At 41.5% G+C, this 115343-nt stretch carries 111 protein-coding genes and 8 pseudogenes (1 of these 119 only partly in view); 98 read left to right on the top strand and 21 right to left on the bottom strand.

All coding sequences use genetic code 11. The annotated features are described in order from the left end of the window. The 7 genes from ACE1TI_RS05790 to ACE1TI_RS05760 form a co-directional block, all read left to right on the top strand. Positions 1-812 carry the 3' portion of an acyl-CoA dehydrogenase gene (locus ACE1TI_RS05790; protein ID WP_375006628.1) on the top strand. It extends 328 nt beyond the left edge of the window, so 812 of the gene's 1140 nt are visible here — the last part of the coding sequence; its start codon lies beyond the left edge, outside the window; the stop codon is at positions 810-812. Positions 813-863: 51 nt separating this feature from the next. Beyond that, positions 864-2006 carry an acyl-CoA dehydrogenase gene (locus ACE1TI_RS05785; RefSeq protein WP_375006627.1) on the top strand — a complete coding sequence of 381 codons (1143 nt, stop codon included), beginning with the start codon at positions 864-866 and terminating at the stop codon, positions 2004-2006. A 36-nt stretch (positions 2007-2042) separates the two neighbouring features. Beyond that, positions 2043-2705: a TetR/AcrR family transcriptional regulator gene (locus tag ACE1TI_RS05780; RefSeq protein WP_375006626.1), complete on the top strand. Its 663-nt coding sequence runs from the start codon at positions 2043-2045 to the stop codon at positions 2703-2705. Beyond that, positions 2706-5945 (top strand): fused isobutyryl-CoA mutase/GTPase IcmF, encoded by a 3240-nt coding sequence (gene icmF, locus ACE1TI_RS05775; protein WP_375006625.1) that lies wholly within the window; start codon positions 2706-2708, stop codon positions 5943-5945. It abuts the gene before it with no gap. Between the two features lie 264 nt (positions 5946-6209). Further along, positions 6210-6689 (top strand): DNA-directed RNA polymerase subunit delta, encoded by a 480-nt coding sequence (gene rpoE, locus ACE1TI_RS05770; protein WP_375006624.1) that lies wholly within the window; start codon positions 6210-6212, stop codon positions 6687-6689. 601 nt (positions 6690-7290) lie between these two features. Continuing rightward, the gene (locus ACE1TI_RS05765) at positions 7291-8895 is read left to right on the top strand and encodes a CTP synthase (RefSeq protein ID WP_375006623.1); all 1605 of its coding nucleotides are present in this window, start codon (positions 7291-7293) and stop codon (positions 8893-8895) included. Positions 8896-9161: 266 nt separating this feature from the next. Further along, complete coding sequence (locus tag ACE1TI_RS05760; RefSeq protein WP_375006622.1) at positions 9162-9455, top strand: hypothetical protein; 294 nt, start codon at positions 9162-9164, stop codon at positions 9453-9455. On the opposite strand, the gene ACE1TI_RS05755 is transcribed toward ACE1TI_RS05760, so the two are convergent. Then, on the bottom strand, positions 9452-9976 hold the full coding sequence (locus tag ACE1TI_RS05755) for a DUF2529 family protein (protein WP_375006621.1): 525 nt from the start codon (positions 9974-9976) through the stop codon (positions 9452-9454). The genes ACE1TI_RS05760 and ACE1TI_RS05755 overlap by 4 nt on opposite strands. A 220-nt stretch (positions 9977-10196) precedes the next feature. Between ACE1TI_RS05755 and ACE1TI_RS05750 the strand changes: the two genes are divergently transcribed. The 12 genes from ACE1TI_RS05750 (at position 10197) to ACE1TI_RS05695 (ending at position 20245) form a co-directional block, all read left to right on the top strand. After that, a complete protein-coding gene (locus ACE1TI_RS05750) occupies positions 10197-10601 on the top strand; it encodes a response regulator (protein ID WP_375006620.1) in 405 nt (134 codons plus the stop codon). A 45-nt stretch (positions 10602-10646) separates the two neighbouring features. Then, positions 10647-10928, top strand: a complete 282-nt coding sequence (locus ACE1TI_RS05745) for a hypothetical protein (RefSeq protein WP_375006619.1) — start codon at positions 10647-10649, stop codon at positions 10926-10928. Between the two features lie 88 nt (positions 10929-11016). Beyond that, complete coding sequence (gene fba / locus ACE1TI_RS05740; RefSeq protein ID WP_375006618.1) at positions 11017-11880, top strand: class II fructose-1,6-bisphosphate aldolase; 864 nt, start codon at positions 11017-11019, stop codon at positions 11878-11880. Between the two features lie 130 nt (positions 11881-12010). Then, positions 12011-12655, top strand: a complete 645-nt coding sequence (fsa, locus tag ACE1TI_RS05735) for a fructose-6-phosphate aldolase (protein ID WP_375006617.1) — start codon at positions 12011-12013, stop codon at positions 12653-12655. Positions 12656-12891: 236 nt separating this feature from the next. Beyond that, positions 12892-14178, top strand: coding sequence for a UDP-N-acetylglucosamine 1-carboxyvinyltransferase (locus tag ACE1TI_RS05730; protein WP_375006616.1), 1287 nt, complete (start codon positions 12892-12894; stop codon positions 14176-14178). A 29-nt stretch (positions 14179-14207) separates the two neighbouring features. Beyond that, a complete protein-coding gene (glpX, locus tag ACE1TI_RS05725) occupies positions 14208-15176 on the top strand; it encodes a class II fructose-bisphosphatase (RefSeq protein WP_375006615.1) in 969 nt (322 codons plus the stop codon). Positions 15177-15535: 359 nt separating this feature from the next. Beyond that, on the top strand, positions 15536-16813 hold the full coding sequence (gene rho / locus ACE1TI_RS05720) for a transcription termination factor Rho (protein ID WP_375006614.1): 1278 nt from the start codon (positions 15536-15538) through the stop codon (positions 16811-16813). Between the two features lie 164 nt (positions 16814-16977). Further along, on the top strand, positions 16978-17223 hold the full coding sequence (locus ACE1TI_RS05715) for a type B 50S ribosomal protein L31 (protein WP_375006613.1): 246 nt from the start codon (positions 16978-16980) through the stop codon (positions 17221-17223). Between the two features lie 403 nt (positions 17224-17626). Beyond that, the gene (locus ACE1TI_RS05710) at positions 17627-18247 is read left to right on the top strand and encodes a thymidine kinase (RefSeq protein WP_375006612.1); all 621 of its coding nucleotides are present in this window, start codon (positions 17627-17629) and stop codon (positions 18245-18247) included. Between the two features lie 158 nt (positions 18248-18405). Further along, the gene (locus tag ACE1TI_RS05705) at positions 18406-18942 is read left to right on the top strand and encodes an RNA polymerase sigma factor (protein WP_375006611.1); all 537 of its coding nucleotides are present in this window, start codon (positions 18406-18408) and stop codon (positions 18940-18942) included. Continuing rightward, complete coding sequence (locus ACE1TI_RS05700) at positions 18935-19777, top strand: hypothetical protein (RefSeq protein WP_375006610.1); 843 nt, start codon at positions 18935-18937, stop codon at positions 19775-19777. Before ACE1TI_RS05705 ends, ACE1TI_RS05700 begins: the two co-directional genes overlap by 8 nt. Positions 19778-19864: 87 nt before the next feature. Next, positions 19865-20245, top strand: a complete 381-nt coding sequence (locus ACE1TI_RS05695; protein ID WP_375006609.1) for a hypothetical protein — start codon at positions 19865-19867, stop codon at positions 20243-20245. 94 nt (positions 20246-20339) lie between these two features. Here the strand turns inward: ACE1TI_RS05695 and ACE1TI_RS05690 are convergent, their stop codons facing one another. After that, positions 20340-21668: an FAD-dependent oxidoreductase gene (locus ACE1TI_RS05690; protein WP_375006608.1), complete on the bottom strand. Its 1329-nt coding sequence runs from the start codon at positions 21666-21668 to the stop codon at positions 20340-20342. A gap of 148 nt (positions 21669-21816) precedes the next feature. Here ACE1TI_RS05690 and prfA point away from each other — a divergent pair, with 148 nt between their 5' ends. The 40 genes and pseudogenes from prfA (at position 21817) to ACE1TI_RS05490 (ending at position 58965) form a co-directional block, all read left to right on the top strand. Further along, on the top strand, positions 21817-22890 hold the full coding sequence (prfA, locus tag ACE1TI_RS05685) for a peptide chain release factor 1 (protein ID WP_375006607.1): 1074 nt from the start codon (positions 21817-21819) through the stop codon (positions 22888-22890). Beyond that, positions 22887-23774 (top strand): peptide chain release factor N(5)-glutamine methyltransferase, encoded by an 888-nt coding sequence (prmC, locus tag ACE1TI_RS05680; RefSeq protein WP_375006606.1) that lies wholly within the window; start codon positions 22887-22889, stop codon positions 23772-23774. Before prfA ends, prmC begins: the two co-directional genes overlap by 4 nt. A gap of 77 nt (positions 23775-23851) precedes the next feature. After that, a complete protein-coding gene (gene spoIIR, locus ACE1TI_RS05675) occupies positions 23852-24499 on the top strand; it encodes a stage II sporulation protein R (protein WP_375006605.1) in 648 nt (215 codons plus the stop codon). A 150-nt stretch (positions 24500-24649) separates the two neighbouring features. Beyond that, complete coding sequence (locus ACE1TI_RS05670; protein WP_375006604.1) at positions 24650-25720, top strand: L-threonylcarbamoyladenylate synthase; 1071 nt, start codon at positions 24650-24652, stop codon at positions 25718-25720. Between the two features lie 138 nt (positions 25721-25858). Then, a complete protein-coding gene (locus ACE1TI_RS05665; protein ID WP_375006603.1) occupies positions 25859-26401 on the top strand; it encodes a manganese efflux pump MntP in 543 nt (180 codons plus the stop codon). 60 nt (positions 26402-26461) lie between these two features. Further along, positions 26462-26923 carry a low molecular weight protein arginine phosphatase gene (locus ACE1TI_RS05660; RefSeq protein WP_375006602.1) on the top strand — a complete coding sequence of 154 codons (462 nt, stop codon included), beginning with the start codon at positions 26462-26464 and terminating at the stop codon, positions 26921-26923. A gap of 18 nt (positions 26924-26941) precedes the next feature. Then, positions 26942-28245 (top strand): annotated as a pseudogene (locus tag ACE1TI_RS05655) (methyl-accepting chemotaxis protein). Between the two features lie 48 nt (positions 28246-28293). Then, complete coding sequence (gene rpiB / locus ACE1TI_RS05650; protein WP_375006601.1) at positions 28294-28734, top strand: ribose 5-phosphate isomerase B; 441 nt, start codon at positions 28294-28296, stop codon at positions 28732-28734. A gap of 109 nt (positions 28735-28843) precedes the next feature. Then, on the top strand, positions 28844-29395 hold the full coding sequence (locus tag ACE1TI_RS05645; protein ID WP_375006600.1) for a TIGR01440 family protein: 552 nt from the start codon (positions 28844-28846) through the stop codon (positions 29393-29395). A gap of 186 nt (positions 29396-29581) precedes the next feature. Next, positions 29582-30832, top strand: coding sequence for a serine hydroxymethyltransferase (glyA, locus tag ACE1TI_RS05640; protein ID WP_375006599.1), 1251 nt, complete (start codon positions 29582-29584; stop codon positions 30830-30832). Positions 30833-31202: 370 nt separating this feature from the next. Beyond that, on the top strand, positions 31203-31832 hold the full coding sequence (upp, locus tag ACE1TI_RS05635; RefSeq protein ID WP_375006598.1) for a uracil phosphoribosyltransferase: 630 nt from the start codon (positions 31203-31205) through the stop codon (positions 31830-31832). Positions 31833-32002: 170 nt separating this feature from the next. Beyond that, on the top strand, positions 32003-34300 hold the full coding sequence (locus ACE1TI_RS05630) for a S8 family serine peptidase (protein ID WP_375006597.1): 2298 nt from the start codon (positions 32003-32005) through the stop codon (positions 34298-34300). A gap of 552 nt (positions 34301-34852) precedes the next feature. Further along, positions 34853-34954: pseudogene (locus ACE1TI_RS05625) on the top strand (helix-turn-helix domain-containing protein); the annotation flags it as partial. 340 nt (positions 34955-35294) lie between these two features. Continuing rightward, on the top strand, positions 35295-35528 hold the full coding sequence (locus tag ACE1TI_RS05620) for an AtpZ/AtpI family protein (RefSeq protein ID WP_375006596.1): 234 nt from the start codon (positions 35295-35297) through the stop codon (positions 35526-35528). Beyond that, positions 35525-35896, top strand: a complete 372-nt coding sequence (locus tag ACE1TI_RS05615; protein WP_375006595.1) for an ATP synthase subunit I — start codon at positions 35525-35527, stop codon at positions 35894-35896. The genes ACE1TI_RS05620 and ACE1TI_RS05615 overlap by 4 nt, the downstream gene beginning before the upstream one ends. 64 nt (positions 35897-35960) lie before the next feature. Continuing rightward, entirely contained in the window at positions 35961-36689 is a 729-nt protein-coding gene (gene atpB, locus ACE1TI_RS05610; RefSeq protein ID WP_375006594.1) for a F0F1 ATP synthase subunit A, read from the top strand. A 61-nt stretch (positions 36690-36750) separates the two neighbouring features. Continuing rightward, entirely contained in the window at positions 36751-36963 is a 213-nt protein-coding gene (atpE, locus tag ACE1TI_RS05605; protein ID WP_139184741.1) for a F0F1 ATP synthase subunit C, read from the top strand. Between the two features lie 138 nt (positions 36964-37101). Continuing rightward, positions 37102-37548: a F0F1 ATP synthase subunit B gene (gene atpF, locus ACE1TI_RS05600; protein WP_375006640.1), complete on the top strand. Its 447-nt coding sequence runs from the start codon at positions 37102-37104 to the stop codon at positions 37546-37548. Beyond that, complete coding sequence (locus ACE1TI_RS05595) at positions 37545-38090, top strand: F0F1 ATP synthase subunit delta (protein ID WP_375006593.1); 546 nt, start codon at positions 37545-37547, stop codon at positions 38088-38090. The genes atpF and ACE1TI_RS05595 overlap by 4 nt, the downstream gene beginning before the upstream one ends. Before the next feature lie 19 nt (positions 38091-38109). Continuing rightward, a complete protein-coding gene (gene atpA / locus ACE1TI_RS05590) occupies positions 38110-39618 on the top strand; it encodes a F0F1 ATP synthase subunit alpha (RefSeq protein WP_375006592.1) in 1509 nt (502 codons plus the stop codon). Between the two features lie 116 nt (positions 39619-39734). Further along, complete coding sequence (gene atpG, locus ACE1TI_RS05585) at positions 39735-40595, top strand: ATP synthase F1 subunit gamma (RefSeq protein WP_375006591.1); 861 nt, start codon at positions 39735-39737, stop codon at positions 40593-40595. A gap of 37 nt (positions 40596-40632) precedes the next feature. Beyond that, positions 40633-42045, top strand: a complete 1413-nt coding sequence (gene atpD, locus ACE1TI_RS05580; RefSeq protein ID WP_375006590.1) for a F0F1 ATP synthase subunit beta — start codon at positions 40633-40635, stop codon at positions 42043-42045. Between the two features lie 28 nt (positions 42046-42073). Further along, positions 42074-42475: a F0F1 ATP synthase subunit epsilon gene (locus ACE1TI_RS05575; RefSeq protein ID WP_375006589.1), complete on the top strand. Its 402-nt coding sequence runs from the start codon at positions 42074-42076 to the stop codon at positions 42473-42475. 1192 nt (positions 42476-43667) lie between these two features. Next, the gene (locus ACE1TI_RS05570; protein ID WP_375006588.1) at positions 43668-43898 is read left to right on the top strand and encodes a DUF1146 family protein; all 231 of its coding nucleotides are present in this window, start codon (positions 43668-43670) and stop codon (positions 43896-43898) included. Positions 43899-44494: 596 nt separating this feature from the next. Continuing rightward, entirely contained in the window at positions 44495-45817 is a 1323-nt protein-coding gene (gene murA / locus ACE1TI_RS05565; protein ID WP_375006587.1) for a UDP-N-acetylglucosamine 1-carboxyvinyltransferase, read from the top strand. Between the two features lie 466 nt (positions 45818-46283). Further along, the gene (gene spoIID, locus ACE1TI_RS05560; RefSeq protein ID WP_375006586.1) at positions 46284-47291 is read left to right on the top strand and encodes a stage II sporulation protein D; all 1008 of its coding nucleotides are present in this window, start codon (positions 46284-46286) and stop codon (positions 47289-47291) included. Between the two features lie 126 nt (positions 47292-47417). Then, positions 47418-48344, top strand: coding sequence for a stage II sporulation protein SpoIIQ (spoIIQ, locus tag ACE1TI_RS05555; RefSeq protein WP_375006585.1), 927 nt, complete (start codon positions 47418-47420; stop codon positions 48342-48344). A 353-nt stretch (positions 48345-48697) separates the two neighbouring features. Beyond that, positions 48698-48880, top strand: coding sequence for a hypothetical protein (locus ACE1TI_RS05550; protein WP_375006584.1), 183 nt, complete (start codon positions 48698-48700; stop codon positions 48878-48880). A 36-nt stretch (positions 48881-48916) separates the two neighbouring features. Continuing rightward, a complete protein-coding gene (locus ACE1TI_RS05545) occupies positions 48917-49198 on the top strand; it encodes a hypothetical protein (RefSeq protein WP_375006583.1) in 282 nt (93 codons plus the stop codon). 118 nt (positions 49199-49316) lie between these two features. Next, positions 49317-49619 carry a DUF4212 domain-containing protein gene (locus ACE1TI_RS05540; RefSeq protein WP_375006582.1) on the top strand — a complete coding sequence of 101 codons (303 nt, stop codon included), beginning with the start codon at positions 49317-49319 and terminating at the stop codon, positions 49617-49619. Between the two features lie 70 nt (positions 49620-49689). Beyond that, positions 49690-51351 carry a sodium:solute symporter family protein gene (locus ACE1TI_RS05535; RefSeq protein WP_375006581.1) on the top strand — a complete coding sequence of 554 codons (1662 nt, stop codon included), beginning with the start codon at positions 49690-49692 and terminating at the stop codon, positions 51349-51351. Beyond that, positions 51332-53272: a DUF294 nucleotidyltransferase-like domain-containing protein gene (locus ACE1TI_RS05530; RefSeq protein WP_375006580.1), complete on the top strand. Its 1941-nt coding sequence runs from the start codon at positions 51332-51334 to the stop codon at positions 53270-53272. Before ACE1TI_RS05535 ends, ACE1TI_RS05530 begins: the two co-directional genes overlap by 20 nt. A gap of 31 nt (positions 53273-53303) precedes the next feature. Further along, on the top strand, positions 53304-53966 hold the full coding sequence (locus ACE1TI_RS05525) for a 3'-5' exonuclease (protein WP_375006579.1): 663 nt from the start codon (positions 53304-53306) through the stop codon (positions 53964-53966). A 243-nt stretch (positions 53967-54209) separates the two neighbouring features. Then, positions 54210-54488, top strand: coding sequence for a sporulation transcriptional regulator SpoIIID (spoIIID, locus tag ACE1TI_RS05520; protein WP_375006578.1), 279 nt, complete (start codon positions 54210-54212; stop codon positions 54486-54488). 407 nt (positions 54489-54895) lie between these two features. Then, the gene (gene mreB / locus ACE1TI_RS05515) at positions 54896-55900 is read left to right on the top strand and encodes a rod shape-determining protein MreB (RefSeq protein WP_375006577.1); all 1005 of its coding nucleotides are present in this window, start codon (positions 54896-54898) and stop codon (positions 55898-55900) included. 170 nt (positions 55901-56070) lie between these two features. Next, positions 56071-56904, top strand: coding sequence for a flagellar hook-basal body protein (locus tag ACE1TI_RS05510; protein ID WP_375006576.1), 834 nt, complete (start codon positions 56071-56073; stop codon positions 56902-56904). Positions 56905-57020: 116 nt separating this feature from the next. Beyond that, complete coding sequence (locus ACE1TI_RS05505; protein WP_375006575.1) at positions 57021-57863, top strand: flagellar hook-basal body protein; 843 nt, start codon at positions 57021-57023, stop codon at positions 57861-57863. A 43-nt stretch (positions 57864-57906) separates the two neighbouring features. Then, positions 57907-58218, top strand: coding sequence for a DNA-directed RNA polymerase subunit beta (locus tag ACE1TI_RS05500; protein ID WP_375006574.1), 312 nt, complete (start codon positions 57907-57909; stop codon positions 58216-58218). A gap of 121 nt (positions 58219-58339) precedes the next feature. Beyond that, the gene (fabZ, locus tag ACE1TI_RS05495) at positions 58340-58774 is read left to right on the top strand and encodes a 3-hydroxyacyl-ACP dehydratase FabZ (protein ID WP_375006573.1); all 435 of its coding nucleotides are present in this window, start codon (positions 58340-58342) and stop codon (positions 58772-58774) included. Between the two features lie 17 nt (positions 58775-58791). After that, entirely contained in the window at positions 58792-58965 is a 174-nt protein-coding gene (locus ACE1TI_RS05490) for a hypothetical protein (protein ID WP_375006572.1), read from the top strand. A gap of 55 nt (positions 58966-59020) precedes the next feature. Here the strand turns inward: ACE1TI_RS05490 and ACE1TI_RS05485 are convergent, their stop codons facing one another. Beyond that, positions 59021-60655 carry an S-layer homology domain-containing protein gene (locus ACE1TI_RS05485; RefSeq protein ID WP_375006571.1) on the bottom strand — a complete coding sequence of 545 codons (1635 nt, stop codon included), beginning with the start codon at positions 60653-60655 and terminating at the stop codon, positions 59021-59023. Positions 60656-60925: 270 nt separating this feature from the next. Here ACE1TI_RS05485 and ACE1TI_RS05480 point away from each other — a divergent pair, with 270 nt between their 5' ends. From ACE1TI_RS05480 to ACE1TI_RS05405, 16 genes and pseudogenes are all read left to right on the top strand, one after another. Then, positions 60926-61948 carry a C40 family peptidase gene (locus ACE1TI_RS05480; RefSeq protein ID WP_375006570.1) on the top strand — a complete coding sequence of 341 codons (1023 nt, stop codon included), beginning with the start codon at positions 60926-60928 and terminating at the stop codon, positions 61946-61948. 1025 nt (positions 61949-62973) lie between these two features. Beyond that, a complete protein-coding gene (locus tag ACE1TI_RS05475; protein ID WP_375006569.1) occupies positions 62974-63189 on the top strand; it encodes a hypothetical protein in 216 nt (71 codons plus the stop codon). A gap of 536 nt (positions 63190-63725) precedes the next feature. Beyond that, the gene (locus ACE1TI_RS05470; RefSeq protein ID WP_375006568.1) at positions 63726-65576 is read left to right on the top strand and encodes a sigma-54-dependent Fis family transcriptional regulator; all 1851 of its coding nucleotides are present in this window, start codon (positions 63726-63728) and stop codon (positions 65574-65576) included. 185 nt (positions 65577-65761) lie between these two features. Beyond that, on the top strand, positions 65762-66442 hold the full coding sequence (nthB, locus tag ACE1TI_RS05465) for a nitrile hydratase subunit beta (RefSeq protein WP_375006567.1): 681 nt from the start codon (positions 65762-65764) through the stop codon (positions 66440-66442). 24 nt (positions 66443-66466) lie between these two features. Next, a complete protein-coding gene (gene nthA / locus ACE1TI_RS05460) occupies positions 66467-67102 on the top strand; it encodes a nitrile hydratase subunit alpha (RefSeq protein ID WP_375006566.1) in 636 nt (211 codons plus the stop codon). A gap of 17 nt (positions 67103-67119) precedes the next feature. Next, positions 67120-67482 (top strand): nitrile hydratase accessory protein, encoded by a 363-nt coding sequence (locus tag ACE1TI_RS05455; RefSeq protein ID WP_375006565.1) that lies wholly within the window; start codon positions 67120-67122, stop codon positions 67480-67482. A gap of 124 nt (positions 67483-67606) precedes the next feature. Next, a complete protein-coding gene (locus tag ACE1TI_RS05450) occupies positions 67607-67786 on the top strand; it encodes a hypothetical protein (protein ID WP_375006564.1) in 180 nt (59 codons plus the stop codon). Beyond that, positions 67783-69206: pseudogene (locus tag ACE1TI_RS05445) on the top strand (amidase). Before ACE1TI_RS05450 ends, ACE1TI_RS05445 begins: the two are co-directional and overlap by 4 nt. A 126-nt stretch (positions 69207-69332) precedes the next feature. Continuing rightward, on the top strand, positions 69333-69794 hold the full coding sequence (locus tag ACE1TI_RS05440) for a nuclease-related domain-containing protein (RefSeq protein ID WP_375006563.1): 462 nt from the start codon (positions 69333-69335) through the stop codon (positions 69792-69794). Further along, complete coding sequence (locus ACE1TI_RS05435) at positions 69778-69981, top strand: hypothetical protein (RefSeq protein WP_375006562.1); 204 nt, start codon at positions 69778-69780, stop codon at positions 69979-69981. The genes ACE1TI_RS05440 and ACE1TI_RS05435 overlap by 17 nt, the downstream gene beginning before the upstream one ends. 305 nt (positions 69982-70286) lie before the next feature. Continuing rightward, positions 70287-71858: a peptidoglycan-binding protein gene (locus tag ACE1TI_RS05430; protein ID WP_375006561.1), complete on the top strand. Its 1572-nt coding sequence runs from the start codon at positions 70287-70289 to the stop codon at positions 71856-71858. A gap of 134 nt (positions 71859-71992) precedes the next feature. Then, positions 71993-72436, top strand: coding sequence for a hypothetical protein (locus tag ACE1TI_RS05425; RefSeq protein ID WP_375006560.1), 444 nt, complete (start codon positions 71993-71995; stop codon positions 72434-72436). 209 nt (positions 72437-72645) lie between these two features. Then, a complete protein-coding gene (locus tag ACE1TI_RS05420) occupies positions 72646-72807 on the top strand; it encodes a hypothetical protein (protein WP_375006559.1) in 162 nt (53 codons plus the stop codon). Between the two features lie 159 nt (positions 72808-72966). Further along, a complete protein-coding gene (locus ACE1TI_RS05415; RefSeq protein ID WP_375006558.1) occupies positions 72967-73287 on the top strand; it encodes a four-helix bundle copper-binding protein in 321 nt (106 codons plus the stop codon). A 595-nt stretch (positions 73288-73882) separates the two neighbouring features. Then, a complete protein-coding gene (locus tag ACE1TI_RS05410) occupies positions 73883-74182 on the top strand; it encodes a hypothetical protein (RefSeq protein WP_375006557.1) in 300 nt (99 codons plus the stop codon). Further along, positions 74145-74747, top strand: a complete 603-nt coding sequence (locus ACE1TI_RS05405) for a class I SAM-dependent methyltransferase (protein ID WP_375006556.1) — start codon at positions 74145-74147, stop codon at positions 74745-74747. Before ACE1TI_RS05410 ends, ACE1TI_RS05405 begins: the two co-directional genes overlap by 38 nt. Before the next feature lie 246 nt (positions 74748-74993). On the opposite strand, the gene ACE1TI_RS05400 is transcribed toward ACE1TI_RS05405, so the two are convergent. Together ACE1TI_RS05400 and ACE1TI_RS05395 are read right to left on the bottom strand one after the other, a co-directional pair. Then, positions 74994-77138, bottom strand: coding sequence for a S8 family peptidase (locus ACE1TI_RS05400; protein ID WP_375006555.1), 2145 nt, complete (start codon positions 77136-77138; stop codon positions 74994-74996). A 409-nt stretch (positions 77139-77547) separates the two neighbouring features. Next, positions 77548-78582 (bottom strand): C40 family peptidase, encoded by a 1035-nt coding sequence (locus ACE1TI_RS05395; RefSeq protein WP_375006554.1) that lies wholly within the window; start codon positions 78580-78582, stop codon positions 77548-77550. A gap of 495 nt (positions 78583-79077) precedes the next feature. Between ACE1TI_RS05395 and ACE1TI_RS05390 the strand changes: the two genes are divergently transcribed. Both ACE1TI_RS05390 and ACE1TI_RS05385 read left to right on the top strand, forming a co-directional pair. Next, on the top strand, positions 79078-79908 hold the full coding sequence (locus ACE1TI_RS05390; protein ID WP_375006553.1) for a DUF6612 family protein: 831 nt from the start codon (positions 79078-79080) through the stop codon (positions 79906-79908). A 659-nt stretch (positions 79909-80567) separates the two neighbouring features. Next, positions 80568-83318, top strand: a complete 2751-nt coding sequence (locus ACE1TI_RS05385; RefSeq protein WP_375006552.1) for an S-layer homology domain-containing protein — start codon at positions 80568-80570, stop codon at positions 83316-83318. Positions 83319-83398: 80 nt separating this feature from the next. Here the strand turns inward: ACE1TI_RS05385 and ACE1TI_RS05380 are convergent, their stop codons facing one another. The 5 genes and pseudogenes from ACE1TI_RS05380 to ACE1TI_RS05360 form a co-directional block, all read right to left on the bottom strand. After that, positions 83399-83581 carry a flagellin gene (locus tag ACE1TI_RS05380; protein ID WP_375006639.1) on the bottom strand — a complete coding sequence of 61 codons (183 nt, stop codon included), beginning with the start codon at positions 83579-83581 and terminating at the stop codon, positions 83399-83401. 778 nt (positions 83582-84359) lie between these two features. Further along, positions 84360-84751: pseudogene (locus ACE1TI_RS05375) on the bottom strand (flagellin N-terminal helical domain-containing protein); the annotation flags it as partial. A 4-nt stretch (positions 84752-84755) separates the two neighbouring features. Beyond that, the gene (locus ACE1TI_RS05370; RefSeq protein WP_375006638.1) at positions 84756-84944 is read right to left on the bottom strand and encodes an S-layer homology domain-containing protein; all 189 of its coding nucleotides are present in this window, start codon (positions 84942-84944) and stop codon (positions 84756-84758) included. A 90-nt stretch (positions 84945-85034) separates the two neighbouring features. Continuing rightward, positions 85035-85097 (bottom strand): S-layer homology domain-containing protein, encoded by a 63-nt coding sequence (locus tag ACE1TI_RS05365; RefSeq protein WP_375006637.1) that lies wholly within the window; start codon positions 85095-85097, stop codon positions 85035-85037. Between the two features lie 11 nt (positions 85098-85108). Continuing rightward, on the bottom strand, positions 85109-85426 hold the full coding sequence (locus ACE1TI_RS05360; protein WP_375006551.1) for an S-layer homology domain-containing protein: 318 nt from the start codon (positions 85424-85426) through the stop codon (positions 85109-85111). 170 nt (positions 85427-85596) lie between these two features. Between ACE1TI_RS05360 and ACE1TI_RS05355 the strand changes: the two genes are divergently transcribed. Beyond that, a complete protein-coding gene (locus ACE1TI_RS05355) occupies positions 85597-86622 on the top strand; it encodes a potassium channel family protein (RefSeq protein WP_375006550.1) in 1026 nt (341 codons plus the stop codon). Positions 86623-86735: 113 nt separating this feature from the next. Further along, on the top strand, positions 86736-87785 hold the full coding sequence (locus ACE1TI_RS05350) for a 2,3-butanediol dehydrogenase (RefSeq protein ID WP_375006549.1): 1050 nt from the start codon (positions 86736-86738) through the stop codon (positions 87783-87785). Between the two features lie 24 nt (positions 87786-87809). Here ACE1TI_RS05350 and ACE1TI_RS05345 read toward each other — a convergent pair whose 3' ends face one another. The 7 genes from ACE1TI_RS05345 to ACE1TI_RS05315 form a co-directional block, all read right to left on the bottom strand. Then, entirely contained in the window at positions 87810-88583 is a 774-nt protein-coding gene (locus ACE1TI_RS05345) for a putative hydro-lyase (protein WP_375006548.1), read from the bottom strand. 198 nt (positions 88584-88781) lie between these two features. Next, on the bottom strand, positions 88782-90071 hold the full coding sequence (locus ACE1TI_RS05340) for a TRAP transporter large permease (protein WP_375006547.1): 1290 nt from the start codon (positions 90069-90071) through the stop codon (positions 88782-88784). Beyond that, positions 90068-90520: a TRAP transporter small permease gene (locus tag ACE1TI_RS05335; protein ID WP_375006546.1), complete on the bottom strand. Its 453-nt coding sequence runs from the start codon at positions 90518-90520 to the stop codon at positions 90068-90070. The genes ACE1TI_RS05340 and ACE1TI_RS05335 overlap by 4 nt, the downstream gene beginning before the upstream one ends. Positions 90521-90636: 116 nt before the next feature. Continuing rightward, positions 90637-91656, bottom strand: coding sequence for a DctP family TRAP transporter solute-binding subunit (locus ACE1TI_RS05330; RefSeq protein ID WP_375006545.1), 1020 nt, complete (start codon positions 91654-91656; stop codon positions 90637-90639). Positions 91657-91675: 19 nt separating this feature from the next. Next, positions 91676-92470: a carbon-nitrogen family hydrolase gene (locus ACE1TI_RS05325; protein ID WP_375006544.1), complete on the bottom strand. Its 795-nt coding sequence runs from the start codon at positions 92468-92470 to the stop codon at positions 91676-91678. Beyond that, entirely contained in the window at positions 92467-93171 is a 705-nt protein-coding gene (locus ACE1TI_RS05320) for a DUF2848 family protein (protein WP_375006543.1), read from the bottom strand. The genes ACE1TI_RS05325 and ACE1TI_RS05320 overlap by 4 nt, the downstream gene beginning before the upstream one ends. Before the next feature lie 11 nt (positions 93172-93182). Next, positions 93183-93836, bottom strand: a complete 654-nt coding sequence (locus ACE1TI_RS05315; protein ID WP_375006542.1) for a GntR family transcriptional regulator — start codon at positions 93834-93836, stop codon at positions 93183-93185. 299 nt (positions 93837-94135) lie between these two features. On the opposite strand from ACE1TI_RS05315, the gene ACE1TI_RS05310 reads away from it, so the two are divergent. The 9 genes and pseudogenes from ACE1TI_RS05310 to ACE1TI_RS05270 all read left to right on the top strand — a co-directional run bounded on the left by ACE1TI_RS05310 (position 94136) and on the right by ACE1TI_RS05270 (position 102278). Further along, positions 94136-94909, top strand: a complete 774-nt coding sequence (locus ACE1TI_RS05310) for a helix-turn-helix domain-containing protein (RefSeq protein WP_375006541.1) — start codon at positions 94136-94138, stop codon at positions 94907-94909. Between the two features lie 57 nt (positions 94910-94966). After that, a complete protein-coding gene (locus ACE1TI_RS05305; RefSeq protein WP_375006540.1) occupies positions 94967-96196 on the top strand; it encodes a PRD domain-containing protein in 1230 nt (409 codons plus the stop codon). Then, on the top strand, positions 96186-96662 hold the full coding sequence (locus ACE1TI_RS05300; RefSeq protein ID WP_375006539.1) for a PTS sugar transporter subunit IIA: 477 nt from the start codon (positions 96186-96188) through the stop codon (positions 96660-96662). Before ACE1TI_RS05305 ends, ACE1TI_RS05300 begins: the two co-directional genes overlap by 11 nt. Next, a pseudogene (locus ACE1TI_RS05295) lies at positions 96659-96935 on the top strand (PTS sugar transporter subunit IIB). Before ACE1TI_RS05300 ends, ACE1TI_RS05295 begins: the two are co-directional and overlap by 4 nt. A 9-nt stretch (positions 96936-96944) precedes the next feature. Then, positions 96945-98286, top strand: a pseudogene (locus tag ACE1TI_RS05290) (PTS galactitol transporter subunit IIC). Then, on the top strand, positions 98283-99215 hold the full coding sequence (locus ACE1TI_RS05285; protein WP_375006538.1) for a 1-phosphofructokinase family hexose kinase: 933 nt from the start codon (positions 98283-98285) through the stop codon (positions 99213-99215). The pseudogene ACE1TI_RS05290 and the gene ACE1TI_RS05285 overlap by 4 nt, the downstream one beginning before the upstream one ends. Position 99216: 1 nt before the next feature. Then, entirely contained in the window at positions 99217-99870 is a 654-nt protein-coding gene (locus ACE1TI_RS05280; protein ID WP_375006537.1) for a class II aldolase/adducin family protein, read from the top strand. Between the two features lie 816 nt (positions 99871-100686). Further along, complete coding sequence (locus ACE1TI_RS05275) at positions 100687-101481, top strand: hypothetical protein (protein WP_375006536.1); 795 nt, start codon at positions 100687-100689, stop codon at positions 101479-101481. A 233-nt stretch (positions 101482-101714) separates the two neighbouring features. Then, positions 101715-102278, top strand: a complete 564-nt coding sequence (locus ACE1TI_RS05270; protein WP_375006535.1) for a DJ-1/PfpI family protein — start codon at positions 101715-101717, stop codon at positions 102276-102278. A 97-nt stretch (positions 102279-102375) separates the two neighbouring features. Here the strand turns inward: ACE1TI_RS05270 and glaH are convergent. Beyond that, positions 102376-103309, bottom strand: a pseudogene (gene glaH, locus ACE1TI_RS05265) (glutarate dioxygenase GlaH). A 260-nt stretch (positions 103310-103569) separates the two neighbouring features. Then, positions 103570-104725 (bottom strand): annotated as a pseudogene (gene lhgO, locus ACE1TI_RS05260) (L-2-hydroxyglutarate oxidase). A gap of 180 nt (positions 104726-104905) precedes the next feature. Between lhgO and ACE1TI_RS05255 the strand changes: the two are divergent. The 3 genes from ACE1TI_RS05255 to ACE1TI_RS05245 all read left to right on the top strand — a co-directional run bounded on the left by ACE1TI_RS05255 (position 104906) and on the right by ACE1TI_RS05245 (position 105812). Then, the gene (locus ACE1TI_RS05255) at positions 104906-105238 is read left to right on the top strand and encodes a hypothetical protein (protein WP_375006534.1); all 333 of its coding nucleotides are present in this window, start codon (positions 104906-104908) and stop codon (positions 105236-105238) included. 19 nt (positions 105239-105257) lie between these two features. Further along, on the top strand, positions 105258-105578 hold the full coding sequence (locus tag ACE1TI_RS05250) for a DUF4387 domain-containing protein (RefSeq protein WP_375006533.1): 321 nt from the start codon (positions 105258-105260) through the stop codon (positions 105576-105578). Between the two features lie 132 nt (positions 105579-105710). Continuing rightward, positions 105711-105812, top strand: a complete 102-nt coding sequence (locus tag ACE1TI_RS05245) for a putative holin-like toxin (protein ID WP_375006532.1) — start codon at positions 105711-105713, stop codon at positions 105810-105812. A gap of 172 nt (positions 105813-105984) precedes the next feature. Here the strand turns inward: ACE1TI_RS05245 and ACE1TI_RS05240 are convergent, their stop codons facing one another. Then, positions 105985-106467 (bottom strand): hypothetical protein, encoded by a 483-nt coding sequence (locus ACE1TI_RS05240; protein ID WP_375006530.1) that lies wholly within the window; start codon positions 106465-106467, stop codon positions 105985-105987. A gap of 310 nt (positions 106468-106777) precedes the next feature. On the opposite strand from ACE1TI_RS05240, the gene ACE1TI_RS05235 reads away from it, so the two are divergent. Then, positions 106778-107026, top strand: a complete 249-nt coding sequence (locus ACE1TI_RS05235) for a GlsB/YeaQ/YmgE family stress response membrane protein (RefSeq protein WP_375006529.1) — start codon at positions 106778-106780, stop codon at positions 107024-107026. A 531-nt stretch (positions 107027-107557) separates the two neighbouring features. Here the strand turns inward: ACE1TI_RS05235 and ACE1TI_RS05230 are convergent. Next, positions 107558-108250 carry a YetF domain-containing protein gene (locus ACE1TI_RS05230; protein ID WP_375006527.1) on the bottom strand — a complete coding sequence of 231 codons (693 nt, stop codon included), beginning with the start codon at positions 108248-108250 and terminating at the stop codon, positions 107558-107560. Positions 108251-109071: 821 nt separating this feature from the next. Between ACE1TI_RS05230 and ACE1TI_RS05225 the strand changes: the two genes are divergently transcribed. The 6 genes from ACE1TI_RS05225 (at position 109072) to ACE1TI_RS05200 (ending at position 114950) form a co-directional block, all read left to right on the top strand. After that, positions 109072-110028 carry a GAF domain-containing protein gene (locus ACE1TI_RS05225; protein WP_375006526.1) on the top strand — a complete coding sequence of 319 codons (957 nt, stop codon included), beginning with the start codon at positions 109072-109074 and terminating at the stop codon, positions 110026-110028. Between the two features lie 124 nt (positions 110029-110152). Beyond that, positions 110153-111493 (top strand): aspartate aminotransferase family protein, encoded by a 1341-nt coding sequence (locus ACE1TI_RS05220; RefSeq protein ID WP_375006525.1) that lies wholly within the window; start codon positions 110153-110155, stop codon positions 111491-111493. 292 nt (positions 111494-111785) lie between these two features. Next, positions 111786-112073: a YhdT family protein gene (locus ACE1TI_RS05215; RefSeq protein ID WP_375006524.1), complete on the top strand. Its 288-nt coding sequence runs from the start codon at positions 111786-111788 to the stop codon at positions 112071-112073. Further along, complete coding sequence (gene panF / locus ACE1TI_RS05210) at positions 112070-113539, top strand: sodium/pantothenate symporter (protein WP_375006523.1); 1470 nt, start codon at positions 112070-112072, stop codon at positions 113537-113539. Before ACE1TI_RS05215 ends, panF begins: the two co-directional genes overlap by 4 nt. Before the next feature lie 666 nt (positions 113540-114205). Next, on the top strand, positions 114206-114505 hold the full coding sequence (locus ACE1TI_RS05205) for an AbrB/MazE/SpoVT family DNA-binding domain-containing protein (protein ID WP_375006522.1): 300 nt from the start codon (positions 114206-114208) through the stop codon (positions 114503-114505). A 31-nt stretch (positions 114506-114536) separates the two neighbouring features. Then, the gene (locus ACE1TI_RS05200) at positions 114537-114950 is read left to right on the top strand and encodes a type II toxin-antitoxin system death-on-curing family toxin (RefSeq protein WP_375006636.1); all 414 of its coding nucleotides are present in this window, start codon (positions 114537-114539) and stop codon (positions 114948-114950) included. The last annotated feature ends 393 nt before the right edge of the window (positions 114951-115343 follow it).

Below are 115343 nucleotides of genomic sequence, written 5' to 3'. Positions count from 1 at the left end.
ATGTACGAAAGCTGGCTTCTGGAGAATACCTGGGTGCTTTTGCGCTGACAGAGCCTGGTGCAGGAAGTGATGCAGGATCCCTTAAAACCACGGCTGTAAAAAAAGAAGACCGCTATATATTAAACGGTTCAAAAATGTTTATTACAAACGGTGGAGCAGCGGACACTTATATTCTTTTTGCAAACACTGATCCAAAACAAGGAGCAAAAGGGATAAGTGCCTTTATTGTAGAAAAAACATTTCCTGGTTTCCAAATAGGAAAAAAGGAAAAAAAGATGGGGCTTCATGGATCTAATACCACAGAAATTATTTTAGAAAATTGTGAAGTGCCTGCAGAAAACCTTCTTGGAAAAGAAGGAGATGGCTTTAAAATAGCTATGGCTAACCTTTCGGCTGGTCGTATCGGCATTGCAGCACAGTCCCTTGGGATTGCCGAGGGTTCCCTTCAATCTGCAGCAGAATATGCGAAAGAGAGGAAGCAATTTGGAAAACCGATTGGTGCCCATCAAGGGATCTCTTTTAAACTTGCAGATATGGTAACAAAAGTAGAAGCTGCTAAACTATTAACCTATCAGGCAGCTAGTCTTCATTCCAATGACCTTCCTTGTGCTAAGCAGGCATCAATGGCAAAGCTCTTTGCTTCCCGCACTGCCATGGAAACAGCAACGGAGGCTGTTCAGGTTTTTGGAGGTTACGGGTATACCAAGGAGTACCCAGCCGAGCGTTTTTTCCGAGATGCGAAGGTGTGCGAAATTTACGAAGGCACAAGTGAGATTCAACGTGTAGTGATTGGAAAACACTTGACTTGTTGAGTGATTAAAACCCATGAGTGATTACTTTTTAGAAAGGAAGGGGCAGAATCAATGAATTTTCTGTTAACAGATGAACAAGAAATGATACGAAAAATGGTTCGCGATTTTGCAAATAATGAAGTCGCTCCCACTGCTGGAGAGCGGGATGAAGAAGAACGGTTTGACAGGAAGTTGTTTGATCAAATGGCTGAGCTTGGCTTAACTGGAATTCCGTGGCCGGAAGAGTATGGTGGTATTGGGGCTGATTATCTAAGCTATGTCATCGCTGTAGAAGAGTTGTCGAGAGTCTGCGCTTCTACCGGGGTGACCTTATCTGCACATCTTTCCCTGGCCAGCTGGCCGATTTATACCTTTGGGACAGAAGCCCAAAAGCTGAAATATTTAAAAGCTCTTGCACAGGGGGAAATGATGGGAGCATATGGGCTGACGGAACCAGGTTCAGGGTCCGATGCTGCGGCCATGAAAACGACGGCTGAAAAAGACGGAGACTCTTATGTCATAAATGGTTCAAAAATATTCATTACGAACGGAGGTATGGCAGACGTTTACGTTGTATTTGCCGTAACTTCTCCTGAAAAGAAACATAAAGGCGTCAGTGCATTTATTATAGAAAAAGATTTCCCGGGGTTTTCAGTTGGGAAAAAGGAAAAGAAACTAGGGATTCGCTCTTCTCCTACCACTGAAATCATTATGGAAAATTGTAGAGTGCCCGCAGAAAACATGCTCGGAAAAGAAGGAGAAGGGTTTAAAATTGCGATGATGACATTGGATGGCGGCAGAAACGGAATTGCTGCCCAGGCCGTTGGGATTGCCCAGGGTGCCTTGGACGCCGCAGCAGATTATGCGAAAGAGCGAAAACAGTTTGGCAAGCCAATCGGAAGCATGCAGGGTATTTCTTTTAAATTAGCAGATATGGCTACTAAAATTGAAGCTTCACGTTTGTTAACATATCAGGCGGCCTGGAGAGAAAGCGAAGGAGTTTCTTATGGTAAAGAGTCGGCTATGTCTAAGTTATTTGCTGGAGATACAGCGATGGAAGTAACGACGGAAGCGGTACAGGTTTTTGGAGGGTATGGCTATACGAAAGAGTACCCAGTGGAGCGTTTTATGCGTGACGCAAAGATTACACAAATTTATGAGGGGACAAACGAAATTCAACGCCTTATTATTGGAAAAATGATATTAGCAGATTAATAAAAAGAAAATGTCAGGTTAAAGGAGGCGGGGCCGTTGCCAAAAAAGAAGGTACCGTCCATGGTAAAAGATCAACAGCTCATAAAGCGCCGAAGAGAACAAATGGTCAAAGGTGCGGTAGCTCTTTTTAAACAAAAAGGGTTTCACCGTACGACAACAAGAGAAATAGCAAAGGAATCCGGGTTTAGTATCGGCACACTATATGAATATATCGGCTCAAAAGAAGATGTACTTTATTTAGTTTGTGATTCTGTTTATGAAGAAGTAAGGTCACGGCTTGAATCTCTTTTGACCACCGACTCGGTCGGAATAGACAGGTTAAAGCAAGTGATACACTCTTTATTTAAAGTAATAGATGATATGCAGGATGAAGTCCTTGTTATGTACCAGGAGGCCAAATCTCTTCCAAAAGAAGCTCTGCCATATGTTTTAGAAAAAGAAAATGCAATGACTTCTATTATAGAGGGTGCGGTTCAGACGTGTTATGAAGAAGGATATATAGAGTTAACAGATCAAGAGTGCAGGATGCTCGCTCACAACATTATGGTGGGAGGTCATATGTGGACCTTTCGCCGCTGGGCGCTTCAAAAAGAGTTTACATTAGAAGAGTACACTTCTATACAAACACGCCAGCTGTTATATGGAGTCGTACCGGAAAAAGTTGAAGTCCGACTAAAAGACAAAAAGGAGGTTTTTTGAATGGCTGCGGAAGACTTATATAAACCGGTGAACCCCGTTCGTTTTGTCACTGCTTCTAGTTTATTCGACGGACATGATGCTTCGATAAATATTATGCGCCGCCTCCTCCAGGCAGGAGGGGCTGAAGTCATCCATTTAGGCCACAACCGTTCTGTAGAAGAAATCGTCAATGCCGCCATACAAGAGGATGTGCAAGGGATAGCTATTTCTTCTTATCAAGGGGGACATATAGAATATTTTAAATATTGTTACGATTTGCTTCGCGAAAAAAATGCAGGGCACATAAGAATTTACGGAGGCGGAGGCGGAGTTATTACTCCTCCGGAAATAGAAGAACTCCATAATTATGGTATTGCTCATATATTTTCACCAGAAGACGGCAGAACGTACGGGCTTCGCGGAATGATCAGCCAGATGCTGAAAGAATGTGATTACCCTACTTTTAAAAGCGGTAAGGCGTCGATAGAAGAAGTGAAAGAAAAGACCAGCAGAGCGGTCGCCCGTTTTATTTCAGCGGTGGAACAGGAAAAGGGTAACTTAGATGAAGAATGGCAAAACACTTTAAAAGAAATACAATCTATCGGTAACACGCCGCCTATTTTAGGCATTACCGGAACAGGCGGAGCAGGAAAAAGTTCTCTTACCGATGAGCTTGTTAGACGATTTTTGCACGAATTTACAGATAAAACCATTGCCATATTATCCATCGATCCGACAAAACAAAAAACAGGCGGTGCCTTGCTTGGTGACAGGATTCGCATGAATGCTATTCACCATCCTCGTGTTTTCATGAGAAGCCTTGCAACAAGAGGTTCTAAAACCGAAACAACAAAGAGCTTACAAGAAGCGATTGAAGTAACAAAAGCAGCTGGATTTGATTTTATTATCATTGAAACAAGCGGTATCGGCCAAGGGGATGCTGAGATTACTGAATTTGCTGATGTGTCTATGTATGTCATGACAAGCGAGTTTGGTGCTCCTTCTCAATTAGAAAAGATAGATATGATCGATTTTGCGGATTTAATCTCTATCAATAAGTTTGACCGTAAAGGTTCAGAGGATGCTTTGCGTGATGTTCGCAAGCAATATCAGCGCAGTCATATGTTATTTGATGAAGATCTTAGTAAAATGCCTGTTTATGGAACCATCGCAAGCCAGTTTAATGATCCGGGAACCAATATTTTATTTGCGGCTTTAATAAATACCATCAATAAGAAAACGGGAACAAATTGGGAAACTGCCATAGATACAACAAAAGAAACGGGCAAAAAAGATTTAATTATTCCGCCAGAACGATCTCCGTATTTGCGAGAGATTGTTCAGACGGTACGGCAGTATAAAGACCATGCTTTACAGCAGGAAAACACAGCGCGTAAGTTATTTCAGCTAAATGGAACAATTGAACTGCTAAAAGAAAAAGGTACGGATATCGGGGAACTTCAAGAATTATATGATAGTCTCGAGGGCAGTCTTGACGCTGACGTGAAAAAGCTGTTACATGAATGGGAAGACCTAAAAGAATCTTATAAGAAAGATACGTTTACTACGGTCGTTCGAGATAAAGAGATTGTGACAGAACTGCAGACCGAAACGCTTTCTGGATTGAAAATCCCTAAAGTCATTTTACCTTCCTTTCAAGATTGGGGAGAAATTGTACGCTGGTCTTTAAAAGAAAATGTTCCCGGTCAATTTCCATTTACAGCGGGAGTTTTTCCTTTCAAGCGAAAAGGAGAAGATCCTAAACGTCAATTTGCTGGGGAAGGGACCCCTGAAAGAACGAATCGCCGCTTTCACTACCTTTCAAAGGATGATGAAGCAAAACGCTTAAGTACTGCATTTGATTCGGTGACTTTGTATGGAGAAGATCCAGATTACCGCCCTGATATCTACGGAAAAGTAGGGGAAAGCGGCGTCAGTATTTGTACACTGGAGGATATGAAGAAACTGTATGACGGCTTTGATTTAATCTCTCCGACCACCTCTGTCTCCATGACTATTAATGGGCCTGCTCCAATTATTTTAGCCATGTTTATGAATACAGCTATTGATCAGCAAGTCGAGCGTTTTGAGATAAAAAATGAAAGAAAACCATCGAATGAAGAGTATGAAAAAATTAAAACAGAAACATTATCGACCGTTCGCGGAACCGTGCAGGCTGATATTTTAAAAGAAGACCAGGGTCAGAATACGTGCATTTTTTCTACAGAATTTGCTCTGCGTATGATGGGTGATATTCAGCAGTATTTTATCGATCACAATGTTCGGAATTATTATTCAGTTTCTATTTCCGGATATCATATTGCAGAAGCGGGAGCAAATCCAATCAGTCAGTTAGCATTCACTCTTGCAAACGCTTTTACGTATGTTGAATATTATATAAGCCGAGGTATGAATATTGATGATTTTGCTCCTAATCTATCCTTTTTCTTCAGCAACGGTCTAGACCCGGAGTATGCCGTAATTGGCCGCGTCGCCAGAAGAATTTGGTCTACTGTTATGAAAAATAAGTACGGCGGAAATGAACGAAGTCAGAAATTGAAGTATCATATTCAAACATCCGGACGTTCCCTGCACGCTCAGGAAGTAGATTTTAACGATATACGCACAACGCTTCAGGCGCTGCTTGCCATATATGATAACTGTAATTCGCTTCATACCAATGCATATGATGAAGCTGTCACTACACCAACGGAGCATTCCGTACGGCGGGCTATGGCGATTCAAATGATTATTACAAAAGAACTTGGTTTAGCCAAAAATGAAAACTCCATGCAAGGTTCATTCATTGTTGAAGAGCTGACAGATCTTGTCGAAGAAGCTGTGTTACAGGAGTTGGAACGTCTTAATGATCGCGGGGGCGTTCTTGGTTCAATGGAAACTCAGTATCAGCGCGGTAAAATTCAAGAGGAATCGATGTACTATGAAATGAAAAAGCATACTGGAGAACTGCCGATCATCGGAGTGAACACTTATTTAAATCCGGAAGAAGAAGAGGAAGAATTTGATATGGAGCTGGCCCGTGCAGGTAAAGAAGAGAAAGAGAGTCAGATTAAAAACCTTCATCGTTTTCAAGAAAGAAACAAGGAAGAAGCCAAGACGGCTTTAGCTAACCTTCAACAAACAGCTGTCAGCGGCGGAAATATTTTTGAAGAACTAATGAATGCTGTACGCGTAGCAAGCCTCGGTCAAATCACTCATGCGCTGTATGAAGTGGGAGGCCAATACCGAAGAAATATGTAATAAGCAGAACTCTATGAGCACAGAACGTTTGTAAAATAGAGTGGAACATTCTTCCGCTTGAAGCCCGGTATTGTGCAAAATATAGACTGGCCAAAGCCTTGCTGCTCTGGCCTTTCTTTTTTTGATTTAAAAACTCTGGCATAAATACCCTAAATATGTTTATAATGAAAAGTATGATTTTGACGGTTTAGCTCTTAACTTAAGGGCTTAATGATAACCTTGAAGCCATGATTGCAATACTTTTGCGGAAAGGAAGTGGAATCCGTGAGCATCTCCGATTACAATGAAGAACAAATCGAAGAAATGTCCGCGGTGGAACTGGCTCATATTTTATTAGGGGACGAAAAAAATCCTTATGATTATCAAAAGCTGATCAATAGGATTGCAGACTTAAAAAATCTTTCGCCTGAGGAGAAAAAAAACCGCCGTATTAAACTTTTTACAGCCATGAACCTAGATGGACGCTTTGTTCACTTAGGCGAGAACCATTGGGGGTTAAGAGAATGGTACACTCTTGATCAATCTGATGAAGATTTAAGCAGCACGGTAAAAGCGCCTAAGAAATCAAAAGCAGATGATTTTGATGAATTTGAAGATGATTTCGAAGATGAAGATTTAGAAGACATTGAAGATGAGTTAGATGAACTGTCTCAAGAAGAAGACGCCGATGATTATGAAAGAGACGATGAATTTGAAGGGTTCGGCTCAGACGAAGAAACGACGGAAGAAGACGACAAATATTAAAATGTTTTCGTGCTTGACTTTTATTTAGGGTCTCGGTAAAATCATTTTTGGGCTTTAACAATTACCAAATATAAATTTTTCATATAATATATTCAGACAAGCAAAAGTGCGCCCCCTCCAAAGGGTGAGGTGTCACTTTTGTTTTTTTTGTGAAGTATAAGGCTAGGGCCCAAAGAGCAAGGATCTTTTGCTAAGTTAGCTAATTAGCACTGCGTCCGTCGCCAAAAACGCCACGTCCTGTGGCATTGATGACATTAGCGCATCCTATGTGTCGATGTGTGCGTTCTTAGTAGAAGTGTTCTTGTGATCCGAACGTCATTTAATCAGGGCGCTTGCGTTTTTCTTATTATTTTAGGAAGTATAAAGTTTTGGCGTTTTCGTTGTCTAGCTTCAGCACCCAGCCTTTCGAAGTTAAATAACCCCCAGACATAAGACGGAGCCTTCTGCTAAATGCGCGAACCTCGTGTTCGCAACGCAGAAGCCACCACATCCTGTGGGAGTAAATGCGCCTTTATTGTCTGGAGAACATTTACCTGTCAAGGCTGTTCAGGGTGCTTCCGCTTTTCTTATTCACCACAGAACTAAAGGAGTAGATGAATACATGGCTAGTAAGTATATTTTTGTAACTGGAGGCGTTGTTTCTTCGTTGGGTAAAGGGATCACTGCTGCGTCTCTTGGCCGCCTGTTGAAAAACCGTGGATTAAGTGTCACGATTCAAAAATTTGATCCTTATATTAACGTAGACCCTGGAACAATGAGTCCATATCAGCATGGTGAAGTTTTTGTTACCGATGATGGTGCAGAAACAGATCTTGATCTTGGCCATTATGAACGCTTTATTGATATTAATCTCAGCAAAAACAGTAATGTGACGACTGGTAAAGTTTATTCTTCTGTTATTCGAAAAGAACGCCGCGGCGATTATTTAGGCGGAACAGTTCAAGTAATTCCCCACGTTACAAATGAAATTAAAGAGCGGGTGTATCGTGCTGGAAGTGAAACTGGGGCAGACGTAGTTATAACAGAAATCGGCGGTACAGTCGGGGACATTGAAAGTCTTCCTTTTCTTGAAGCGATCCGGCAAATTAAAAGCGACGTTGGTGTAGAAAATGTCATGTATTTGCATTGTACACTCATTCCTTATCTTTCTGCTGCAGGCGAAATGAAATCTAAGCCAACTCAGCATAGTGTCAAAGAACTCCGCAGCCTTGGTATTCAGCCAAACGCAATTATTGTGCGTACAGAAAGTCCTGTGCCTCAAGAGATGAAAGATAAAATCGCTCTGTTCTGTGATATTAATAAAGAAGCTGTGATTGAAGCGCGGGATGCGGATACCCTCTATCAGGTTCCGCTGGATTTGCAAGCTCAAAAGCTCGACCAGTATGTGTGCAATTATTTAAATTTAAATGGAAAAGAAGCAGACATGGAAGAGTGGAAAATGCTTGTTGAAAAAGTACAAAATTTATCAAGCAAAACAACGATTGCTCTTGTAGGTAAATATGTCTCCCTTCCAGATGCTTATCTTTCTGTAGCTGAATCCTTAAAACATGCGGGTTACGCCTTTGATTCTGATGTAGAGATTCAATGGATTAATTCAGAACAGGTTACAGAGGAAAATGTTGCAGAAAAATTAAAAGATGCAGACGGCATTCTCGTACCGGGAGGTTTTGGTGACCGGGGTATTGATGGAAAAATTTCAGCCATTAAGTATGCTCGTGAAAACAAAGTGCCGTTTCTTGGCATTTGTTTGGGGATGCAGCTGGCTTCGGTGGAATACGCACGTAACGTTGTTGGTTTAAACGGTGCAGATTCTGCAGAGCTGAAACCAGAAACAGAGCACCCTGTTATTGACCTTCTTCCAGAACAAAAAGATGTAGAGGATTTAGGCGGAACGCTCCGTTTAGGATTATATCCGTGTAAATTACAAGAAGGCACTATAGCAAGAGCTGCGTATGATGAAGAAGTAGTTTATGAACGGCACCGCCACCGCTATGAATTTAACAATTCATACCGGGAGGCAATGGAGAAAGCTGGATTTATTTTTAGCGGGACTAGTCCCGATGGACGTCTGGTGGAAATTATTGAGCTTGAGGATCATCCATACTTTGTAGCTTCTCAGTTTCATCCTGAATTTGTGTCTCGTCCAACAAGACCACAGCCATTGTTCCGTGAATTTATCCAAGCATCTACAACAGCGAATAGATAAATGTCTAAGAGCGAGCTGTCCAAAAAAACTTGCATGGTAAACAGCCGGTCGTGATTTATTTTCACGACCGGCTGTTTTGCTTGTTGTTTAGGAAATTATGTTTTTACAAGTTGTGGATAACTATCTCCATATTGTTTGATCCGCGTCTAGCTTCAGCGCCTAGCCTCTCGGAGGCCCAAGACGTTTAAGGAACTTTTGCTAGAATCGCGAACATCGTGTTCGCAACACAAAAGTCAGCACATCCTGTGGAAGTAAGAGCGCCTTTAATGATTGGAGAACATTTACCTGTCGAGGCTGATCAGGGCGCTTGTGCTTTTGCTTGCGCTTTTGTTCGTGTTCTCTTTTCTGCAGGCGGTGCCATTTGTGCTTATACAGAAAGTTGGCTGAATACTCAGGCTATATACGGAAATGAAGGTGATAGGGACTTCATCATTCTTTCTTGTTTACCGTTTCGCTTTTCTGTCTCTTGTCTGGGGCTTCAAGCACCTTGCTTGGCGAGGGCTGTTTATTACTTCGAGACAACTCCCTCTTTCAGTGAAAAGATGTCGACATATTTTTAATCTAATTCATCTAGTAGTTCTTTTATGTGTAAAAAAAGAAGCTGGCCGGTAAAAAGAGTGGATAGTGATGATGGGGAACCTATGCGCTTCCCTTTTTCGTCAGGTACAAGCCCTCCTTTCACATGGGTTTGAACCCATACATCTGTTGGATCAAGGGTTATTCCGCCATCTTCTTCTGAAAACGGAGCGATAACCACCATCGGAACCTCAGCTGACTGCAAATGCCTGGTGATTATTTGTAAATCTTCTGCTTCCTTTTTCTCTGCTAAAATAATTGCTCTATCTGTTGGTTCGGGTGTAATATCTTTTAATTCCTGAACTTGTAGAGTTTTCGCCGGAGCATCTGGATGATTAGATAAATTAAAAGCGTTCCCCTTCATAGAACTGGTAGCATAGAGCAACAGTCTTCCTGTTCCTGCTGGCCCCTGGGCAGCTAACCTGGATCCGTCTTCTAAGGCCTCTTCTTCTCGTTCTATTATTTTTTGAAATACTCCGTATAGCTGGGTAGCAAAGATTTTCATTTTTCTATCCCATGCCTTTCTTTTCCTGCAGTTTTTTCCCTATTATACGACAAATAAAACCGAAGGAAAAATTGATATAGCTATAGCTTTTCAAATATTTACAACAGGAAAGTGTTTCTAATAGCAGGAAATGACATGTAATATATGGAATATATGCAAGGTGAAAGATTGTGCGGATTGTCCGACAACGGGTGGAAAGAGAAAATGAGGGGGGACAACCATGCATAAGATTCTCATTGTAGATGATCAGTATGGAATAAGGGTGTTATTAAGGGAGGTACTAGTGAAAGATGGATATGAGGTGTATCAAGCATCTAATGGAGTCCAGGCTTTAGAATTCATGGAAAAAGAAAATCCGGACCTGCTGCTATTAGATATGAAAATACCGGGGATGGATGGAATTGAGATATTAAAAGAAAGAAAAAAAAGGCAGCTCGCACCGGACGCGGAGATTATTTTAATGACAGCTTATGGGGAGTTAAATTTAATTAATGATGCCAAAGAACTTGGTGCTTCCTCTTACTTATCTAAGCCCTTTGATATTGATCAAGTAAGGCAAGAAATAAAATCTCATTTATCAGTTTCATCAACAAAAGAAAATAATAAAAGGACACGATGGAAATGAACTTTTAAAACAGGGGAGGATGAAATTCCATTATGATGTGCTATAATGAGTGCAGAAACTAATGGAGAACTCATTCTTGAGCCCTGTTACATAGTAGCGCTTTCCTCACCGCTGCGAATGGTTAAAAGTTGTAAAGAAAAAGCTGCAAAAGCTGAAAAACATGCTGCCTATAAACCCTTAGCTGGCGGCTTAACAAATATGCGTACAAAAGAGTATGTGAAGCAAATCGACCAGAAGATTGGAAAGAAGAAGCAAGAAGGTCGAGGAAGTAAGGGAGAGAAGGAGGGAGCGTACACTAGTCGTGCCCGCCTGCCCGAGCGCAGCTGACGAAGAGATTCGCAGCTTATTCTTTACAAACCGGGCAAAACTTGACATGCTGGCTCCATTAGCACCAAAAATTAAGGAGGACTTTCTTATGCCTTTAGTATCCATGAAAGAAATGCTTGATAAAGCAAAGGCGGAACATTATGCAGTCGGCCAGTATAACTTGAACAACTTGGAATTCACCCAAGCTATCCTGCAAGCAGCGGAAGAAGAAAAATCACCGCTTATTTGCGGTGTGTCTGAAGGTGCAGCTCGCTACATGGGCGGTTTTAAACCAGTAGTAGCCATGGTAGAATCCTTAATGGAAGCTTATAACGTAACAGTTCCAGTAGCAATCCACCTGGACCACGGTTCCAGTTTTGAAAAGTGTGTAGAAGCTATTCATGCTGGATTTACTTCCGTTATGATCGATGGTTCACATTATCCGCTCGAAGAAAATATTGCACTCACTAAACGTGTTGTAGATGTTGCCCATGCTGTCGGAGTATCCGTAGAAGCTGAACTTGGCCGAATCGGCGGGCAAGAAGATGATGTCATTGTAGAAGATGCAGAAGCAGCTTACGCCATTCCTTCTGAGTGTAAAGAATTAGTTTCCAAAACTGGAGTAGATTGCTTTGCGCCTGCTCTAGGTTCCGTACACGGACCTTACAAAGGTGAACCGAACCTTGGGTTTGACCGCATGAAAGAAATTGACGGCCTCGTTGGTATTCCTCTTGTGCTCCACGGAGGTACCGGTATACCGGCTGAAGACGTACAAAAAGCGATCAGTTTCGGCCATGCAAAAATTAATGTAAATACCGAAAGTCAAATCTCTTCAGCAGCTGCTGTACGCAAAACGTTAGAAGAAAAACCAGAGCTGTATGATCCAAGAAAATATATGGGTCCTGCTCGCGATGCTGTAAAAGAAACAGTGAAAAGCAAAATGCGCGAATTTGGTTCCTCTAATCGTGCATAAGTCATTTTCTAAATAAGGAAATGTGAAGTAGAGAAGAGTTAATATGCATGCAAACAGCTTCTTCCTGTTTCATGCCTGTTAACTCTTCCCTTTTAACCATGGAAGATTTTGAAAGAATGGGAGGGATATCATGAAATTTTTCATTGATACGGCAAGCTTAGACCAAATAAAAGAAGCTCACGAACTCGGCATATTATCTGGGGTTACGACAAACCCAAGCTTAGTTGCTAAAGAAGGGGTCGATTTTAAGGAACGCCTTCGTGAAATTACAAATCTGGTGAAAGGTTCCGTGAGCGCTGAAGTTATTTCTACAGAAGCGGAAGGTATGGTTACGGAAGGGCGGGATTTAGCAGCTGTTGCCCCTAATATCACCGTGAAAGTCCCTATGACTACAGAAGGTTTGAAAGCGGTTAAGGTTTTTTCGGAGGAAAATATCCAAACCAATGTTACCCTTGTATTTTCTTCTGTTCAAGCCCTCTTAGCCGCAAGAGCAGGAGCAACATACGTATCTCCGTTTTTAGGCCGGTTAGATGATATTGGTCACAATGGTCTCGACTTGATCAGCGAGATTTCAGAAATTTTTAACGAGCACGGCATTGATACAGAAATCATTGCAGCTTCTGTACGCCACCCTCTTCATGTCTCAGAAGCAGCAGCTCGAGGTGCGCATATTGCTACTCTTCCAATGAAAATTATCTCCCAGCTGGTACAGCATCCTTTAACAGACCAAGGAATCGAAAAGTTTCTCAGTGATTGGGAAAACCGTTCCCGCTAATGAAGGAAAAAGAGTCCGGCAGAGCAGGATGTCGGGCTTTCACCCTTTTTGTCAGAAATGAAAATTTTTTCAATATGGATGTCTTCTTGTGCGTCTAACCGTCCAAGAGGTTGTCCATAATGAAAAAAAGATAAGAAAAAAATAAAAAGAAAGACGTTAAAATATTTTCTTATCTTCCGACAAAATAAAGATGAGCATCATCACAACGAGACTATGAATGAGGAAGTGAAACGCTCATGGAAAAGTTGATGGTTGAAGGAGGACATCCTTTAAACGGAAAGATACATATCAGCGGAGCCAAAAACAGTGCAGTAGCACTAATTCCTGCAGCAATACTGGCTGATTCCGTTGTTTCCATTGATAACCTGCCAAAGATTTCTGATGTGGAAACATTAGCATCCCTGCTGGAGGATATAGGAGCATCTGTATCCTATGAAGGCAGCAGTATGACGATTAATCCTAAAAAAGTCATTCCTATGCCTTTGCCAAACGGGAGGGTGAAAAAATTAAGAGCGTCATACTATATGATGGGGGCGATGCTTGGTAAATTTAAACGGGCAGCTATCGGCCTTCCAGGAGGCTGCAACCTTGGGCCTCGGCCTATTGATCAGCACATCAAAGGTTTTGAAGCGCTCGGAGCCAAAGTAACCAATGAGCATGGAGCCATTTATTTGCGTGCAGACAAACTGCAGGGAGCCCGCATATATTTAGACGTAGTAAGTGTAGGGGCAACGATTAATATTATGCTTGCTGCAGTGAAAGCCGAAGGTCGTACCATTATAGAAAACGCGGCAAAAGAACCCGAAATCATTGATGTAGCTACTCTGTTAACGAGCATGGGAGCAAAAATTAAAGGAGTAGGCACAAACGTGATTCGGATTGACGGAGTTGATGAATTAAACGGATGTGCTCATTCTATTATCCCCGACCGGATTGAAGCAGGAACATATATCATAGCCGCTGCAGCTATGGGAGAAGAAGTTCTTATAGACAACGTTATTCCGGACCACCTTGAGTCCCTTATAGCCAAGCTTAGGGAAATGGGCGTCCGCATCGAGACAGGGGATGATCAGATCTTGATACAATCCTCTCCGGATTTAAAGAGTATTGATATTAAAACACTAGTATATCCAGGATTTGCGACTGATTTGCAGCAGCCTGTAACCGTGCTTTTAACAAAAGCTCAAGGGACGAGCATAGTGACAGATACTATTTATAACGCTCGTTTTAAGCATGTGGATGAACTGCGCCGGATGGGAGCAGATATCAAAGTAGAAGGTCGTTCTGCCTTAATAAACGGAAAAAAACGCTTGCAAGGTGCAAGAGTAAAAGCAAGTGATTTGAGGGCAGGGGCAGCATTGGTTATTGCCGGTTTATTGGCAGAGGGTGTAACAGAAATCACTGGAATGGAACACGTGGACCGGGGATATGAAGACTTAGAAGAAAAATTATTAACTTTAGGAGCAAATGTGTGGAGAGAAAGGCTCAGCACAGAAGAAGCAGAACAAGTAAAAAGCTCTTAAGGTAAAGATAAAGCAGGAGGGGAACAGGTATGGAAAGAAGTTTATCGATGGAACTTGTTCGTGTTACGGAAGCAGCTGCATTATCATCAGCACGCTGGATGGGAAGAGGAAAAAAAGAAGAAGCAGACGATGCGGCTACCAGTGCAATGAGGGATGTATTTGATACGATCCCGATGAAAGGTACGGTGGTCATCGGCGAAGGGGAAAAAGATGAAGCCCCGATGCTCTACATAGATGAAAAACTCGGCAATGGATACGGTCCCAGGGTCGATGTGGCAGTAGACCCTCTTGAAGGGACAAATATCGTGGCAAATGGGATGTGGAATGCTCTTGCAGTAATTGCAGTTGCTGACCACGGCAACTTGCTGCATGCTCCTGATATGTACATGGAAAAAATTGCAGTCGGACGACAGGCAGTTGGAAAAGTAGATATTAATGCTCCGATTGAAGATAACCTTAAAGCTGTGGCGGAGGCAAAAGGCAAAGATGTAGAAGATGTCGTTGTTACTATATTAAACAGAGACCGCCATAGCAAATTGATTCAAGATATACGTGATGCAGGAGCAAGAATAAAACTTATTCAAGATGGTGATGTCGCAGCAGCCATGAATACAGCGTTTGAAGAAACCGGGATTGATATTTTAGTCGGTTCCGGTGGAGCCCCAGAAGGTGTTTTATCCGCCGTTGCTTTGAAATGCCTTGGCGGGGAACAGCAAGCGAAGCTGCTTCCAAGAGACGATGCTGAACTTGCTCGCTGTAAGAAAATGGGTATTGAAGATATAAACCGTGTTTTGCACATGGAAGATCTCGTCGGAGGCGACGATGCAATATTTGCGGCAACAGGCGTAACCGATGGTGAATTGCTGAAAGGTGTCCACTATAAAGGAGCCCATGCCACTACACAATCCCTGGTCATGCGTGCTAAATCCGGAACCGTCCGCTTTGTCGATGGTAAACATAACGTGAAAAAGAAACCAGATTTTGTTATAAAACCATAAAAAACATAGAAAAAGCTGCTATCGATTTATTAAAGCAGCTTTTTTCTGTTTTTATTCAGCTTTTAGCCATCTTTTCTATTGCCAGAAGAAAAAAACGTGTTTAAAATGATTAAGAAGCGGGAATAAAGGAAAGATGAATAGCTCATACGTTTTTCCCCCTATGAAAAACTTAATGGATGAATGAGCTGACTAATGTTCAGCGGACATTCGACCTGCACCAATTCCACTCCTTTGAACGGAACGTTTCCCTAAAAAGGGTTTGACCCATCCCATCCATAATACGAACTCTCATGATGAAATAATATGGTGTATTGATAGATAAATAAAAGAATGAATAAGAAGAAAAGTGGTGACGATTTTTGAGTGTAAACATAGCAGAATTAGAAAATAAAACGCTGAAGGAGCTGTACAGTTTAGCAAAAGAATATAAAGTCTCCTACTACAGCAAGCTGACGAAGCGAGAATTAATATTTGCTATTTTAAAAGGACAAGCAGAAAAAGACGGATTAATGTTTATGGAGGGCGTTCTTGAAATTATTCAGACCGAAGGCTACGGATTTTTACGCCCTATCAATTATTTGCCAAGTTCAGAGGATATTTATATTTCAGCTTCCCAAATCCGCCGGTTCAGTTTAAGAAATGGCGACAAAATTTCAGGAAAAGTTCGGCCTCCAAAAGATACAGAACGATATCACGGTTTATTGATGGTAGAAGCGGTGAATGGAGAAGACCCGGATACGTCAAAGGAAAGGCCTCATTTTCCGGCGCTGACCCCTCTCTATCCAGAAAGACGCATGACTTTAGAAAATAAGCCGGGACGAATCAGCTCCCGCTTGATTGATTTGATCACACCGGTAGGTTTTGGACAGCGCGGTCTTATTGTAGCTCCGCCAAAAGCAGGGAAAACTTCGCTTTTAAAAGAAGTAGCAAACAGCATCACAGAAAATCACCCGGAAACCGAGTTGATTGTACTTTTAGTAGATGAACGTCCAGAAGAAGTAACGGATATTGAGCGCTCTGTAGACGGAGATATTGTAAGTTCTACCTTTGACGAGTTGCCTGAAAACCATATTAAGGTAGCAGAACTTGTCCTCGAACGAGCGATGAGGCTTGTAGAACATAAAAAAGATGTAGTTATACTGATGGACAGCATCACTCGTTTAGCCAGAGCGTACAACCTCGTCATCCCTCCGAGCGGCCGGACCTTATCGGGTGGTATTGACCCTGCAGCATTCCACCGGCCAAAACGTTTTTTCGGTGCGGCGCGTAATATTGAAGAAGGCGGAAGCTTAACGATTTTGGCAACAGCTCTCGTTGATACGGGTTCTCGAATGGATGACGTGATTTATGAAGAATTTAAAGGCACGGGGAATATGGAACTGCATCTGGACCGCCGCTTAGCAGAGCGCAGAATCTTCCCATCCATCGATATTCGCCGTTCTAGTACCAGAAAAGAAGAATTGCTTGTTTCTAAAGACCATTTAGAAAACCTATGGGCTATTCGTAAAACGATGAACGACTCCCCTGAATTTGTGGACCACTTTATTCGCCGATTGAAACAGACAAAAACAAATGATGAATTTTTTGAGGAAATGGAAAAAGATAAATCAAAAGGAACAGCGGCAGGCCGAAGGTAAAAGTTTTCAGGGGAGATGAGGATTTTGTATGAAGTGTGTTGAAAAAATGTCTGCCCCTTGATATAATCTCGTTATGTGTGAAATAGACTCTGACATATTGTGATGATGTAAAGTTCACAGGTATGTCATCATCATAAGACATCAGGTCGGAAGGAGTGAAAACGATGAAACAAGAAATCCATCCAGATTACAAAAAAGTAGTGTTTATGGATACAAGCACAGGTTTTAAATTTTTGAGCGGTTCTACAAAAGGTTCAGAAGAAACGATTGAATGGGAAGACGGAAACACATATCCTCTTATTAAAGTAGAAATCAGCTCCGATTCTCATCCGTTTTACACTGGGAAGCAAAAGCTTGCCGATGCAGGCGGACGTATCGACCGTTTCAAAAAGAAATACAATCTCAAGTAAAGTCTTGCAGGTTGAAACAGGCAAGGGAACGCCACTTGCCTGTTTTTTTTATTGTTTAGGAAATTATGTTTTTATAAGTTGTGGATAACTATCTCCATATTGTTTGATCCGCGTCTAGCTTCAGCGCCCAGCCTCTCGGAGGCCCAAGACGGTTTGGAACTTTTGCTAGAATCGCGAACATCGTGTTCGCAACGCAAAAGTCACCACATCCTGTGGAAGTAAGAGCGCCTTTTAGTGACTGGAGAACATTTACCTGTCGAGGCTGATCAGGGCGCTTGCGCTTTTGTTCATGAATAAAAAAGTACATACTTTTTCTTATTGCTTAAGACGACCAATTCGGGGAAAATAAAGACAGAAAAACGGAAGATCTCTCTTAATGAATGTTTGATAAGGTGTGAGTTTCATGTATGTGATCAGAAAAGAAGGTTGGATGGAGGTCATATGCGGCAGCATGTTCTCCGGTAAATCTGAAGAATTGATCAGGCGTGTCCGCCGCGCTGCTTATGGCCAATTAAATGTGGTTGTATTTAAACCAGTATTAGATAATCGTTTCAGCGATGAAGAAGTGGTATCTCACAATGGCACGAAAGTGTGGGCTAAAGCAGTAACAGGCTCTGCAGAAATCCTCGAAGAATTAGAAGAAGACGTGCAAATGGTAGCAGTGGATGAAACTCAGTTTTTTGATGAAGATATTGTACCTGTCGCTCAGCAGCTAGCGAATAATGGCATCCGTGTTGTCCTGGCAGGGCTGGATCAGGATTTTCGTGGAGAACCGTTTAAGCAGGTAAGAGAACTGATGGCCGTGGCTGAAGATGTAACAAAATTTCAAGCCGTCTGTCCTTGCTGCGGATCGCCTGCTTCTAGAACACAGCGGCTTATTGATGGTAAGCCTGCTCATTATAATGATGAAATAATATTAGTCGGTGCAGACGAATCCTATGAGCCGCGCTGCCGTCACTGCCATGAAGTGCCGGGTAAGCCGGAAAAATCCGTTAATCTTGCAATTAAAAACAAAATAACATAAGTTCTTATACATTTTGACGCTTCTGCTGTATAAATCAGTTAGAAGCGTTTTTTTTACCACGTGACGCATCACAAAAAATCAGCACATCTTATGTACGTTTTTGTAACTTTCTTGATTAATCGAACGTTACACCATTAAAAATAAACGGAGGGACCGTGATGAGCGATCATGAATTGATAGAGCGGGCCCGATCTGGAGAGGATGCAGCCTTTCAAGTGTTAATTGAAAGGTATTATCGAACGGTTCAAAAGTTCGCTTTCCAAATCGGAGTCCATCCCTCGAGTGTAGAAGATGTGACACAAGAAGTATTTTTAAAAGTTTATCGATCCATTTCTTCTTTTTCAGGGGGAACATTTACGACTTGGCTCTATTCCATTACCTTAAATACGGCAAGAGACTTAATACGAAAAGAGAAAAGGCAAAAACGAAATATCCAGGCTGTGAAAGAAAAAAGTAAGCGGAAAATATATGGAGAAACAGACAGCAGTGAAGACAACTCGAAATTACACGAAGCCATTAAATCGTTACCTGAAAAGTATCGTATTCCTTTGATTTTGCATTATTTCCATGATAAAACGTATCGGGAGGTCAGTCAAGTTACCGGTGATTCGGAAACTGCGATCAAAACAAGGGTGATGAGGGCTAGAAAACAGCTGAAAGAATGGTATGAGAAAGCAGGTGTGATTCATGAATAATTCTTTTGATGAGCAAATGAGGCAATTAAAAGAAGAGTATGACCGCATGCCGGACCAAACAACACCAGATCGCATTTGGGCGCATGTGAAATATTCTAAGCCAAAGCGTAGAATCCGATTCTCTTGGTTAGGCACTACCGTTGGAGCTATAGCAGCTGCTTCCCTTGCAGGGTTATTAGTCGTCAGCCAGTCGGATGTTTCTCCTGATGGTGAAGATAAAGGTGCGCATCTGGCGCCTTATGATAACCGGGAATATGAAGAGCGTCATAATATTGATGACGAGGAAAACAATAATAATGTGTTCGAAGAACCGAATACGGAACCTTCCGAAAAAAGGGATTCTGAAAAAGAAATTTCTTACTTGATTGAAGGAATGGAGGAAACAGACACATTCAAACTTCTAGAGGAGACAGGTTTTTCGTTTTCCACTTATATTCCTGAGCATTTTCAGGCAGAAGTTACAGAGGAAAATGAAATAGCAATATATGCTGCGTTTACGCCAGAGCAGGAGCAGACTGATACTCCTGTTTGGACGATTCAAGAATCCTCGGCCCGAGCAAATGAGACCATGGAAGAAAAAGCAGCTGAATGGGAAGAAGAATATGAAGCGCAAGGTTACGAGCTCGTTCAAAAAGAAGAGGGAAAAAATCTGACCTTTGGAGATTATGCCGCTACCTTTGAAGGGGCCGAGTACTCGTATCTAACTGTCATTGGAATAGAAAATAACGGAACAACTGTAAAATGGGAGCAGACTTATCCGCCAGAAATGGGAGACGGTTTAGCTGCCAGAGAAGCAGTCGTCATGGAAGAATGGGAATGGAAAGAAGCGGAGTAAATATAGGTTGAAGAATGAGACCTTCAAATCTGGAAACCCTAAAGATGCAGGAACTGTAAAAATGGTTTCTGTAAAGGGGTTGTTAGAATGAAAAGGTCGGCAATCATTGCTGTAGTTGGCACACTTTTATGCACATCTGCTTGTCAAAACGATCTTTCCCCAGACGCTGATGATCAAGCCATTAATCAAAGCAGTCCCTCTGATTACAACCAGGGGCCGGGTAATATTTCCATGACAACAAATAAACAAACGCAGGGCAGTGACAAAGATATGGTAGAACGCATTGCAAAGCGGCACGGATTTTCCCCAATGTATGTCACTTTTGGCGGCAGGCATGCTTATTTATATGTAAATGCTGATAATTCATGGGGGAAAAAAGAGAAAGAGCAAAAGCTTACAGAACTTCGGAAGGAATATAAACAAGAGATTCCACGGTATGAAGTAAATGTGCAAGTAATGAATGAGTGAATGGTATTATGCCGAGATAAAAGCTGCCATGATGTGGATCAAAAGAGAGAAAAGCGCAGGGACTTACCTGCCCTTTCTGCTTTTGATCCGTTTTTTATTTAGCTCGTCGTATCGTTTGCTGAATCGGATCCCAGACTCCATTAAATGGCGGAGCGTAAGATAAATCGAGGTCTTCAAATTCTCCCAGCGACATCCGGTGAAATAGTGCCGTTGCTAATACGTCAATCCGTTTATCAGCTCCGGATTCCCCAATAACCTGACCGCCGAGCACCAGGTCATTATCGGTTCGGTAAATGATTTTTATATGAAGCTTTTTCTTGTTTTCAAAATATCCGGCAATGTTTGTGCCGGTATGAAGAATGGTGTCATAAGGAAACTTCATCTGCTTTGCTTCTGTCTCAGACAAACCGGTTTTTGCCAGCGTTAAGTCGAAAAAACGCAGAATGGCAGTTCCCACAATTCCTTGAAACGCCTTTGGTTTTCCAGCCATATTCAGTCCGGCCGCACGGCCTTGTTTATTTGCATGAGTGCCAAGTGGAATATAATCATCTTTTTCTTTCAAACGGTGAAATTGAGTTGCACAATCTCCTGCTGCATAAATGTCTTCTATATTTGTTTCCATATAGCGGTTTACCTGTATAGCTCCATTATTTTTTAAAATAATACCGGTATCTTTCACGAAATCAGTGTTCGGTTTAATACCTGTAGACACAATGACCAGATCCGTTTCATATTCGTTTTGATCGGTAACAACTTTTTGAACAGCCTCTGTCCCTTCAAAAGCTTCCACAGATTCTTCTAACGCCAGTTCTACGCCATGTTTTTTTGCCTCATCCATGACAATATCTCCCATATCTTCATCAAACATTTTGGCAATACGATGATTTCTTTCGATGATTCTCACATGACGTCCTGTTTCCACTAAGTTCTCGGCAAGTTCAAGTCCGATGTATCCGCCGCCGATAATGGTTACGTCTTTTACTCCTTTAAGGTCATCGATAATATTTTCCAAATCCGGAATGGTTTTAAGCGCATGAATTCCTCTTAAATCTCGACCTTTCCAGTCTGGTATGATAGGAGATCCGCCTGTGGCAATAAGAAGTTTATCATAAGGCAGTTCAAAAGGCTGGTTTATTTCAAGGTTTTTTCCTTTTACTATCTTCTTCTCTGTATCTACAGCTGTGACCTGGTGAAACACTCGAGCATCAATGCCGTATTTTTCACGGAAAGTCTTAATATCTCTTGCTATTAAGTTTTCTGTGCTCTCCACAGCCCCGCTGATAACATAAGGCAGGCCGCATTGAGCATAAGAATAAATTTTACCCATTTCAAGCGTTGTTATATTAGCATTTTCTGTGTTTCGGACTATTTGCATAGCAGCACTCATGCCGGCTGCATCTCCTCCTACAATAACATAATCCATGAAAAATCCCCCTTATGTAAATGTCCTAAACCCTAGCAGGTATTATTCCCTATTATGAAAAATAAAAACCTTTTTCTTCAGCTTTGACGGAAGAATGGTATTGTATTATAATTGTACTGTTATGCAACGGATAAAGAGGTGAACGCTTGTGTTAGATCGATTACAAGCCGTAGAGAATCGTTATGAAGAATTAAATGAATTACTAAGTGATCCGGAAGTAATTAATGATTCAAAAAAATTAAGAGAACATTCAAAAGAACAATCCGATATCGCAGAAACCGTTCAGACCTATCGAAAGTACAAGGAAGTAACATCTCAGCTTGATGATGCAAAATCTATGCTTGAAGAGAGCATGGATGACGAGATGGAAGATATGGTTAAAATGGAAATTGAAGAGCTTTCGGAAAAGAAGGAAGAACTGGAAGAAAAGCTTAAAGTTCTGCTTTTGCCGAAGGATCCAAACGATGATAAAAATGTTATTGTAGAAGTGCGCGGCGCAGCCGGAGGCGATGAAGCTGCACTGTTTGCCGGTGATCTTTATAAAATGTATTCCCGGTTTGCAGAGAAAAACGGCTGGAAGGCTGAAGTGATTGAGGCAAGTCCTACAGAGCTGGGCGGATATAAAGAGATTATTTTCATGATTAATGGAGAAGGCGCTTATTCTAAAATGAAATATGAAAACGGTGCTCATCGTGTACAGCGGGTGCCAAGCACCGAATCAGGCGGCCGTATTCATACGTCTACCGCTACGGTAGCAGTGCTGCCGGAAGCAGAAGAAGTCGAAGTAGAGGTCCATGAAAAGGATATCCGTGTGGATACCTTTGCTTCAAGCGGGCCGGGCGGACAGAGTGTTAACACAACCATGTCTGCGGTAAGATTAACGCATGAACCAACGGGTATCGTGGTGTCTTGTCAGGATGAAAAATCCCAGATAAAAAATAAAGACAAAGCGATGAAAGTACTTCGCGCCCGAATTTATGATATGTACCAAAGAGAAGCAGAAGCCGAATATGCAGAAAATCGTAAGTCTGCTGTCGGAACTGGCGACCGTTCTGAACGGATTCGCACGTATAATTTTCCGCAAAGCCGTGTGACAGACCATCGAATTAATTTAACGGTTCAAAAGCTGGATCAGATTTTACAAGGTGAACTCGATGAAATCATCGATTCTCTTATTGTAGAAGAACAAGCAGAAATGATGGAAAAGGCGGGCGAATCATGATAAAGCCAGCCTTCGTATTTGAAGCCCTGCAGTGGGCTTCTTCTTTTTTAGCAGAAAACAACAGAGAACAAAGAGCCGCTGATTTATTAATGAGGCATCATTTAGATGTGAGCTGGACCGAATTTCATCTTTCTAGAAGAGAGAATCTGCAAGAAGATGTTTGGCAGGCTTTTCAGAGGGATGTCATACTTCACAGCAAAGGCATACCAGTCCAGCATTTAATGGGGTATGAAGAGTTTTACGGCAGACGTTTTAACGTTAGTGAAGATGTGCTGATTCCAAGACCTGAAACAGAAGAGTTGGTTGATGGAGTAATCTCGTGGCTTAAACAGCAGAACAAACAAAATGCAGCAGCTGCGGATATTGGTACAGGCAGTGGAGCGATCGCGATTACCCTTGCTCTTGAACTTAAACAAATTAAGGTTACAGCCGTTGATATAAACGAAATGGCATTGAACATGGCTGCCAAAAATGCAAAAGCATTAGGAGCCCATATCGATTTTCTGCAAGGAGATTTATTATTACCTTTAATAAAAACAGGGCGGATGTTTGATGTAATCGTATCAAATCCTCCTTATATACCGAAAAAGGAATGGGAGGAGCTTGATCCCCTCGTAAAAGAATATGAACCGCAATTGGCGCTTATCGGTGAAGGAGACGATGGTTTGCACTGTTACCGAAAGATGGCTGCTTCTCTGCCTGCGATTTTAAAGGAGGACGGTCTGGCTGCCTTTGAAATAGGAGTTAATCAAGGAGATACGGCCGCAGCGATTTTTAAAAAAGCTCTTCCTGATGCAAAGGTAAGCGTCCGTTTAGATATAAATGGAAAAGATCGCATGATATTTTGTGAAAGAGGCAAGGCTTCTGAACGTACAAGTTCTTAAAAATATTGTCGAGCGATTATCTGTTTAAGGAATGGCGGCACTGTCCACACTGATGCTGAAAGGACGGTGCCAGGCCGATGAGAAATAAAGCACTTATATATGTTATTTTTCTTGTACTTATCGCATGGCTGCAAATGGAACAGCAGCAAAATGCTTCAGCTTCCAATCCTGGAGTAAATGCTATCCCTGAAGAAGCAATTCGTCTCCGGATTCTTGCCCATGACGATTCGCCAGAAGAACAGATTCTTAAAAGAAAAGTACGTGATGCAGTAAATCAAGAAATACGTACACTGGTTGAAGGGTTGTCAGAAAAGGAAGAAGCAAGGAAAACAATTGATGACAATCTTTCTAACCTAGAGAACATTGTTCAAGAAGTGATAAATAACAGTGGTTCCTCTCACAGCTTTTCCATAGCTTTAAAAGATCAAGTGGAGTTTCCGACAAGAATTTATGGACCGCTGGTATATCCTGCAGGGAATTATGAAGCGTTGGTTGTTTCTATTGGAGAAGGCGAAGGAGAAAATTGGTGGTGCGTCTTATTCCCGCCATTATGTTTTATTTCAACAGATGATGAAGAAGACCCTGCTCAAAACGAAAAAGGATATGTGGATAACAATAGTAAAACTGTGGATTCTGTGGAAAAAAACCAGGATAAGGTAGATGAAGAAAAAGAATACTCCTTTTTCGTTGTGGAAAAGTGGAATGAATGGTTTGGGAAAAGCTGAAAAAATGTCATGAAATCCCTAATATAAAGGGGGTATATAAGTTATCTACAGGTTGGGTTTCTCTTGTGGGTAACTTTTTTTAATTGCCATAATGCCTTATACATTCTTATAATAATAGGGGTTGAGGGATCAAAATAAAGGGTGAAAAACATGAGTTATAAACAAACAACAGTCTGGGATGTGGATAACTTTGAAGGCAAAAGCTTTTCAGAACCCGGTATAAAAGAAGCGGGTTTGTGGATAAAGAGAGGCGAAGTTATTGCATTCCCGACAGAAACAGTTTATGGACTGGGAGCCGATGCAACTAATGACGCAGCGGTGGAAAAGATTTTTGAAGCAAAAGGAAGGCCGGGAGATAACCCCCTTATTGTTCACATCGACGATCAAAAGCAATTAACTGAATTGGCTTCATCGGTACCTCATTTGGCGAGACAATTAGCGGACTGCTTTTGGCCGGGACCACTGACGCTTATTGTGCCAAAAAAAGAAGCAGTCTCCGAAAAAGTGACAGCCGGGTTATCTACAGTAGCTGTACGTATGCCTGATCATCCAATTGCGCGTGCATTAATCAAAGAAGCAGAAGTGCCGGTAGCTGCTCCAAGTGCAAATCGATCTGGAAGACCTAGTCCGACGAAAGCTGAGCATGTGAAACATGATTTGAATGGCCGGATAGCTGGAATTGTGGATGGAGGTCCCTCTGGTTATGGATTGGAGTCCACCGTGGTTGATTGCACAGGAGAAAAGGCGTGGATTCTTCGCCCCGGCGGAATTACAAAAGAACAACTAGAAGATGTATTAGGAAAAAATCAAGTAGGCATCAGTGGCTGGGAAGAGGAAAATCAAGCAAATATAACGACTGAGTCTCCGAAAGCTCCAGGCATGAAGTACCGTCATTACGCTCCAGAAGCACCTTTAATATTGTTAAACGGAAATAAAAAAGTAATCTTAAACCGCATCAAACAAGAACAAAATAAAGGAAACAAAGTAGCAGTATTAGCCGTAGAAGAACACAAGAGAGACTTAGAACATGCAGCCGATACCTTTGTTTCCCTGGGATCTATAAACAACCTAGAATATATTGCAGCCCAATTATATGATAATCTCCGCCAGGCAGATCGCACAGAAGCGGATATTATTTTGTGTGAAACATTTAGCACAAAAGGCGTGGGGCTGGCAATCATGAACCGACTTGAAAAAGCGGCCGATGCGTATGAAAAATAATATACTTTCTTGGATTGTCTCAAGACCACGTCTCTGTTCTGATTAGGCATCACATAGAATGCTTGTACGCTTTCTTTTTGAATGTTCCTTTCTGGACTTGCATAGAGTGTATAAGCATGTCCGGAAAGGAGACGGGGTATGGGCGGATGGATTATACTAGCTACTATGGCTTCTGCTTTGAGCATGGATGCCTTTTCGATGTCACTGGCAATAGCTATGAAAGGTGCAGAAAAGATAAACAAGCTGTTAACAGCCTTTATTGTAGGGTTTTTTCACATGCTAATGCCTTTTATCGGTCTATACGGAGGACGTTTGATCGCTTCATCTTTTGAAAAAATGGCGATTATCACCGGTGGTATTCTCCTGTTTATAATTGGTGTTCAAATGATGTGGGCAGGATGGAAAAGCACCGACCGATCGGGAGGAGTCATTTTCCCCCGTGGAGCCGGAATGTTGTTTTTTGCTGTGCTGGTGAGTTTGGATAGCTTTTCAATTGGAATTACATTAGGCATTTTAAATGCTGCTCTAGTACCAGTGCTTTTAATGTTCGGATTGTTCAGTGCTTTCTTTACTTGGGTCGGACTAGCATTAGGAAAGCATCTTCAGCATACTTTTGGGCGTTATGGCGAAATCTTCGGAGGAATTATTTTGTTAAGCTTCGGCTTAAAATTATTGTTATAATCTAAATTGTAATATGTGGTAAAATAGAATAGGATCAAGCTAAAATAACAAAGGAAGGATGTGGAAGCCATCATAAAACATGTGCTGTTTGTATGTACTGGAAATACGTGCCGGAGTCCGATGGCAGAAGCATTGTTCCGTGCAAAAATTGATAATAATATAGAAGTACAATCAGCCGGAATCCATGCAATCGCAGGAATGCCGGCGTCCGACGGAACAATGGAGGTATTAAACGAAAAGAATATCACTTTAGAGCACGAATCCAAACCTTTGACCGAGGACTTAGTTAATTGGGCTGATATTATTTTGACGATGACAAAAAGTCATCACGAAATGGTTGTTCATACTTATCCTCAAGCTGCCGATAAAATATTTACATTAAAAGAATTTGCCGTGGAAGCAGAGAAGGATATGGGGGATATCCTTGATCCAATTGGGGGGACAACTGAGACATACCGGGCAACTGCAGAAGAAATGGATCAGCTGCTCGAAGCGGTTTTAAAGAAAATAAAAAATATGTAATAAGAAAGGTGTCCAACAATGAGGGGAAGTAAGGAAAACTCGTATCGATTCAGTATTCGCAAAAAGCTGGTAATGGGGATCAGCGCCCTGTCTGTCGTAACATACGGAGTCAGTGCGTTTTTTATTTTTGTACTGGCTGATATGATTCCTGAATTATGGGGGATTTCAAAGATGTATTTATTGTTTTAACTTTAGTACTGGGCTGGCTGTGGAGCGGCATTTTAGCTTATTTTTATCAGCTCCACTTCTTACAAAGCCGCTAAAACGCCTTGAATTTTCAGCTCGGAAGGCAGCATTCGGTGACCTACAAGATGATGTAGAAGTCGCAAATTCAGACGATGAATTACGAGGGCTTGGTTCGGCTTTTAATGATATGCTTAAAAGTCTGCGTATAATGGTCACAGATATTGAAAACAATTTTAAACAGACTAGCAGTAAAGTATCAGAAATTACACAGGCATCAGATGAAGCTTCCAAAAAAGCAGTCAACATATCAAGCACGGTAGAGGAAATCGCTGCCGGCGCAGAGCATTCGGCACAAGCTATTCAAAATACAGCAGAGTCGATGGAGGATGTCACTCGTATTGCGGCACAAGTGCAAACAAAAGCGAATGAATCTGATGTGTCTGCTAAGGAAATGGTAAATACATTAAATACCAGTAAAACAGTAATTCATTCTCTTGTAGATGGAATCAAACAATTAGAAGCTGATAATCAAGCATCATTACATGCAGTAGAAGCACTCAATCAACAGGCTGAAAAAGTAGAAGAAATTATTGGATTGGTTGGAGATATTTCGGAACAAACCAATCTTCTGGCCTTGAACGCCTCCATAGAAGCTGCGCCGGGCTGGTGAGCATGGAAAAGGATTTGCCGTTGTCGCTGATGAAGTGAGAAAGCTGGCAGATGAAAGCTCAAAAGCTGTTCAAGGTGTTCGGGAGCTTATCCAAAATATTCAATCTGAAGTTCAGAATGTCGTTTCGAAAATAGAAAAACAAGTTAAAGTGGCTAATAGTGAATCAGAAAAAGGAACAGAGACAAGCAGCGCTTTTACTGAAATGGAAACCACTGTTCAAGGGGTAGCTGCAGCAGTGCAGGACATCACTTCGCTGATTGATCAGCAAATGCAAGCGATCGAAAATACTTCAAGGGAATCACAAGAAGTAGCAGCGATTGCAGAAGAAACTTCGGCCGGGGCAGCTGAAGTTTCTTCTGCTGCGGAAATCCAATCAGATGTTATCCGCGCTTGTCCAGACAAAGGACATGATCTGTCCAAACAAGCAGAGCAGCTTAAAAATACGATAGAAAAATTTACAACGTGACGGGAACGTGAGAACATAAAAGAAAAGATAAAAGAAAGGATGACTGTCGTGAAACTTGCTATAGGCTCTGATCACGCAGGGTACAAGCTTAAAGTAGAAGTTATAAAAGTATTAGAAGATATGAATATCGATTTTGAAGACGTTGGTTGTGACTGTACAGATTCTGTAGATTATCCAGATTTTGCGCTGCCGGTGGCAGAAAAAGTAGCCGCTGGGGAAGTGGACAAAGGTATATTAATTTGCGGTACCGGTATTGGGATGTCTATTTCAGCTAACAAAATAGATGGAATCCGCTGTGCTCTTGTTCACGATGTATTCAGTGCAAAAGCAACTAGAGCTCATAATGACTCTAACATTCTTGCAATGGGAGAGCGGATTGTTGGCCCCGGGCTTGCTGGTGAAATTGTGAAAGCGTGGCTGGAAACAGACTTTGAAGGCGGCCGCCATGCTAAGCGTGTAGATAAAATGATGGCTATCGAAGAAAAGTAAATGCCTGGCAGGACGGACCTTTTAAGGGTCCGTTTCTTCTTTTTCGCCTTAAATCATTATTTTTCCGAAATTCTCATTTTTATGATACCTTAAATAAGAGGTGATCATCATGAATGATGCAGCAAAACAATGGCAATCATCCTTAAGAATCTGTCTGAACACTATTTCATCACACATCAGGCTGGATCAAAATCATATATTTGTTATCGGATGCAGTTCAAGTGAAGTCATAGGAGAGAAAATTGGCACGGCTGGATCAGAGGATGCAGCAAAAGCTTTATATGAAGTGTTTACGGAATTTAAAAAAGATACAGGAGTTCATCTTGCATTTCAGAGCTGTGAACATATAAACCGTGCACTTGTAATAGAACGAGAAACAGCCAGAGCTTTTCGGCTTGAAGAAGTAACTGCAATTCCCCACCGTAAAGCAGGCGGGGCGATGAGTACGCATGCATATGAACAATTTTCAGATCCTGTCGTAGTTGAGCATATAAAAGCGGACGCTGGTATCGATATCGGAGACACATTTATTGGAATGCACTTAAAACATGTCGCTGTTCCTATTCGCAGTGAAGTTAAATCCATAGGAAATGCACATGTTACGATGGCTAAAACAAGACCTAAACTTATAGGCGGAACCAGAGCAAAATATCCTGAGTAATAATGCTTTATTCAACACGCTTCTGAAGGTGTTCGTTCTAAAAACTTAATATTTTTATCTTTTTTTAAATTAAAATACGGATTTTAACCATTTATTCATGTTACAATATGCGTTGAATGAAAAAATAAGTGAGAAACACGAATGAACGAGAGAGATGCATAGGAAAGAAAGGGGTAAACATTTTTTATGGAAACCATCAAAAATCAAGATCCAAATGTTTTTGCAGCGATTAAGGACGAACTCTGCCGGCAGCGCGAAAAAATTGAGTTAATTGCATCTGAAAACTTTGTAAGCCGTGCTGTCATGGAAGCACAAGGCTCGGTTTTAACAAATAAATATGCAGAAGGTTATCCAGGACGTCGTTATTATGGCGGCTGTGAACATGTAGATACTGTAGAAGATTTGGCTCGTGACCGCGCAAAAGAGATTTTTGGAGCAGAACACGCAAACGTGCAGCCTCATTCCGGTGCGCAGGCAAACATGGCTGTATATTTTACAGCACTTGAACACGGAGATACTGTACTAGGCATGAACCTTTCCCATGGCGGCCATTTAACTCACGGAAGTCACGTTAACTTCAGTGGTATCCAGTATAACTTTGTAGAATACGGTGTGACAAAAGAAGATCAGACAATTGATTATGATGCCGTGATAGAAGCTGCAAAAGAGCATAAGCCTAAAATGATCGTCGCTGGTGCCAGTGCTTATCCACGCGAAATAGATTTTAAAAAGTTCCGTGAGATTGCTGATGAAGTTGGCGCCTATCTAATGGTGGACATGGCTCATATCGCAGGACTTGTCGCAGCAGGCGTACATCCTAATCCAGTTCCGCATTCTCATTTTGTAACGACAACCACGCATAAGACATTGCGCGGACCTCGCGGAGGCTTAATTTTGTGCGAAGAAGAATTTGCTAAGAAAATAGATAAAGCTGTTTTCCCTGGATTGCAAGGCGGACCATTAATGCATGTTATTGCAGCAAAAGCAGTATCGTTTGGAGAAGTGCTGCAAGACGATTTTAAAACCTATGCAGAAAACATCGTGAAAAATGCGAAGCGTTTAGCAGAAGCCTTGAAAAGTGAGGGCATCGACCTTGTATCTGGCGGGACAGACAATCACTTATTGCTTTTGGACTTGCAAAGCCTTGGTATTACAGGAAAAGTTGCTGAAAAAGCATTGGATGAAGTTGGTTTGACTACCAATAAAAATGCTATTCCGTTTGATCCGGAAAGCCCCTTTGTAACAAGCGGTATCCGTATTGGTACGGCAGCTGTAACTTCTAGAGGTTTCGGAGAAAAAGAAATGGACGAAATTGGTTCCATCATGGCTCTTACTTTGAAAAATCATGACCATGAAGAATCCTTAAAAGCGGCTGCTGAGAGAGTAGACGCCTTAACAGAACAATTCCCTATGTATGAATTTCTGTCTGTAAAATAAAGCGAAACTGGAACTGGGTCCACAGCACATCGGGCTCAGTTTTTTTTATAACTAAAGTGTATGGGTTAGGTCGAAGAGGAGTGGGATCCTGAAAAAGAGACTGGAGTTACAGGTCGGTTACCAAGACCGGTGTGAAATTTCGTTACGCCCTTCACAGCCACCAGTTTAAAATAAGCTCCACCAGCAGCCTAGTCATTCACTTAAGTTTTTTCCAAATATAAATAATCTGAATCATTGGCCTTTTTGTCAGACCTTGAAGGTGTTTATGTTTTTCTGTAGAATTTCAAAAGAATGAACCTGTCCGTTGAACAGTTAATTAGATAATATTTCCCCGGCTGTAGCCGGGGTTGCAAAGGAGCCGATTTCTTATATGGGGAAGGTACATGTATTAGATCATCCATTAATCCAGCATAAGCTGACGTTTATCCGAGACGTTTCCACCGGAACAAAAGAGTTTCGAGAGCTGGTAGATGAAGTAGCAACATTGATGGCTTTTGAAATTACCAGACATCTTCAATTGCAGGAAGTAACTGTGGAAACACCTGTAGGGCCAGCGAAATCCCATACGCTGGCAGGTAAGAAATTGGGCATCGTCCCAATATTAAGAGCAGGTCTTGGCATGTCTGATGGTATCTTAAAGCTCATACCGGCAGCTAAAGTGGGCCATGTTGGGTTGTACCGCGATCCGGAAACATTAAAACCAGTGGAATATTATGTGAAGCTCCCGAGTGACGTAGCAGAACGGGAATTCATTGTTGTCGATCCAATGCTGGCTACTGGCGGTTCTGCTGTAGAAGCTATTACAAGTTTGAAAAAGCGCGGGGCAAGCAATATTAAGCTGATGTGTTTGATTGCTGCTCCGGAAGGCGTAGAAATTGTGCAAGAAGCACACCCTGATGTAGATATTTATCTAGCATCACTTGATGAAAAACTAAACGAAAAAGGATATATCGTGCCAGGTCTAGGCGATGCCGGAGACCGTTTATTTGGCACAAAATAATATAAAATAGCTTCAGCAGTAAGATTCCTGTTGGAGCTTTTTTTTATTCCCTCGAGTTATCGGTTCTCTCACCCTCCTGTCCTTCTTCCAATAATTATTTCGAATAATTTTTATTGCTTGCTGCAACATAAATAGAAGCAAGATTTTTTAGGGACAGGAGGAGCAAAAAAATGAAAAAAAACAACAAAAAGGAGGCTTTAACGAAGCAAAAAAAAGTAATAATGATCCTCCTTGCCGTCATTATATGTGTGACAGCCTCTTTTACGGATAAAGGCTTCATGAAAACTTCGCATGCGCAGGAAAAGCCAGAGACAGCTATCGTTGCTGTTGAAGATAATACAACCTTAAAGGAAGTTCGGGAAAAACTTGAAAACGGCATTCCAAATATAGAAATTCTCCGCTCCTATAAAAAAGGGTTTAAGGGGCTTGCCGTTAAATTATATCCCTCTCAATTAGATCTCCTTTCGACTGTTGAAGGAGTGAAGCGGGCAGATGAATCCGCAGCTTATAACACATCCCTGAAAGATAGTGTACCCTTTATTGGAGCAGAAGCAATCCGTGGACTGCTTGACCAGCGCGGCGTACACCTAACAGGGAAAGGAATTAAAGTGGGAATCATAGACACAGGTATAGATTATAATCATCCTGATTTGCATCGTAATTATAAAGGCGGATATGATTTTGTAGATAAGGATGATAATCCTCTAGAAGGAAAAGACAAAGAAGGAAAAGAAACGATGCATGGTACCCATGTTGCAGGAATAATTGGTGCAAATGGAACCGTCAGAGGAGTAGCACCAGAAGCTGATCTATATATGTACCGCGCCCTTGGACCAGGAGGCCAGGGATCTACTGAGCAAATATTGGCAGCTATTGATAAAGCAATTGAGGATGAGGTGGATATTTTAAACCTTTCCCTCGGAAGCCCTATTAACGGGCCGGACTGGCCGACAAGTGAAGCTCTTGATAAAGCAGCTGAAGCTGGAATCGTTGCAGTTACTTCAAGCGGGAACAGCGGCCCTGCCATGTGGAGTGTAGGGTCGCCGGGCACAGCAGATAAAGCTATATCAGTGGGAGCTTCCATTCCACCATTGCGCATGCCAAAAATAACCTTATTTAACCAGCCGGAACTATCTATATCTATTCAGCCTATTCAAGGAACTGCTCCATGGCAGTTCCGTCGCGATCTGCCGTTGGTTGATGGCGGCCTTGGGATGAAGGAAGATTTAAAATCAATAAAAGGAAAAGCAGTATTAATTGAACGCGGCGGCATTCCTTTAATCCGAAAAATTGTAAACGCACGCAAGGCCGGAGCAGATGCAGTACTGATATACAATAATGTAGCTGGATCGTTTGCTGCCGGCACGGAAGAAATTCAGCCTGTTCCTGCAGTAACGATTACACGCGAACATGGAGAACAACTGCGAAATGCAATTGAAGAAAAAGATAAAAAATCTTCTTCTGCAGTTTTGCGGACGGTTTTAGAGGAAGAAACGGATCACATGGCATTTTTCAGTTCAAGAGGTCCAGTCACTAGGTCGTGGAAAATTAAACCGGATGTCGTTGCTCCCGGAGTGGATATTGACAGCACCGTTCCTCACGGTTATCTTGCTTTAAACGGCACAAGTATGGCTGCGCCTCACATAGCAGGTGCCGCTGCTTTATTAAAACAAGCAAGACCGGAGTGGAGCCCTGAACAAATTAAAGCAGCTTTGATGAACACAGCTGTGGCTTTAAAGGATGACAGTGATAATGATTACCCACCGTTTGTTCAAGGAGCAGGGAGGGTTGATATGACAAAAGCGATACGCACAGACACGCTTGTCTATCCGGGAACATTATCATTTGGGGTCTGGACGTTAGGAGATGAAAAAAGAATTCATGAAGAAACTGTGGTTGTCGAAAATCACTCTAAACAGACAAAGACATATTCATTTCGTACAGAGACTGATTCGTTTCTAGGTTTAAGATGGGAACTTCCAAAACGAATGACTTTAAAGCCCGGAAAGAAAAAAGAAGCTAAGATTCGCCTGGAAATAGAAGCCGGAGCGGTTGATTATGATCAGCTTGACGGTGTATTGACGGTAGAAGGCGGTAACGAAGATATTCGTCTTCCCTATTTATTATTTATTAATGAACCCGATTACCCACGTATAGGTGCCTTTGATTTGCAGCCATTTGGGAGAAACAGAGGGTACCAATATGAAGTTTATATGCCGGGTGGGGCCGAAGAGCTTCAAATTGCATTATATGACCCGGACACCTATGCATTTGCCGGTATTCTAGATAAAGAAAAAGATATCAAACCGGGCTTGTATGAACAAAAGCTCTCCGTGAAAGACCTCCCGGTACCAGAGGGGAAATACAGAGCGGTAGTTTATGCTAGAGCTGGCGACAAGGAAGAAGTTATCGAAACGATCATTCATTTAGAACAGACGAGAATAGATGAAAAACGATCGAAACGATAACAATAAGGAGTTTGCCGGTGGAGGGCGACTCCTTTTTAGATGGAATAACAATGAATGAAGTTGTTGCAAAATAAAACGTTTTCATCATGCAAAAAGAGCTGTCTGTTTATCTGTTACGTGCAGACACAGCTTTCTTTCAGAAAATATCAACAGATGATGGGCACGTCCTCGTTCCGTAGTGCTGGAAAAAGAACAGGTATTATCGTCGTCTGCATTTCTAATTTGCGGAGAGGAAGGAACGGGAAAGAGATCTGTAGCGATGGCCCCTCACCATTACCGAATCAATGCAGCATAAGGCCAATGTCACGTGCAGGTGGACAAAGATATAGATGAAATAGGAATGCAGCGTCTGATCATGTTATTAAAAAAGTCGTCAGGCACCTTTTTTATATAAAATATTGGGAAAAGCTTTCGCACAGCCAAATACGAAATATTTTAGAAACGCACAAGGTTCTTTCTAACCGAAAAGGACTTGGAAAGGGAAGAAAAAGTCGATACCGGTTCCATTATTAACTTTTTCTAAGCTGTTATCAGAAATAGAAAAAGATATTATTACTCGTTCTACATGAGGAAAATATGAATCAAAGTCAAACAGCGAAAAGGCTTGGCATTAACCGTTCTACTTTATGGCGAAAACTTAAACAAGGAAAATAAACCTAACGACACAAATTAGGTGTTATATGACAATATAACCTATTTTTTACAAATTCGTATATGAACGGAAAATTGTCACTTAATAGTCACATTTTATAAATGCTGAGAAGCCTGCTATGACAAGAATTTTTCTTATTTAACACATTGACATAAAGTGTTGGCTATTGTACGATGACAAAGGGAATGTGAGAGGGTTTACATATAAATATCGCCAAACATTCTGAAATTTCAACATGAACTGTTCACACTAGTTTGATTGATATTTTCTGACGCTGCTTCATCAGGCAGCTGTTTTATTCCTCTTCACATCCTATCCAAAACATTGCAGATGGAGGCTGACATGACGAACGAGAAAAAACCTCCAAAGTCGTTTCAAACCATGGCCTTAACCTCAGCTGTTTTATCGTATCTAGTAGGTCCAGTGTTAATTGGTATTTTCAGTGGAAGGTGGCTAGATGGTCAATTTGGAACGGAACCTTTATTTTTGATTGTCGGCCTGCTTGGCGGAATTGCAAGCGGAGTGTACGGACTAGTCCGTCTGCTTGAAAAATATTTAGGAGACGACCAAGAGTGAAGACTTTCGAGGGAAATGTAAAACGTTATGTTCTGCTAACTTTATGTGCAATGTCTGTGTATTTTTTTGGATGGGCAGTCATGCCTTATAATAAGGTCTTTTTCAGCTTGGGAACCGGAGTGCTTATTGGACTTTTTAATCTCTTGAGTATGTCCCGGGAAGTGAAAAAGTTTGGTGAAGCAGAAGGGAAACAGAAAAGAAAGTTTACATTTGGTATGCTGTCGAGATTTGCGGCAGGTGCCTTAGCTGCAGTTCTTTTTGTTCGCTTTCCTGAACACTTTCACATTATAGGGCTTGTTGCCGGAATTGTAACACCCTATGTTATTATCCTTATATCATCCTTGTTTCAAATCAAACAAACTTCCTAGTTAGTGGACAAGCATGGAGCGAGGGACAGCAGCTGACAGATTATTTGTAAAGGGGTGAAGAAGTTTGGACCATCATGCGCCGATAGTTTATGATCTGTTTGGAATCTCAGGGTTTCATATCAACCTGTCCAATATTATCATGTTAACGGTTTCGGCTTTCATTGTGTTTTGCATTGGTTTTTTCAGTGCAAGAAGCTTAAAGATGAAGCCTTCTGGCATGCAAAACGGATTTGAATGGATCATAGACTTTGTGAAAAACACGATCAACAGTGCAATGGACTGGAAAACAGGCGAAAGGTTCTTTGGACTTGGTATCACTATTTTTCTTTGGATTTTTGTTTCGAACATGCTTGGCATTCCATTTATGATTGTCAATCATGAGACACATGAGCTTTGGTGGAAGTCTCCGACAGCAGATCCTGTCATTACAATGACTTTTGCTGTAATGGTAATCGTGCTGACTCACTATTATGGAATCAAGATTAAAGGGGCCAAGGAATACGGAAAAGGTTACTTCAAACCGATACCTTACCTTTTCCCATTAAAGGTTTTAGAGGAATTTACAAATACATTGACGCTGGGCATGCGTCTTTTTGGTAACTTGTATGCAAAAGAAATCCTATTAACTTTGCTTGCAACCGCTGGGGGAGCAAGTTTGTTAGGAGCACTGGCTGCCGGTCTGCCTATGATTGCCTGGCAGGCGTTCAGTATATTTATCGGTGCCATCCAAGCATTTATCTTTTTAATGCTTACAATGGTTTACCTGGCACACAAAGTAGCAGATGATCATTAATTCATAATGAATTATTATCTTATATTCAATAATTAATTATACTTAAGGGAGGATTATTAGAATGGGATTATTAGCAGCAGCAATTGCAGCTGGTTTGGCTGCAGTAGGAGCAGGGATTGGTAACGCATTGATTGTTAAAGGGACACTAGAAGGGGTTGCTCGTCAGCCTGAACTTAAAGGTACACTTCAAACACTTATGTTTATCGGTATCGCCCTTGTTGAGGCCCTTCCGATTATCGCAATTGTAATCGCCTTTATCGTTATGGGAGGATAGTAAATCCTGTCTTCATTGTTAGTAAGTATGGCGGAGTCTGGTTCGTTAAACTTCGCCATTCCTTTTGTATGACAGCCGAAAGGAGTGAATTCCGTGCCAGAAGTAATCTACTGGGGAGATGTTATATTTTCGCTTGGTATGTTCATTATCCTGCTTCTCCTATTGCGTAAATTCGCGTGGGGGCCAATAGTGAACATGATGAAAGAACGCGAAGAACATATTGCCAAAGAAATTGATACTGCGGAAAAAAGCCGTCAAGATGCGGAAAAATATTTAGAAGAACAGCGTATAGAAGTTGAACGAGCAAGAGATGAGGCTCAATCCATTGTTGAAACAGCAAGAAAGACCAGTGAAAGACAAGGGGAAGAAATTATTAAACAAGCTCATTCCGAAGCAGAACGCATGAAAGAAAATGCACTTGCTGAAATTTCTCGTGAAAAAGAACAAGCCGTTGCTGAATTGCGCGAACAGGTAGGTTCTTTATCTGTAATGATTGCCGCGAAAATTATTGAGAAAGAGCTTGATGAAACAGAGCAGGAAAAGCTTATTGAAGAATACATTCAAGAGGCAGGCGAACGTTTATGAGCAGCCCAGCAGCAGCTAATCGTTATGCCGTAGCACTATTTGAACTATCAAAGGAAAAAAATATGCTTGAAGACATTCGAGCAGATCTGCAAGCAGTAAAACAAGTTTTTCAAGATAATGAAAAACTGCCTGCTCTTCTTCATCATCCGAAAGTATCAGCAGATAAAAAAGAACAGCTGCTGCGCGAAAGCTTTACCGGCTTGAGCGAGCCTGTCCAAAACACACTGCTTTTACTCTTGGAGAAAAATCGGATTGATAGCGTGGTACTCGTAGCTGAAAGATTTCAAGAGCTTGCGGATGAGGAACAAAAAGTAGGACATGCCGTTGTTCATACGGTGAAACCGCTCTCTGAAGCAGAACAAAAATTAATCTCTGAAAACTTCGCCAGAAAAGTCGGAAAAGAAACCCTTCACATCGAAAATCAACTTGACCCGCGTTTGATCGGCGGTATCAAAGTACAAATTGGAGATACCATATTTGATGGCAGTGTGAAAGGTCAGCTAAACCGTCTTGAGCGCGAGCTTGTTTCCGGGAAACGATAGAAAATAGGGGTGAACGTAAATGAGCATCAGACCTGATGAGATTAGCTCTCTCATTAAACAGCAGATTGAAAATTTTCAGTCTGATGTAGAAGCAAACGAAGTCGGCACCGTCATTCAAATTGGTGACGGTATTGCGCGTGCTCATGGTCTAGAGAATGTAATGGCAGGTGAGCTGCTAGAATTCTCTAACGGCGTTATGGGTATGGCTCAAAACCTTGAAGAAAATAACGTAGGTATTATTATCCTTGGACCATTTGATGATATTCGTGAAGGGGACGAGGTAAAACGTACCGGACGTATTATGGAGGTACCAGTTGGCGAGGAACTGCTCGGACGTGTTGTAAACCCGCTGGGACAGCCTCTTGATGGACAAGGTGCAATCGAAACAACGAAAACCCGTCCGATTGAAAGTCCAGCACCAGGGGTTATGGACCGTAAATCTGTACACGAACCGCTTCAAACCGGTATCAAAGCGATTGACTCCATGATTCCAATCGGACGCGGACAGCGTGAGTTAATTATCGGTGACCGTCAGATCGGTAAAACATCCATCGCAGTAGACACTATTTTGAATCAAAAAGAAGAAGACATTCTTTGTATTTACGTAGCGATCGGACAAAAGGAATCCACTGTTGCAGGGGTAGTAGAAACGTTCCGTCAGCACGGCGCCCTTGATTACACGATCGTAGTAAACGCTGGTGCATCAGATCCAGCTCCGCTCTTGTACCTTGCACCTTATGCCGGGGTTTCCATGGGCGAAGAGTTTATGTATAACGGAAAGCACGTCCTTGTTGTATATGACGATTTAACCAAGCAGGCAGCTGCTTATCGTGAACTGTCCCTCTTGCTGCGCCGTCCGCCGGGCCGTGAAGCATTCCCAGGGGATGTATTCTATCTTCACTCCCGTTTGTTGGAGCGTGCTGCTAAGCTTAGTGACGATAAGGGAGCAGGTTCATTAACGGCCCTTCCATTTATTGAAACACAAGCTGGTGACGTTGGTGCCTACATTCCAACGAACGTAATTTCCATCACGGACGGACAAATCTTCTTGCAGTCTGACTTGTTCCACTCCGGTGTTAGACCTGCAGTTAACCCGGGTATTTCTGTATCACGTGTTGGTGGTTCCGCTCAGATTAAAGCGATGAAGAAGGTTTCTGGTACTTTGCGTCTCGACTTGGCGTCTTTCCGTGAATTAGAAGCTTTTGCCCAGTTTGGTTCTGACCTTGATAAAGCAACACAGGCTAAACTTTCTCGTGGGGAACGTACGGTAGAAGTGTTAAAACAAGGACTTCACCAGCCGCAGCCGGTAGAAAAACAAGTAGCTATTATTTATTCCCTAACGAAAGGGTATCTAGATGATATTCCAGTAAAAGATGTTCAGCGCTTTGAATCTGAATTATTCGCTTACTTGGATTCCAACCATAAAGACTTGTTAAACGGCATTCGTGAAACTGGAAATCTTCCAGACGAAAAAGACTTTAACGCAGCTATTGAAGGATTTAAAAAATCATTTAACGTGTCTAAATAAATTATAGGAAGAAGACTTTCTTAAAAATGAACGAGCCCGTCGGCTGCATCCGGCGGACTGTCCTTTCTGAGTAAGTCTCAACCTTTGTGCCCTTACGGAGAAGGTGGTGAAAAGAGATGGCCTCATTACGTGAGATAAAAACACGGATTAATTCAACAAAGAAGACAAAACAAATCACGAAGGCAATGGAAATGGTTTCGGCTTCCAAGCTGAACCGTGCCCAAACGAATGCCCAGTCATATGAACCGTACACCCAGAAAATCCGTGAGGTGGTAGCAAGTATTGCGTCCGGCAATTCCGATGCCAGCCACCCTATGCTCGAAGAACGCCCAGTGAAAAAGACCGCTTATGTCGCTATTTTTTCAGACCGAGGTTTAGCCGGTGGTTACAACGCCAGTTTAATACGTTCATTCATAGAAAAAATCAATGAACGCCACAAATCGAAAGACGAATATGGCGTTATTGTTCTTGGCCGGATCGGCCGGGATCTTCTCAAAAAGAGAGGTATCCCGATCTTAGATGAAATTACTGGTCTTCCGGATGAACCGGTATTTAACGATATAAAAAATATTACCCGTCTTGCAGTTAATATGTATGCTGATGAAGAGATCGATGAGTTGTATCTCTGGTATAACCATTTTATCAGTCCGATTCAGCAGGATGTAACAGAGACCAAATTGCTGCCTCTGACGGATATGAACGAAGAAACAGAATCGAAACAAACTTACGAGTATGAGCCGTCCGCCGAAGCAATACTCGATCAGCTTCTTCCGCAATATGCAGAAAGCTTAATATATGGTGCTCTGCTGGATGCCAAAGCTAGTGAATTTGGTGCCCGCATGACTGCAATGAGTGCAGCGACAGATAATGCAAGCGGTCTGATAGAAGATTTAACTCTTTCTTATAACCGTGCAAGACAAGCAGCGATCACCCAGGAGATCAGTGAAATTGTCGGCGGTGCTGCTGCACTAGAGTAAACGAGAAGCTGACAGGATTTAGATAGGAGGGAAAACAATGAGCAATGGACGAGTCACCCAGATCATGGGGCCGGTAGTTGACGTTACATTTCCAAGCGGTCAATTACCTGAATTGAATAACGCCCTTAAAGTTTCCCAAAAAGCCCAAAGTGAAGGGGAAACAGACGTAGATGTGACATTGGAAGTAGCGTTGCATTTGGGCAACGACACCGTTCGTACAGTTGCAATGGGATCAACAGATGGATTAGTACGAGGCACGGAAGTTGTGAATACAGGTGGAGCTATTTCCGTTCCAGTAGGGGAAGAAACACTTGGAAGAGTATTTAACGTTCTAGGAGATACTATTGATTTAGAAGAACCAATTGGACCTGAGGTGAAAAGAAATCCTATTCACCGTGAAGCGCCATCTTTTGATGAGCTGTCCACTCAAACAGAAATTCTTGAAACAGGAATTAAAGTTGTTGACTTGCTGGCTCCGTATGTTAAAGGTGGAAAAATCGGTCTATTCGGTGGTGCCGGTGTTGGTAAAACCGTATTAATTCAGGAACTGATCAATAACATTGCACAGGAACACGGCGGAATCTCTGTGTTCGCTGGAGTAGGGGAGCGTACACGTGAAGGAAACGACCTCTACTATGAGATGCAGGATTCCGGTGTTATTAATAAAACAGCTATGGTTTTCGGTCAAATGAACGAGCCGCCAGGTGCACGTATGCGTGTTGCCTTGACTGGTCTAACACTTGCAGAACATTTCCGTGATGTAGATGGAGCAGACGTACTGCTCTTTATTGACAACATTTACCGTTTTACACAAGCAGGTTCTGAGGTATCCGCATTGCTCGGCCGTATGCCGTCTGCAGTTGGTTATCAGCCGACGCTTGCAACGGAAATGGGTCAGCTGCAGGAACGTATCACATCTACGAAAAAAGGTTCTGTAACATCGATTCAGGCGATTTATGTTCCTGCCGATGACTATACAGACCCGGCTCCAGCTACGACATTTGCTCACTTGGATGCGACAACGAACCTTGAGCGTAAATTAACAGAAATGGGTATTTATCCAGCTGTCGACCCGCTCGCTTCTACATCTAGAGCACTTTCTCCAGAAATTGTGGGAGAAGAGCATTATCAAGTAGCACGTGAAGTTCAGCAAACCCTTCAAAAGTATAAAGAACTTCAAGATATCATTGCTATCCTTGGTATGGATGAATTATCTGAAGAAGATAAATTGGTGGTACACCGTGCACGCCGTATTCAGTTCTTCTTGTCCCAGAACTTCCACGTAGCAGAACAGTTCACTGGACAAAAAGGTTCATACGTGCAGGTGAAAGACACCATTCGCGGGTTCCGCGAAATTCTTGATGGTAAGCACGATGACGTACCAGAAGACGCATTCCGCCTGGTCGGACCAATTGAAGATGTACTTGAAAACGCAAAGGCTATGTCCTAAGCGGGGATGCTGTTAAGGAGGATTTATCATGTCGACGTTAAATGTCAATGTTGTCACTCCTGATGGCACAGTATATGAAGGGGATGTAGAAATGGTCAGTGTCCGCGCGCAAAGCGGGGAATTAGGTATACTGCCAGGTCACATTCCGTTGGTTGCACCGCTAGCGGTATGCGCTGCCCGCCTGAAACATGAATCAAGAGTTCAACTTGTTTCTGTTAGCGGCGGCTTCATTGAGGTCCGTCCGGATAAAGTCACGATTCTCGCCGAAGCGGCAGAAACGCCGTCAGAAATCGACGTAGAACGTGCCCGTGAGGCGAAAGTACGGGCAGAAGACCGGCTTAACCGTGCCAATCAGGAAGAGATCGACTTTAAACGGGCCGAGCTTGCCCTGAAACGAGCTAACACAAGACTTGAGGTAGCTGGAAAATAAACTGTTATAAAGCTGTTCTGAAGCGGATATAGGCCGCTTCAGAACAGCTTTTTTTATTGTTTAGGAAATTATGTTTTTTACAAGTTGTGGATAACTATCTCCATATTGTTTGATCCGCGTCTAGCTTCAGCGCCCAGCCTCTCGGAGGCCCAAGACGGTTTAAGGAACTTTTGCTAGAATCGCGAACATCGTGTTCGCAACGCAAAAGTCAGCACATCCTGTGCAAGCCAGTTCGACGTTGTCACAGGACGTGACGTTCTTAGTCGAACATCCTTTAGGACCCTTCTGCTAAAGACGCACACGTCGACGCACAGGACGTGGCGTTTTTGGCGACGAAAGTGCAACGCAGAAGTCACCACATCCTGTGGAAGTAAGAGCGCCTTTCATGACTGAAGAACATTTACCTGTCGAGGCTGACCAGGGCGCTTGCGCTTTTGTTCATGTATCAGGAAGTATTAGGCGGCATTCCACAATATTAAGCGGAAGATTATGAAATGTCACACGCCACAGTTCTTACTTTTCAGATGTATCAATCAGTGCGTTTTCTTTCAAGCCGGCTATCTTTAAAGGAGTAGGAGTAGAAGAGTTTTTCATAGGTGTAAAAGATGTAATGATTTTGTGCTTTGAGTTCATTTGTCTGCATTCAGTAGTTTTTTAAAAAACAGATGGTATTTATGATCAAATCCTTTCATATGATGAATGGCGGTTTACATTAAGAAAGCTTTTTCATAGATCAAACATCCATTATTTTCATTTTTATCCACACGTTTGACCTACGATTGTTTGTTCGTTTTCACCTATAACTCTTCATGCTCTAAGCTTTATCGCGTTTTAGAACTTGTTCATCTTTTTATGTCACTTTTTTCACGAATGTAATCATAACGTAAAAAAGTTCACAATTTTTATACCTCTCTTAGTTTAAATTTAATACAATAGTGGTACATGCAAATTACATTGTTATATTATTCCAATTATTCATGATATGTTTACTTACTTGTCCAAATATTACAAATTTGAAAACATTTATCAAAGATTATAGAAAATGCTGTGAAAACATATTAAAATGAAGTGTTAGTATGTGAAGATTGAACATTAGGCACAACGACTCTTATTATTTTTATGAAAATGCTCTATGATACTCTTCGGATTATCAAAAAAGGGCCAAACAGGATTTTCTTTAAGGAGTTTTAAAATGCACCCTGAAGGACAAGAAGCGGTCTTACATATCGTGGTAAACCTCTTTTTTTTGGTCGTCGTCTGGTGGAGTTTACAGGCGTTTCGATTTGACGTGTTTGTCCGTAATCCGGAAGGACCGAAGGCAAAAATGCTGATGATTTTAGTAACGATCGCCATCAGTCATCTTGTCAGTTCCTTTTTCCTCGAATATTTTCAAGGATCGCTTATGCTCCGTTATTTGTTTTAGAAATAAAGAAATGCAGGACATGTACGCATCTCCTTGATCTTCCATGTATGTCCACGTTTTCAAAGGTGAAAATGAATAATAAGAAGACAAACGGACCAAAAGGAACTTTTTGTATTTTTCATGTCGAAAAGACGAGTTTATTGGAGAAAAATGCAGGGAAAATCAGTCTCGTGATGTCATAAACTTTTCACCTTACAATGGAAGAAATTTTGTAACTTATTTTATTCTTTTGGCGACTAAGCAATCGAGCCCAGCCTAAAAACAATGTTTTGTTATAAAAGCAGTATTAGATCATATCAAGCATGCAGTCAAAGTTGGGACAACAGATTGGGCGCCCGTTTCCTATAGGGACAGGGAACGCCTATATAGACTAATGAATACGTATAGAGTAAACGATATATCCTGTCTGTTATTGCCCTTAGAGAGAAAAACAACCAAGAATCAGATACAGGATATCATTATTAGGAGTATTAGGAAACTCGGCATATCCGCCGAGGCAAAAGCTAAAGTTTTTCTTAATCGTTAAACATTAAACATTTTATTCTTTTTAACAGTAATAAAATACAGAATCATGAATGGACGCGGAGGGGAATACGTTGGATAAAATTATAGTTAGAGGAGGCAAGCGGCTGAAAGGCTCAGTAAAAGCTGAAGGTGCAAAAAATGCTGTACTGCCTGTTATTGCCGCTTCACTCCTTGCTGAAAAAGGAACCAGCACTATCTATGATGTACCACCTTTAGCAGATGTATTTACAATGAAAAATGTGTTAAATCATATGGATGCTGATGTAAATTATGAAGATGGCGTTTTTACTGCAAATTGCAAAGGTTCATTAAGAACAGAAGCACCTTTTGAATATGTGCGAAAGATGCGTGCATCGTTTCTTGTGATGGGGCCGCTGCTCGCAAGAAAGGGACGTGCGCATATTGCATTGCCTGGCGGCTGTGCCATTGGTTCAAGGCCGATTGATCAACACTTGAAAGGCTTTGAAGCAATGGGTGCTACCGTCGAAATTGGAAAAGGCTACATTGAAGCCAAAGTAAAAGATCGTCTGCAAGGAGCTCGTATCTACTTGGATTTCCCAAGTGTAGGAGCTACAGAGAATATTATGATGGCTGCGACGTTGGCTGAGGGAACGACTATATTAGAAAATGTAGCAGAAGAACCTGAAATTGTAGACCTTGCGAATTACTTGAACGCAATGGGAGCAAAGGTTCGCGGTGCAGGAACCGGTACGATTAGAATAGAAGGCGTTGATCGTATGCATGGTGCTGCTCATACAATCATCCCAGACCGTATTGAAGCAGGATCATTTATGATAGCAGCGGCTATCACGGGTGGAGAAGTTTTTGTAGAAGGTGCTCTTCACGAGCATTTGCGACCGCTCGTAGCGAAAATGCGTGAAATGGGTGTTATCATTGAAGAACACGATAACGGCATGAATGTAATCGGTCCCGACATTCTAAGGCCGGTAGATGTGAAAACAATGCCGCATCCTGGTTTTCCAACCGACATGCAGGCGCAGTTTATGGCACTGTTAACTCAAGCAAAAGGAACAGCTGTCATTACAGAAACCGTATTTGAAAATCGTTTCATGCATGTGGAAGAATTCCGCCGTATGAACGCAGACATTAAAATCGAAGGAAGAGCAGCGATTGTAAGCGGTCCTGTTCGCTTGCAAGGGGCTGAAGTAGCAGCCACAGACTTGCGGGCAGGGGCAGCTTTGATTTTAGCCGGACTTGTATCAGATGGGGAGACGGTTGTAACAGAACTTCGCCATTTGGATCGCGGCTATGTTGATTTTCATGAAAAACTTCAAGCCCTTGGCGCGAGAGTCGAGCGCATTAACGAAGTGGAAGTTTCAGAAACAGAAGAACTTCAACAAAATACAGCTGTTCTTCGTACAGCTAATAATTAATAAGAAAAACCGGTATCTAAGAGGATGCCGGTTTATTTTTGGGCTCTATTATATTTATTTGGGTGTAAAAAAATTTAGTCATAAAAAACACGCAAGCTCCGAAATCCTTTACATTTGAGTTGAAGAGAAACAAAAAAAAGATTGGAGTTGCTGTGCGGGGTGGGGCCAGACCCCGCGTTATATCTCAAATTTGTATCATTTTGTTCAAAAAAACAGAAAAGTGGTGCATATTTCTCTTTTCTATAGTCATAAATGTCCCCACTCCGCTCATAAAACTAAAAAAACCCGTCATCTCTCCGGAAAAATCCCACCAGCGCTCCACAATTCTCTCCATTGTTCTTCGGTCATAATGACTTTTTATCTCTCATATAGTATTTTATGGTAAAAAGCTGGTCAGGTTTAGCAAGTGCAGAATTCATTGACATCTTCCTGGCTCGATTTGATTTAGTAGACGGGAGGCTGTGCCATGAAAAAATGGATTTTTGTTCCGCTGGTTTTTATCTGCCTGTTTTTTCTTGTGCCTATGTTATTTGTTTTGCTGCCAAATGATGCAGCAGACGACAAGTCGTTAACTACAGCAGATGAAAACATCCAAACGTCAGCGAGGCTGACGAAGGAAGAACAAGAATCACAGTTAGCTGCAGATATGGAAAATGTCAGTGTTTCTGTATTTCGAAGTGAAACAGAAACGGTGGAAGAAATTGCGCTTGAGGATTATGTAGCAGGAGTGGTTGCTTCTGAAATGCCTGCCGAATTTGAAATAGAAGCTTTGAAGGCACAAGCTTTAACCGCCCGTACCTTTATAGCAAGAGAAATGATAGCTCCTTCTGACATTGACCTTCCAGAAGACGCTCAGGTCACCGATACACAGATGCATCAGGTATATCAAAATGAAGAAGAATTGCGGGAGAAATGGGGAGATGATTATCAGTGGAAAATGGATCGCGTAAGAGAAGCGGTTCTTGCCACAGCTGGTCAGGTTCTGACGTATGATGGGGAACCGATAACCGCAGCGTTCTTTTCTACAAGCAACGGCTATACAGAAAACGCAGAAGATTACTGGAAAAACCCAGTTCCATACTTGCAGAGCGTAGAGAGTCCATGGGATCAAAGCTCTCCTCAATATAAAAATGCAAAGCGAATACCCGCAGCGGAGGTTGAGCGGCTGCTTGGCATCTCCATTGGAACAGAAGAAACAGGCGAAATTATTAGCAGAACGGACGGCGGGCGAGTAGCGGAATTAAAACTCGGAGAAGAAACGTTTTCGGGAAGGGATATACGTGAAAAGCTAGGATTACATTCCAGTGATTTTCAAATCTCACGGGATGGTGATGAGTTTATATTTTCTACGAAGGGCTGGGGACACGGGGTTGGCATGAGTCAATATGGAGCGGACGGAATGGCGAAAGAAGGGAAAGATTACAAAGAAATCCTGCGTCATTATTATCAAGGAGTAGATATTTCAAGCCTCTAATGCATGCTTAATAGCCTGAAAATTTCACTTTTTCAGCAATTATGCTTAAAATTTCTGGTTATTTTTTTGTGAAAAGGTATATTTTTCCTCACATCTGATCAGAATGGGTGCTGAGGTGATGATCAAATGAAAGATGAAGAAAAACAGCAATCTGCCACCCGTGAATCAAGAGGATGGGGAAGCAAAGTGCGTCAGTGGACAAGAAAAAGCTGGTTTTGGCCTGCTGTCTATCTTAGCGCTTGTGCTGTTCTCCTAGGAGCATATTTTCTAATTCAAAGCCCTGCTGGTACTGACCAGGCCGAGGAAGATGAACCATTTGGTGACGAGCAGGAGTGGAATAATGCTTCCGATAATCCGGGAACAGATGAAGACACTGTACCAACGGCCGCTGGAAATGAGACTCTGCAAATGCCAGTGACTGATGAAGAGAGCGTAGATATCATTGGATATTATTACGATCATGACGCAGCAGCCGAGGAACAACAAGACGCTCTAGTTTATTACAATAATATGTACTACCAAAACAAAGGAATTGACATTGCAGCAAAAGATGGAGAAACATTTGAAGTAACTGCTGCAGCTACTGGTGAAGTCGTAAAAGTCGAAAAAGATGACGTGTTAGGATATGTAGTAGATGTTAAACATGACAATGATATTGTAACTTCTTACAACAGTTTAGAAGATCTTCAAGTAGAAGAAGGCGACACCATTACACAAGGCTCTGTTATTGGGATGGCTGGAAGAAATGTATATAATAGCGATGCTGGGGTTCATGCACACTTTGAAATTCGCATGAACGGCGAACCGCTCAATCCTTCTGATGCTTTCCATCAAAAAATCAATGATTTGCAGCAGCCTGAAAATAGTGAAGAAGAAAACACAGAAGGTAACGAAGACGAAGCAAATCAGGAAGAAGAATCTTCTTTAGATGAATTTCCAATCTTTGACGGAGATGATGAAGAAGACACAGAAGATGATGCGAATGAAGAAGACTCTTCTGATCAACAAGAGGAAGAAGATACAGTAGCCGACGAAGAAAATGAAGAAGAATAAAATCTCATTACTGTCCGGGCTCTCGGCCCCCGGGCAGTTTTTTATTTGTTAGGCAGCAGTCTTCGGGATCTGGAAGTGGAGAAAAAGCAGCTGACTTACCGTTCCATTCAGTAATTTTGGCAAAGTTATAAGTTTTTCTTTATCCTTGGACTCTTTTTTGACAATTTTTAAACAATATTAGTTGACTACATATCAGAAAATTTGAAATAATGTGTATTATAACAAAGTTTAAACACATACATTTGAACGAAAACAGTTTTTTTGTTCCATATTACTTAAAATGGGAAACAAAGCGTTCGGATAGTTGATCGCGCGGGCTTTCTACCGTTTTTAGCAGAAAGGAGAGAGAGCAGATGATAGCAATCATTTTGTTCTGGGTGATAGCTATTGCCAGCTTAATTGCAACGATTAAATATAAGAAACCGCTTCTTCTCACGGTTCCATTCGCAGCTATCGGCTTTTATCTCATCATAGAAATAGCCAGGGTTCCAATGCCGTTTTGGGAAACGGTGCAAATGATATTTGAATTTAGATAAAAAAGAGTGCCCGATTTTTTATTAGGAGGGTTGGTTATGGCAGAAGTGCCGCGGTGCAACAATTGCGGTAAAAGTGAGCTTTGGATAATGTCTCCGATACGATATGTATTCTTTATGTCAACACTTCCGATCATTGCGGCTATTCTTATCGGACTGGCTGCTGACCCTGTATTTTTCTTATTTATCCCGGCTGTCATACTCACCAATCTTGTATTGGCAAAGAGGAAAACACCGATGAAAATATGTAAGAATTGTAAACATACGGAATCCGAGCCGTCAGTTTTAAAAAAGAACAATTCTAATAAATCTGCTTCATAGAGTAAATTTTTACAAAAATAAATTTGTAAGCGATTTTATTATGTGAAGGGGGTGAGAAAAGCTTAAAAGTGTTAGCTGCTGTAAATATGCTGTGAATTTTTTGCGGAGGTGAAGCATTTTGAAAAAAGTTGATAAAGAAGTAGCAGACGCATATTTTCGTACTAGGACTACCTTGATAGTTATATTCTTAAGCATTGGTTTTCTCGTTTCTTTTGGTGTAGTAGCATTTGCTGAATTTTTTTCTCAATTTAAATTTCTAGGTGTGGAAATCCATTATTATATGGGTTCTCAAGGGGCAGTGGTTATCTTTATTCTCTGCTTATTCTCAAACGCTGTACTCAGTGATAGGGTAGACAAGAAATTTGGTATTGCTGATGAAGCAAATGTCACTATCAGCAGTGGAAAAACAGTAGATCATTAATAGAAAAACAATCTACAGCACCAAGTAAAAAATATTACACAAATGCACTAATTCATTAGGGGGGATCAGCTTGGACGCTCAAACTTTAGTATCTCTTGGTCTTATACTTGCTACCTTTGCACTGTACATTGGTATTTCTATATTTAACCGAGCAAAACAAACATCAGATTTCTATGTTGCAAGCCGCGGCATACCGCCTTTCTGGAACGGGATGGCAATAGGCGGGGACTGGATGAGTGCTGCTTCCTTTATTGGGATGGCCGGAACGGTTATGGCGCTTGGCTACGACGGTCTTGCGTATATTATGGGCTGGACAGGCGGCTATTTGCTCTTAACATTCCTGCTTGCACCACAGTTGAGAAAGTATGGACGGTTCACTGTACCGGAGTTCATCGGCGACCGTTTTGACAGCAATCCGGCGCGTCTGATTGCTGCGGTTGCGACAATCATTATCAGTTTTACTTATATTATTGGACAGCTGTCTGGTTCCGGAGTTGTAATTGGGAGATTGTTTAGTATCCCAGCAATGTACGGAACCATGATAGGTGTCGTTATCATAGCTATTTATGCCACGCTTGGCGGAATGAAAGGGATAACCTGGACGCAGGTGGCACAATACCTCATTCTCATCGTGGCATACATTATTCCGATTGTATTTATGTCTTTACAGGTTTCAGGAAATCCGCTTCCATGGCTGACTTATGGAAATGTAGTGGATGAGATCGGAGCGATCGACCAAGAGTTAGGCCTGTCAGAATACTTTGCTCCGTTTGCTGAAAGCGATAAAAGTCAGTTTATTGCACTATTATTTACATTAATGGTAGGGACTTCTGCCTTGCCACACGTTATTGTCCGCTTTTATACCGTAAGCACGATGAAAGCAGCTCGCTGGAGCGGGGCATGGGCGTTATTATTCATTGGTTTCTTATATTTATCTGCACCGGCCTATGCTGCTTTCTCTCGTTTTATTCTAATGACGCAAGTTGCCGGTCAGTCTATCGATGATCTGCCAGCCTGGACAGAAAGCTGGATTAATACCGGTTTGCTGGAAATAGCTGACCAGGATGGAGATGGTGTATTAGATTGGACTGAAATCGCGGTTGGAAACGATATGGTCGTAATGGCTACGCCAGAAATCGCAAACTTAGGAATGTTTGTGATTGGTTTGGTAGCTGCAGGGGCAATGGCTGCTGCGTTATCTACAGCCGGCGGACTTCTCATTACGATTTCTTCCTCTTTTGCGCATGATATTTACTACCGTCTTGTGAACCCGAAAGCAACCGACCAAAGACGTCTAAACGCAGGGCGGATAGCAATTGTTCTGTCGACCATTGTTGCTGGTTTGGTGGCGCTGGATCCACCAGGGGTTATCACGCAGATCGTTGCCTGGGCATTTGCTCTCGCCGGAGGAACTTTCTTCCCAGTTCTGTTCCTTGGCGTATGGTGGAAGCGTATGAACTCCCAGGGTGCGGTTGCGGGAATGCTAGTAGGTCTGGCCAGTACACTCTGTTACATTTTCTTAGCGATGAACGGTATCATGCTCTTTGGCATTCAAGATACAGGTGCAGGTCTAATTGGTGTTCCGATTAACTTCCTTGCTTGTGTGATCGTGTCACTCGCTACAGCACCGCCAGCACAGCACTTGCAGGATGATGTCATTGATCTCCGTTATCCGGAACAAATGACATATAAAGATGGCGAGGTTTGGATGAATGATGGAACAGGAAAATAAAGCTTATTATAACCAAATTTATAATCATCCCATATTCAGTGGCGCATCAGCCGCTGAATTTGGTGCTTTCATGGAAGATTGTACGTTAAAAAAATATGAGAAAACCGAACGGGTCCTACATTCACAAAGTCCCCGCGAGGGCTTGCTTTTAATTTTAGAAGGGGTCACAGAAGTCTACGTAGCTTTTCACGAAACGAATAAAAATCATGAAGTTCTGGAAGTCCTTGAAACTGGAGAAATCATAGGTTTTTCAAGCTTAGCTGATTTTCTTGGAGAACCGTCTCACTACGATTACCCTTATACAGTAGAAGTAAGGGCCGTAGAAGATGCGGTATGCCTTCATATTCCATATTCGGTCATGGAAGCCCGCTGGACCCAGGAAGAAGTAAGGGACTATGTTCTACGGCAGATCTCTGTCAGGCTCCGTGATATTTATGCCTCACTCGCCGAACAAGTACATCTTGCCAATCAATGGGGGGAAACCGACCCTTTTATTCAAAGGGTTCAGGATTTCATGAATACCCCAGCAGTGAAGGCAGCGGTAGATACTCCGATAGCAGAGGTTGCGGCAAGAATGGTGGAGGAAAGTGCGAGTTCTGTCATCGTAGAAAATGAACAGAAACACTTAGCAGGCATCATTACGGAAAAAGATCTAGTGCAGAGGGTAGTGGCAGCAGAAAAAGACGGGAAAAGCACAGCTGGTGAGATAATGAGCAAGAATCCCTATATTATTACAAGACAAGCCTATTATTATGAAGCCATGTCAAGCTTTCTGATGAACGGTGTGAAACACCTCCCTGTCACAGAAGAAGATGATCATCGAAAAATCGTAGGGATGATCACTTTATCAGATTTGTTAAAAAAGAAAAACAGAGGAACATTTGATATTTTGCAAGAAATTGAGGCATCTGATGAAAAGACGCTATCCAGCGTGAAAAATGCAATTTATGATGTACTCGCCAACTTAATCCATGATGAGATACCTACGCTTCATACCCTGGAAATTGTAATGAAGCTATATGATCGGTTAGTCCGCCACTGTGTGGAGCTGGCCCTGGAGAATGTGAAAAGAAAGCACGGTGAACCGCCGGCTGCCTTTGCCTTCTTTTTAATGGGAAGCGGAGGCCGGGCAGAGCAGTTTATACTTACCGATCAGGATCATTTTCTCGTATATGGTGACCCTGCCAATGAAAAAGATAAAGAAAAAATAGAGACATATTTTCGTGCTTTAGGAAACGAAATCGTTTATTGGCTGGAGCGGGCAGGATACAAGCGGTGCGATGGAAATATGATGGCCAGTGAATCGAACTGGCGCGGAACTATTTCCCATTGGAGGGACCGCTTACGCACGTGGGGGCTTCGCGCAACCAATGAAAACATACTGCTCGGTCATAACTTTCTAGCTTTTCGTTATTTATACGGCAAGCTGACATTAAAAGACGATTTTGTGCGTATGGTGCGCGCACAGATTGAAAAATCAAAGATATTTTTATTCCGCGCAGCAGAACAAGAAAAAAACAATCCAGTCCCTATATTAGATCATCCAATACGTGCTCTTTTCAGGGTTGAAAGGCAAGGAATAGATATCAAGAAACATGCATTGTTTCCTTTTCACCACTCCTTACAAATTTTGTCAGCAACACACGGCATTTTTGGAGAAAGTCCGCTTCAAATGATCGCTGCATTAAAAGATAAATCGGTATTGAGTGAGAAAACTGCGGATGAATTACGATTTGCTTATCAAGTCGTTTTGAAAGTCAGGGTAGAGCAGTCATGGAATCGTTACATGCGTGGAGAAGGCAATTCAAGTGAAATTAAATTTACCCAAATGAAATCCAGAGATAAAGAGGAATTAATGGCTGCCCTGAAATCGATTCGTTCTCTGCAAACACAAACAGTAAACTCTTTTGGAATGATGTGAAAAAGCGGAACGATAAAAGGAGCGAACAACGATGATGTTTTGGAAAAAGAATTCTCTCCATTACCAATTAAATAATCAGCTGCCGCTTAATACTCCGTTAAAGGAAATAAGTTTTACGGTGTTTGATACAGAAACGACCGGTTTCGCAATAGGGAACAAAGACCGGATGATTGAAATTGGGGCAGTTCAAGTAGAGGGAATGGAAGTGACGGATAAAACGTTTCAAACGTATGTAGATCCTGAGCGCAATATTCCCCGGGAAATAATGAATCTCACCGGCATTCGACAAGAACAAGTGAACGGTGCTCCAAACTCGTTAGAAGCGATTGAAGCCTTTTATAAGTTTGTGGAGGGAAATGACAGCAGCGGGTGGGTTGGTCATTATCTCGCTTTTGATATTATGGTTTTGAAAAAAGAATTGCAGCGCTATAAATTCACGTTTGATGAACCTTTGTATATCGACACCCTCGATGTGATTGGTTATTTAAATCCTTCTTGGGATATGCGTGATCTCACTCATTATGCCCTGCAATTTGGGTCCAAAATTTTTGAACGTCATAGCGCGCTCGGCGATGCTTTAACTACTGCTCATTTATTAGTGGAGCTTTGTTATCACATCAGAGATCGAGGAAAAAGGACGCTCGGTGACCTAGTTGAAATTACTCGAAAAGATAATGGGAAAATTATTTTCTAACAAAATGAATCTTATATGGTCGAAAAAGGTGTCCCATAAAAAGGAGACCTTTTTTCTTTTGAATGATTCTCTGGGGAATAAATCGCCTGTATGTGACAAGAAACGTTTCATTTTTCCTGTCGAAAACGTTCGAAACAATATTATATAAGCAAAACCCTTGTCCTATAGGACTTTTTGGTATATCTGACGCCTTCTGTTAATAAAATGTACTAAATCACCAAGATTGAGTAGGAGGCGAGTGGTGTGCACGATTACATCAAAGAACGAACCATCAAGATGGGCAGGTATATTGTGGAAACTCGCAAAACAGTAAGAACAATAGCCAGGGAATTTGGCGTTTCTAAAAGCACGGTGCATAAAGATTTAACAGAAAGGCTGCCCGATATAAACCCAGAGCTTGCAGAGGAAGTGAAACACATTTTGGAATATCATAAATCCATTCGTCATCTCCGCGGTGGAGAAGCGACGAAAATAAAATATAAAAAAGACAAACAGCAGCTTGAAACGGAACCTTCTGCTTAATGCCATCTAGGAGAAGACATTAAACTCGTCTCCGAAATCAATTTGTAAAAAGGAAGGCTGTTTCAAAAGAGAGTGGGGACTCTTTTGAAGTAGCTTGACGTATGATAAAGGGGTAAAATAGCATACACTAACGAATGTGTCCCGCTCAACAGGCACGGGGCGCATTTTTTAGGTTTAAAAGTGGGAACCTCTGCTCTTATTTCCTGAAAAGATAAAAATAATGGAATTCTTTCAATATTCGACATGATTTTTCATTTATATTCCGCTTTTAAATTAAATATGATAAAATGACATATTAGAGACTAATGACTTGATACCTTAGCATGACATAAACAGAGAATCTTAATGAAATGAGTATATAGATTCAGATTAATGGGAGTTTTTACATTTGAAGGAGGAATGAAGACGTGTTTAGCAGGGATATTGGCATTGATTTAGGGACAGCGAATGTGCTCATACATATTAAAGGACAAGGAATTGTTCTGGATGAGCCCGCCGTAGTAGCAATAGATAGAGATTCAAAGAACATAATGGCGGTAGGGGAAGAAGCATTCCGAATGGTAGGGCGCACTCCCGGAAATATTGTGGCCATCCGTCCCATGAAAGATGGCGTGATCGCAGATTTTGATCACACCGAAGCGATGCTTAAACATTATTTAATGAAGATCAATGCCAAAAGTATGATGTCAAAGCCTCGTATTTTAATCTGCTGTCCAACTAATATTACTTCCGTAGAGCAAAAAGCTATTATTGAAGCTGCAGAAAAAAGCGGAAGTAAAAATGTATATATAGAAGAGGAGCCAAAAGTAGCTGCTATTGGTGCGGGCATGGATATATTCCAACCGAGCGGAAATATGGTTGTAGACATTGGCGGCGGCACCAGTGATATCGCCGTATTATCCATGGGATCGATTGTAACAGCTTCTTCTATTAAAACAGCTGGGGATCAGTTCGATCTCGACATATTAAATTATATTAAAAAGAACTATAAGCTCTTGATTGGGGAACGTACAGCAGAAACGGTGAAAAAGGAAGTGGCAACGGTAGCGCCAGGTGGACATCAAAGAGAGCTTGAGATTAGAGGAAGAGACATGGTGAACGGGCTGCCTCGCACCATAGCGATTAATTCTTCTGAAATATACGAAGCGTTGACAGAGTCAGTCAATCACATTGTCCACGCTGCTAAAAACGTCTTAGAACGTACACCACCTGAACTTTCTGCCGACATTATAGACCGAGGTGTTATTTTGACAGGAGGGGGAGCTCTGTTAAACGGGATGGATGAGCTGCTTGCTGATGAACTGAAAGTCCCTGTTATTGTAGCTGAGGAACCTATGCATTGTGTCGCCAATGGAACCGGCATTCTCCTGGAAAACCTTGATAAGATGGCAAATAAAAAAGTGAAGATATAATAGATTGGCGAAGCCCAAAGCTTTTTAAAGGCCCCTGACCATCCATGAATCTCTCTGTTTGTTTAATAAAATGAAAAATAAATGCTTTTGTGATTACTAGATGGCAAGCCAAAGACCGGCGCTGCGGATATCTTTTTTTCTGCCGCGTATTAGAATAGGAGGAAATATATATGTTAAGAGGCTTCTATGGAGCCGCTTCCGGTATGATTACCCAGCAGCGCCGCACCGAAATGCTTAATGATAACATGTCCAATATTAACACACCCGGCTATAAGGAAGATAAAGGTTCGACAAGAACTTTTCCAGAGATGCTCATACAAGCCCAAAATACTAATTATCCGTTTGGAAGAAGTTCTATCCCGTTTGGTGAATTGGCAACCGGTGTATATATGCAGGAACGCACCCCGAATTTTTCTCAAGGAGACATGATGGAAACGGGGAATAGTACTGATGTCGGCTTGCTGCAAGGAGTTCTTCCCGAAAATGAAGACGGAGAACAAGGTTCACTCTTTTTCACTGTCCAGAATGAAAATGGAGAAGTCCGCTTTACTAGAAACGGCAGCTGGACAGTCGACGGTCAGGGCTTTTTAACGACGAGTCAAGGGTACTACGTACTTGGAGAAGATGGAGAGCCTCTTGAAGTGAACAATGAAAACTTTACAGTAGAAGAAAATGGAACGGTTATAACGGAAGATGGAGAACAAGCAGGACAAATCGACATTGGATATGCAGAAAATTCGAATGATCTCGTCAAAGAAGGAAATGGATTGCTCCGCCTAGAAATAGAAGGTGAGGACGATGCAGAATTACCAAGTGCGTTAGGAAATGAGGATATTACCTATCAAATAAATCAAGGATTTATTGAGCGATCTAATGTAGATCCCGGTCAGACAATGACAGAAATGATGAATTCTTATCGAATGTTCGAATCAAACCAGCGTATTCTTCAGGCCTATGACCAGAGCATGGAAAGGGCTGTAAACGATATCGGACGTCTCGGTTAATGGGAAAACTTGGTTTGTCACCTTTTAAAACAAGGCCTAAAATGCCGTATCCGTGGTTTTACCAATAAAATGATATAGTTTCTAGCAGTGCAGGAAAGGAAGGAGGAAGGTTATCAGTGTATTCATCCATGATATCGTCTGCAAATACGATGGGACAGCTTCAGCATCAGTTGGACGGAATTTCTCATAATTTGTCAAATAGCGATCGAACTGGTTATAAAAGAAGGGAATCGACATTTTCCGATTTGTTGTTTCAACAAGTAAATAATCAGCCGGTTCCACAAAACCTGGCTGGAAGGCTTACCCCGGATGGTCTCCGAGTTGGTACAGGGGCAGCCATTGCTCAAACAGCACTTCGTTTGGAACAAGGATTTATTCAAGAAACCGAACGTGAATTAGATTTTGCATTAACAGAAGAAAATCTCTTCTTCCAAGTTGAGTCCCTGGCCAACGGAGAAGCAGAGGTTCAGTATTCTAGAGATGGATCCTTCTATTTATCAGAAGACCCGGATAACCCCGGCGGATGGACGCTTGTGAACAATCAGGGGGATTATTTACTGAATGCCGAGGGGGAACGCATGGAAGTTCCGGCTGGAGCACGTGATTTTACTCTGCAAGAAGATGGAACACTTCAAGCTTTTTTAGAAAATGGAGAAGCAGTGGAAATTGGCGAAATGGAACTGGCCCGTATTACAAAACCACAGCTCCTCGAAACAGCCGGAGGGAATAACTTCCGTCTGCCAGACTTAGATGAGCTTGATTTAGAAGAAGCAGATGTGGTAGAGTTTGTTGCGGGTATAGAAAGTCAAATCATTCAAGGTTCTTTGGAACAATCTAATGTCGACATGGCAAAATCCATGACGGATATGATGAATGCTCAGCGCAACTATTCTTTTAATGCCCGTGCTATCTCTCAGGGAGATCAGATGATGGGATTAATTAACAGTGTTCGAGGTTAATCAATCAATTCCTTTTGTAATTTAAAAAACGGAGATTAAGCATATGACTCATAAAGAAGAAGCGCCAAAAGCGCATGCTGCACAAGAAAAACATAATGAAAAAAAAACTAAAACTTCTTCTTCAAATAATGAAAAAGAAAAGAAAAAGAGGTTTCGATTTAATAAGCTGCGTACCAGATCCCGTGTGAGGCTCGTACCAATTTGGGCCAGGCTTCTTATTGTCATGGGGCTTTTTCTCATCAGTTTGATTGCTGGATTACTTGTTGGTTATGCTCTCATTGGAGAGGGGAATTCGATTCAAGTATTAAACTGGGAAACGTGGCAGAGTTTGATTAAATTTATGAATGGGGAATAGAGATACGGTTAGGGACGGACTCCTGCTTGTTAGTGAGGAGTCTTTTTTGCAAATGTATCAACAATATAGAAATGGTATAATACAATTGTTTCCCTTGGCATACATAGAGGAGGATGTTCACATGCTATCCATAGAAGAAATTAAAAAAATTATTCCCCATCGTTACCCATTTTTACTTATCGATCAAGTGATAGAACTAGAAGAAGGTAAACGAGCGGTTGCGTTAAAAAATGTATCGGCAAATGAAGAGTATTTTAATGGTCATTTTCCAGACTATCCAGTGATGCCGGGTGTGCTCATTATCGAAGCACTTGCCCAAACAGGAGCGGTCGCTTTACTAAAGCAAGAAGAAAATCAAGGGAAATTAGCTCTTTTTGCAGGCATTGAAAACTGCCGTTTTAAATCACAAGTGAAACCAGGAAGTCAGCTGAAGCTCGAGGTAGAGATTTTAAAATTCCGCGGAAAAATTGGTAAGGGAAAAGGCGTAGCAAAGGTGGGAGACACTTTAGCAGCCGAAACAGAACTTGTATTTGCTCTTCAGGATCCTGAAAAGTAAAGGGAGGCCTATACACTATGAAACCAAGCATTATCGCTGCTGTTCTATTAATTATTGTAACGATAATTGGCTCATTTCTTGGAACGTCTCACTTAAAAGCAGCAAGTATTATTGCACCGACCGTCGGCAGCCTCGTCTCCATATGTTTGTATTTTGTTTTTATGAAATGGGAAGAGAAATTGACCAAATGATAAAGAAGGAAAGGACGCCCTGTTATAATAGCGGGCGTCCTTTCTTAAAATGTCTTTATTCTTGCACTTCTTCTGCTTCCTCGATATCTTCTACATCTTCAAAATCTTCGATTTCTTTAAACTGTTCTTCTTGCCATTCCATAACTTCTTCGAACGTAATAATTTGATCTTCATTTTCAGGAAGACCGTATTCAAGTGAAATGTCTTCGTTAAAGTCACTGATGGACAGGTCATAGTCAATGCCAAAGGAAATTTTTCCTTCTTCATCTGTGTAGCTTACTTCGATATCACCAGTATCATAGACAACATAGTTGTCTTCATTAATAGCTTGGTAAATTTCAAAGTTTTCTAGGTTCAAGTTATTAAGAAACTCATCGAAATCCTCATCTGCTTCTTCATTAAGCTTTTGGGCATCCTGTGCAGAAATACCAAGAGCAGAAGCAGCTTGTGGATTAGCCAAAATAGATTCTAGTTCAGGCCATACGGATTCTTCTAAAATAGAAGTCATTTCTTCTAAGTCTTCATTTGTTAATTCAAAGGACAAGATTTGCTCATAATCGACATCCTCAGGGATGTTGTCATGGCTTTCATGAAGTTCAAAGTATTCTGTGCCAAAGTTATCAAGAAGCACGTCATAGACTTCCTGCATCATTTCCTGCTGCTGTTCAACGTTGTAAAGAGAACCGGCCTCTTCTCCAAGCAGTTCTTCAAAATCGTATTCAATATATTTGTCCTGCCATTCTTCTGGATAGCCCATGAAGGCAGCGTCAGTTACATATTCATAGCTTTTATCATCGGACATAATAGTAGGCATTACCATAGTTTCGTCAAAACCAGGAATTTCTTGCTCGACTACAGTTTCTGTAATGAGTGGGTCCTGCTGATAAGCACCGCGAAAATTCATTGTCATCTCACTGGATTCTTCCATCATTTGCTGCTCTTCTTCAGAAATCTCTTCAGGAATTGGAAATTCCATGGTAACTCCCATATCTCCGTCAAAAGTATACGTTTCAAGGGCGAGCTGGGCATCCATCGTATCTTGCAGAAGCTGAACAATTTCTTCGTCCCGCTCTACCTCTGGTGTGTCCTCGGATGGAAGCTCAATGCTGTTTTTCATGAATGTAGAAAATTGAGCCCGGGTCGTAGGCTGATTAGGACGGAAGGTTTGATCTTCTTCATATCCAGTAGTAATCTCATTTGCAGAGAGAGCTGATATATATTCGTAGGCCCAGTGGTCGTCAGCCACATCTGTAAAATCTTCCTCTGCTTCGCCGGATAAATCATATGCTATCGTTAAAACTTTAGCCATTTGCCCGCGGGTTAATGGTTTATTTGGCATAAACTTATCGTCTTGCCCTTCAATGATTCCAGCATCAGCAACGGCTGCTACAGCCTCATATGTAGAATCATTTGAGTTAATATCTTTAAAACCTGGATCTTCCTGGCTCTCTAAATCCAAAGCTTCTGCAATCATAATTGCGGCCTGAGAGCGTTTTACAGGAGCATTCGGACGGAAAGTTCCATCGGAGTATCCGTTCACAATTTCTTCTGCTGCTAAAAGGTCAATCGCATCTTTTGCCCAGAAATCCTCTTTTACATCTTTAAATGAACTCTGAGCTCCGGCTGTCCCTGTAAAAGCCAGTGAAGCGATCAAGGAAGCAGAAAGTGCCATACCGGCAAACTTTTTCATTTGATACCCTCCTAAAAGAATTGCTGAAATTTTCTTGCCAGTTTCTAGTATACAATGGATAATCATGGTTTTACTATAAAACTAGCAGATTCATTATTCATTACGAGCCAAAAATAGTAAAAGTTTCAACATTTTATAGAAGAATATACTAAAATAAGTAAATAGTACTATACTAATTTTTTTAGAAAATAAGTTGAAGTTTTCCTGAAAATACTTTATCATAATTTTCAGAAATTATAAATGTGCGCGCCTTTTAGGAAGGGGAAAAAAATGAATAAATTATGGCAAAAACTTATTTTTTCATTAGCGGCAGCGATTTTATTAAATCTCCCTATGCTTTCAGCAGCAGCCCCGGCAGAAAAAGATTCAGAAGAAACGAAAGAAGCCTATGTAGATGTTTCTGTTATGACAGTGTGGGTAAGTCCGGACGACACAAGAGACATCGATGAACCTGCATTATCGAACCCGGTGAAGCCGTGGGAGTGGACGGAATCAATGACAGTTGATGATAAACTCGATCTCGTCGGCAGCCTTGAAACGCAAGCATTATATGGAATGAAAGTGGACGTCCTTGAAGAAGAGGGAGACTGGGTGAAAGTAGCGGTAGAGGGGCAGCCAACTCCACGCCATGACTCTGGGTATCCGGGCTGGGTGCCAAAAGAGCAAATTGTGGAAAGCCGCTGGTTTGAACACATGCAGTCAAAAGATTTTGCCACTATTACATCACCAACAGCTCACCTTTATCATGACAGAGCACTTCAGAAAGAACATATAGAAGTGAGTTTTAATACAAGGCTGCCGGTAATTGTAGAACAATCAAAACGGGTGCTGCTCGCTACCCCTTCTGATGGATATAAATGGGCAGATAAGGAAGATCTTGATATCTATGGATCGGTAGACGATATTCCCGATCCGTCTCCACAAGATTTAGTGGAAACAGGAGAAATGTTTAATGATCTTCCATATTTATGGGCCGGTGTAACAGGCTTTGGATTTGACTGCTCCGGTTTTACCCATACGATTTATAAAGCACACGGCATCACCATACCAAGAGACTCCAGTGTACAAGCAGAACATGGGGAACATGTCGAAAGAGATAATTTAGAAGTCGGCGACCTTTTATTCTTCGCATATAATGGAGGAGAAGGTGCTGTTCATCACGTCGGCATGTATATCGGTGATGGAGAAATGATCCATTCACCGAATTCCAGAAGCACCGTAGAAATGGTGAAAGTTGACGAATCTGATTATGCGGATAGTTATCACAGCGCGAGAAGATATTTAACCGAATAAGACCGACAGCGGGGACGGAAGCAGGAAGCCGTCCCGCTTTTTTAATGAGTGGGGCAAAAGCTTGGAGAATTCGTTCATAAAAGGTGAAAAGGTGTGCATAAAGGTAGGAAGTTATGCAGATAGAGGAGAAAGTTGTGCAAATCACTGGAAAGGCGGCACATTAAAATATGGAGGGGCCAGACCCCGCCGTCAGATGTTGCAGAGGAGCAGCATTTAGGCTGGATTTTGGGTGGTATATTCTTAAAAGATGTGCATATGCCGGTGAAAATTGTGCAAAAGCAGAGTATTTTGATCCAGCGCCTCGGTGCATGTTGAAAATGGTTCATATTTGATAGAAAACAGTTCATAAAAGGGAGAAAATGGTGCACAAATTCGAAAAAGGAGTGCAATCTTCCAACAAGGAAAATGAGTTTGGTTGGTATCCTTTAGAAGTTCGGGCATAAAAGGTAAAAAGTTGTTCATAAATGCTCGAATTTTGTTCATATATCAAAGAATTGCAGCGCGGCCTCTCTGAGAAAACGACTTTTCTAAGGTTTCAACATAAGGATAAATACTGAAGCATAGGTATGTGCAAGAAAATAGTCTAAAATATAGGCAATCATAGCTCGACGCAGCAAAGTCCATACCATAATCTTACAAAGTCATTAAAAACTAGCAGGTTCAATGAAATGAATGCTTTATAGAGTTAGCTGCTAAGAGGGAGAAGAGGGCGTAACACCAGGGAAGCGGCCTCCAGCAATAGAACAAAACGCATTATTCTAGTGAACCCTGCTTATGAGACGATATACTATGGAAGAAATGTATGGAAAAGATACGAAGTATATAGTCTCACATAAAACAACTCGTTCGAAAAGAATGTTATAACATGCTGAAAAAAATAAGGACTTTCGCATACTTGTGTGAAACTAGTGAAACAGCTTCAAAAATAGATACTTAATATAGACTGAAGAAAGCCCCTTTTGTTAGGATAAGGCGTAGCTGATACCTCAGCCCTTAAATTCGAGCCTGTAACGGGGGTAGACACCATGAATAAAAAAATGCTTTTCATTTCAGCAACAGCACTAATGGCCGGCGGAATTCTCACTGCTTGCGGAAACAGTGACAACCCAGCGGAAGACGCAGGGACAGAAGTTATAGAAGAATTAGAAATCGAATCAGAAGGTTATTCGGTTGAAAATAACGAAACAGAACAACCCGCAGAAGGAGAAGCAGACGTAGAAGAAGGCACCGAAGAAGAGTAATGAAAAAAGCACCCGCTGCCAGGGTGTTTTTTTTGTTGTTTAGGCAATTATGTTTTTACAAGTTGTGGATAACTATCTTCATATTGTTTGATCCGCGTCTAGCTTCAGCGCCCAGCCTTTCGGAGGCCCAAGAAGGTTTAAGGAACTTTTGCTAGAATCGCGAACATCGTATTCGCAACGCAGAAGTCACCACATCCTGTGGAAGTAAGAGCGCCTTTCATGACTGGAGAACATTTACCTGTCGAGGCTGATCAGGGCGCTTGCGCTTTTGTTCTGCGCGGAAAAAGCAGTGCTCCGAGAAATCACACCTTCCCAAAAATGTGGAGGGCGTCTTGGAGATTAAACGAAAGATAATGGCTTAGTATCAAAACTAAAGACGTAAATTGATAAAATATAATTGCCTTCCTTACAGGTGATCTATCATTCTACAATTGGCGCTTTTATTAAGAAGGTGTTTTTGGTTACCTGGTAGAATTAAGGATATAAAAAATCAAATCCGGAGCTAGGATAAAATCAGATTTTGAGGGAGGACAAGTATGATGGAAGAGGAGATATGGAGTAAGTTTGTTCTTGAAGGTAGGACGAACATCAACTTGCGAAGAGAAATCCTGGAATCGTGGAACAGATGTAAACAGCTGGGCATTTCACATGAGAGGGAGGAAGTTTTTTCACATATTTCACAAGACGATTTTGATAGAAGACGACAGCGAAATCAAGATCTCATTAACGCTGCGTTACAAGTGATGAAAGACTTTAATAAAGTTTTAAATGGGGAGGGATACCTTTTTTTAATTGTGGATGCTGAAGGATACATAGTTGAAATGTTGACTGATAAACCATCTAGAAGAGCAGCGGAACATAGTGGAATAACAGTAGGTGCCCGTTGGCTGGAAGAAGACGTTGGTACAACAGGTCTGTCCATTGTACTTAGAACTAGAACAGCTATAGCTACTTCAGGGAAGGAGCATTACTGTTTAGGTTTTCGATCATGGGATTGTTCTGCATGTCCCATTTTTGTGGATGGAACATTCCTTGGAGCATTTGACGTGTGTCGTCTGGGACCCAAGAATGATTTACGAGAATTATATACACTGGCTGTTTCTGGTGCTCGAACCATTAGTGAAAGGTACCAATTAAATAAATCAAAAATGAAAGAGAAAGTGTTATCACACGTATTAACTAAATATGTTCCTAAATTAGGCATTCTAGCATCAGATAATCAAGGGATAGAATTATACAAAAATAAATCTGCTGATGACTTTTTAAAGTTGTTTGGCGAAAACAATGAACAGCTAGGATTAAATGAAAAAAACATAGTGAGCGGCCTTGATAAAGATTTTCCATCTACCGAATTAGAAGTAAATGAAAATAATTTTTCCATCCAAACAGAAGAAATAATAAGCCAAGGTAAACAGTTAGCCACATTAACACTTATACATCCCCACACGAAGGAAATCTTATCAAAGGCTAATAGCACACAAGACTTATTTACCTTAAACACTAAAAATACAGCTTTTCAGAAGACCTTACAAACAGCTATGAAGGTTTCAAGAAGTGATGCAAGTATCCTTATTCAGGGAGAAAGTGGAGTTGGAAAAGACTTTATGGCCCGCTTTATTCACAAGCAAAGCGAAAGAAGGGATCATCCTTACACTGCGATTAATTGTGCAGCATTGCCTCGAGAATTAATTACTACAGAGTTGTTTGGTTATGAAGGGGGAGCCTTTACAGGTGCTAAACATAAAGGAAATAAAGGGAAAATTGAAGCATCGAACAAAGGAACTGTATTCTTAGACGAAATAGCAGATTTACCACTTGATTTACAGGCTACTCTTCTTAGAGTTTTAGAAGAAAAGCAAGTGGTAAGAGTTGGGGGTACTACACCAATTCCAGTTGATGTTCATTTTTTAGCTGCGACAAATAAAAATATGAAAGAACTAGTTGAAACAGAAAAGTTTCGCGAAGATCTTTATTATCGATTAAACGTCTTAACTATAAAAATACCTTCTTTAAGAGAACGAATCGAAGACTTAGAAGTGATAATGAATGCGATGTTATCTGAAGCCTGTGAGAAAGTGCAACGAAAGCCAATCTCTTTTACTTCAAGTGCAATGAGTATATTCAAAGAACATACATGGCCAGGTAACTTAAGAGAACTAAGAAACGTAATAGAGCGAATTGTATACCTACATGATGGGGAACATTTCGATTCCTTTCATGCTCGTGAGTTTTTAGAAGTAGATCAATCAACAGATAAAACAAGTGAACGGGAATACCTCTCTTATATTCTTCATAAAACCAACGGCAATCGTTCGAAAGCTGCAAAAGAGATAGGAATATCTCGAAGTGCTTTATATCGAAAACTCAAAAAATATAATATTGAATAAAATCGTCGAACTGTACACCTGTCCGAACAGAGACCGGTCAAAAATACATTTTTTAATTCAATGGTCTAGATACGAAAAAGCTAATACCCCGGTATACTTATTTTTCTGTCTTTTCAAAATTTTTTATAATTGGAACAATTCTTGCAATATAAAGTCGTAACAAAATTACATAGGGAGGTAGACAAATGAACGGTATCCATGATGTTGGAGGTATGGATGGGTTAGGAGAAATTGTACGTATAGAAAACGAGCCTTGCTTCTACGAGGATTGGGAAAGGGTTGCCTTTGGACTTATGGCTGGAACAGTTGGTCAAGGTTTAATGAACCTTGATGAATTCAGACATGGAATTGAGCTAATGAATCCAGTAGATTATCTGACTTCAGGATATTATGGCCACTGGATTGCAACGATCGAGCGGAATTTAGTTGAAAAGGGAGTATTGGACCCCGCAGAAATTGAAAAACGCACTCAAACTTTCCTGAAAGAACCTGAAACCAAAATACCAAACCGGGACAATCCGGAATTAGTGGCTCATCTGCAAAAAGTGATAGATATAGGTGCTTCTACACACCGTCAACTTTCAACGCTTGCCAAGTTTGAGGTGGGAGCCAAAGTGAAGACAAACAACGTTCACCCAAGCGGCCATACACGGCTGCCTCGTTATGCTCGCGGTAAATATGGGGTGGTACATGCGGTATACGGTGCACATGTATTTCCTGATGATCATGCTCATGGGAAAGGAGAAAATCCTGAATATCTTTATTCCATCCGTTTTGAGGGCCAAGAATTATGGGGAGTAAAGCAGAGTAACCCAGTCTATCTTGATCTATGGGAAAGTTATTTGGAACCTGCATCATCAAACTAAGCATTTTCTAAAGGAGGAATTGTTTTGACTACAAATAAACAGCATCATCATTCACATGACCATCATCACCATCCAGAATCACAATGGTCAGCAAAAGCAAAAGCTATTGAATCACTCTTAATTGAAAAAGGAATTGTATCGTCTGATGCTATTAGTAGTGTTGTTCAACGTTACGAGACGAATATTGGACCTATGCATGGGGCCAAGGTTATTGCTAAGGCTTGGAAAGATCCTGATTTCAAAAAAAGACTGCTGGAAGATTCAGAAACTGTATTAAGGGAGCTTGGATATTTTGGTTTGCAGGGTGAACATATCAAAGTTGTCGAAAATACAGAAACGGTACAAAATGTCGTCTGTTGCACCCTTTGCTCGTGCTATCCTTGGCCATTGCTTGGCTTACCTCCTGCTTGGTATAAAGAACCAGCTTACCGCTCCCGTATTGTCAAGGAGCCAAGAAAGGTACTCAAGGAATTCGGTTTAGAACTGTCAGATTCCACAGAGATCCGGGTATGGGACAGCAGCGCTGAAATTCGATATATAGTACTGCCTCAAAGACCCTCAGGTACTGAGAATATGACTGAAGAGGAACTTGCAGAAATCGTCACTCGGGATTCCATGATTGGTGTTGCTAAAGTAGAAGTACCAATGGCTAATGTGTAAAGGAGGGTAGGGTACTAATGAAAAATTGTGGAAACGATACTGTTGATTCAATGATTGCGTATATGCCCGATAAAACCGCCTTACCTCGAAAAAATGGAGAACTAGAGTTTCAAGAGCCGTGGGAAAGTCGTTCCTTTGGTATGGCTCTGGCTTTGTACGAGAAAGAACTTTATACCTCATGGGATGATTTCCGAAATCTTCTGATTCAGGAGATCGATGCATGGGAAAAGCAAAAAGGTAACTCTGATTGGAATTATTATGAGCACTGGCTGGCGGCCTTGGAGCGTCTTGTAGTTGAAACAGGGATGGTGGACAAGCAAGAGGTCGAAGTCCTTACCAAAGAATTTCTCAACGGTTCACGAGACGGAGTTTTTTATTAATCAAAAAATACTGAAAATGGGACAACAAAAGATTTTCGTTGTCCCTTATCAAAAAGCTTAAAGAGGTGATTGTCTACAAAGAGCAATAGATTTTATTAATGATTCGATTAAGGGAGGAAGAAAAATGGAAGAACATATTCTTAGAACTTTGGAAGACAAAGGAATCATGGTCCCGAAAAATCATGTACAACCATTACTAGCCCAGTGGGAAGCTTTCGAACAATTAAAAAAGAATTTGGACAAGGCCATGTGTGCAGACTATGACATTGGCTTAACACATGTACCCGGAGGTGACCAGATATGAATCAAGACCTGGCAACAAAATCGATTCAGGAATTGTATCCTTTATTACGTGATAAAAAACTTTCACCTGTTGAATTAACCAATGCTGTTATGAATCAAGTAGAAGCTTATGATGAACAAATCAATGCTTATATCGAAATAGAAAAAGAAAAAGCATATAAACTGCTCAACAGGCAGAGAATGAGATTATGAACGGAAACTATCGTGGTTCTCTTCACGGCATTCCCATGGCTTTGAAGGATATTTTATACTTTAAAGACGAAAAAGTAACAATAGGTTCCAAAATCCACCAGAATTTTGTACCTAACTTTGACGCCACGGTGATATCTAAACTAAAAAATGAAGGTGTTATCTTTTCTGGTAAACTTAACATGCACGAATATGCCTGGGGAGCGACAACAACTAATCCGCATTTCGGTGCCTGTCGGAATCCTTGGGATATAAGTAAAATTCCTGGCGGATCAAGTGGAGGTTCGGGTGCAGCTGTTGCCAGTAATATGACCATAGCTTCATTGGGAACGGATACTGGTGGTTCTGTACGTATTCCTGCTTCATGTTGCGGCATTGTTGGCTTAAAACCAACACATGGAAGAATTAGTAAATACGGATGTTTCCCTTTATCCTGGTCATTAGACCATATCGGACCGATGACAAAAACGGTATACGACGCTGCTTTACTTCTTGAAACCCTTTCTGGTTACGACCCTAAAGATCCAACTTCTGTAGATACCCCAACCAAGAGCTTTACAAACTTACTGGGAGAAGATCTAACCAACACTGTTATTGGTATAAACGAAGAATACTTTTTTAATAATGTCGACAAAAGAGTTGAAGACTCTGTCCGAAAGGCCATCCTTGAACTTGAAAAATTAGGTGCAAAAATTGAAGTTATTAAGATACCTGCTCTTCAATTTTCTGAATTCGGAGAACTGGTTACTATTACGTCTGAAGCAAGCGCTATTCATCATGATAACTTAGTTAAACAACCTGAGAACTTTGGAGATGATGTTCGCTTCTTGCTTGAATTTGGAGAACTTGTTTCATCTGTGGATTATTTAAAAGCCCAGCAAATCCGCCGTCAATTAAGTAATGATTTCGCCAGGATCTTTGACAATATCGATGTATTGATCACACCAACATTACCATTCCTTCCACCGAATATTGGAAATAATACTGTTGATATAAATGGTCAAAAATTGAATTTCCTTGACGAAGTGATCCGATTTACCGGCCCAGGGAACTTGATAGGACTTCCGGCGTTAAGTATTCCATGTGGGGTACAAGATGGATTGCCTGTTGGGTTGCAGATTATGGGTCCTGCTTTTAAGGAGGAAAATGTTTTGAACGTCGCTTACTCTTTAGAAAAATTAAATCTTTTACAAGGGAAAACTCCAGACTTATCGAGAGTGGAATCGGTCTAGATATTTATTTATCAAGGAAATGGGGTACTAGCCGGATAAATTACATCAGGCTACTCCTCCAAGAGAACGAAAAAAGGTATCGGATGAATAGATAAAAGAGTTTCTGTTGGAAGAAATAAATGGCGAATGCAACGGTTACGGCTACCGCACGATTCCATTCAGACTTCCCCGATACGGTGGACGGGGTTTGGGGCCCCACCGTCCGTATCGAGAGAAGTGATGGGTTCGTGGTATACTTCGCATGCGGCTGAGGCCGGACTAGGCACTTTTGTGAAGGCTTCCTCCAAACCATCAAAAAAGAGAAGAAATAGAGGAGGAACATGCAAAAGTGCAGCAGGATATCGCGGTGAAAAATCGCTCGATTATTATTTGAGTTTTCTCCCCGAAAATGAATGTCTCATTTTCAACGACCTCCGTCTTCCTCACAAAAACTACTTTTTTCAAATCGATATTCTTGTTCTCTCCACTCGGTTTCATCTCATTGTTGTTCATAAATTGGTAAAATTCGTGCATAAATCTCACAAATTAATGCATAACAATATTACCTTTTTAAAACGGGAAATTCACCATATTGAACAACCAGCATGACCACTTGCCTCTTTCGTTGATAAAACTTGACGCTAAAGCGGTTCATAACTCCGAAAAAGTAAAGCAAATCCCCATAAAATCACAGCAGATCCAGGCGAAAATCGTCACCCCCCAGCTCCAAACAGTGGTGCATAAACCTAAAAAAGCAGGACATAAATCTGCCAAAGCAGTGCAAAAACCTAAATAAACAATGCATACATCCCGAAGAGCTGCGCGCAATCTACTTAAAAAACACTTCTCCTCCAGTTTTCATAAAAAAGTGCAGAAAATTCATTCAATATAGTGAAAAAATATGGCTAAATTTGCGATAAAGCTATATAATGATAGATGTAAAGAAATGTTCTGCGCTAATAGACCTGAATGAGAGGCAGAGAAGCATCTAGATTCTTCACCGTGTATAAGTTTTTTTAATGATGAATCTAGTAAACAAGGAAATAAAAAATATGGGCTCTTACCCCAAAGGAGCCTCTATCAAAACGGGGAGGGATGAGCTTGTTCGAGACTACCACTACAATGAAAAAAGTAGTAGTAACTTCCACCACAGTCACAGGTGCAATTTTAGCTGCACCGCTTGCAGCCGATGCAGCGTTTGGCGATGATACATTGTATCCAGGCGCAAACAATGACGAGGTGAAAAAGCTTCAAGATCTGTTGAAAGATAAAGGTTATTTTACATATCATACCTCAACGGGCTATTATGGAGACCGTACTAAAGAAGCAGTCCAGGAATTTCAGAAAAAACATAATTTGACTGTTGATGGAGTTGCCGGTCCCGAAACTTTTGGAGTGCTGTTAACCGAACGTTCTCAACCATCCAGAAAAACAGCTTCTGCAACTGCAGAGTCTAAGCCGAATAACGAAAAAAAAGTGATGCTTGGAAGCTCCACTATATTGCGAATTGGCGTCCAAAGCGGAGAAGTAAAAGAGCTGCAAAAGCAGCTGAACGCTTTAGGCTATTACAATGGAGAAAAAAATGGTTATTATGGACGGCAATTATCAGAATCAGTAAAAAGATTTCAAAGAGAAGAAAATATTACCGTTGATGGGATTGCTGGTCCGCAAACCTTTGCTGCTTTAAAGAGTGCCAGGACGGTGAATGAGCCGGCATCTGGTTCAAAAAGTGCCACTTCTCAAGCAGCCGATAATAAACAAACCTATTCTGATACATTTAAAGTGCTTGCAAGCGGTGATAAAAATAGTGACGTCTCCCTATTGCAGAGCCAATTAAAAGATTTAGGCTATTATAATAATGATATTACTGGCATTTTTGGGCCAATAACGGAAGAAGCTGTGCGCAAATTCCAAAAGAATAACGGCCTTCAAGCAGATGGCCTGGCTGGTCCGAAAACGCTGAATACATTGCAAAACAATCCAAAACAAGCTCCATCTTTAAAAAGCCAGACGGATACCGAAAAAGCGAACTCCCAAAACAACCAGGTTTCTTCCGTACTTCGCTATGAATCACGAGGAGAGGAAGTAGAAACACTGCAAACGCAGCTGCAACAGCTTGGTTTTATGAAAATGGAAGCAACCGGTGTATTTGGAGAAGTTACAGAAAAAGCAGTGAAGAGCTTTCAAAAAGAACACGGGTTAACGAGTGATGGAATGGTTGGTCCTGAGACCGCCAGTAAGTTAAAGCAGCTGCTAAATGGAGAAGAACCTTCTAAAGAAAAGAAACCAACAGAGTCTCCTTCAAGCGGAAAAGTGAGCGCCACGAATCTCATCGCTGATGCTGCAGAGCATGTCGGAACCCCGTACGTATGGGGCGGTACTTCCACCTCTGGCTTTGATTGCAGCGGGTTTTTACAATATGTTTTTAAAGAAAACGGAGTAGAACTGCCGAGAACAGTTGCTGATATTTATGATGCCGGTACTACTGTAAATACTCCACGTGTAGGGGACATCGTATTTTTTGAAACATATCAAGAAGGGCCTTCTCATGCTGGCATTTATATTGGAAACGATCAGTTTATTCATGCTGGAAGTTCCACCGGGGTTACGGTTAGCAACATGAACACACACTACTGGGGTGAAAGATATTTAGGAGTAAAGCGTTACTTTTAATAAGAAGCCTAACTCTTGTTCACGGGGTTAGGTTTTATTTGTGGAATGACAGGGGGATATTGTAGTTCATGTATGCCCTTACATGAAGTGTCAAAGAGGATGAAGCAATATTTTGTTGCAGCAGGAGGGATTTCATGCATACCGATCCATTGGAATTAGAAGCACTTGAATTGCATTTGCTTCCCAATAAAATTACACAAGCTCATTGGAATAATATATACCAGGTAATGAAAGAGTATATCGAACATTTACATGAAGACCAAATTGCTTCTTATCCTGAAAAAGCTATTATTGATCGGAAAATTTGCACGGGACACATTCACATTCATATCAAGCGTTCGTTTACAACAGATGCTGTACTTTTATATTCGGACCTTTGTTCTTATATTAATAAAACATCACCGCTTATTTTACTCGGTGTAACCAATGAGTACGGCAAGTTATCGACTCCGTTGATTATGGACCTGATCGTAATGATGCAGTCTCATATTCCAGGGAAAGTGCTGATTAAAGGCTATATTCACCCGCAGGATTGGTTAAAATCCATTGATCGTCTCCAAAAGCAAGGATATATATAACGGAGTCAAAAAAACTCTGAAAAGCAGGAATTACTGCTGACCAGAGTTTGCATTTCTTCTTTTCCTCATCCCCGAAAACGTTCTTTGTCTTTGCATCAATAAGAATGTTGTCAATTTCCAGGGTTTCTGAAGCGAGCAAGGAATAAGATAAAACGAAAAGCCTGTGATACAATTGCAGAAAACAAACAAGAAGTCAGGGGAGAGAAATAATGCTGCTGACCGAAGAGGAGAAAAAACATTTACTCAAAGTACTAGAGCGCGATCAATTAAGCTTTTTGCGTACCAAAAAGGATAGAGAAAAATCCAAACAGCTGCATGATAAAATAAAACAAACCCTTCGAAATGAAGCGATAAATAAAGATCACAAATAACGATTCCAGGAAACCGCGGTGTTACTTGGAGTGGTTTCTATTTTATAAAAAAGAAAAGAAAATGTCGTTTCTTCACATTTTCTTTATAAATTATGGGTAAAGCTGTAATGTCGGCATAAAATGGCCACATTACTTGCCATAAGAAGGAGGACGAGCTGTATGACCTATGAAGAATGTATTCAAGCATGTCTAGAGTGTATGGAAGAGTGTAACAGGTGTTATGATGCTTGCTTGCAGGAAGATAATATGAAGATGATGGCAGATTGCATCCGGCTGGACCGAGAATGCGCAGATATATGTGCATTTGCAGCGAAAGCGATGCAAAGCAACAGTCCGTTTGCTGGGAAAATTTGCGGATTGTGCGCAGAGATCTGCCAGGCTTGCGGTGATGAGTGCGCGAAGCATGAGCATGACCATTGCCAGCGCTGTGCCGAAGTTTGTTATAAATGTGCAAAAGTATGCCGAGAAATGGCATCCTAAAACGTACAGCCCGGTAAGCACAGCTTTCCGGGCTTTTTAAGCAAGAAGGGGGTGTCTATATGAAAGAGACTCATCACAAAAATAAACATAACAATAAACATAACAACCATGATCATTACCAACATGATAATTAACATGATCATTATTCTTCAGAGCATGATCACCACGATATTTTAGGTTTTTCATTTCTTTTATACACTTACCATCCCGATTATGGCGCTTTCTCCTATGATACAGGAATGGCTGTGAGTGAATTGGCGCTTTCCTAGAGACGAGTATATACTATTCGTTCTAAGCTTAGGAATCTGAATCCAAAGCTCAAAACTTTTCCGATCGGGCTGTTAATGAGTCCCGATTATGTGAGAGAACAGAGCTGGGAGTTTTCAGAGGATACGTTTCAAGAAATGTCGGAGCAAGGAAAAACCGTAATATTTATGGCGGAAGATGTAAAGTACTGGCAATGATTGATTTAGCAGATCAGATACGGTAAACATCCTTTGAAGCAGTCAACGTTTAAAAGAAATGGGCATGAAGCCGATGATGTTAACAGGCGACAATAAGAAAAGTGGTAAACTGGGTCGGGTGTAAGAATAAATTGATCCGCCATGTGGTACTCGTAGAAAGCGATCCTGAAGATGTCGTATTTGTCATTGAATTGTCGAGCGCCACTCATCGCAAAATGCACCAAAATCTGTGGTGGGCAGCAGGCTATAACCTTATAGCCATTCCTTTTGCGGCAGGTGTTTGGTGCCGGCATTGTGATGAGTCCGGCTGCAGGTGCCGTACGAATGTCGCTAAGCACTATTATAGTAGCTATCAATGCCCGGTTGTTACATGTATAAATAGGAGTGATATTTTTGTCTATTTCCCAGGAAAAGACGAGAAAACGGTATGAGCGGATAGCGCCGGTATTCGACATGATGGACAGGATGATCCGGTCGTCATGGCGCGAAAACATGGTGGCCAAAGCGGAAGGGGAAGTGCTCGAAATCGGGGTTGGCACCGGCGCCAACCTTCCTTATTACACGAAAAAAGTTAACAAAGTGACTGCAATTGATTTCAGCCCGGCGATGCTGAAACAAGCGGAGCGGAAAAAGCAAAAAGCAGCAATACCGGTGGAACTGAAAGAAATGGATGCCGAGGAGCTGCAGTTTTCTGATGACTCTTTTGATACTGTTGTAACCGCGTGTGTATTTTGTTCCGTGCCAGACCCGGTGAAAGGCTTAAAAGAAATCAAGCGGGTGCTGAAGCCCGGCGGCCGGGTGTATATGCTTGAACATATGAGAAGTGAGAACCCGCTCGGAGGCAAGCTGATGGATGGCCTGAATCCGCTTATCGTTCGTCTCTGGGGAGCCAATATTAACCGCCGGACCATGGAGAACATTTCAGCAGCCGGCTTAGAGGTGCAGGAGGAAAAGCATTTAATGGGAAAAATTATGCGAGAGCTGACGCTTGCTTAATTGAATTCATGGTGCAGCAGTAGTAAGCGAATTAGGTGGTGTTCGATAGTATTTTGACCGATTGCGATAGTAAAGTGAAATAATGGGTAGTAATTGCTTCGTAACGAAAGTAAATCGCTTCCTTTCGATAGTATTGTAAATAAACTGAACGGAGTATTTTCTCCAAATAACTAGTAAATGGAACTGCTCGGAAAAACACATAGAAAAACCCGGAACGGCATCTCCCTTCGCTCCGGGTTTTTTCCTTTATTTTTCCTGCAAATGCTCACCTAATTTATAAAAAATGCTCGCAAACTGCGCGCGGGAGAGCTTTTCTCCCGGTAGGAAGGTGCCATCGTCATAACCACGCACCATTCCATTTTCGGCTAAATAACCAATGGCACGCTGTCCGGTTGTATTCTCCTTCACGTCCGAGAAGCGTTCTGCTCCGTTTTCGCTGCTTCTTAATTCAAATACACTGCCCAAAATAGCGGCCATTTGTCCGCGGGTAATGTCACCATTTGGACGGAAGGTACCGTCCGAAAACCCGGAAATATAACCTTCATCTGTAGCATGAGCAATAAAGCCGGATGCAAAATAATCATCATCAACATCCTCAAAATGGGTGTCAACAGGGTCCGCATTCCAGTCCAACAGCCGTCCGATCATAGCAAGAGACTGCCCGCGTCTGACAGACTCTCCCGGATGGAACACGCCGTCGCTGCCTGTAATAATGCCTCGCGCAGATAACTCCTGAATAGGCTCAGCGGCCCAGTAGTCCCCGCTTACATCTTCAAAAGCAGGAGAGTTTTCCACTTTTTCCGGCCAAGAAAAGCCGGTGTTTTCTTCCTTTTCTTCGTCCTGCTCTGTGTCTTTATGTTCTACGATTTCTTCCACAGCCTCACTTTTAACTGATTCATTGCCGTCTACATCAACAGCTGTTACTTCATACGTATATGTACCAGGATCTACATTCTCATCTTTAAATAATTTTCCGTTGTTCACCTGCTTATAAGATTCGCCGTCTCTATAAATCTGATGATGAGAAATATCTTCGTTTTGGGTGCGATCCCAAAACACATATACATCTGCTGAGCCATCGTCATTATAAATCACGCGGGATTGTACGCCAGAAGGTGCCGAAAATTCCTTATTATTTTCGTCTTTATCTGGTGTTTCGATAGGATTTTCTCCAAGAGGGTTATCATCAATATTCTCTTCTTCTGGCTCTTCTCTTAGCTCATCTTCTGGTTCAGTCGAACTGCCGTCATTGTCCTCTACGGCAGCATCGCTTAAGTCAGGAATTTGTAAAAGGCCGTATCCGTAACGGGAGTCCCGTCCTGGTTCTCCTAGGTCCTTGGCCTCGTCTTGAAGCATACTGCGAAGCTCTTCTGCTCCTTTGTCTGGGTACGCTTCTTTTAATAAAGCAAATGCCCCGGTGACAAATGGTGTAGCCATCGATGTTCCGCTTAATGGACCATAAGAGGAGCCTTTATATGTACTCACAATCTCCTGGCCGGGAGCAGCTAACTCAACAGCATCACCAGAAGCGGAAAATGAAGCACGTTCATTGTTTTCATCGATTGCACCAACGGCTACAACCGAATCGTAACGTGCTGGATATTCTACGCGGCTGCTTGATGATGATGACTCTCCGCGATTACCAGAAGCAGCTGCCACAATGATGTCATTTTCATAGGCTTCTTGCAGCATGGATTTCATTGTGTTGGAGTCAGTGAGGGTGCCAAAACTTATATTAATAATGTCTACGTCTTGTTCAATCGCCCAATCCATTCCGTTAAGCACTTGAGTTAGAGATCCATTCCCGTCTTCGCCAAGCACTTTTACGGCATATAGATTAGCATCCGGTGCCACTCCAACAAGTCCTGCTTTTGGCTGGTTAGCTGCAATGATCCCTGCAACATGAGAGCCGTGGCCGTTGTCATCATTATATGAGTCCGTATAACTTACTGTAGAAAAACCATCCTCTACATCAAGAGAAGGATGAGAGGTACTGATTCCGGTATCAATAATAGCTACATCTATGTTTTTTCCGGTCACCCTATTGTCCCAAGCGAGGGGAGCATTTACATGTTCTAAGCCCCAGTTTTTCAATTCGTGATCACTAGCTGTGTTTACTTCTTCATCCATTTCTACATAAGCAATATCGTCTTGAGAAGACAGCCAGGCCGCTTCTTGTTTCGTCATTTTGACCTCAGCTGCATGGATTCTCTCCCAAACGTTCCCGGTCTCTCCACCGGCTGCTTCCACCACATTTAAGTCTAATGCTCCATCAAATCCTACTAAATATGTATCATCCTGATCTGAACCGGAAGTCTCTGCCAGCCCAGGGTCAGGGTAGGAAAAAAGAAGAGCAGAAGCTGCACAAACACTTAGCATTCTGCGAAACATTGCAATTCCCCGCTTTCATCTTTGAAGTCTGTCTATGAATAATGGTACAACAACATTTCAAAGATTGGTAGATTGTAGTAGTCTTTACCGATTATTTGAATAAAAAAGTTTCAAACAGGCGCTCAGTACCTTTCTCCTAAAAACTTTTAAAAAAGTAAATTTTTTTAGAAATTAGGTTTAAAATCTTCCAATGAAGGTAATACCTTTACCATACAGATAAACTTGCCTGCGGCCCCCTCTTATAGAGTGCCTGCTTCTCTTTTACGGGAAGTGCATTGGATAACATATATGATAGAAAGAAGAGTGCCAGCCCCTTACTTTCATGCATGGCTGCCCCCACCATGTAAGCACTGCTTCTTTCGATAAAAAAGACCCGCCGTGATGGCGAGTCCTAACTGATTCGGTTATGTTATTGTTCTAATGCATTTTCCAAGAAAACAGAGAAGTGGGCACGTGTTGTTTCCCGGCCTGGTTCGAACTCTCCGTCTTCATTACCTGTTGCAATACCACTGCCGGCAAGAGCGTGGATGTGTTTATTGTAACGGTGATCATCGCTTACATCGACAAAGTCACCGTCATAATCCGTTCCTTCAAGCTCAAATGCGCGATAGAACACAACAGCCATTTGCTGGCGCGTCATTGGATCTTCCGGCATATATTCACCGCGGTCATTTCCTGTGATTAAACCTGCTTCGTTTACTGCTTTAATGGCCGTAGCATGTTCATGGTTTTCACTTACATCATTAAATCCGCTGTCTTTTCCATCACGAGGAAGATCTAAAGCTTTCATTAGAAGCGTAGCAGCTTGTCCTCTTGTAATGCTTTTGGATGGCTTAAATGTGCTGTCGCTGTATCCATTGATGATGCCATCTTCACTTAATGAAGTGATGCTGTTGTATGCCCAGAAACCTTCTTTTACATCATGATACTGTCCGTCTGGAAGAGGTTCTAATGTTTCTGACTTTACCCCTTCATCTTTATCTTCTTCATCTAATACTCGTTTTGCGCCTTTATAGCGGCTGCCCCAGTAATAAGGATCATCCACTTTTGATATGCTGATCCCCTTAGAAGAAGAGGAATGAATAAAATCTCCGTTTCCTATGTAAATACCGTTATGGGTGATAGATGAGCCATTTGCAGAGAAGAAAACCAAATCTCCTTTTTGAAGGTCTGATTTTTTTACCGATTTCCCTACGTTGTACTGCTGCGATGCCGTTCTAGGTAAATCTTCTCCAACTTTGTCAAATACATAACTAGTAAAACCGGAACAATCAAATCCGCTCGGAGTTGTTCCTCCATAACTATAAGGTGTTCCTAAAAGCTTTCTGCCTTCTTCTTCAATTTTGTCTGCTTTTGACCCCGCATCCGCTGCCCCGGGCTGAAGCGTAAATACAGACAGCAGTAATACAAGACTCATTACTGCCATAAAACTTTTCTTGACCACAAAGGCCACCCCTCTCGATGAAATTTTTAAAGGTCGAAATCTCGCTACTGTGATGTATATTTCGTTACGTAGATTTATTAATAGATTGATAGTGTCGGATTTTGTCTGTTTCTCTCTTTTAAGCACAGTTCATAGTCTAGCATGTAAGAAGGCGCTCTGATTTTACATTTGTGTAACAAGATAAAGACAAAATGATACAAATCTCACCAATTTCATAGGATATTTCCATTTTCGAAAGGAATAGAGAATGGTTATATTACGCCTAAAATCCCTGTTATGATGAGGATATAAATAATGATTAACCGTTGTAACACTTTTGTAACAAAGGGAAATTTGTCACAGGATTTCCACAGGGAATATGGTAACTTTATAAAAAGCCGAGTACCAAAGTCTTACCATTCTTTCTGTTATAAACGATCTTTGCCTTTTAACGAAGAGGACTGTAAAATAACACTGTAATGCAAAAATCAACAAGAGAAGTAGGAGACTATTATTATGATAGGAAAAAAAACTGCCGCTGTTGTCGTGAGTACTGGCTTGTTGCTGCTAAGTGCCTGCGGAGAACAACAGCTTCCAGAGGAAGTATATAAACAATCGATAGAGGCCATGGAAGAGCTCGACAGTGTGTATTTTACTCATTCCAATTCGTTGAACGCAGAACAAGAAGGAGTAAGCAACTTCACACGGGGAGTGGTGCAATACAGTGATCCACTTGAAGCTTACATAAAAACAAACATGAACCTTATCGACTTAGAAGAACCTGTCGAACTTGATTTGCGGGTAAATGGAGATGAAATAGAAATTAGAGAAAAGGAAGAATGGGAAGAGTATGACACAGAAGTGAGTGAGCTCGATTCTCTGATGCGCCCCGCAGAAGATATGAACTTCTTTCTTGATTTTGAAGAAGAATTTCTTATGAAAGAAGAAGACGATTATTATGAAGTATCTTTTAAAGGAACAGACGAACGGCATCATACATTAGTAGAAAAGAAATTAAACAGCCTAGGCATTACGGAGTCTGCCGGCGGACTTAGTCAAAAAGCCCTGGATTCCATCCAGCTTGACCGGATCGATATGGTCGCTTATATCGATAAAGATACAGACCTTTTGCTTGGATATGACAGCCGTTTTACCTTTACGATCGAACTGGCTGGAGAATTACGAGAGTTTAATGAAATCTCTTATGTCCGTTACGAGGACTACAATGAAGTTGATGGAAACTTAGAAACATATATGGAAGAAAAAGTGAAAGAAATCGAACGTCAGCAGATGGAAGAGCAGCAAGGAGAGGAAGAGACGGAAGCAAAAGAAGAGACAATAGAATAAAATCATAAAATAAACACAGTCCGCGTACAATTTACGCGGACTTTTTTTAATGAAAAATTATTTATTTGTTTGTCAATGTCAAACAAGAGGCAATGAACCTATAAACTTTTGACTCATTTTTTACAAAAACGTAACATAAGCGTGACATAAACGTAAAAAATATGTTTCAATATGAAAAGTAAGGGAAAGATTGCCAATTTATTATCCATATGAACGATGATAAAAGACTCTTTATTTTATCATAAGTCCTTATTTAGGAGCTATTATCCTATGAAAAATATGAAAAAATAGGATGTTTAACTATAATTTTGTGATTACAGGGAAATAAAGGGTGGAATTTATAAGTAAAATGTTGTAGAATTTTTGTAAACTGACGTCAAAATATGCGGTAATAAATCAATTTGCCCATAAAAGTAATGCATAACTATTCCCAATATTCCCATAATATGAATTGACAGTCCTATTTTCGGCAAGTATAATGATTTTTGCAGTTTTTTGAAAAAATGGAAAAAGCTAATCGGAGGATGCGCTTTCACGGATGTTTCCGATGACCCGACACTAGATCGTTGAGGAACCAGATGACGTGACAGTCTCTGAAAATTAGAAAATAGTATTCTATCAAAACTGAGATAGAATACCTAATAAAAGGAGGAATTATTTTGTCTTACAAACCAAAATCTTATCGTAAGTTTCTCGCTGGATCAGTGTCCGCCGCTATGGCAGCAACAACTTTTGGAGTAGTAGGTCCTGTGGATGTCCAAACAGCTGATGCTGCAGAAGCATTCCCGGATGTAGACAACGATTATTGGGCGTCTGGATCGATTCAACGTCTTGCTGACCAAGGAGTTATTAGTGGTTATAAGGACGGTACATATCGTCCAGGTGAAGAAATTAACCGTGGACAAGTAGCTGCTATGCTTGTGGCTGCATTTGATCTTGATGTTGATGAAAATGCAGAGCCTCCATTTGAAGATTTAAATCCAGAGAGTTATTTCACTCCTTATGCCGCAGCGGTAAAAGAAGCTGATTTGATTAAAGGTCGTGAAGGCAACACGCAATTTGCTGCTGGAATGGATCTTTCTCGTGAGCAAATGGCTACGATTCTCGTACGTGCGTTTGACCTTGAACCTCGTGATGATGTAGATGCTGATGTAGGAGATTTGGATGAAGCTCACGAAAGTCACCAAAACAATATTGAAATCCTGGCGCAATATAACATTACAAACACATCTGACGGCAATTTCCGTCCGAAAGAAACCGTAACACGTGCTCAGTTTGCTGCTTTTCTTGACCGTGCCATACAAGTAGATCAAGGAGTAGAGGCAAGTGTTTCAAACGCTGCAGCCGTAGATAGCACAACAGTTGAAGTAAGCTTTGACGGAGAGGTTGAAGATGTAAACGCAGAAGACTTCGCTTTTGATCCAGAGCTTGCTGTACTAGATGCAGAAGATATTTCTCCATCAGACTCTGAAGAAAGCGGAAGCGCAGAAGGAAGCGTTGTTCGTCTTACGACTGAAGAACAAACAGCAGACGAAGAGTACACGCTTTCTTATAAAGGCGAGTCTACTGGCCAAACCATTACTGGTGTAAGCCCAGCTGTGGCAGTAGAAGATATTACTCCTCTATCTACGACAAGCTTTGAGATCGATGTAGATGGCGAGCTCAGTGAAGATTTGGATGAAGAAGACGTAGAAGAGCGTCTGAATGTTTCTGTAGTAAATGATGATGAAGAAACAGAAGTAGATCTTACGAATGTAGAAATCAGTGAAGACAGAGAATCTATTACTGTAGAGCATGTTGATAATGATCTAGAAGGCACTGCAGGAACTCTTGTTGTCAATGGATTCGAGTACGACTTTGACTATGAAGGCATCGAAGTGGAATCAGCAGAAGCCACAACTACGTCTGTTAGAAGTGACGAAGACCAGCAGCTAGAATTTACTGTTAACGGCTTCCGTAACGTATCTATTGAGGATTTAGAAGAAGCAGGATATGAAGTAGAATTCCTTTATAATTCTATTGACGCTCCATTTGATGGAGACGCAACAAAAGAAGAAGGAATTATTGATGCTTCGGACTTAGAAGAAAGCTTCCGTTACGCTGTGGAAATTACAGATGAAGACGGCAATGAATTCACTTCTGAACAGCAAACCGTAGAAGTGCATGATGACGAAGCAGTCACAGAAGTCACAGAAGTTGGCTTATTTGATGATAACGACCTTTGGGAAAATGACTATGTTACTTCTGCCAACGAAGGGAACACTATCAAAGCAATTGAAGGAATTAACGCCTTTGGCGAAACTTTAGACGATGAGGAAGTAGAATTCCCTGAAATTGAAAATGTAACTTCTAGTGATGTAAGTGTCGCTTACTATGACGATGGTCTTGTAGTAAATGGAGAAGGCGACGTTACCCTTACGGTAGAATTTGATGGTATTGAAGAACCAGTAGAACTTGACCTTGAAGTAGTAGAAGATCAAGAAATTACTGGTATCGAAGAAAGCGGCACTACGAAAGGTTTCACTACTAACGCCCAAAGCGACAGCTTCACAGTTATTGATCAATACGATGAACCTTGGGTTGGTGATGGAGAAAAAGTAAATTATTCTATCACTGATGAAGATGGAGAAGAAGTAGGTTCCGGAAACCCTGGTATCCATGCTGATGGCACAGTAAATGTAGACTTCCCAGAAGATTTAGAAGGAGAATATACACTAACCTTCTCTAATGATGGAAATGAGATTGGTACCGTTGATTTAGAATTTGTTGAACTAGAAGGCGTAGATGAGTTTACTCTAAATGTTGATCCAGAATCTGTAGACTTGAACGATGCCATTGATGAAGACGGTGAGCTTGATTATACAGATGAAGATCTTGAATTTACTGCTACTACAAGCGGAACATTTGAAAATATTGAATTAGATGATGATGAATTAGTAGAAGCTCTTGGCAATCTTGACGGTGATCTACAACTGCGTACTAGTGATGCAAGTATCGCAAGCCTTGCTGACGATGGAGAAGTAGAACAAGATGAAGATCTTGAAGTAGAAGAAGCACTCGAATTTGAAGCACATGCTCGGTCTGAAGGTACTGCTACTCTCTATCTTGAACAAGTAGAAGGTGACTTTGTCACTACTCTTGCTCAAGTAGACGTAGAAGTTGAAAGCAGCATTCCGCAAGTAACTGAGCTCAGCCTTGCAGATGATGTAGATGCTCTTCAACTTACTGAAGGAGATAATGGCTGGGATTATGATGTAGAAGACCTTTCAGCAGATGTGGATCTTGAAGAGTACATGATTTCCAATATCCAGTTCTCCAAAAATGACGGACAAGCCATCATTACTATAGGTGACCTTTATGGCGGTGAAACTTTCGTAGTAGATGCTGAAGAAGTAACAGAAGAAGAATAAAAAAATGAAGGACCTGCCTTTTAGATGGCGGGTCCTTTGTTATTAATAAAAGAATCAGCTATAAAATAGGGTTGGCTGGTTTATTGCAGCAACTGGAGTATACCTTGCGGCAGCTGGTTAGCTTGAGCTAACATTGCCGTTGCGGATTGGTTTATAATATTTTTTTTCGTGAAATCTGTCATGTTTATGGCCATATCCGCATCGCGTATTTGAGATTCAGAAGAGGTGAGATTTTCTTTACTGTTTGTTACGTTGTTATGAATGTGTTCTAAGGCATTCTAATACGCCCCGAATTTCGCTCGTTCGGAAGAGACTTCCTCTATTACGTCATCCAGGCTTAAAATGGCTGCTTCCGCCTCTTGTTCTTCTACGTTTAATCCTCAATTCCGAGATTTTTAATTCTTGCATCAAACAATTCTATCGTGAACCTATCACCGCTGTTAGGTCCCGTTTGCAGGTCGATATCTTTATACCCTATCTCTGGTTCTTCATCGAGTTCGGTATCCTTAATGATTTGGCTCGAAAGCTCCGGTGTGATATTGGAGGCAATGTCTTCTTTATTTTCGGGCGGGCGAATTCATCATATGCATCGCACTGCATGAACGTATTTGTAGAACCATCATAACTAAAATTTACGCCAAACACGTAGCTTTTTATATCATTTTTATCTAGGGTTGAATTTACATCGCTTTCAGTACTTGAGCCATCTGGAAAGTAATTTATGATCGTGTCATAAGGGGTAGAGGTTCCCCCTAGCGCAAAGTGCTCGTTACTAAGCTGCTCTTGTATTTCTTCCTCATCATCAGTCAACGGCAGTACTCGATCCGGGTCGTTATGTACGGTACTGACCGTAGCCACTTTAATATCTCCATAAGTTAATAAATCATCAACAAATTGAGAAATCCCGCCAGTTACTTTATCAATTTCCTCTTGCATCGTACTAGAGTCATCAATAAAAAACACTACGTCTACCTGACCAGGCTGCACTGAACCTGGGTCTTTTGGTTTTACGACAGAGGGAGGAGCTAAGGTGTTGATTGTATTAAAATCTGTTTCTTCTGCTGTCCGGTTTATTTCTGTCTTTAATTGGTCTATTTCGTTCTGGATATTAGCCCTATCTTCACCAGTTAGTGTGTCATTGGTTGATTGGACGGCCAGTTCTCTCATTCTCTGAAGCATGCTGCGAACTTCATTTAATGCCCCTTCGGTAGTTTGAAGAAGGGATACTCCGCCATTACATTTCTATCAGCTTGAGATAGTCCTCTGATCTGGGTTCGCATTTTTTCAGAAATGGCTAATCCGGCAGCATCATCGCCTGCCTTGTTTATGCGCAAACCCGAAGATAGTTTTTCCATTGTTTTGTTTTGACGGAAGTTATTTTTTTGTAAATGGTTCAACGTGTTTAAAGCTTGAATATTGTTATTGATTTTCAATAGATCACCCTCTAGTTGCATGGAAAAAAGATATACTGTTTTTAACATCTTCTATCCGAAGTTCATCTGTTGTATCTTCTACATATTGTAACGTGCGATTAATAAACGCTGCCATCTGCCCGCGGTTAATTAATTCATTCGGATCGAATTCCGTATCAGACGTTCCGGTTGTAATACCGGTAGCAACAAGGATATCAATTTAGTAGGCCGCCCAGTGGTCTGGACCGATGTCTTCAAAGGTTTTATCGCTGCTGCCGTCTAAGTCAAAAGCAAGGACTAGAATTTATGCCATTTGTGCCCGGGTTAACGGATTATTGGGATGGAAGTTATCAGACTTTGAAAATATCCCTTCGTTCGTTAAGGAATGAATGTAATAGCTCCACTCGTATCAGAGTGTATGTCGGAAAACTGGTGCATGGAAGGAGCCTCTAAATCTACATCCAATGCTCTTCCGATAATCATGGCGCTTTGAGCTCTTGTTAATGATTGATTCGGCCGATATGTGTCATCGGGGTATCCATTAATTATGGCTTGTTCTGTCAAAGCCGTCACATCGTCATATCCCCAAAAATCCTCAGAAATATCTTCAAAGGGACTGGCAGCTTGAGCGGAAGTACCAAATACCCCGGTACTTATGGACGCTGCTAAAGTTAAAGCGGCAAGCTTTTTTCTCATCGTTCTCTTCCCCCCCCTTATTTGGTTGTAGGTCTTAAGTTAGTATATTATAGTTTATGTAAACGAGCAATAAGCGCTGAGTGTAATGTCAAAAGAAGTCTTCCTTCTATGTAGAGGCGCTTGATACCTGTTAATATAATTTTAGCCGAAAAATAAAAGGGGGCGGGTTGATGATCATTTTTCAAAGGCTGTTTTACAGGCTGATTTCTGTCAGCAATCGATTGGTTTTTTTATCTTCTCTTATTCTTATCGGAATAAGTTCGGTCCTTATTTATGCGCTTGAACCGGAAACCTTTGAAAATCCTTTTAACGGGTTTTGGTGGGTGATGACGACGGTTACCACCGTGGGATACGGGGATTTTTCTCCAACAACGGCTGCCGGCAAGCTTTTAGCCATGGCACTGTATATATTCGGCATCGGTCTTATTTCGATTGTGATCAGTAAAGTAGTAGACCAAATCTTTCTCTTTCAGCGAAGAAAGGAGCAGGGGAAAATGGATTTTACCGGGACAAACCATTTTGTCATCATTGACTGGAGCACGAACGCAAAATTAGCTATTCAGGAAATTTTACAAAGTGATTCGGAAGCACAAATTGTATTAATTGATCAGCTTGAAAAAACACCTATGGCTCATGAGCGGGTGCATTATGTGCAGGGAAATCCGATTCAGCAGGCGACTTTGGAACAAGCGAACCTAAAAGAAGCAAGAGCGGTGTTTGTGTTTGCCAATGAAGTCACGGACTTCGGCAATTTCATTCAAGACGCTTCCTTTGTAGACGGCAAAACGCTCTTAATTGCCACCACCATTGAGCGGTATTATGGAGACATTTATACAATTGTGGAAGTAAAGGACCGCAACAACGTGGAGAATTTTGTGCACGTTGATATTGATGAGTTTATTTTAAGCACGGACACGATTTCGCAGATGGCGGTTCGTTCTGCTTTTCATCCCGGAAGCTCAAGGATTATGTCACAGCTTCTTTCCAAGCAGCACGGGGATGACCTTTATGAAATAGGGAAGCGTCCTCATTGGAGCACCTACCGTGATGCTTTTGATGAATTGTTAGCAGAAGGAGCCACCCTTGTCTCGAACGGAGAGAATTTGAATATTAACCGGAAGTTAGATGAGAATATCCCTGAAAATGCACGTTTGTTTGTGATCTGTGATGAAGAAACTTATCAGCAGATCAAGTAATTTGTGATCTGCCTCACAGAATATATATGATTTTTCTACATCATGAAAGAAGGGTTTCGAGCAAAAATGACAGAATAAATAGGCGATGCAACATTTCAAGGAGGGAATGGAATATGAAAGCGGCTGTATGGCATGGTGCGAAAGACCTGAGAGTAGAAGAGGTAGAGGAGCCAAAGGTTTCTGAGCATGAAGTCAAAGTAAAAGTGAAATGGTGCGGGATTTGCGGAAGTGACCTGCATGAATACTTAGCAGGCCCTATTTTCATTCCAACTGAAGAACCTCATCCAATTAGTAAAGACAAAGCTCCAATTGTGATGGGACATGAATTTGCCGGAGAAGTCGTTGAAACGGGCGAAGGAGTGTCCAAGTTAAAAGCAGGAGACCGGGTTGCAATTGAACCAATTCTAGCTCCCCATTCAAACGGGAAATATGAAGACGAAAAATACAATCTCTCTGACCTACTAGGATTTCACGGATTATCTGGCGGCGGAGGCGGTTTTTCCGAATATACCGTTGTCGGAGAACATATGGCTCACAAACTGCCAGAGGAGTTATCCTATGAACAAGGAGCACTAGTAGAGCCTGCCGCAGTGACACTGCATGCTGTTCGTCAAAGCTCACTAAAAGCAGGAGATACCGCTGCTGTTTTCGGAGCCGGACCGATTGGTTTACTCGTGATTGAGGCTTTAAAAGCTGCCGGAGCATCGACCATTTATGCCGTAGAAGTTTCTGATTCGAGAAAAAATCTTGCCGAAGAACTCGGCGCAAATGTGATTGATCCCACTAAAGCAGATCCTGTTGAAGAAATCAAACGTTTGACCAAGAGTGGAGTAGACGTGTCGTATGAAGTCACCGGAATTCCAGATGTATTAAACCAATGCATCAACAGCACCCACAATGGCGGAGAATCCGTTATCGTCAGCATCTGGGAATCCGATGCCTCTATAGAGCCAAATGACCTTGTCATTAAAGAAAAAACAGTTAAAGGTATCATCGCTTACCGGCATGTTTATCCGGCGGTAATGGAATTAATGAAGCAGGGATATTTTAGTGGAGATAAGCTGATTACTAATAAAATTAACCTCGACCAGGTCGTAGAAGAAGGCTTTGAACAACTGGCCGAAGACAAAAGCCAAATCAAAATATTAGTGAAACTAGAATAAAGCAACAGCCGAACTGTTTGGTAACTATTTTTTCAAAAACTCCTCGTTCGTCACATCTGTTACAAACATATGACCGGGGGAGTGGGTGATCATAAGCGGCAGCTTGCTTTGGACAGCAGCCATTTGCGGGGTGACCCCGCATGCCCAGAAGACAGGCACCTCGTCCTCTTTTATCGTGACGGCTTCTCCGAAATCGGGGGAGCTGAGGTCGGTTATCCCGAGCTCGGATGGATCGCCGATATGAACGGGAGCTCCGTGCATGTTCGGATGCTGTGCGGTGATGTCACCGGCTTTTTTTACAAGGTCTCGGTGAATCGGTCTCATCGAAACAACGAGAGGACCGTGAAACACTGCCGTGCTGTCTGTGGGACGGTTCGTCACATACATCGCAACATTTTTGTTTTCCTCTACATGTCGGAGTGGGATTCCTTCATCTATTAGTATGCTTTCAAATGTAAAGCTGCAGCCGATCAAAAAGGTAACCATGTCGTCCTGCCAGAGATCATGAATGGTACTTAGTTCGTTTACCAATTCACCGTTTTGATAGACACGGTACCTAGGGACATCGGTTCGGATATCAGAACCTATCGCCAGCCGGGATTTATATTCCCCGGCGTCCAGTACATCGATGAGTGGGCACGCTTGCTGGTTGCGATAAGCAAATAGAAAGAAATCAAAGGCATATTGTTTTGGCACAATGACGACATTGGCTTGAACATAGGAAGGGCAGTAGCCGGACGTAGGCTGATGAAACGCACCTTCCCGTATTTTTTTTCGAAGCTCTTTTGGTTCCTGCATCAGCTTGCCTCCTTTTTTTAAAAAAATAGCTCTTGGCTTTAGGGGGTTCAGCGGTTAGATTGGTTGATTCAGCTCTTTTTTGGCCGAATTCAGCTCTTAGAAATCCGGTTTCAGCCCTTCTCTGGCCAAATTCGGCGCTAAGAGAAATAAATTCAGTGGTTATCTCGCCGATTTCAGCACTCCGCCCAACGCACTTTTCTACACATTAAAGATCTCACGGTAAAGCTCAGGCAGATACAGACTGATCTCCGGAATGTACGTAATGATCAGCAGCACCGCGATTAAGATACCCACTTGCGGGAAGAGGTGCTTGAACATTTCCTGCACTTTAATCTGCGCAATTCTAGCTGTCACAAACAAGGTCACTCCAAGCGGTGGTGTCGCCATACCGATGGTTAAGTTCACGGCCATTATAATTCCGAAATGAACCGGGTCAATCCCTGCTGCGGTTACAAGCGGCAGGAAGAGTGGTGTGAAAATCGAAACAGCGCTGATCGTATCAATAAATGTGCCTGCGAGCAGCAGAATAATATTAATGACAAGCAGCAGCATGATTGGATTTTCTGCAACGGGACCGAGCATTTCTGTTAATTGAGATGGAATGTTTTTATAAGACAAAAACCAAATAAACAATGACGCTGTTCCAATGAGAAAAACAATCGAAGCCGTTGTTTTTCCTGTTTCGATAAAAACATCTTTCAAATCTTTTAAGCTGAGCTCTTTATAAACGAACATGCCGATAATTAAAGCGTAAACGACTGCCACAACGCCTGACTCGGTAGCGGTGAAAATACCTGAAATGATTCCACCTATGATGATAAGAGGCATAATCAAAGCAAGCATCGCGTCCACCAGTCCGCGGAAAAATTCACCTGGGCGGGGGAGGGACTCCCGGGCTTTGTAGTTATTTTTTTTACCCATAATAAAACTGTATACCATCAATCCAAGTCCCATCAGGATCCCTGGAACAAATCCGGCAATAAACAAATCACCGATCGATACGCTCGCAATCACGCCAAAGAGAATCAATACAATACTAGGCGGAATAATTGGGCCGATCGTGGCTGAGGTTGCGACCAGGCTGGCTGAAAAACCTGTATCATAGTTTTCTCTTTTCATCGCAGGCAGCATCATTCCGCCAATGGCAGCTGCTGCAGCAATGGCTGTTCCTGTTAAGGCGGAGAAAAACATGCTGGCTACAATAACAACCATCGCAAGGCCGCCTGGCATAAATCCGACAAGCATTTGTGAAAAGCGTATTAATCTTTCCGAGATTCCGCCTCTTGTCATCACTTCTCCGGCAAGTATAAACAGCGGCACAGCAATCAAGCTGAAGCTTTCAATCCCTCCGTAGATCTGGCGGGGAACGTTAATCAGCAGGCTTGGCTCTGTGAGAATAATTCCGAGCATGGATACGGCTCCAAGTGCAAAAGCAATCGGAACACGAAGTAATATTAATCCAAATAATAAAGGAATGAGCCAAATCATCGAATCACCTGCCTAACGTGGAAATAAAGCATGAGAATGCCGCTTATTGGTATGGCAAGGTAGACATAAGCGGATTGAATCGGAAGAATACCTACAGTTTGGCCGGAAGCAAAGTTGTTTTGTACCAGGTCAAAGCCATAGTAAATGAAAATAACGATGAAAAAGGAAACAATCACAAATTCCAGGATCGTTGCGGTTTTTTGCAGCCATGCTGGCGAGTTATCCAGGAGGTCTACTTGAAGGTGGTCTTTGTAGTAGATACAGACAACGGCTCCCATTAACACTGCATAAACAAACGTAATCAAAACGAATTCCTGCGACCAGGCCAGCGACTGCCCGAGAACGTAACGGTAAAAAACTTGAAGAAATGTTACGAACACAGTAGCGGCCAAGCATAGAAACATGATTAATTTAATGAATTTTATAAGCAGGGTGTCAAATGTTTTCATGTTTCCCCCTCATTTCTACATCCTGTTAGTAAAGGGCCGGATGCTCTCGCGAGAACACCCGGACTTTTTTTTAGGCTTCCGCCATTGGGAATTGGTGGTAACCCAAGTTTTTCTAATTACTTCGCTGCTTCAATGTCTTCGAGCAGGGAGGACGGTACTTCTTCAGATAGAACATCCTTGACTTCAGAAGTTGCTTCACTAAATGCTTCACGGTCCACATCTTCTGTAATCGTAACCCCGTTTTCTTCTAATGTTTCTAATATTTCTTCTTCTTTGTTTTCAAGCTCTTCACGCTGGTATTCGGTCGTTTCATCAACAGCTTCCTGGACAGCTGCCTGCTGGTCTTCGCTGAGCTTGTCCCAAGCATTATTGCTTGCTACAGTGATCGCTGGAGAGTACGTATGAGCGGTTAGAGAAACATAGTCTTGTACTTCATAAAATTTCATAGAGTCAATGGTTGGCAGCGGGTTTTCCTGTCCGTCGACAACCCCTTGATCCAGCGCGGAATAGAGTTCATTAAAGTCTACTGGCGTAGGGCTGGCTCCTAGTGCGTTCATATGAGCTTCCCACACTTTAGATGGCTGCACGCGAACCTTCAGGCCTTGTACATCTTCAGGAGTAGTAATTTCTTTTTCATTGTTTGTTAGATGACGGAAGCCTACTTCCCAGTATCCAAGGCCTGTCATGTTTTTCTCTTCTACATTTTCCATCAGCTCATCACCAATTTCTCCATCCATGACGCTATACACATGGTCGCGGTCTTCAAAGATATAAGGAATACCGAAAACGTTCATTTCCGGTACCGTATTAGCAAAAGAGCTGTCCGCTGCTACGGTCGTCATATCTAATGTACCGTCTAGAATTTGTTCTACTGCTTCATCTTCACTTCCAAGATTCGCATTACCGTGAATTTCTATGGTCACAGAACCATCTGTTTTTTCTTCGACGAGTTCTTTAAATTTTTCTGCAGCAATGTTGTATTGGTGGGAGTCAGAACCGGTATGCGCAAGCTTTAGCGATACGCTTTCTTCTGTATCACCGCCGGACTCTCCGGCATTATCGGATCCGCCGCCTCCGCAAGCAGCTGCAAAAACAAGGGAACAAGTAACCAATGTCGATAGAATCCATTTTTTCATTATGAAAACACTCCTTATGTTAGTAATAGGTGTAGTATTCAGGTACTCGGCTGTCAAAGACGGGTACTTTTTTCCGGACCTCCTGGACCTGTTCGGGGTGAATGTCAGCACGGACTGTTTCTTCTTGATTTTGGCTTCCTTCCGCGAGCACATTCCCCCACGGGTCTATCGTCATTGATTTTCCGGCAAATTCAACATTGTTATAGGTACCGACCCGGTTGCAGGAGATGATATATACCTGGTTTTCAATCGCCCGGGCCAGCTGTAAATACTTCCAATGCTCTGTTCTTGCTTCAGGCCACTCGGCTGTGATAAAGACAGCTTGTGCTCCTTCAAGAGCAAGCGCCCGGATCAGCTCTGGAAAGCGAAGGTCATAACAAATGATAATGCCTAATTTCAGCCCATCGAGCTCAAAGATCTGGGCCTTATTTCTTCCACCTGTCAAATACGATGGTTCATCAAGCATAGGAACCAGGTGAAGCTTGTCATAGTGATAAACCAGTTCACCTTTGTTGTTGATGATGAGCGCCCGGTTAAACATATCTTCTTCTATTTGATAAGCGATAGATCCGCCGACAAGATGAACGTTGTGCTGTGAAGCAAGGTTTTGTAAAAAAGGAATAGTTTCGCTGTTTTCGTGGTCAGCAATATCTTTAAGCTCCGGTAAAGTGTAAGCTGTCGTCCACATTTCGGGGAGCACAATCAAATCAGGATGGTTTGTCTCCATTTCAACCTGTACCAATTTTTTGACTTTTTCTCGGTTGGCTGCAGGATCTCCTGGAATAATGTCCATCTGCAAAGAAGAAACAATCATGAGTTTTTCACCTCATTTTTTTCAGCGGTTAAATCTTTCACTTTATACTCTAACTCGATCGTTCTGTTCAGGACGGGGTCACTTAAAACCATTTTGTAAGCCTGCCCAAATTTAAATCCATCCAGAAGAGGAACGGTACCTGCAAAGAAAACTGCTTTTTTAATGGAAATCGAACGCTTTTGAAGCATCTCTACAATATTATCGAACGAAAGGATGGCCGAGAATTTATCATTCTGATAAGGCTGCCATTCTCCATCAATCAGAATCTCTGTAGAGAGCGTTAATTCGTCCCAGTGGGTGAGAACTTCATCGATAGGCCAGGCTTCCTTTGCAATTGGTTTGTCGCACACCTGCTTGGATTTGCCGATATCGACGGTTTCGAGTTCACGGTCGGTATGGTCGCTGCCAATGGTGACGAAAAGTTCATCATTGGAGAAAATAAGTGCAATTTCTGCTTCCCCAGAAGTTTCGGCTCCGGACACCTGAATTTCTTCCGCTGTCGTTAAGCTCGAAAGCCTCATCGGATAAAGCGCTGGAATGTTATTGGGGCGGGGGACTCCCAGCTCAGCAAGCTCTTCTACATGAGCTTGTACTTTTTCTTGGTTCCGGCCGGTGTAGCCAATGCAATAAACATAATGAATTGGCACTGTTTTAGATTCCTGGTTGGATTGAAAGGAAAAAGAAATAGACGGTAATGGCATCTCAGACACTCCTATTCATTGTCTACAAGATTTAATAATATATCTTCACTGTTATCAATGTGTATGTGAATCGCTTCTTTGGTTTTTTCAGGAGATCTGGTCTCCAGGGCATCAATAATAGCCTGATGTTCCTGCAGTGTTCCTTTCATTCTTTCTTCATTTTTCACTGCAAGAATCCCAAAACGAAGCATTTGATCGCTTAGATGGTCAAGAAAATGTACAAGACGGCTGTTATTGGTTAATTGAGCAAGGTGCATGTGAAATTTGCGGTCTTCATTGATAAATTCCTGCCGGCTTTTAGAAGCTAAGGCTTCCATGTTCTTCTTGATTTGTTTTAGCTCCTCTAAGCTTTCCTCTGAAATAGCGGAAGCTACTAGTTCACCGACAAAACCTTCATTGGCATAGCGGCATTGAAATACCTCTATGATATCCTGTCTGTCGATGTCTCTCACAACCACCCCTTTCCAGGGCAGAGTCTCCACCCAGTCTTCAAATTCCAGCCGTTTAATTGCCTCTCTAACGGGGGTGCGGCTTACACCGAGCTTCTCAGCAATCGAACGTTCCTGCAGGAAGTCCCCTTGCTGAATATCACCGCTGATAATAGCAGCCTTCAGCTCCCGATAAACCTGGTCCGTATATGAAACAAACTTTCCAATCTTCTTCAATATCTTCCACTCCCTAATGCAGGTTTTGGAAAGACCGATATATGATATTCGGTATGAGGTATCTGGTATACCGGTATTGATTATTATAATAAAAAAGATTTGCTTAATTGTCAAACAGTTTTTAAAATTGCAAGCGTTTTATTTGAAGGATAGGGTTTGAGGGTGCCTGAAAACAATATGCTCACGTTCACCACAATTTTAAATGTAAGCGTTTTTTCTAAGTTTGTGTTGAAAGGATACGCACGGATAACGTGTAATCGTTATACTGAAGGTAACCAATAAGGAAAGGGGGAGACCGGATGGAGCAAATGATGAAGAATACGATGCAGCAGCTTTTAAGCAGTTCCACTCTTTTTATTTCTGATTTAGAAGATCAGTTAAACAGCTCAAAAGGACAAATCGAAAAAGTTATCCAGCTGATTAACGAAGAATTGAAACAGCATAATTTTCATATACTGGCCATTCAGCCGGAGGATCAAATCGTCATTCCTGCTAACGCCAGAAAAGGCCTGAGCGAGATTTTAAGGGAAGCAACTTATTTTTCTATTGATGATTTAACGCCGGAATTAAGAGTGCATCTTATCCTCATTACTCTTCTGGTAGAAAAGGAATCCTTTTCTCTTCAAGATTTAGCAGAGTTGACTGATGTAAGTAAAAATACTGTGCTTCTTGATATGAAACTGATGAAAAAATTAGTAAAGAGCAAATCAATCCAGGTTCAATACAGCCGCAAGCATGGTTATTATATCTCGGGTTCAGAGTATCAGCTTCGCAATTTGCTTGTCACTGAGTTAAAACAGCTCTTTCAATATGAGTTTGCAAGAACCCTTTTAAAACAAAAAAAGCTTATTGATTCGAATGAAGTATTTTTACTGCGGCAGCGCCTATTGCGGGCAGAAGACAGGCTGGAGATATCTTTTACCGATGAGCAAATGGAAGTGCTGCCCGTCCTTTTGCATTTATTAATCAAACGAATTCAGACCTTTCAGAAAGAGTGGATCCCAGAAACGGAAGATTATGGCGTTTTTCATACAGAAGAGTATGAAGCAATTAAACATATGTTTTGGGACTAAAGCGGTCTGACAGAAAAAGACCAGCTCTACCTTACCCTGCAAGTGTTGTCTTCTAATATGCTGGAGGCGGCTGTTCATTTAACACACAGGGAAGAGCTGAGAACAGCCATTGATACGTTTATCGACCAGATCGAAAAAAACTTAGTGACGTATTTGGTTAGAAAAGACGAGTTAAAAGAGAAGCTTTTGCTGCACATCCGGCCGGCTGTATATCGGGTGAAACTAGGGCTACATGTTCAAAATCCCCTCACCCGGATCTTTCAAGATGAACATGCCTCCATATGTTCGATTGTGAAAGGAGCTTCAGGGTCTTTAGAAGACTATATTGGAAAGCCCCTGTCCGAAGAAGAGAAAGTATATATTGCGATGCTCGTTCAAGCCTGGATATATCAAACAAATAAACAAGATGAAAAAATTTTTAAGGCCATGGTAGTCTGCCGAAATGGAACATCGGTGTCAAAGCTATTGTTAGAAACCCTCAAGCTGATGTTTCCGCACATGGAGTTTTTAGGCGCGTTTTCTGAAAGAACGTATGAAAAGAAAGAACCAGTCGATTTTATTTTCACTACCATACCGCTCGATACGACCCAGAAAACGTTCATCGTGACCCCGATTTTGGACCAGAAAGAACGGGCTCAACTGAGAAAAAATGTACGGAAATATATTGAAAGCGACAACGAGAAAAAAGCGAGAGAATTGCTGCATTCCTTAAAAGACCATATTGAAATGGAACAACAGGATGTCATTCACGATAAGATTATAGATTTTTTCGATAAATCCACTGGTACTAAACAGGAGGTCGAGAAAACAGAAGAGAGCGAGCTTCCTCCTTTTTTCACATTTAATGAACAGCATATTCACATTATAAAAGAGGATCTGACATGGAACGAAGCTGTACGTTCGAGCTTAAATCATCTGAAAGCGAGAGGTTCAATTGAATCGCGTTATATCGAGAAAGTGCTGGCTCTTTTTTCAAAAGAAAGTGATCGTATGATGCTCGGTCCTCAAGTGTATTTGCCGCATGCGAAGCCATCGGATGGAGTAAAAAAGGAAGATTTTGATATTAATATTTTTCAAAATCCGGTGAAAATGCCGGACGGCGGTATGGCTAAAGCATTAGTCACGCTTTCACCTGCAGACTTTCAACATCATGTGCCGACGCTGTTAAGTCTTAATGAACTATTTATGGATGAAACCAACTCCCAGAGATTCTTTCAAGCAAAAAACGTATCGGAAGTTGTGAACGTGTTACAACACCACGTAGAGGAGGACCATCATGGCATTTAATGAATTATTTCGTCAAAATCTTATTTTGCCAAATGTAAAATGCGATACCGCTTCTCAGCTATTTGAAAAAGTAGCTAATTGGCTGCTTCAGAAAAACTATGTGAAATCCTCCTATTTAACAGCCTTAACCGAGAGGGAGGAGAAGTATCCGACCGGATTATCATTAGAAACAATCAATGTTGCGATCCCTCATACAGATTGTGAACACATTAGTTATCCCTTTATTGCATATGCCAGCTCTGAAAAACCTCTTTTTATGGGGGATATGGGTGAAAAAAATAAATCGTTAGAAGTCTCTCATTATTTTTTCTTAGGAATCACAGAATCAAAGGCCCAGGTGGAACTGCTGCAGTATTTAATGAACCTTTTTACAAATCAGCAATTTGTTCAAGCGTTAAAAAATGCAAAAAGCGAAAAAGAGATTTTTCAGCTTATAAAAAATCCTATGAGGAGTGAAGTGTTATGAAAAGAGTGATTGTAGCATGTGGTTCAGGAGTTGCAACCAGCCAGACCGTTGCTTCCAAGGTTCAGAAGATTCTGAACGAAAACAAAGTCAGAGCAAGTGTTGAAGCTGTGGATATCAAGTCTTTAGAGCAGTATATCCCTCAAAGTGATGTCTATATCGCCATTACAAAAGGAACGAAAGAGTACAACATCCCCACATTAAATGGAATTGCATTTTTTGACAGGAATGGGGCTTGAAGAAGAGACGAATCAACTCATTAATCTATTAACGTAAAAGGAAGGGATAGATGTAGACGTCCTGCAAAATGTCTTCCAGTATATTTTAGATCTAGGTGCCTCTGTATTTGTACCGTTAATAATGATTATCGTTGGTATAGTCGTAAGAATGAAGTGGAAGGAAGCCTTTAGTGCAGGGATTATTTTAGGGGTAGCCTTCGCAGGGATGGGAGTCGTCATTGGATTTATGTTGGACGCTCTCACTCCTGCCGGCCAGGGTCTGGTCGAACGTACGGGGATCGAGCTTAATATCAGACGCCGGCTGGACTTCGCTAGCTACGCTGGCATGGGCGTGGCCGCTCGCATTCTTAATGTTTCCTTTGCAAATGGCCGTAAACGCACTGCTTCTTGTTATGAACAAAACAGAAACGCTTAATGTTGACCTTTGGAATGTCTGGGGGAAAATTTTAACGGCCGCCCTTGTTATCGGAGTGACAAATAGCGTTGTCCTGGCCTTTGTTATAGCGGCTGTTCAAATGGTAGCAGAGCTTCTAATAGCGGATGTTAATCAAAAGCCCATTGAAAAAGTAACGGGCATTCCTGGTGTGACTGTTTCTAGAGTATTTTTGCTTCCGTTTAACTGGCTGTTGAGCAAGGTGCCGCTGTTTGATCGCCATATCGGTGCGAATACATTAAAGGTATATTCGCGGAAAATCATGTGATGGGATTTATCATCGGTATCCTTCTAGGGATCGCAACCGGGTACACGGTTCCTGAAACGCTCACTTTAGCGATTCAAGCAGCCGCTGCATTAACGCTGTTCCCAATGGTAGCCAAATTATTTATGCAGGCGCTATCTCCATTGTCTGATGCGATATCTGATTTCATGAAAAGTCGTTTTAAGCACCGGAAATTGCATATTGGGCTGGACTGGCCGATTTTAGCAGGAAGCAATGAACTCTGGGTGGCCGTCATTGTCTGGGTGCCCATTACATTGCTGTACGCCATTATTTTGCCTGGAAACAATGTGCTGCCATTTGCAGGCATTATAAATATTTCTCTAGCTGCTCCGGCCCTCATCATTACCGGCGGCAATTTATTGCGGATGATTGCGCTTGGTTTAATCACAACACCTGTTTTCTTGTATATTGCTACAGGATTTGCCCCAACGATTACGCAGCTGGCTCAAGACACGCAGGCTATTGCTTTACCAGATGATTTCCTGGAGCACCATCGAATACCCGGTTTTCCGCTATATTTTTGCCCAAGTTGGAGACGGTCATATTTTTGGTTTCCTGTTTGTCGGCATATGGGCCGCGCTGTTTTTTCTTTATTTAAAAAAAATGAAAGCACGAAATGCAGCTGATGCCACAGCAGAGGAGACAGAATATAAGGAGAATGTAATGTGATTTATACAATTACGCTGAACCCTGCGATTGATCATATTTTGTTTACAAAGAATCCATTGGAAAAAAGGAAAAATAACAGAATGTACAAAAAAGAGATAGATCTAGGCGGCAAAGGGCTTCATGTTTCACACACGCTCACTTGTCTGAAAATTCCTAATGTTGCTCTGGCGTTTGCGGGAGAGCGGAATGCCAATACGTTTAAAAAGATTTTAGAAGATAAAAGTGTAGACTATGAGCTTTTTTTAGAAAAAAAGACAGCCCCCCGCATCACCTATGTACTGATGGACCAGGCAGAGGAAGGCAGCTTAATGGTGACAGAGCATGGATTTCAAGTCTCCAGGCAGAACCATGAAAAACTCTGCCAGTATTTAAAGTCGGCTGTGAAAACAGAAGACACGGTTATTCTGTCCGGGTCCTTACCTCCTGGTTATCCAGTCACATGGTGGGAGGATGTTCTTTCTATCCTAAAAGAAAAGCAATGCACCACCGCCTGTGATGTAAGCGGAAAAGCGTTAAAAACAGCAATTGCTATGGAAGTAGATTTTATAAAACCGAATGAACAGGAGCTTAAAGAATTGTTTCCGGCCGGAGAACAGGATTTGACGCAGCTGCGGAAGCTGAACCAGAAAGTCCCTTATGTGATTTTTTCAAAAGGTTCTGAGGGAAGTACGGCGTTTATCGAGGGGAAAATTTTTAATGTGCATGCCCCAAAAGTAAAGGAGTGCAACGACACAGGCGCCGGAGATGTGTTCGTAGGAGCCCTGTTTGGCGCAAGAGAAAAGGGCTCGTCATGGAAAGAAGCGCTGACGTTTGCAGCAGGCTGTTCGGCGTCGAAAGTGACCAAAAGCAATAGCAGTGATTTTGATATAGAGGAAGCAAACACGCTTTGTTTGCAAACGAGTATTCAAGAAGTGAAAGGGGTTTATTAATTTGCTATATAGAAAAGAACGAGAAGATCTCTGTAAGGTTGTCAGGACAATGTTTCAGCGCTTTGAAACCAATGCTGCTGGCGGGAATGTAAGTGCCCGTGTAAATGATGATCATATTATTATGACTCCGACATTAGTGTCTCAGCAGAAATTCTGCGATTTACAACGGCACGAAATTCTAGTCGTCAATATGAACGAACAAAAGGTAGAAGGCGACGGAAACATTACAAGAGAAATTAACATGCACATGGCCTGCTATCGTGAAAGGCCTGATATTGGCTGCGTGCTTCATGCCCATCCAAAGGAATCTCTCGTATTTGCTGCTATGGGAATGGAAATGCTTAATATAACAGAAGCTACGCAAAAGCTTGGAACTATACCAACGCTGCCATTTGCACCTGCTACTTCTCCTGAGCTTGCAGAGATTGTCAGAAGCTATGTACAAACAAGACAGGAAGATGCTTTGCCGCTTGCCATGCTGTTAAATAAACATGGTATCGTCGTTCTCGATAAAAACCTGCGAAAAGCTTTTGATATGCTCGAACGAATTGAATATAACGCCTATGCCGCCTACAAAGCTCTTATCTTAGACTCGTTATCGATTAAAAAAATCGAAAACAACTCGCGCGAACTGGAATTTAATCTCGAGGAGTAGGACGGTGCCGGTGTTCGTAAAAATGTTGGTATTATAAGCTCAGCTGATTTACTTGTACTAATAGATATGTAATTAAAATTTTGAGAAGAACAGTATAAGTGCAACGAGGCAATGGCTCGCACCTAAAGAAGGCTTGGCGCGAGCCATTTTTCTTTATTTGTCTGATGAAGTGAAAAGTAGCGCAAAATACATGTACAGAATAAGTGTTGAAATGGTAGCATTATTGGGGTGCTAGGCAAGCTGCTGTGTATCTGGGGAGAAGAGAAGTTGTGCATAAACATAAGTTTGAGGAAATCGTTTAAATATGCTGGGAAGGGGTTCATTTCTGCCAGAACTTAGTGAAATGTCCCCAATTATGTGGGGCCAGACCCCGAATTAAGGAACAGCATCAAAAGTAACTAAAAATAGGAAATGTACATAAAAGAAGAGAAGTTATTCATAAATGATAGAAATTTGTTCATATTAGCTTCAAAGCGGCGCATAAATGCTCGCACCTAGAGCAAATGCCCCCTTGGTACCGCGCATAATGTGGAAAGCCAGCCCCCACGATAAAAGCGTAATCCCGCTTATAATATGTTAGTCATAAAGTATAAAAGTCGAGTCATAAATCAGAAAAAGTGTTCAAATTTGCCCCGCATGCGTGCATAAATCCAATATGGCGAAACAATCCCATTTAAATTTGTTCATAATATGGAGGGTCTGGCCCCAAAAAAGTACCCTGTTGTATGGCCATCTATAAACCAATCCTCCCAGCAAACGCTGGAAGGATTGGTTTATGATATAATAACAACATCATACAAGAAAGGAGGCAAGATGATGGATAAAATACTAGAAATGATTCTTAAAGAAGTCCAATCTTTGAATACACGAATGACTTCGATGGAATCTGGATTCAAAAGCATGCAGACTGAGTTCCGAGAAGAAATGGATAGTGTGAGAAATGGAATGGGGAGCATGCAGACCGAGTTCCGAGAAGAGATGGATAGTATGAGAAATGGAATGGGGAGCATGCAGACCGAATTCCGGGAAGAGATGGACAGTATGAGAAGCGGAATGGGAAACATGCAGACCGAATTCCGGGAAGAAATGGATAGTGTGAGAAATGGAATGGGAAGCATGCAGACTGAGTTCCGGGAAGAAATGGATAGTGTGAGAAATGGAATGGGAAGCATGCAGACCGAATTTCGGGAAGAAATGGATAGTGTAAGAAATGGAATGGGAAGCATGCAGACCGAATTCCGAGAAGAAATAGGAAGTGTAAGAAGCGATATTGGAAGCATGGAATCAGACATTCGGACAGATATGCGAAACATGCACTCTGAAATGAAACAAGAAACGAGTGACATCCGGTCTGAGCTTAAAATGGAGTTTGGAAATGTAAGAAAAGAAATGAACGGAATGGAGAGCAGTTTAAAAGAAGACATGCTGTCAATGAAGGAAGAATTGTTAGAAGGTCAGAGCAGACTAGAAAAGAAACTTTCGAGCATCCCTGAAAATTATGAAAGGTTAGAGGCCTTTGTGGCCGGCCAGGAAAAGACCTTAGAGAAACTTGCCAAACGATCGATTGATCAAGAAGCAGATATTGATATGTTAAAACGATCCATCCAGTAACATCCCTCCCCTGCGGTGGTGTGTCTCAAAACCACCTTTTATCCAATATTTTCCCTAGATATAAAAAATTTTATAACATTCTTTTGCAGCCGCTTTACAGGGCTTATTTTTCATGCTTTTTTTTTGAAATATTTTCTGACTCACACAGGTTTTACATGGGCTTCCCTGTAGCAGACCATATCTTATGATAAAATAAGGAAGTAATAGATTATGGAAAAATCGTGTGAAGGAGGATGTTTATGGCATCTAAAAAAGTTCTTATTGTCACTGGAGACGCCGTAGAAGCGCTTGAAGTGTATTACCCTTATTTCCGCTGTTTAGAGGAAGGATTTGAAGCGGACATCGCAGCTCCTCATAAGAAAAAGTTAAATACGGTCATCCATGATTTTGAAGACTGGGAAACATACACCGAAAAGCGCGGTTATATGATTGATGCCAACCTTGAGTTTGCCGAGGTGAATGCGGAAGACTACGATGGGTTGATTATCCCAGGCGGACGAGCTCCTGAACATATTCGGATGAATGAACATTTGCCCGGCATTGTTACTCATTTCTTTGAAGCAGACAAGCCGATTGCCGTGATGTGTCATGGAAGCCTTGTGCTGACCCCGATTGCTGAGGTGGTGAAGGGGCGGAAGTTGACTGCTTACCAGGCGTGCAAGCCTGAAGTGGAAAGCATTGGCGCAGAATATATTAATGAAATGGATTATGTCGATAAGAACCTGGTTTCCGGTCATGCTTGGCCTGATCTGCCAGCCATCATGAAAGAGTTTGTGAGACAAGTGAATGAAGCTTAAGGAATTTAACAGGAGCTCTCCAGAAAGAGAGCTCCTTTGATGTTACTTGTACTTTAGGAAAGTCTCGGCAAGCCGAGTTTTTCTAATTATTAATGATTTACTCTTGAAAACGTCCGCGCTGTCGCAGCAGTTCGCGGTGGAGTTTTTCATTTTTCTCAAAAGCAGCTCTGCCGTCCAACCCAGAACAGGTTATTAACCATGACTAGGTGGCCGACAGGTAAATCCAATTCAATAACATTTTCATCTTCTTCCATAGATTGAGAAAGGTCCCGTAAATATTTGGCTTCTTCGATAGTAGACGGGTTTGCAAATTGATCGATAAAGCAAAGACAAGGTTCACCGTTATGATGGAAGAAGGTTTTTCTGCTGATTTCTTTATTGACGTTTTTGCTAGATGGTGCTTTATAGGTGATCTCTTTTTGTGCAAAGGGGTGTTGATAGAAATAATCGAGATCTTTCCAATCATCAAGGTGAAGCAGTCTGGATTCCCCGCCAACTGCATTCTCTTCCTGCATTTTCATCATTAAGAGCCAGTCCGTCGATTCATCTACAAACGTTCCGTCCGTGTGAAATGTAAACAGACGATACGCTTGTCGAAGGTACGAGTCACTTTCGTCAGTGTGTTTTACTGTAAATCAGGCATAATATTTTCCTGACATAGCATCAAAGTTGCATTCTCCAATAAGATGCGTTAAAGCGGTAGAAAATAATACATATTGATCGGTGTTTGTGGTGTTTTTTTCTAATCCAAGGGTAAATCCTCCTGTTTGCCGGTCCTGTAAAATAGTTTGTACGGTTTTTGTAAAGGCTGTGCCGAGTGTGTCCTGCAGCGCGCCTGCAACGATAAATCTCTTATAAGGAACATATTCAAGCTCCTGGACTTCAACATTTTTTACTTTTTCAAAAAAAGCATCCAATGCTTCTTTATCAATGTTAACTTGATACATCCTGCTGCTTTGAGAGTAGGGGACGAATTGGTAGTTTTTCGTTTGAGTCGAAAAGTCCAGTACTTTTTCTGCTGTCATGCTCATAAATATTCCTCCTACAATAGTTTTAACAATAGAAAAAGCCAGCCGTCTACCTTTGTGCGTGAACAAAGGTTTCGGCTGGCTTTAAGAGACGTTCTGGCTTTCTTTGGCAGGAAAGGCCTCGTCTAATAAACAGCATAATATTTATAATAGCTATATGATCATATAAACTAGTGCGTTTACGAAGCAAAAGGGATGAGGCCCCTCGAGCGGAAAACGTTATATACACTATAGCAAGGAAAAATGTTATTGTCAAAATATTTTTAACTCACGCTTACTTTTTTATCTTGCATCTGCCGGTATACCTCTTCGCCAATCTGCAAGGCGCTGGTGGCTGCAGGGGAGGGGGCATTGCATACGTGAAAACTGTGACGGCCAGCGATAATATAAAAATCGTCCACCAATGTGCCATCTGAACGAAGGGCTTGGGCACGCACTCCAGCAGGAGCGGGAACAACATCTTCTTCAGTGATGGCAGAAATGAGTTCCTGCAAACTTTTCACAAATGCTTTTTTGCTAAGAGATCTTTTCATTTCGGCTGTCCCTTCTTTCATGTACGAAGAAGCTAGACGCCAAAATCCTCTAGAACCAAGTACTTGCGCAAGGTCTTTTAAATCCAGGGTTGTTTTTTGGAATAACCTTCACGTTTAAAAGCTAACACTGCATTAGGTCCGGCTTCAACACTGCCATCTATCATTCTCGTAAAATGCACGCCTAAAAATGGAAAGTCAGGTTTTGGTACAGGGTAAATAAGATCACGTACAAGATTTCGTGATGCTTCTTTTAATTCATAATATTCTCTCGAAAAGGTACGATCTGCATGTCCAAATAGTAGCCAGTCATTTGGGCAATTCTATCACTTTGTAATCCAGCGCAATTTACCAGTTTTCTTCCGTGAATCGTTTTATTGCCTGTTTCAATAGTGATGGAGTCTTTTTCATATATGCGTTGTACTTCTTCTCCTAAAAAGAGATCTGTTCCTTTTTGCTGGATGAGAGAAACCAGAGTGGTACTAACTTGCTTAAAATCAACGATGCCAGCAGCTGGAACTTCAATGGCAGCGACGCCTTGAACATAAGGTTCTCTTTCTAGAAGTTTGCTCTTCTCCATCCAGTTGACCGTAAGCTTGTTTTGTTTGCCGCGCTCATAGAGGTTTTTCAAAGCTGGAAGCTGCTGATCATTGGTAGCAACTATAACTTTGCCGCATTGTTCATAAGAAATATCATGTTTTTTACAAAAAGAAACCATAGAGGTATTTCCTGCTTTGGCAAAGCGAGCTTTGTAGCTTCCCGGCCGGTAATAAATTCCTGAGTGAATCACTCCGCTGTTATGGCCTGTTTGATGAGCAGCCACTTCTTTTTCTTTATCTAATACAGCGATCGTTGAAGACGGTTCATGTTTGTGGATAGAGTGAGCAATGGCTAAGTATTATCCCATCAAAGGAGACATTAAAGTAAAACTCGAAGGCTCCGGTAAAGTGGGGGAAAATATATTGGCATTGCGGGAATTCGCGATCCATATACCATTAAAAACATTGATAAAGTGGTAGATTTCACCGAGGAGCAGGTAGCGGAAGAATTTAAGGGAGAAGACTACCACTTGAATTTGAAAGTTTTTGGAAAAAATGGAGTAATGGGAGAACTAGAGCCGGTAAAAGAAATTAATTCCCACGAACTGTGTGTCGTCATTGAGGGAATTGCCCAATCAAAAGAAGTAGCAGAAGCTTTGACTTTATACGCAACAAGACAAATCTTTTATGCTAGATTACCTGAAGTGAAAGGAACACCCGGCACAGCTGCTTACCTTATTGATGATGTCATTTACGCTGGGCCAACTTACACATGGACTTTAAATCATACCGTACCGGTACAAGATCCATTAGAGCTGTTCGATGTTCATCTCACGGAAGTAGACAATATGGTCAAATCCTAAAGTGGTGGAGGGAAAAATAATGAAAGAAACGACTTTAAAAGATTTAGCTAAAACGATTAGAAGTAAAAATGCAGGAACAGATCGTGTTACCTTTGACATTATTTTCCGAGAAAAAGAAGAGTATGAGCTCGTGAAAAATTCAGGATCTCTGACGAAAGAGAAAATTGCTGAGCTTTACGACATAGAAACCGATAGAATTACCGACTTTGTGGAATATGAACCGGCAAACGCTATTAAATTTACGTTGAAACGGCCTCGTCCAAGCGGGGATCCCGGTGATGGAGATATTTTTGGTTCCCAGCAGTATGCCCCGTTGTTAGATGTGAAGGTGTCTGTGTAAATCTATGGCGGTGTTCGCTGATAACTTATATGGAAAGCTCCATCTTCCGTACTATCTATAAAAATCCAGCAAAGTGATATAATGGAAAGGTAATAGTTTTGGTAAACTCAAGGGTGGTTCGGCAGCATCCCCATGAAGAGAGGGGGTGGTGCCTATATGATGACGGTGTATGAGGCGTTGATGCTGATGGTCACGTTCGGAGCGTTGATCGTGGCTTTGCTGTCACAAAAATAAATCACCCTTGAGTTGACGGCTCGAGCGGGTGATTTATTTTCTCCTGGCCGATCCCCCTTGCAGGGAACCAAGCTATTGCAGGACCGTAGGTGTTAGCCGCACCTGCGGTTCTTTTTTTAATATATGAGGATTTGTTTTTTATTATACCAGAACTTTCCGCTGCCGCAAACGGTTATATAACGAGATGAACGAAAAGAAATCCGATAAAAATGAATGCGGAATATCGGTGATAGCGCCGGCGCTTGCCTGAAGATCGTTTTTTTCTAAAATAGCCCGATACAAGCACCGCTGAAAATGTACAAATAGTTAATAGTCCGGTTAATGCTTTAGGATTTGAAAAAGAGGCATACAATGGCATCCCGGTGATATGAGGAAGCAGCAGAACGGTGCCCCCTATCGCCGTCGCTATATGAAAGCGAATATATATTCGAGTAAATTTTACGAGCCAGCGAAAACGTAAGTGCTTAACGCCAAGAAGCAGGGGATAGAGCAAAAATGCGAGCAGAAAATAAACCGTTGCAGCGCCTGCAAAATCTATGAATAGCTGATAAGAAAAAGGTTGTTTTAACAAAAAATAAGTGATGAGTCCGATAGTTGGAACCAACACAATAGTTAAGGCTTGTTTTAAGTTTAATCGATATAAAAAGCGCTGCATCTTATTAGGCCTCCTTCCTTGTAAAGTGTAAAGCGGCGATAAGGAGGTTGTACACTATTCTTGGGGCCAGGCCCGCCGAAAACTCCCATATTTTTTTAGGTTGATAGTAAAAGCGGCAACTTGGCGAGTAAACGCATGCCATTGGAAATTAAATCGCTTCATTCCAATAGTATTGTAAAAATATGTAAATAAAAACCTCTAAACTTAAGCTCTAGAGCAGTAAATCTCCAAAAAACAGAAGATTAATCAGCAAAAAATTCGGGAACAACACCAATGTAACAATAAAAAGAAGAAAGCGAGGCTGATCTGCATGGGACTTATATTATTCTTAATTATCGGTGGTTTGATCGGCTGGCTGGCAGGCGTCATTCTTGGCAAGGAGGTACCTGGCGGAATTATCGGTAATATTGTAGCCGGTGTCGTTGGTGCTTGGATTGGCGGTAATCTCATTGGAGCGTGGGGTCCGGCGATCGGCGGAATGGCCGTTTTTCCAGCACTATTAGGCTCAATCATTTTTATTGCCATATTAAGTTTGGTATTAAAAGCGATAAGAAAATAATGTTTGGGGGCTGTCCCATAAGTCGGGTCGGCTAAATTTTTTAATTAACTCCAGCTGAAATACACGTAGTCTCCAGCGGGAAAAGCAACAGCTGAAGATCCCGCAGTGAGCGGTCATTGCTCACGAGGAAGCTGAAGCGTTGCCCGCGGAAAGCGAAGTGTATTTCAGCTGTAAAAAACCTTTTGGGACAGCCCCGTTATTTTTGTTATAGATGTTTTTCACACTTCAGTGTTTTGTTTTGCCCTGCAGCCGCCGAGCAATCTCTTCATCGCCCAGAGCAACCCTTAATCAAACGTTTGATTGACAAGAAAAAGGACTGCTCCATGTCTGGAACACCCTGGTTTGTCAGTAACTTCATTCTTCTATGTTGAGTTATGGTTTTAGCTAGTTCGCGCTATTCCGCCTTTACGTCTTGCTTCGTTTACGCTCATTTTCTGTTTTAGTCTTCTTTATTTATTTAGCTTTTTACCACTGTTAATGTAGTATAAAATACTTATAATGTAAGGTGAGGATGAAGTTGTAAACGGTTATTTACTGCACATTTTTTTCGTCAACATATAACGTTCCATCTTTTTGAAGCTCGGCATAAAAAACGTCGGAGACCGAAGCAAGTCCGGCTTGGTGCACCTGTTCTTCTACCCAATTTTCTTCTAAATTTAATTTTGTTATGTTTTCGCGGTTCAGTTTCCCATCTGAAATTACTTCGGTTGGCAAAATAGCAGGTGTAGCTGAAGTAAGGGAAGGATTTATATCTTCCCTAAGCGCTGTTTGCTTATTTTCTTTTTTCATGACAGACAGATTACCGTCCGTTTCGAAGATCGCGTATTCTACCTCGGAAATAGCAAAAGCATTTTTCTGACGCAGCAATGCTTTTAAAGCATTCAAATCTAAGCGCACACGCTGAAGTGCTTTTTCCATGATTTTACCGTTTCGAATAAGTATAATGGGTTGTCCTTCAATAACTTCTCGAACCTTTTTAGAATTGATATCAAGCAGGCCCATAACGATTGTAAATATCGTCCAGCCGACTAAAGCAATAATTCCGTTTCGAATACTCAGATTCTGATTGATCACAAGATTCGCCCCGATAGAACCAATAGAAATACCTGAAACAAAATTAAAAAATGTCAGCTGCCTCAATTCTTTTCTACCCATGATTCTTGTTAACAGAAGCAGTACTAGAAAGCTACAAGTTATACGTACGATCAACTCTGCTAGAGACATGTTGCCTTCCTCCTTTCTGTTTTATTCTTCTCATGATTCGCTGTCTTCATACAACATAGAATCAAAACACAACAAGCTTGGGTTTCAAATCTTGTTAGCCAGTTATGTGTGGTGTGTTCATTCCTCTAAAGAAACGTTAAATTCTAAAACAATAACAAAGTTACCTGGGAATGTTAATGTCCATCACTGCTGCTGTACTGCTGTTAAGCGGGGGGTTAGAAGCTCTTGGTTGCTATTATCGCAGCACGTCCTTTTGTTGTTGATCGTTTCCCGTATTAAAGCGTTGAGAGAATAAACTCAATAATCCTGTGGGTTTCGTAGTAACAGAAAAAGGAAAAAGACAGATATAAGTGTCATGTCTAAAACGAAAGGAGGGAATGAGATGGAGTAAAAAGCGGAAGGAATTTGAGCATGGGTATCAAACTTTTACAATATGAATGAATTTATAACGGAAGTGCTGCAGGCATGCGGCTGATCCTTGTTTTAGAAGAAAGCAGCAAGTAATAGAAGAACGGTTAGGTTAATTACATGAAATAGAGTTATCGGATAGCTGAAAGTCTATTGTCGGGCCTGTATTAAAGCATTCCTCTTGCCGGATAGAAAAGGCAGGAGGTTCCAAATAACATGTTACTATTAAGCGGGCATATTATTTATGATAGAGAAGAGAAGAGACAAAAAGTTTTCTATCCGTTAGGGGGATAAAACATGAAAAAACAGGAGTCTATCCTGTCAAAAGTGGAGTGCACTTTGCAGCAAGGGGGCATTCAAAAAGCAAAGAGTGTGACGAAGGATTTAGATATATCAAGTGAGTTGGAGAGTACATGAAACAACCCTCAGAACTTATTTTAGAGGTGGTAAAAACCTACGCTTCTTTTCTAGAGGTAAACATAGCGGTGACAGATCGAGACGGCCAATGGCTCATAACAGAAAAAGGAAATAACCCCCTTTGCGATGTCATTATTGAACGGACACAAGTTGAAATACAAAGTCTTCTGAAGGAAATTATTGATTCAGAATGGTACAGTTCCCGCCCTTTCTTTTATGATATTATGCCGGGAGTAGAAATTGTGATTGTCCCGGTTGTAATAAAAGGTAAGCCTGAATCGTTTTTATGGGCTGGCATGATGGTTGATAAAGAATCATTGTCACTTATTAAAGATTATCTTATTTCATCTTATGGGAAAAAGGCAGATTGGGAGTACCTTCTTGAACAAACATTGAGTGCTCAGGAGGCGAAAGAACAAGGAATAACGAACAAGCTGAACAACCTATCAAAACTGGTTGCTTCTCATATAGATAAAGGAGTGAGTCAAAATGCTTATAAAAAACAAATCAGTTTGTTTCAAAGAGCTGCTCAAATAGAAATTATAAATGAACAGCTGCTGCAAGGATTTATGGAAAGCATTTCAGAGTGTGATTTTTTTGGTATGGCCAGAAGGAAAACACAGGGTGAATATGAGGTTGCGTATGCAGCAGGCGAGGGTTCCCATACTCTTAAACATTCTTGTTTTGAGTCAGGCGAAGGATTATTGGGTCAATCTCTTCAGACTGGAAAACCTGTTAAATGGGAAGATATTGAAAAAGATCCACGTGCATATTTTTTTCATAAACATGGGATTCACCCACGATCTCTATTCTGCTTTCCAGTCAAAATAAACGGAAGCATCCATTTCCTTTTATTTGGCGGATCTTTTTCCCGCGGGGAGCTTTCTAAAGAAGTATTTGAAACAGGGGAAGCCCTTACTTCCATTCTAGAAAACAATTATTTACCACAGTAATTATCAAATTGTAAAATAATTCGAATTTTTTATTTACAAGTTGTTTCATTTATTTAGCCAAAGAATCCGTTATAGAAAAATGTAAGGCAGAATAAGAGTCTATTATAACGGAGGTGAGCAGGTCATGAGTAAACCGGAGGAGCTGTATAACAAAGACCAAAAGTATGTGTGGCACCATATGAAACCGTACCAGCAGGACCAGAATGCGATGGTTATTAAGAAAGCCAAAGGAGCCTGGATTACGGATATTGAAGGCAGGGAATATTTAGATGGCATGTCTGGTTTGTGGTGTGTTAATTCGGGTTATGGCCGCAAGGAATTAGCCAACGCTGCAGCGGAGCAGCTGCAGACCATGCCGTTTTATCCTTTAACAAACAGTCACGTGCCTGCTATTGAATTAGCAGAAAAGCTGAATGAATGGCTGGAAGGAAATTATCGTATTTTATATGCAAACAGCGGGTCTGAAGCCAATGAAACGGCTTTTAAATTAGTTCGTCAGTTTCATAAACAGAATAGAAGTCCTCATAAGCATAAGTTTATTTCACGTTATCGCTCTTATCACGGAAATACCCTGGGAGCTCTTGCTGCAACGGGGCAGGCTCAGCGCAAATATTTATACGAACCGCTTCCGCCAGGATTTGTTCACGTAAGAGCGCCGGAAGAATATCGTATGCCGGAGGGCAGGGATTTGGAAGAATGGAGTCTCGAATGTGCGCAAATGCTCGAGGATACCATACTGTGGGAACGGCCGGAAACAGTGGCCGGGGTCATTATGGAGCCGATTATAACGGGCGGCGGAATTCTTATTCCGCACGAATCCTATCTGCAGCATGTGGAAAAAATATGCCGCAAACACAATGTCCTGCTGATTATTGATGAAGTGATCTGCGGGTTTGGCCGGACTGGGAAAAAATTTGGTTATCAGCACGCTGGCATAAAACCTGATATTATTACGATGGCAAAAGCAATTACGAGCGGTTATTTGCCTTTGTCAGCTACAGCTGTACGAGAAGATTTATTTGAGCCGTTTAAAGAAGGTGGAGAAGATACTCATTTTCGACATGTGAATACATTTGGCGGAAATCCGGCTGCCTGCCGGCTTGCTTTAAAAAACCTGGAGATTATGGAAGCCGAAAAGCTGTGCGAGAGGGCCCAGCAAAAAGGGGACCAGCTTCGAAATAAAATTTCTGAACTGGAAGGACATCCAAAGGTTGGAAACATCCGCTATAAAGGATTGTTAATTGGTTTGGAATTAGTCGAGAACAAAAAGTCAAAAACTCCAGTATCGTCAGCTTATATGGCGAAGGTAATGAGTGAATGCAAGAAAAACGGATTGATTGTTGGGAAAAATGCGGATACCGTATCCGGATACAGCAATGTACTCAGTCTTGCCCCTCCGTTAACGATTACAGATGAGGACGTAACGTTTATAGCGAAAACAATAAAAAAAGCATTTCGAGATTAAAATGGATTTTCAGCAAATAGGAACGGACACGGGATTTGTTATTTTTACGAAACCATCACCGTTAAAACAGAGAGAATAACGGTGCTGCAATGCGGCATGTCCTAAAAGGCCTGGCTTCTTTAAGTCAGGTTTTTTTACACAGTGTATAAATAATCAGGACAAACATGGTTCTTGTTGTCTAATGCCTTCATGCTGTAAACTCCATATAACATTCTGAAATATTTGTATTTTATAACCTTTCCGTTAAAATTGGAATAGGTTTATTTAATTATTTTTAAAAGGAGGCCTTATGATGGCAGAACAAGAAAAAAAGCTCGATGCCCGCTTTAAAGTGGCCCATCGGGAAGCCCTGATCGGAGTAGGACTGGTTCTTTTTAATTTTATATGGTGGTTTGGCTTTGCTTATGGGCTGGGTTCAGCGCCTGTCGAAGAATACAGCTATATCCTCGGAATGCCGGCCTGGTTTTTTTACAGCTGTGCCGTTGGATCGGTTATTATGATGATTCTAGTTGCTGTTATTGTAAAGTCATTTTTCAAAGACGTTCCATTTGAGGTGGAGGAAGAGGAGGAGAAGTTATGAACTGGGAAGTTGTTATTCCGCTCCTAATTTTTCTTGCTTCCATCTTTGTCATAGGGTTTTGGGCATCGCGGCATATCGCCTCCAAAAGTAATTTTCTTCAGGAATATTTTCTTGGAAGCCGGGAGCTTGGCGGATTAATTCTGGCGATGACCATGATAGCTACATACGGTAGTGCCAGCAGTTTCGTTGGCGGTCCGGGGGCTGCTTACAGTATAGGGCTTGGCTGGGTGCTTCTTGCTATGTCACAGGTGGCAACTGGATATTTTGTACTTATGATTTTAGGGAAGAAATTTGCCATAAAAGCAAGACAGTATAACGCAGTCACGCTTGTTGATTATTTAAAACAAAGATACAACAGCAAAGCCGTGGTACTGCTTAGCGCACTTAGTATTATCATCTTTCTTTTTTCTGCTATGACCGCACAGTGGGTGGGCGGTGCCCGTTTAATTGAATCATTAACCGGTTTATCTTATATTTCTGCTTTGTTTATTTTTGCTGTTTCCGTTATTATTTACGTGATTATAGGCGGGTTTCGTGCAGTAGCCGTAACAGATACACTGCAGGGAATCGTGATGTTTTTCGGTACATTAATTATTTTAATAGGAACGATCATTGCAGGCGGCGGCATGAGTTACATCATGAGCGATCTTGCGAATGAAAACCCTAATTTAATCAGTCCGTTTGGACATGACGGCAGTTTAACGCCATTATACGTATCCTCATTTTGGATTTTAGTCGGTGTTGGGGTAGTAGGGCTTCCACAGGTAGCAGTCCGGGCTATGTCTTACAAAAATGCAAAGGGAATGCACCGGGCCTTGATTATCGGAACGATAGTAGTAGCTTTTATGATGTTTGGCATGCATCTTGTCGGTGTCATGGCAAGACCTATTCTTCCTGGCATTGAAGTGGCAGACTCTGTCATGCCGATGATAGCAATGGAAGTGCTGCCGGCCTGGCTTGCCGGTATTGTACTGGCGGCTCCTATGGCAGCCATTATGTCTACGGTCGATTCCTTGTTATTACTTGTTAGTTCAACGGTTGTGAAAGATGTTTATTTAAACTATGTGAACCCAGAGGCAACGAGGAAACGAGTGAAGATGATTAGTTTTGGCATCACCGCCGTTCTCGGGATAAGCGTTTTCGCCCTTGCTTTAAGTCCGCCCGACTTATTAATCTGGTTAAACCTGTTTGCTTTTGGAGGTCTTGAATCAGCATTTATCTGGCCGGTCGTCCTTGGCTTGTACTGGTCGAAAGGAAACAAGTACGGGGCGATGGCTTCTATCATTTTAGGGGTAGGCGCATACAGTGTAATTCACACCTTCTGGCCGGATCCATTCGGCATGCATACTGTAACGTTACCTGTTCTGATATCTTATGTTGGTTACGTGATTGCAAGCTTATTAACGGACAAATCTGTGTCAAAGTTAGAAAATGCAAGACTCCAGGAAAATACGACAAATGGGTAAGGAAGGAGTCGGCCCTATCAATTTAGAAGCAATAACAGCAGCCGTAATAGGAAAATGTAATTGCGCTGACACAAGAGCTTGTCAGGATTCCCAGTGTGTACCGGCCAGGAGATTTAAATGGAAATGAAGAAAAAGCTGCACATTTTATAGCCGTAAACTTATGCTAATTCATTCCCTGCAATAATAACAGGACGTTGCTTGGTTTGACGAATCCCTTAAATATTACATCTGCCAACCAAACAGCGTCCTGTTTCATTTTATTGGTCATTATATATGTCATCCTCTTCGTCGTTATCCCATCAGGAATAGTTCTTACTTAATAAAATAACGTCTTTAGACATATATTTATCTTTAATTTTATCAAGCACTTCTTGTCTTTCTTCTTCATCTAATATATACCCGAGCAAATACATCTAGAAAGAGAGAGACCTTCTCATGAAGTCTGTTATAACAAAACTTATCAAACCGTAAAAGATACCAAATAGAGTGCTGAAAATAGTGGTGTTAAAACCATGACAAGAAAAACTTGACGCATACAAAATCGTTTAAGTGTTTAGATTTTTGTGGGGATGAATGTTATAATTGTTTAAACAATCATAATTATATATACGGGAATTGGTATAAAAACAACCGATATCGTATAAGATGAAGGGAGATTATGATGAAATGAGCGTGGAGATGGTGGATAAGAAAAAAAATGAAGGACAAGAAAAACGGTATACACGTAGGTTGGGGAAAGTAGGAAACAGCCTTTCTACAAGTATACCGAAAGAATTTGCAGATATATTGGGTATGGATAAAGGAGACGAAATTGAAGTAACTTGTGATCAAGAAAGGGGCGAAATTATTATGAAAAAAGTGCAGCGAAATAACATTCCAAAAAATGTTCGCCCAGAGGTTTTGTCTGCCATGAATAGAGCCATAAACAAATATGATAATGCCCTTCGCAATTTGAAGGATAGATAAAGGAATAGGTAAAAAATGGGGGGAATTTGTCATCGATGTAACGTATTTAACAGGAGAGGAAATAGAGGTTATTCATTATACATTGATGGAATTATACGAAGATAGCGACCAGGCAGGAATCAAAAGTCATGAGAAATTTGAGCTCATGCTGGATCGACCAAAGACGTATTATTTTGGGACCGAACAGTTCCCCACCTTACTTGAAAAAGCATGTTGTTATTTCCATTCTATTGTGAGGGGGCATATCTTTCACAACGGAAATAAACGTACTGGCCTTACGGTACTTGAAACCTTCTTGAATATCAATGGATTTGAATTAACGATGGAGGAAGGAACAGCCGAAGATTTCACGGTGTATGCAGCTAAAGATGAACGGTTTAAGGAAAATGATTGCATTCATTATTTAGTAGCTGAATTGGAAGATTTTATCAAACCTATATGGTAAGGGAAAGGTGAAAGTAGCTGAACCCAAAACAAAAAGGGCTCTCCGAAAGGCAAAAAGCAGTGATGAAAAATAAGGACATTCGGAAAAACGGATTGTCCGAAAGACCTTTAACGATTTTAGAGAATTTCAAAAAACGTATGAATACCGAAACCGCTAATCATTTATTGGCGGTTTCTTCTTTTTGGTCCTAAAAATTTATGATGAATGTCTATGATAGAAAGACCGAACTCTTCACCTGTGCATAATTTTTTCCCCCTTAATGGCTGAGGCTGAAAATTAGATTTGTGTAGAGAATAGCGCGAGCGAAGATTATCTGAGTTTTTCTTTTTTGTGCAATAAAAAAACTCCTCAAATACTCCAGCCTATTATTAACACTAAAATATGCTGTCATTT

Source organism: Alteribacillus sp. JSM 102045 (assembly GCF_041949975.1).
Classification (GTDB): Bacteria; Bacillota; Bacilli; order Bacillales; family Marinococcaceae; genus Alteribacillus.
This window is presented reverse-complemented; position numbering and strand designations above follow the sequence as displayed.

Bases quoted from the DNA above. Each gene is read 5' to 3' on its own strand.
- ACE1TI_RS05785 (WP_375006627.1), top strand. From the start codon at position 864: ATGAATTTTCTGTTAACAGATGAACAAGAAATGATACGAAAAATGGTT.
- icmF (WP_375006625.1), top strand. From the start codon at position 2,706: ATGGCTGCGGAAGACTTATATAAACCGGTGAACCCCGTTCGTTTTGTC.
- ACE1TI_RS05765 (WP_375006623.1), top strand. From the start codon at position 7,291: ATGGCTAGTAAGTATATTTTTGTAACTGGAGGCGTTGTTTCTTCGTTG.
- ACE1TI_RS05760 (WP_375006622.1), top strand. From the start codon at position 9,162: ATGATTGGAGAACATTTACCTGTCGAGGCTGATCAGGGCGCTTGTGCT.
- ACE1TI_RS05755 (WP_375006621.1), bottom strand. From the start codon at position 9,976: ATGAAAATCTTTGCTACCCAGCTATACGGAGTATTTCAAAAAATAATA.
- ACE1TI_RS05750 (WP_375006620.1), top strand. From the start codon at position 10,197: ATGCATAAGATTCTCATTGTAGATGATCAGTATGGAATAAGGGTGTTA.
- ACE1TI_RS05745 (WP_375006619.1), top strand. From the start codon at position 10,647: ATGAGTGCAGAAACTAATGGAGAACTCATTCTTGAGCCCTGTTACATA.
- fba (WP_375006618.1), top strand. From the start codon at position 11,017: ATGCCTTTAGTATCCATGAAAGAAATGCTTGATAAAGCAAAGGCGGAA.
- fsa (WP_375006617.1), top strand. From the start codon at position 12,011: ATGAAATTTTTCATTGATACGGCAAGCTTAGACCAAATAAAAGAAGCT.
- ACE1TI_RS05730 (WP_375006616.1), top strand. From the start codon at position 12,892: ATGGAAAAGTTGATGGTTGAAGGAGGACATCCTTTAAACGGAAAGATA.
- glpX (WP_375006615.1), top strand. From the start codon at position 14,208: ATGGAAAGAAGTTTATCGATGGAACTTGTTCGTGTTACGGAAGCAGCT.
- ACE1TI_RS05715 (WP_375006613.1), top strand. From the start codon at position 16,978: ATGAAACAAGAAATCCATCCAGATTACAAAAAAGTAGTGTTTATGGAT.
- ACE1TI_RS05710 (WP_375006612.1), top strand. From the start codon at position 17,627: ATGTATGTGATCAGAAAAGAAGGTTGGATGGAGGTCATATGCGGCAGC.
- ACE1TI_RS05705 (WP_375006611.1), top strand. From the start codon at position 18,406: ATGAGCGATCATGAATTGATAGAGCGGGCCCGATCTGGAGAGGATGCA.
- ACE1TI_RS05700 (WP_375006610.1), top strand. From the start codon at position 18,935: ATGAATAATTCTTTTGATGAGCAAATGAGGCAATTAAAAGAAGAGTAT.
- ACE1TI_RS05695 (WP_375006609.1), top strand. From the start codon at position 19,865: ATGAAAAGGTCGGCAATCATTGCTGTAGTTGGCACACTTTTATGCACA.
- ACE1TI_RS05690 (WP_375006608.1), bottom strand. From the start codon at position 21,668: ATGGATTATGTTATTGTAGGAGGAGATGCAGCCGGCATGAGTGCTGCT.
- prmC (WP_375006606.1), top strand. From the start codon at position 22,887: ATGATAAAGCCAGCCTTCGTATTTGAAGCCCTGCAGTGGGCTTCTTCT.
- spoIIR (WP_375006605.1), top strand. From the start codon at position 23,852: ATGAGAAATAAAGCACTTATATATGTTATTTTTCTTGTACTTATCGCA.
- ACE1TI_RS05670 (WP_375006604.1), top strand. From the start codon at position 24,650: ATGAGTTATAAACAAACAACAGTCTGGGATGTGGATAACTTTGAAGGC.
- ACE1TI_RS05665 (WP_375006603.1), top strand. From the start codon at position 25,859: ATGGGCGGATGGATTATACTAGCTACTATGGCTTCTGCTTTGAGCATG.
- ACE1TI_RS05645 (WP_375006600.1), top strand. From the start codon at position 28,844: ATGAATGATGCAGCAAAACAATGGCAATCATCCTTAAGAATCTGTCTG.
- glyA (WP_375006599.1), top strand. From the start codon at position 29,582: ATGGAAACCATCAAAAATCAAGATCCAAATGTTTTTGCAGCGATTAAG.
- upp (WP_375006598.1), top strand. From the start codon at position 31,203: ATGGGGAAGGTACATGTATTAGATCATCCATTAATCCAGCATAAGCTG.
- ACE1TI_RS05630 (WP_375006597.1), top strand. From the start codon at position 32,003: ATGAAAAAAAACAACAAAAAGGAGGCTTTAACGAAGCAAAAAAAAGTA.
- ACE1TI_RS05620 (WP_375006596.1), top strand. From the start codon at position 35,295: ATGACGAACGAGAAAAAACCTCCAAAGTCGTTTCAAACCATGGCCTTA.
- atpE (WP_139184741.1), top strand. From the start codon at position 36,751: ATGGGATTATTAGCAGCAGCAATTGCAGCTGGTTTGGCTGCAGTAGGA.
- atpF (WP_375006640.1), top strand. From the start codon at position 37,102: ATGTTCATTATCCTGCTTCTCCTATTGCGTAAATTCGCGTGGGGGCCA.
- ACE1TI_RS05595 (WP_375006593.1), top strand. From the start codon at position 37,545: ATGAGCAGCCCAGCAGCAGCTAATCGTTATGCCGTAGCACTATTTGAA.
- atpA (WP_375006592.1), top strand. From the start codon at position 38,110: ATGAGCATCAGACCTGATGAGATTAGCTCTCTCATTAAACAGCAGATT.
- atpG (WP_375006591.1), top strand. From the start codon at position 39,735: ATGGCCTCATTACGTGAGATAAAAACACGGATTAATTCAACAAAGAAG.
- atpD (WP_375006590.1), top strand. From the start codon at position 40,633: ATGAGCAATGGACGAGTCACCCAGATCATGGGGCCGGTAGTTGACGTT.
- ACE1TI_RS05575 (WP_375006589.1), top strand. From the start codon at position 42,074: ATGTCGACGTTAAATGTCAATGTTGTCACTCCTGATGGCACAGTATAT.
- ACE1TI_RS05570 (WP_375006588.1), top strand. From the start codon at position 43,668: ATGCACCCTGAAGGACAAGAAGCGGTCTTACATATCGTGGTAAACCTC.
- spoIID (WP_375006586.1), top strand. From the start codon at position 46,284: ATGAAAAAATGGATTTTTGTTCCGCTGGTTTTTATCTGCCTGTTTTTT.
- spoIIQ (WP_375006585.1), top strand. From the start codon at position 47,418: ATGAAAGATGAAGAAAAACAGCAATCTGCCACCCGTGAATCAAGAGGA.
- ACE1TI_RS05550 (WP_375006584.1), top strand. From the start codon at position 48,698: ATGATAGCAATCATTTTGTTCTGGGTGATAGCTATTGCCAGCTTAATT.
- ACE1TI_RS05545 (WP_375006583.1), top strand. From the start codon at position 48,917: ATGGCAGAAGTGCCGCGGTGCAACAATTGCGGTAAAAGTGAGCTTTGG.
- ACE1TI_RS05530 (WP_375006580.1), top strand. From the start codon at position 51,332: ATGATGGAACAGGAAAATAAAGCTTATTATAACCAAATTTATAATCAT.
- ACE1TI_RS05525 (WP_375006579.1), top strand. From the start codon at position 53,304: ATGATGTTTTGGAAAAAGAATTCTCTCCATTACCAATTAAATAATCAG.
- ACE1TI_RS05510 (WP_375006576.1), top strand. From the start codon at position 56,071: ATGTTAAGAGGCTTCTATGGAGCCGCTTCCGGTATGATTACCCAGCAG.
- ACE1TI_RS05500 (WP_375006574.1), top strand. From the start codon at position 57,907: ATGACTCATAAAGAAGAAGCGCCAAAAGCGCATGCTGCACAAGAAAAA.
- fabZ (WP_375006573.1), top strand. From the start codon at position 58,340: ATGCTATCCATAGAAGAAATTAAAAAAATTATTCCCCATCGTTACCCA.
- ACE1TI_RS05490 (WP_375006572.1), top strand. From the start codon at position 58,792: ATGAAACCAAGCATTATCGCTGCTGTTCTATTAATTATTGTAACGATA.
- ACE1TI_RS05485 (WP_375006571.1), bottom strand. From the start codon at position 60,655: ATGAAAAAGTTTGCCGGTATGGCACTTTCTGCTTCCTTGATCGCTTCA.
- ACE1TI_RS05480 (WP_375006570.1), top strand. From the start codon at position 60,926: ATGAATAAATTATGGCAAAAACTTATTTTTTCATTAGCGGCAGCGATT.
- ACE1TI_RS05475 (WP_375006569.1), top strand. From the start codon at position 62,974: ATGAATAAAAAAATGCTTTTCATTTCAGCAACAGCACTAATGGCCGGC.
- ACE1TI_RS05470 (WP_375006568.1), top strand. From the start codon at position 63,726: ATGATGGAAGAGGAGATATGGAGTAAGTTTGTTCTTGAAGGTAGGACG.
- nthB (WP_375006567.1), top strand. From the start codon at position 65,762: ATGAACGGTATCCATGATGTTGGAGGTATGGATGGGTTAGGAGAAATT.
- ACE1TI_RS05455 (WP_375006565.1), top strand. From the start codon at position 67,120: ATGAAAAATTGTGGAAACGATACTGTTGATTCAATGATTGCGTATATG.
- ACE1TI_RS05450 (WP_375006564.1), top strand. From the start codon at position 67,607: ATGGAAGAACATATTCTTAGAACTTTGGAAGACAAAGGAATCATGGTC.
- ACE1TI_RS05440 (WP_375006563.1), top strand. From the start codon at position 69,333: ATGCAACGGTTACGGCTACCGCACGATTCCATTCAGACTTCCCCGATA.
- ACE1TI_RS05425 (WP_375006560.1), top strand. From the start codon at position 71,993: ATGCATACCGATCCATTGGAATTAGAAGCACTTGAATTGCATTTGCTT.
- ACE1TI_RS05420 (WP_375006559.1), top strand. From the start codon at position 72,646: ATGCTGCTGACCGAAGAGGAGAAAAAACATTTACTCAAAGTACTAGAG.
- ACE1TI_RS05415 (WP_375006558.1), top strand. From the start codon at position 72,967: ATGACCTATGAAGAATGTATTCAAGCATGTCTAGAGTGTATGGAAGAG.
- ACE1TI_RS05400 (WP_375006555.1), bottom strand. From the start codon at position 77,138: ATGTTTCGCAGAATGCTAAGTGTTTGTGCAGCTTCTGCTCTTCTTTTT.
- ACE1TI_RS05390 (WP_375006553.1), top strand. From the start codon at position 79,078: ATGATAGGAAAAAAAACTGCCGCTGTTGTCGTGAGTACTGGCTTGTTG.
- ACE1TI_RS05360 (WP_375006551.1), bottom strand. From the start codon at position 85,426: ATGAGAAAAAAGCTTGCCGCTTTAACTTTAGCAGCGTCCATAAGTACC.
- ACE1TI_RS05355 (WP_375006550.1), top strand. From the start codon at position 85,597: ATGATCATTTTTCAAAGGCTGTTTTACAGGCTGATTTCTGTCAGCAAT.
- ACE1TI_RS05350 (WP_375006549.1), top strand. From the start codon at position 86,736: ATGAAAGCGGCTGTATGGCATGGTGCGAAAGACCTGAGAGTAGAAGAG.
- ACE1TI_RS05345 (WP_375006548.1), bottom strand. From the start codon at position 88,583: ATGCAGGAACCAAAAGAGCTTCGAAAAAAAATACGGGAAGGTGCGTTT.
- ACE1TI_RS05340 (WP_375006547.1), bottom strand. From the start codon at position 90,071: ATGATTTGGCTCATTCCTTTATTATTTGGATTAATATTACTTCGTGTT.
- ACE1TI_RS05335 (WP_375006546.1), bottom strand. From the start codon at position 90,520: ATGAAAACATTTGACACCCTGCTTATAAAATTCATTAAATTAATCATG.
- ACE1TI_RS05330 (WP_375006545.1), bottom strand. From the start codon at position 91,656: ATGAAAAAATGGATTCTATCGACATTGGTTACTTGTTCCCTTGTTTTT.
- ACE1TI_RS05325 (WP_375006544.1), bottom strand. From the start codon at position 92,470: ATGATTGTTTCTTCTTTGCAGATGGACATTATTCCAGGAGATCCTGCA.
- ACE1TI_RS05320 (WP_375006543.1), bottom strand. From the start codon at position 93,171: ATGCCATTACCGTCTATTTCTTTTTCCTTTCAATCCAACCAGGAATCT.
- ACE1TI_RS05310 (WP_375006541.1), top strand. From the start codon at position 94,136: ATGGAGCAAATGATGAAGAATACGATGCAGCAGCTTTTAAGCAGTTCC.
- ACE1TI_RS05305 (WP_375006540.1), top strand. From the start codon at position 94,967: ATGCTGGAGGCGGCTGTTCATTTAACACACAGGGAAGAGCTGAGAACA.
- ACE1TI_RS05300 (WP_375006539.1), top strand. From the start codon at position 96,186: ATGGCATTTAATGAATTATTTCGTCAAAATCTTATTTTGCCAAATGTA.
- ACE1TI_RS05275 (WP_375006536.1), top strand. From the start codon at position 100,687: ATGGATAAAATACTAGAAATGATTCTTAAAGAAGTCCAATCTTTGAAT.
- ACE1TI_RS05270 (WP_375006535.1), top strand. From the start codon at position 101,715: ATGTTTATGGCATCTAAAAAAGTTCTTATTGTCACTGGAGACGCCGTA.
- ACE1TI_RS05250 (WP_375006533.1), top strand. From the start codon at position 105,258: ATGAAAGAAACGACTTTAAAAGATTTAGCTAAAACGATTAGAAGTAAA.
- ACE1TI_RS05245 (WP_375006532.1), top strand. From the start codon at position 105,711: ATGAAGAGAGGGGGTGGTGCCTATATGATGACGGTGTATGAGGCGTTG.
- ACE1TI_RS05240 (WP_375006530.1), bottom strand. From the start codon at position 106,467: ATGCAGCGCTTTTTATATCGATTAAACTTAAAACAAGCCTTAACTATT.
- ACE1TI_RS05235 (WP_375006529.1), top strand. From the start codon at position 106,778: ATGGGACTTATATTATTCTTAATTATCGGTGGTTTGATCGGCTGGCTG.
- ACE1TI_RS05230 (WP_375006527.1), bottom strand. From the start codon at position 108,250: ATGTCTCTAGCAGAGTTGATCGTACGTATAACTTGTAGCTTTCTAGTA.
- ACE1TI_RS05225 (WP_375006526.1), top strand. From the start codon at position 109,072: ATGAAACAACCCTCAGAACTTATTTTAGAGGTGGTAAAAACCTACGCT.
- ACE1TI_RS05220 (WP_375006525.1), top strand. From the start codon at position 110,153: ATGAGTAAACCGGAGGAGCTGTATAACAAAGACCAAAAGTATGTGTGG.
- ACE1TI_RS05215 (WP_375006524.1), top strand. From the start codon at position 111,786: ATGGCAGAACAAGAAAAAAAGCTCGATGCCCGCTTTAAAGTGGCCCAT.
- panF (WP_375006523.1), top strand. From the start codon at position 112,070: ATGAACTGGGAAGTTGTTATTCCGCTCCTAATTTTTCTTGCTTCCATC.
- ACE1TI_RS05205 (WP_375006522.1), top strand. From the start codon at position 114,206: ATGAGCGTGGAGATGGTGGATAAGAAAAAAAATGAAGGACAAGAAAAA.